At 54.6% G+C, this 82,349-nt stretch carries 70 protein-coding genes, 1 pseudogene, 1 riboswitch and 1 other annotated feature (1 of these 73 only partly in view); of the genes and pseudogenes, 41 read left to right on the top strand and 30 right to left on the bottom strand.

Annotated features, from left to right (window positions below; all coding sequences use genetic code 11):
* Nucleotides 1-180: 180 nt before the first annotated feature.
* Nucleotides 181-1,848 (bottom strand): energy-dependent translational throttle protein EttA, encoded by a 1,668-nt coding sequence (gene ettA / locus PUZ33_RS11400; RefSeq protein WP_013095500.1) that lies wholly within the window; start codon nt 1,846-1,848, stop codon nt 181-183.
* Between the two features lie 227 nt (nt 1,849-2,075).
* Between ettA and sltY the strand changes: the two genes are divergently transcribed.
* Both sltY and trpR read left to right on the top strand, forming a co-directional pair.
* A complete protein-coding gene (gene sltY, locus PUZ33_RS11395; RefSeq protein WP_013095501.1) occupies nt 2,076-4,013 on the top strand; it encodes a murein transglycosylase in 1,938 nt (645 codons plus the stop codon).
* Between the two features lie 55 nt (nt 4,014-4,068).
* Nucleotides 4,069-4,398: a trp operon repressor gene (gene trpR / locus PUZ33_RS11390; protein ID WP_013095502.1), complete on the top strand. Its 330-nt coding sequence runs from the start codon at nt 4,069-4,071 to the stop codon at nt 4,396-4,398.
* Between the two features lie 27 nt (nt 4,399-4,425).
* On the opposite strand, the gene yjjX is transcribed toward trpR, so the two are convergent.
* The gene (gene yjjX / locus PUZ33_RS11385) at nt 4,426-4,941 is read right to left on the bottom strand and encodes an inosine/xanthosine triphosphatase (RefSeq protein WP_058681554.1); all 516 of its coding nucleotides are present in this window, start codon (nt 4,939-4,941) and stop codon (nt 4,426-4,428) included.
* A gap of 49 nt (nt 4,942-4,990) precedes the next feature.
* Between yjjX and gpmB the strand changes: the two genes are divergently transcribed.
* Nucleotides 4,991-5,638: a 2,3-diphosphoglycerate-dependent phosphoglycerate mutase GpmB gene (gpmB, locus tag PUZ33_RS11380; protein WP_013095504.1), complete on the top strand. Its 648-nt coding sequence runs from the start codon at nt 4,991-4,993 to the stop codon at nt 5,636-5,638.
* On the opposite strand, the gene robA is transcribed toward gpmB, so the two are convergent.
* A complete protein-coding gene (gene robA / locus PUZ33_RS11375) occupies nt 5,635-6,504 on the bottom strand; it encodes an MDR efflux pump AcrAB transcriptional activator RobA (RefSeq protein WP_013095505.1) in 870 nt (289 codons plus the stop codon). The genes gpmB and robA overlap by 4 nt on opposite strands.
* A gap of 211 nt (nt 6,505-6,715) precedes the next feature.
* Between robA and creA the strand changes: the two genes are divergently transcribed.
* Complete coding sequence (gene creA / locus PUZ33_RS11370; RefSeq protein WP_023621220.1) at nt 6,716-7,189, top strand: protein CreA; 474 nt, start codon at nt 6,716-6,718, stop codon at nt 7,187-7,189.
* A 46-nt stretch (nt 7,190-7,235) separates the two neighbouring features.
* On the opposite strand, the gene arcA is transcribed toward creA, so the two are convergent.
* Nucleotides 7,236-7,952, bottom strand: coding sequence for a two-component system response regulator ArcA (gene arcA / locus PUZ33_RS11365; protein WP_003856501.1), 717 nt, complete (start codon nt 7,950-7,952; stop codon nt 7,236-7,238).
* Between the two features lie 95 nt (nt 7,953-8,047).
* Here arcA and yjjY point away from each other — a divergent pair, with 95 nt between their 5' ends.
* The 7 genes from yjjY to PUZ33_RS11330 all read left to right on the top strand — a co-directional run bounded on the left by yjjY (nt 8,048) and on the right by PUZ33_RS11330 (nt 14,854).
* A complete protein-coding gene (gene yjjY, locus PUZ33_RS11360; protein ID WP_001541509.1) occupies nt 8,048-8,188 on the top strand; it encodes a protein YjjY in 141 nt (46 codons plus the stop codon).
* A 399-nt stretch (nt 8,189-8,587) separates the two neighbouring features.
* The gene (locus PUZ33_RS11355; protein ID WP_058681512.1) at nt 8,588-9,274 is read left to right on the top strand and encodes a tRNA/rRNA methyltransferase; all 687 of its coding nucleotides are present in this window, start codon (nt 8,588-8,590) and stop codon (nt 9,272-9,274) included.
* A 211-nt stretch (nt 9,275-9,485) separates the two neighbouring features.
* Nucleotides 9,486-9,554, top strand: coding sequence for a thr operon leader peptide (gene thrL, locus PUZ33_RS11350; protein ID WP_015572623.1), 69 nt, complete (start codon nt 9,486-9,488; stop codon nt 9,552-9,554).
* Nucleotides 9,493-9,610 (top strand) — a sequence feature (Thr leader region). Its footprint overlaps the gene before it by 62 nt.
* Before the next feature lie 24 nt (nt 9,611-9,634).
* The gene (gene thrA, locus PUZ33_RS11345) at nt 9,635-12,097 is read left to right on the top strand and encodes a bifunctional aspartate kinase/homoserine dehydrogenase I (RefSeq protein WP_058681513.1); all 2,463 of its coding nucleotides are present in this window, start codon (nt 9,635-9,637) and stop codon (nt 12,095-12,097) included.
* Nucleotide 12,098: 1 nt separating this feature from the next.
* Nucleotides 12,099-13,028, top strand: coding sequence for a homoserine kinase (gene thrB, locus PUZ33_RS11340; RefSeq protein WP_013095510.1), 930 nt, complete (start codon nt 12,099-12,101; stop codon nt 13,026-13,028).
* 3 nt (nt 13,029-13,031) lie between these two features.
* The gene (thrC, locus tag PUZ33_RS11335) at nt 13,032-14,318 is read left to right on the top strand and encodes a threonine synthase (protein ID WP_013095511.1); all 1,287 of its coding nucleotides are present in this window, start codon (nt 13,032-13,034) and stop codon (nt 14,316-14,318) included.
* A 242-nt stretch (nt 14,319-14,560) separates the two neighbouring features.
* On the top strand, nt 14,561-14,854 hold the full coding sequence (locus PUZ33_RS11330) for a DUF2502 domain-containing protein (RefSeq protein ID WP_013095512.1): 294 nt from the start codon (nt 14,561-14,563) through the stop codon (nt 14,852-14,854).
* 32 nt (nt 14,855-14,886) lie between these two features.
* Here the strand turns inward: PUZ33_RS11330 and yaaA are convergent, their stop codons facing one another.
* Together yaaA and PUZ33_RS11320 are read right to left on the bottom strand one after the other, a co-directional pair.
* Nucleotides 14,887-15,660, bottom strand: coding sequence for a peroxide stress protein YaaA (gene yaaA, locus PUZ33_RS11325; RefSeq protein ID WP_013095513.1), 774 nt, complete (start codon nt 15,658-15,660; stop codon nt 14,887-14,889).
* A 66-nt stretch (nt 15,661-15,726) separates the two neighbouring features.
* Nucleotides 15,727-17,157, bottom strand: coding sequence for an alanine/glycine:cation symporter family protein (locus PUZ33_RS11320; RefSeq protein ID WP_029882677.1), 1,431 nt, complete (start codon nt 17,155-17,157; stop codon nt 15,727-15,729).
* Between the two features lie 262 nt (nt 17,158-17,419).
* Here PUZ33_RS11320 and tal point away from each other — a divergent pair, with 262 nt between their 5' ends.
* The 3 genes from tal to PUZ33_RS11305 all read left to right on the top strand — a co-directional run bounded on the left by tal (nt 17,420) and on the right by PUZ33_RS11305 (nt 20,516).
* A complete protein-coding gene (gene tal / locus PUZ33_RS11315) occupies nt 17,420-18,373 on the top strand; it encodes a transaldolase (RefSeq protein ID WP_013095515.1) in 954 nt (317 codons plus the stop codon).
* A 110-nt stretch (nt 18,374-18,483) separates the two neighbouring features.
* Nucleotides 18,484-19,071: a molybdopterin adenylyltransferase gene (mog, locus tag PUZ33_RS11310; RefSeq protein WP_013095516.1), complete on the top strand. Its 588-nt coding sequence runs from the start codon at nt 18,484-18,486 to the stop codon at nt 19,069-19,071.
* Nucleotides 19,072-19,193: 122 nt separating this feature from the next.
* A complete protein-coding gene (locus tag PUZ33_RS11305; protein ID WP_058681514.1) occupies nt 19,194-20,516 on the top strand; it encodes an MFS transporter in 1,323 nt (440 codons plus the stop codon).
* Here the strand turns inward: PUZ33_RS11305 and satP are convergent.
* Complete coding sequence (satP, locus tag PUZ33_RS11300) at nt 20,493-21,059, bottom strand: acetate uptake transporter (RefSeq protein ID WP_013095518.1); 567 nt, start codon at nt 21,057-21,059, stop codon at nt 20,493-20,495. The genes PUZ33_RS11305 and satP overlap by 24 nt on opposite strands.
* Before the next feature lie 296 nt (nt 21,060-21,355).
* Between satP and dnaK the strand changes: the two genes are divergently transcribed.
* The 4 genes from dnaK (at nt 21,356) to nhaR (ending at nt 26,807) form a co-directional block, all read left to right on the top strand.
* The gene (dnaK, locus tag PUZ33_RS11295) at nt 21,356-23,269 is read left to right on the top strand and encodes a molecular chaperone DnaK (RefSeq protein ID WP_013095521.1); all 1,914 of its coding nucleotides are present in this window, start codon (nt 21,356-21,358) and stop codon (nt 23,267-23,269) included.
* 87 nt (nt 23,270-23,356) lie between these two features.
* Nucleotides 23,357-24,502, top strand: a complete 1,146-nt coding sequence (dnaJ, locus tag PUZ33_RS11290; RefSeq protein ID WP_014830600.1) for a molecular chaperone DnaJ — start codon at nt 23,357-23,359, stop codon at nt 24,500-24,502.
* A 173-nt stretch (nt 24,503-24,675) separates the two neighbouring features.
* Entirely contained in the window at nt 24,676-25,851 is a 1,176-nt protein-coding gene (gene nhaA, locus PUZ33_RS11285) for a Na+/H+ antiporter NhaA (protein ID WP_038981162.1), read from the top strand.
* 56 nt (nt 25,852-25,907) lie between these two features.
* Entirely contained in the window at nt 25,908-26,807 is a 900-nt protein-coding gene (gene nhaR, locus PUZ33_RS11280) for a transcriptional activator NhaR (RefSeq protein WP_020688469.1), read from the top strand.
* Between the two features lie 57 nt (nt 26,808-26,864).
* On the opposite strand, the gene rpsT is transcribed toward nhaR, so the two are convergent.
* Nucleotides 26,865-27,128: a 30S ribosomal protein S20 gene (gene rpsT / locus PUZ33_RS11275; RefSeq protein WP_003856458.1), complete on the bottom strand. Its 264-nt coding sequence runs from the start codon at nt 27,126-27,128 to the stop codon at nt 26,865-26,867.
* A 101-nt stretch (nt 27,129-27,229) separates the two neighbouring features.
* Between rpsT and PUZ33_RS11270 the strand changes: the two are divergent.
* The 10 genes and pseudogenes from PUZ33_RS11270 (at nt 27,230) to PUZ33_RS11225 (ending at nt 39,509) form a co-directional block, all read left to right on the top strand.
* Nucleotides 27,230-27,448 (top strand): annotated as a pseudogene (locus PUZ33_RS11270) (DUF2575 domain-containing protein).
* A 7-nt stretch (nt 27,449-27,455) separates the two neighbouring features.
* Nucleotides 27,456-28,382, top strand: a complete 927-nt coding sequence (gene ribF, locus PUZ33_RS11265) for a bifunctional riboflavin kinase/FAD synthetase (protein WP_020688470.1) — start codon at nt 27,456-27,458, stop codon at nt 28,380-28,382.
* A gap of 45 nt (nt 28,383-28,427) precedes the next feature.
* Entirely contained in the window at nt 28,428-31,244 is a 2,817-nt protein-coding gene (gene ileS, locus PUZ33_RS11260; protein ID WP_029882680.1) for an isoleucine--tRNA ligase, read from the top strand.
* A complete protein-coding gene (lspA, locus tag PUZ33_RS11255; RefSeq protein ID WP_013095527.1) occupies nt 31,244-31,744 on the top strand; it encodes a signal peptidase II in 501 nt (166 codons plus the stop codon). The genes ileS and lspA overlap by 1 nt, the downstream gene beginning before the upstream one ends.
* Before the next feature lie 117 nt (nt 31,745-31,861).
* Nucleotides 31,862-32,311 carry an FKBP-type peptidyl-prolyl cis-trans isomerase gene (gene fkpB / locus PUZ33_RS11250; RefSeq protein WP_013095528.1) on the top strand — a complete coding sequence of 150 codons (450 nt, stop codon included), beginning with the start codon at nt 31,862-31,864 and terminating at the stop codon, nt 32,309-32,311.
* Nucleotide 32,312: 1 nt separating this feature from the next.
* Nucleotides 32,313-33,263 (top strand): 4-hydroxy-3-methylbut-2-enyl diphosphate reductase, encoded by a 951-nt coding sequence (gene ispH / locus PUZ33_RS11245; protein ID WP_013095529.1) that lies wholly within the window; start codon nt 32,313-32,315, stop codon nt 33,261-33,263.
* Nucleotides 33,264-33,468: 205 nt separating this feature from the next.
* Nucleotides 33,469-34,290, top strand: a complete 822-nt coding sequence (gene dapB, locus PUZ33_RS11240) for a 4-hydroxy-tetrahydrodipicolinate reductase (RefSeq protein WP_058681517.1) — start codon at nt 33,469-33,471, stop codon at nt 34,288-34,290.
* A 454-nt stretch (nt 34,291-34,744) separates the two neighbouring features.
* Nucleotides 34,745-35,893 carry a glutamine-hydrolyzing carbamoyl-phosphate synthase small subunit gene (carA, locus tag PUZ33_RS11235; protein WP_023620045.1) on the top strand — a complete coding sequence of 383 codons (1,149 nt, stop codon included), beginning with the start codon at nt 34,745-34,747 and terminating at the stop codon, nt 35,891-35,893.
* A gap of 18 nt (nt 35,894-35,911) precedes the next feature.
* Nucleotides 35,912-39,136 carry a carbamoyl-phosphate synthase large subunit gene (gene carB / locus PUZ33_RS11230; RefSeq protein ID WP_013095532.1) on the top strand — a complete coding sequence of 1,075 codons (3,225 nt, stop codon included), beginning with the start codon at nt 35,912-35,914 and terminating at the stop codon, nt 39,134-39,136.
* 139 nt (nt 39,137-39,275) lie between these two features.
* On the top strand, nt 39,276-39,509 hold the full coding sequence (locus PUZ33_RS11225; protein WP_013095533.1) for a YgdI/YgdR family lipoprotein: 234 nt from the start codon (nt 39,276-39,278) through the stop codon (nt 39,507-39,509).
* Nucleotides 39,510-39,556: 47 nt separating this feature from the next.
* Here PUZ33_RS11225 and PUZ33_RS11220 read toward each other — a convergent pair whose 3' ends face one another.
* Entirely contained in the window at nt 39,557-42,478 is a 2,922-nt protein-coding gene (locus tag PUZ33_RS11220) for an autotransporter family protein (RefSeq protein ID WP_173647448.1), read from the bottom strand.
* A gap of 368 nt (nt 42,479-42,846) precedes the next feature.
* Between PUZ33_RS11220 and kefF the strand changes: the two genes are divergently transcribed.
* From kefF to folA, 3 genes are all read left to right on the top strand, one after another.
* Nucleotides 42,847-43,377 carry a glutathione-regulated potassium-efflux system oxidoreductase KefF gene (gene kefF / locus PUZ33_RS11215; protein ID WP_023620041.1) on the top strand — a complete coding sequence of 177 codons (531 nt, stop codon included), beginning with the start codon at nt 42,847-42,849 and terminating at the stop codon, nt 43,375-43,377.
* Nucleotides 43,370-45,235 (top strand): glutathione-regulated potassium-efflux system protein KefC, encoded by a 1,866-nt coding sequence (gene kefC, locus PUZ33_RS11210; protein WP_058681519.1) that lies wholly within the window; start codon nt 43,370-43,372, stop codon nt 45,233-45,235. The genes kefF and kefC overlap by 8 nt, the downstream gene beginning before the upstream one ends.
* Nucleotides 45,236-45,349: 114 nt before the next feature.
* The gene (gene folA / locus PUZ33_RS11205; RefSeq protein WP_008502023.1) at nt 45,350-45,829 is read left to right on the top strand and encodes a type 3 dihydrofolate reductase; all 480 of its coding nucleotides are present in this window, start codon (nt 45,350-45,352) and stop codon (nt 45,827-45,829) included.
* A gap of 39 nt (nt 45,830-45,868) precedes the next feature.
* Here folA and apaH read toward each other — a convergent pair whose 3' ends face one another.
* The 6 genes from apaH to lptD are packed head-to-tail and all read right to left on the bottom strand — an operon-like array spanning nt 45,869 to nt 52,598.
* Nucleotides 45,869-46,717 (bottom strand): bis(5'-nucleosyl)-tetraphosphatase (symmetrical) ApaH, encoded by an 849-nt coding sequence (gene apaH / locus PUZ33_RS11200; RefSeq protein WP_252107622.1) that lies wholly within the window; start codon nt 46,715-46,717, stop codon nt 45,869-45,871.
* A 4-nt stretch (nt 46,718-46,721) separates the two neighbouring features.
* Entirely contained in the window at nt 46,722-47,099 is a 378-nt protein-coding gene (apaG, locus tag PUZ33_RS11195) for a Co2+/Mg2+ efflux protein ApaG (RefSeq protein ID WP_013095539.1), read from the bottom strand.
* Between the two features lie 3 nt (nt 47,100-47,102).
* Entirely contained in the window at nt 47,103-47,924 is an 822-nt protein-coding gene (gene rsmA / locus PUZ33_RS11190) for a 16S rRNA (adenine(1518)-N(6)/adenine(1519)-N(6))-dimethyltransferase RsmA (protein WP_013095540.1), read from the bottom strand.
* Nucleotides 47,921-48,907 carry a 4-hydroxythreonine-4-phosphate dehydrogenase PdxA gene (pdxA, locus tag PUZ33_RS11185; protein ID WP_020688478.1) on the bottom strand — a complete coding sequence of 329 codons (987 nt, stop codon included), beginning with the start codon at nt 48,905-48,907 and terminating at the stop codon, nt 47,921-47,923. The genes rsmA and pdxA overlap by 4 nt, the downstream gene beginning before the upstream one ends.
* A complete protein-coding gene (gene surA, locus PUZ33_RS11180; protein WP_058681520.1) occupies nt 48,907-50,193 on the bottom strand; it encodes a peptidylprolyl isomerase SurA in 1,287 nt (428 codons plus the stop codon). Before surA ends, pdxA begins: the two co-directional genes overlap by 1 nt.
* A gap of 53 nt (nt 50,194-50,246) precedes the next feature.
* On the bottom strand, nt 50,247-52,598 hold the full coding sequence (lptD, locus tag PUZ33_RS11175) for an LPS assembly protein LptD (protein ID WP_058681521.1): 2,352 nt from the start codon (nt 52,596-52,598) through the stop codon (nt 50,247-50,249).
* A 239-nt stretch (nt 52,599-52,837) separates the two neighbouring features.
* On the opposite strand from lptD, the gene djlA reads away from it, so the two are divergent.
* Nucleotides 52,838-53,656: a co-chaperone DjlA gene (gene djlA, locus PUZ33_RS11170; protein ID WP_013095544.1), complete on the top strand. Its 819-nt coding sequence runs from the start codon at nt 52,838-52,840 to the stop codon at nt 53,654-53,656.
* Nucleotides 53,657-53,686: 30 nt separating this feature from the next.
* Here djlA and rluA read toward each other — a convergent pair whose 3' ends face one another.
* The 6 genes from rluA to araB form a co-directional block, all read right to left on the bottom strand.
* Nucleotides 53,687-54,346 (bottom strand): bifunctional tRNA pseudouridine(32) synthase/23S rRNA pseudouridine(746) synthase RluA, encoded by a 660-nt coding sequence (gene rluA, locus PUZ33_RS11165; protein ID WP_058681522.1) that lies wholly within the window; start codon nt 54,344-54,346, stop codon nt 53,687-53,689.
* Nucleotides 54,347-54,358: 12 nt separating this feature from the next.
* Nucleotides 54,359-57,265: an RNA polymerase-associated protein RapA gene (rapA, locus tag PUZ33_RS11160; protein WP_045292756.1), complete on the bottom strand. Its 2,907-nt coding sequence runs from the start codon at nt 57,263-57,265 to the stop codon at nt 54,359-54,361.
* A 128-nt stretch (nt 57,266-57,393) separates the two neighbouring features.
* Nucleotides 57,394-59,751 carry a DNA polymerase II gene (polB, locus tag PUZ33_RS11155; RefSeq protein ID WP_058681523.1) on the bottom strand — a complete coding sequence of 786 codons (2,358 nt, stop codon included), beginning with the start codon at nt 59,749-59,751 and terminating at the stop codon, nt 57,394-57,396.
* A 74-nt stretch (nt 59,752-59,825) separates the two neighbouring features.
* A complete protein-coding gene (gene araD, locus PUZ33_RS11150) occupies nt 59,826-60,521 on the bottom strand; it encodes an L-ribulose-5-phosphate 4-epimerase (RefSeq protein ID WP_058681524.1) in 696 nt (231 codons plus the stop codon).
* Between the two features lie 86 nt (nt 60,522-60,607).
* The gene (araA, locus tag PUZ33_RS11145) at nt 60,608-62,110 is read right to left on the bottom strand and encodes an L-arabinose isomerase (protein WP_020688483.1); all 1,503 of its coding nucleotides are present in this window, start codon (nt 62,108-62,110) and stop codon (nt 60,608-60,610) included.
* 10 nt (nt 62,111-62,120) lie between these two features.
* A complete protein-coding gene (gene araB / locus PUZ33_RS11140) occupies nt 62,121-63,830 on the bottom strand; it encodes a ribulokinase (protein WP_062676638.1) in 1,710 nt (569 codons plus the stop codon).
* Between the two features lie 336 nt (nt 63,831-64,166).
* On the opposite strand from araB, the gene araC reads away from it, so the two are divergent.
* Nucleotides 64,167-65,012 (top strand): arabinose operon transcriptional regulator AraC, encoded by an 846-nt coding sequence (gene araC, locus PUZ33_RS11135; protein WP_013095551.1) that lies wholly within the window; start codon nt 64,167-64,169, stop codon nt 65,010-65,012.
* 128 nt (nt 65,013-65,140) lie between these two features.
* Entirely contained in the window at nt 65,141-65,908 is a 768-nt protein-coding gene (locus tag PUZ33_RS11130) for a DedA family protein (RefSeq protein ID WP_013095552.1), read from the top strand.
* On the opposite strand, the gene thiQ is transcribed toward PUZ33_RS11130, so the two are convergent.
* The 4 genes from thiQ to sgrR all read right to left on the bottom strand — a co-directional run bounded on the left by thiQ (nt 65,898) and on the right by sgrR (nt 70,976).
* Nucleotides 65,898-66,599 carry a thiamine ABC transporter ATP-binding protein ThiQ gene (thiQ, locus tag PUZ33_RS11125; protein ID WP_058681526.1) on the bottom strand — a complete coding sequence of 234 codons (702 nt, stop codon included), beginning with the start codon at nt 66,597-66,599 and terminating at the stop codon, nt 65,898-65,900. The two genes, PUZ33_RS11130 and thiQ, sit on opposite strands and share 11 nt — an antisense overlap.
* On the bottom strand, nt 66,583-68,193 hold the full coding sequence (gene thiP, locus PUZ33_RS11120; RefSeq protein WP_058681527.1) for a thiamine/thiamine pyrophosphate ABC transporter permease ThiP: 1,611 nt from the start codon (nt 68,191-68,193) through the stop codon (nt 66,583-66,585). The genes thiQ and thiP overlap by 17 nt, the downstream gene beginning before the upstream one ends.
* The gene (gene thiB, locus PUZ33_RS11115; protein ID WP_058681528.1) at nt 68,169-69,152 is read right to left on the bottom strand and encodes a thiamine ABC transporter substrate binding subunit; all 984 of its coding nucleotides are present in this window, start codon (nt 69,150-69,152) and stop codon (nt 68,169-68,171) included. Before thiB ends, thiP begins: the two co-directional genes overlap by 25 nt.
* 31 nt (nt 69,153-69,183) lie before the next feature.
* Nucleotides 69,184-69,284, bottom strand: a riboswitch (TPP riboswitch).
* A gap of 36 nt (nt 69,285-69,320) precedes the next feature.
* Nucleotides 69,321-70,976, bottom strand: coding sequence for an HTH-type transcriptional regulator SgrR (sgrR, locus tag PUZ33_RS11110; RefSeq protein WP_058681529.1), 1,656 nt, complete (start codon nt 70,974-70,976; stop codon nt 69,321-69,323).
* Between the two features lie 88 nt (nt 70,977-71,064).
* Between sgrR and sgrT the strand changes: the two genes are divergently transcribed.
* The 3 genes from sgrT (at nt 71,065) to PUZ33_RS11095 (ending at nt 72,886) form a co-directional block, all read left to right on the top strand.
* A complete protein-coding gene (sgrT, locus tag PUZ33_RS11105; RefSeq protein WP_013095557.1) occupies nt 71,065-71,217 on the top strand; it encodes a glucose uptake inhibitor SgrT in 153 nt (50 codons plus the stop codon).
* A 121-nt stretch (nt 71,218-71,338) separates the two neighbouring features.
* Nucleotides 71,339-72,517, top strand: coding sequence for a sugar efflux transporter (locus PUZ33_RS11100; protein ID WP_058681530.1), 1,179 nt, complete (start codon nt 71,339-71,341; stop codon nt 72,515-72,517).
* A 216-nt stretch (nt 72,518-72,733) separates the two neighbouring features.
* Nucleotides 72,734-72,886, top strand: coding sequence for a Hok/Gef family protein (locus PUZ33_RS11095; RefSeq protein ID WP_010427008.1), 153 nt, complete (start codon nt 72,734-72,736; stop codon nt 72,884-72,886).
* A gap of 91 nt (nt 72,887-72,977) precedes the next feature.
* Here the strand turns inward: PUZ33_RS11095 and leuD are convergent, their stop codons facing one another.
* The 5 genes from leuD to leuL all read right to left on the bottom strand — a co-directional run bounded on the left by leuD (nt 72,978) and on the right by leuL (nt 77,837).
* Complete coding sequence (gene leuD / locus PUZ33_RS11090) at nt 72,978-73,583, bottom strand: 3-isopropylmalate dehydratase small subunit (protein ID WP_013095559.1); 606 nt, start codon at nt 73,581-73,583, stop codon at nt 72,978-72,980.
* Between the two features lie 10 nt (nt 73,584-73,593).
* Entirely contained in the window at nt 73,594-74,994 is a 1,401-nt protein-coding gene (leuC, locus tag PUZ33_RS11085) for a 3-isopropylmalate dehydratase large subunit (RefSeq protein WP_013095560.1), read from the bottom strand.
* Nucleotides 74,995-74,996: 2 nt separating this feature from the next.
* Nucleotides 74,997-76,088 (bottom strand): 3-isopropylmalate dehydrogenase, encoded by a 1,092-nt coding sequence (gene leuB, locus PUZ33_RS11080; protein WP_252107624.1) that lies wholly within the window; start codon nt 76,086-76,088, stop codon nt 74,997-74,999.
* Nucleotides 76,088-77,659, bottom strand: coding sequence for a 2-isopropylmalate synthase (gene leuA, locus PUZ33_RS11075; RefSeq protein WP_038981198.1), 1,572 nt, complete (start codon nt 77,657-77,659; stop codon nt 76,088-76,090). The genes leuB and leuA overlap by 1 nt, the downstream gene beginning before the upstream one ends.
* Before the next feature lie 91 nt (nt 77,660-77,750).
* A complete protein-coding gene (gene leuL, locus PUZ33_RS25220; RefSeq protein WP_071830037.1) occupies nt 77,751-77,837 on the bottom strand; it encodes a leu operon leader peptide in 87 nt (28 codons plus the stop codon).
* Nucleotides 77,838-78,473: 636 nt separating this feature from the next.
* Between leuL and leuO the strand changes: the two genes are divergently transcribed.
* The 4 genes from leuO to cra all read left to right on the top strand — a co-directional run.
* Nucleotides 78,474-79,418, top strand: a complete 945-nt coding sequence (leuO, locus tag PUZ33_RS11070; RefSeq protein ID WP_058681532.1) for a transcriptional regulator LeuO — start codon at nt 78,474-78,476, stop codon at nt 79,416-79,418.
* 379 nt (nt 79,419-79,797) lie between these two features.
* Nucleotides 79,798-81,522, top strand: coding sequence for an acetolactate synthase 3 large subunit (gene ilvI / locus PUZ33_RS11065; protein WP_040022074.1), 1,725 nt, complete (start codon nt 79,798-79,800; stop codon nt 81,520-81,522).
* A 1-nt stretch (nt 81,523) separates the two neighbouring features.
* Complete coding sequence (ilvN, locus tag PUZ33_RS11060; protein WP_008501994.1) at nt 81,524-82,015, top strand: acetolactate synthase small subunit; 492 nt, start codon at nt 81,524-81,526, stop codon at nt 82,013-82,015.
* A gap of 179 nt (nt 82,016-82,194) precedes the next feature.
* A protein-coding gene (gene cra, locus PUZ33_RS11055) for a catabolite repressor/activator (RefSeq protein ID WP_013095565.1) crosses the window boundary here: on the top strand, nt 82,195-82,349 show its 5' end (the start). 850 nt of this gene lie beyond the right edge of the window; only the first 155 of its 1,005 coding nucleotides appear in the window; the start codon lies at nt 82,195-82,197; its stop codon lies beyond the right edge, outside the window.

Below are 82,349 nucleotides of genomic sequence, written 5' to 3'. Positions count from 1 at the left end.
AAAGACGCGGAGAAAAATTTCTGGCAGACTGTCTGTAAAGGCACGATGAGGTCTCTTCTGATTTGTTAGCGCAACCAGTAGATCACACTTCATCGTGCTTTTCATTTTTCTGGGGAACCCTCAGCCCACCGGGAGAGGGCACAAACATAAAAAACGGCAACCGAAGTTGCCGTTTTACTTTTATTTCGCAATACGCTTGTACTTAATACGCTTCGGCTCCAGCGCGTCTGCGCCCAGCGTGCGTTTCTTGTACTCTTCGTATTCGGTGAAGTTACCTTCGAAGAACTCAACTTTCCCTTCATCCTGGTAGTCCAGAATGTGGGTGGCGATACGGTCAAGGAACCAACGGTCGTGCGAGATAACCATGGCACAGCCCGGGAACTCCAGCAGGGCGTTTTCCAGCGCGCGCAGGGTTTCGATGTCGAGGTCGTTGGTTGGTTCATCGAGCAGCAGTACGTTACCGCCAACCTGCAGCAGCTTCGCCAGATGCAGACGACCACGCTCACCACCGGACAACTCGCCGACGCGTTTACCCTGATCGGTACCTTTGAAGTTAAAGCGGCCAACATAGGCGCGGCTCGGCATTTCGGTGTTACCGATACGCATGATATCCAGCCCGCCGGAGACTTCTTCCCACACGGTTTTGCTGTTATCCATTGCGTCACGGAACTGGTCAACGGACGCCAGTTTCACCGTTTCACCCAGGGTGATAGAACCGCTGTCTGGCTGCTCCTGACCGGACATCATACGGAACAGGGTGGATTTACCCGCGCCGTTCGGACCGATGATACCGACGATGGCACCCTTCGGTACGGAGAAGGAGAGATCGTCGATCAGCACGCGGTCACCGTAAGATTTACGCAGGTTGCTGACTTCGACCACTTTATCCCCCAGACGCGCGCCAGGTGGAATAAACAGTTCGTTGGTTTCGTTACGTTTCTGGTATTCGGTGTTGTTCAGCTCTTCAAAGCGTGCCAGACGGGCTTTGCCCTTAGACTGACGGCCCTTCGTGCCCTGACGTACCCATTCCAGCTCTTTCTCAATAGACTTACGGCGTGCTGCTTCAGCTGACGCTTCCTGCGCCAGACGCTGATCTTTCTGCTCCAGCCAGGAAGAGTAGTTGCCTTCCCATGGGATACCCTCGCCGCGGTCCAGCTCCAGGATCCAGCCCGCCACGTTGTCGAGGAAGTAACGGTCGTGGGTGATCGCCACCACGGTGCCTTCGAAGTCGTGCAGGAAGCGTTCCAGCCACGCCACGGATTCCGCATCCAGGTGGTTAGTGGGTTCGTCGAGCAGCAGCATGTCTGGTTTTTCCAGCAGCAGACGGCACAGCGCCACGCGGCGACGCTCACCACCGGAGAGGTTGGCGATTTTCGCATCCCAGTCCGGCAGACGCAGGGCGTCAGCGGCGCGCTCCAGCTGCACGTTCAGGTTGTGACCGTCGTGCGCCTGGATAATCTCTTCAAATTTGCCTTGCTGAGCGGCCAGTTTATCGAAGTCCGCATCTGGCTCGGCGTATTTGGCATACACTTCATCCAGACCTTTCAGCGCGTTAACCACTTCGGATACCGCTTCTTCAACCGATTCACGAACGGTGTGTTCAGGGTTCAGCTGAGGTTCCTGCGGCAGGTAGCCAATTTTGATGCCTGGCTGCGGACGGGCTTCACCTTCGATGTCTGTATCGATGCCGGCCATGATGCGCAGCAGGGTGGACTTACCGGCACCGTTGAGGCCCAGAACACCGATTTTTGCGCCCGGGAAGAAGCTCAGCGAGATATTTTTAAGAATATGACGTTTCGGCGGTACCACTTTGCCGACACGATGCATGGTATAAACGAATTGAGCCACGTTGGACTTCGCCTCTTTTATCGTGATGAAAAGGAATTTCAGCCTCGAAGTGTAGCCTTTTTCCCGCCCTAATCCCAGCCAGGAACGTCGGGAGTGTTAAAACGCGCAGGAAAGGTAAAAAAGTGTCCGTAACGTGGCGCGTTCCGGGATGCCTGGTTAGCATAAGTTAATTAGACTTTGACGTGGCAAGACGCTGCAATTGACGAAAAAACAATGAGGAAGAGCTTGTGGAAAAAGCCAAACGGGTGGTCTGGCGTCTGCTGGCGGCCAGCGTATGCGTAATGGCGGTAAGCCAGGCGGTGCATGCCGATTCACTGGATGAACAACGTAACCGCTACGCCCAGATTAAACAGGCGTGGGACAACAAACAGATGGATACTGTGCAGGCGTTGATGCCGACGCTGAAAGACTATCCTCTCTATCCCTATCTGGAGTATCGCCAGATTACTGACGATCTCATGAATCAACCCACGGTCACCGTGAATAACTTCATTCAGGCGAACCCGACCCTGCCGCCCGCCCGGAACCTGCAGTCTCGTTTTGTAAACGAGCTGGCGCGTCGTGAAGACTGGCGCGGACTGCTGGCGTTCAGCCCGGAAAAACCGAACACCACGGAAGCCCAGTGTAACTATTACTATGCAAAATGGGCCACCGGTCAGCAGGAGGAAGCCTGGGCCGGGGCAAAAGAGCTGTGGCTGACCGGGAAAAGCCAGCCGAACGCCTGTGATTCGCTCTTTGGTGCCTGGCGTGCTTCCGGTAAACAGGATCCGCTGGCTTACCTTGAACGTATCCGTCTGGCGATGAAAGCCGGAAACACGCGTCTGGTGATGGCTCTGGCGGGTCAAATGCCGTCGGATTACCAGACCATTTCCACGGCCGTGATGTCGCTGGCAAACGACCCCAACAGCGTTCTGACCTTTGCCCGCAGCACGGGAGCGACCGATTTTACCCGACAGATGGCGGCGGTGGCCTTTGCCAGCGTGGCGCGTGACGATGTCGAAAACGCGCGGCTGATGATCCCGCAGCTGGTGCAGGCACAGCAGCTCAATGAAGAGCAAACCCAGGAACTGCGCGACATCGTGGCGTGGAGACTGATGGGCTCGGACGTAACCGACGAACAGGCCCGCTGGCGGGATGATGCCATTATGCGCTCCAACTCCACGTCGCTGGTGGAACGTCGCGTGCGCATGGCGCTGGGGACGGGCGATCGTAAAGGCCTTAATACCTGGCTTGCGCGTCTGCCGATGGAAGCCAAAGAGAAAGACGAATGGCGCTACTGGCAGGCGGATCTGCTGATGGAGCGGGGACGCGATGACGAAGCCAAAGAGATCCTCCACGCGCTGATGCAGCAGCGAGGCTTCTACCCAATGGTGGCCGCGCAGCGTCTGGGTGAGGAGTACACCTTCCGCATTGATAAAGCGCCGGGTAACGCCAGCCCGGCGTTGACCCAGGGGCCGGAAATGGCGCGCGTGCGCGAGCTGATGTACTGGAATATGGACAACACCGCCCGTAGCGAGTGGGCGAATCTGGTCACCAGCCGCACTACGGATGAGAAAGCCCAGCTTGCCCGTTACGCCTTTGATAACCACTGGTGGGATCTGAGCGTTCAGGCGACGATCGCTGGCAAGCTGTGGGATCATCTCGAAGAACGTTTCCCGCTGGCCTACAAAGATCTGTTCGATCGCTACACCAGCGGTAAAGATATTCCGCAAAGCTACGCCATGGCGATTGCCCGTCAGGAGAGCGCCTGGAACCCGAAAGTCCGTTCCCCGGTAGGGGCCAGCGGCCTGATGCAGATTATGCCGGGCACGGCGACGCATACGGTGAAGATGTTTAATATCCCGGGATACAGCAGTCCATCACAGCTGCTGGATCCGGATACCAACATCAACATTGGTACCAGTTATCTGCAGTACGTCTATCAGCAGTTTGGTAACAACCGCATTTTCGCCTCTGCGGCGTATAACGCGGGCCCAGGGCGCGTGCGTACCTGGCTGGGTAACAGCGCCGGACGCATCGACGCCGTGGCGTTTGTCGAGAGTATTCCGTTCTCAGAAACGCGCGGCTACGTGAAGAACGTGCTGGCGTATGATGCCTATTACCGTTACTTCATGGGGCAAAAAGATACCCTGATGAGCGATGCGGAGTGGCAGAGACGTTACTGATTGGGATGGGTTGTGTTATGCTGTACTCGTTAATGAGTACAACAGGCGGCATAACATGACCCAGCATTCCCCGTATTCCTCGGCACTGGCCGAACAACGTCATCAGGAGTGGCTTCGTTTTGTGGAGTTGCTCCGCCAGTCTTACGACCAGGATCTGCATTTACCCCTGCTGCAACTGATGCTGACGCCGGACGAGCGTGAGGCGTTGGGCACGCGCGTGCGGATCATCGAAGAGTTACTGCGCGGTGAGATGAGCCAGCGTGAGCTCAAAAACGAACTGGGCGCGGGGATCGCGACGATCACCCGCGGTTCAAACAGCCTGAAGTCTGCGCCGGTTGAGCTGCGTCAGTGGCTGGAAGCGGTATTGCTGAAAAACGCCGGATGACGGCTGCGCCTTATCCGGCCTACACGTTCAACGATAAATGGCGTTATGGAACGGGCTTAACGCCAGGATCACTGCCTGATGGTAAACGCTTGAGCGCGTAAGCGCGCCAGCAGTAAAGACGCCAATCGCCCCTTCTTTACGGCCTATTTCATCAATGCCGGTGTATTGCGACATCACTGGCCCGAGCGCTTCGCCTGCGCACACTTTTTCCAGAATCATGTCCGGCAGCGGCAGGGTGGCCGAGCGTGCTTCACCGCGCTGTTCACGGCTTTCGATAACCACCCAGCTAAACGTCGCGCCTTCGTCAATTCCCGCTTCAATGGCGACCCAGAAGTCGGCATCGGGTGCGGCCGCTTTCGCATTTAACACGCGATTTCGTGCGCCAGCGCGCGTTTCTTCGCTGCCAAACGGCTGTTCAGGAACGCCACTCTCGACGCCGACGGCATCAATATGGCAGGATCCTTCGCCGAAAATCTCTTCAAATGCCCTTAGAATTGCCTGAATTTTGGCAGGATTGGTGGTAGCAGAGACAACATGGTGCATAATTAAGCTCGATTCAAAAAAACTCATCGCAGTATAACGGAAAAAAAGCATGTTACAGGTATACCTTGTTCGCCACGGTGAAACGCAGTGGAACGCCGAGCGACGTATTCAAGGCCAGTCCGACAGTCCTCTCACTGAAAAGGGTGTTCAGCAAGCGTGGCAGGTGGCAGAACGTGCCAGAACGCTGGGCATTACCCATGTCATCACCAGCGATTTAGGTCGCACGCAGCAGACGGCGCGCATAATTGCTGATGCCTGTGGTTGTGATGTGCTGCTTGAACCGCGCCTGCGCGAGCTGGATATGGGGGTGCTCGAAAAACGCCATATCGATACGCTGACGGAAACGGAAGAGGGCTGGCGCCGCACGCTGGTTAACGGTACCGAAGATGGCCGTATCCCTGAGGGCGAATCCATGCAGGAGCTGAGCGTGCGTATGCATGCTGCGCTGGCGGAATGCCTGAAGCTACCCGCCGGAAGCCGTCCACTGCTGGTGAGTCACGGGATTGCGCTGGGATGTCTGGTCAGCACCATTCTGGGGTTACCGGCCTATGCGGAGCGCCGTTTGCGCCTGCGCAACTGCTCTATTTCCCGTATTGATTATCAGGAAAGCGCGTGGCTGGCGTCGGGATGGGTCGTTGAGATGGCAGGGGACATTTCGCATCTTGATGCCCCTGCACTGGATGAACTGCAGCGCTAACGACGGATCGGGATTAAGAATTCCATCCGCAGATTAATGGGGCCTTCTTCCGGTTTCGCATCGCTTGCCGGGTAGTAGCGCTCAATATCCTGACCTTTACGGCGATTCAGGTTCAGCATAGGCATGCATGTTCCGTAAACGGTCAGGATGAATTCCTGTACGCCCGTTCCCAGCCCTTCGTAGGAGAACATCACGTACTCTCCGCCTTCCAGCACGACCGGTTTAGAGCCCTGAATATAGCCATTGGCCATTTCCGGCGTTAACGCGGTGGTGTAGAACACCTCCTGCTCGTCGTCTTTTTCCTGGCTTGGATGCGTTTCGTTGAGACCATACAGGATAGGCGGGATCGCCGGGGCATGGCTCAGGAAGTCGCGCCAGAACTGAACGCGCATTTGATGGCGGAACTCAGAAATCTGCTCCAGAGAACAGGTGTAGCTCTGTGTCGTACCGATCAAATGGGTTTCCGGCAGGGTAATGATTTCGTACTTCGGCATGGCGAACTCGCCCAGACGCAGCGGCGGGCGCATACCGTATGAGCTCCAGTCAGGTGAACGGCGATAGAGTGCTGGCGTCAACGAGAACTGTTTTTTAAAAGCTCGGGTGAATGTTTGTTGCGAGTCGAAACGATACTGCAGGGCAATATCAAGAATGGGCCGCGCGGTCAGGCGTAAGGCCACCGCAGATTTAGATAAACGACGTGCGCGAATATAGGCACCGATAGCATGACCGGTGACATCCTTGAACATCCTTTGCAGATGCCACTTGGAATAGCCTGCTTTAGCCGCCACATTATCCAGTGACAAAGGCTGGTCAAGATGACCTTCCAGCCAGGTTAGCAGGTCGCGAATAATTCCAGCCTGATCCATATACTATCCTCATCCTTAAAACAGCAGGTGCCTGATAACAGGTTAGCGGATAATAGCATTTTTTGATGTTTTAGCATTCAGTGTTTTTTTTGCTCATTAATGCTTTTTGTCCTGCGTTTTGGGTGAATATATTCTAATCCTGTGATCTTGCTACATTTTTGTCTAACGTGTTGAATAATCGCTCAACGTAATATTAAGAAATGGTAACAATATGAAATATAAGACATTGCTCTTAACAGCCTTCCTGCTGATAGCGGGCCGCGCGGCGCAGGCGGAACAGATTGGTTCTGTCGACACCGTGTTTAAAATGTTTGGGCCGGACCACAAAATTGTGGTGGAGGCGTTTGACGATCCGGATGTGAAAAACGTCACCTGCTACGTTAGCCGGGCAAAAACCGGGGGGATAAAAGGCGGTCTGGGGCTGGCCGAGGATACATCCGATGCGGCCATCTCCTGCCAGCAGGTCGGGCCGGTTGAACTGAGCGAGAAAATCAAAAACGGCAAAGCGCAGGGGGATGTGGTGTTCCAGAAACGGACGTCGCTGGTCTTCAAAAAGCTGCAGGTGGTGCGTTTTTACGATGCTAAACGTAACACCCTGGCCTACCTTGCTTACTCCGACAAAGTAGTGGAAGGCTCACCGAAAAACGCGATTAGCGCGGTGCCGATTATGCCATGGCGGGAATAAAAAAAACGGCGCGAAAGCGCCGTTTTTTATGGTGCTGACTGTGGGATCACTCCTGCAGGTCACCGCAGAAACGATAGCCTTCACCGTGGATCGTGGCGATGATTTCCGGCGTATCTGGCGTAGATTCGAAATGTTTACGAATACGACGGATGGTCACGTCTACAGTACGGTCGTGTGGCTTCAGCTCACGGCCGGTCATTTTCTTCAGCAGTTCTGCACGGGACTGAATTTTGCCCGGGTTTTCACAGAAGTGCAGCATCGCGCGGAATTCACTGCGCGGCAGTTTATACTGCTCACCGTTCGGGCTGATCAGTGAACGGCTATTGATATCGAGTTCCCAGCCGTTGAATTTGTAGCTGTCTACGCTACGACGCTCTTCGCTGACGGTGCCCAGGTTCATGGTGCGGGACAGCAGGTTGCGTGCACGAATGGTTAACTCGCGTGGGTTAAACGGTTTGGTGATGTAGTCATCCGCACCGATTTCCAGGCCAAGGATCTTATCAACTTCGTTATCACGGCCTGTCAGGAACATTAATGCGACGTTCGCCTGTTCACGCAGTTCGCGCGCCAGCAGAAGGCCGTTTTTACCTGGCAGATTGATATCCATAATGACCAGGTTGATATCATTTTCAGAAAGGATCTGATGCATCTCTGCGCCATCGGTCGCTTCAAAGACATCGTAGCCTTCTGCTTCGAAAATGCTCTTCAACGTGTTGCGTGTTACCAACTCGTCTTCAACGATAAGAATGTGCGGGGTCTGCATGTTTGCTACCTAAATTGCCAACTAAATCGAAACAGGAAGTACAAAAGTCCCTGACCTGCCTGATGCATGTCGCAAATTAACATGACCGGGCTAACGTGACTAAAGTACGTAATTGCGTTCTTGATGCACTTTCCATCAACGTCAACAACATCATTAGCTTGGTCGTGGGTACTTTCCCTTTGGACCCGACAGTGTCAAAAACGGCTGTCATCCTAACCATTTTAACAGCAACATAACAGGCTAAGTGACACCTGACACCCAATAAAACTACGCTTCGTTGACATATATCAAGTTCAATTGTAGCACGTTAACAGTTTGATGAAATCATCATAGCTAAATGCTAGCCTTTGTCACAATTTTTCAATAAACCAACTAGTTGCGGATCTTGATTGATAAACGTTACGAATCCAACTTAAATCGCGTATTCACCCTGTCATTATCATTATAAAACATAAGGATAATCAGGTTCTGTTAACATTCTAAATGATTGTTCAGCTACAAAATAGTTTAGCGCTTTTAATTTGTTATGAAACGCTATTTCGGTGATTTGTGTTGCAAAATTGTAAATTCGCGCCGCGTAATATGTTGACGCGCATCACATTAATCCCCGCTAACTGATTAAAAAGAGAGCATAAATGCATCTGTCGATTGTACTGGTCGCGCCAGCCAGAGCTGAAAATATAGGCGCTGCGGCGCGTGCCATGAAGACCATGGGGTTCACCGATTTGCGTATTGTGGACAGCGCTGCTCACCTGGAGCCCGCGGCGCGTTGGGTGGCGCACGGGTCGGGCGATATTCTTGATAATATAACCACTTACGACACGCTCGCCGACGCGCTGCACGATATTTCGTTTACCGTTGCGACCACGGCGCGCAGTCGGGCGAAGTTCCACTATTACGCCACGCCAGCGGAACTGGTACCGATGCTGAGCGAGAAAAGCCAGTGGCTGGAAAAAGCGGCGCTGGTGTTTGGGCGGGAAGATTCAGGATTAACAAACGAAGAACTGGCGCTCGCGGATGTGCTGACGGGGGCTCCAATGGTCGCGGATTACCCGTCCCTGAATTTAGGCCAGGCGGTGATGGTCTATTGTTATCAATTAGCGTCCTTAATACAAATTCCCCAACCGCCAGCGGTGGGTACCGACGAAAACCAACTGGCCGCGCTGCGTACGCGCGTTGACTACCTGCTGATGCAACTTGGCGTGGCGGATGACCAAAAAATGGCTGACTGGCTGCAGCAGCGTCTTGGGCGCCTGGAGCAGCGCGATACGGCAATGCTGCACCGTTTGCTGCACGATATCGAAAAAAAATTAGCCGAGTAAAATGCTGCCATAATTTTTTACTATGGCGTAAGCGTCTGACGTTAAGGGTTGCCTCTGGCGGAATCGGATGAAAATAAATCTGCACGCAGCGGGACGTAAGAATCCGCTGAATTGTGATCAAATTAAAAATTCATTGACTTAAGGTGCCCGATCCTTTAACCCTAAAAGAATACAGCACAGACAGATAATAATGACAGAGTACACAACATCCATGAAACGCATCAGCATCACCACCATTACCACAACCATCATCATTACCACAGGTAACGATGCGGGCTGACGCGTACAGGAAAAACAGAAAAAAGCCCGCACCTGAACAGTGCGGGCTTTTTTTTCGGCTAAAGGAAACGAGGTAGAACCATGCGTGTGTTGAAGTTCGGCGGTACATCAGTGGCAAATGCAGAACGCTTTCTGCGTGTTGCCGATATCCTGGAGAGCAACGCCAGGCAGGGACAGGTCGCGACCGTTCTCTCTGCGCCGGCAAAAATCACTAACCACCTGGTGGCGATGATTGAAAAGACCATTGGCGGTCAGGATGCACTTCCGAACATTAGCGATGCCGAGCGTATCTTCGCCGAGCTGCTTCAGGGGCTGGCGGAGGCACAGCCAGGTTTCCCGCTCGTACAGCTGAAAGTCTTCGTAGAACAAGAATTTGCCCAGATTAAACATGTGCTGCACGGTATCAGCCTGCTGGGTCAGTGCCCGGACAGCATCAACGCGGCGTTAATTTGCCGCGGTGAGAAACTCTCTATCGCCATCATGGCGGGCCTGCTGGAAGCGCGCGGGCATCACGTCACGGTGATTGATCCGGTTGAAAAACTGCTGGCGGTGGGCCACTACCTCGAATCCACCGTTGATATTGCTGAATCAACCCGCCGCATCGCTGCGAGCAAAATTCCTTCTGACCATATGATCCTGATGGCGGGCTTCACCGCCGGCAATGAAAAGGGTGAACTGGTGGTGCTGGGCCGTAACGGCTCTGATTACTCTGCTGCCGTGCTGGCCGCCTGTTTACGCGCGGACTGTTGCGAGATCTGGACTGACGTTGACGGCGTATACACCTGCGACCCGCGCCAGGTACCGGACGCCAGGCTGCTGAAGTCGATGTCTTACCAGGAGGCGATGGAGCTTTCCTACTTCGGCGCGAAAGTGCTTCACCCTCGTACCATCTCCCCCATTGCCCAGTTCCAGATCCCTTGCCTGATTAAAAATACCGGTAACCCGCAAGCGCCTGGCACGCTGATTGGCGCCAGCACAGACGAAGATGGCCTGCCGGTGAAAGGCATCTCCAACCTCAACAACATGGCAATGTTCAGCGTCTCCGGGCCTGGTATGAAAGGGATGGTTGGCATGGCGGCGCGCGTGTTTGCCGCAATGTCACGCAATGGGATCTCTGTGGTGCTGATCACCCAGTCCTCATCGGAATACAGCATCAGCTTCTGCGTGCCGCAGGGTGACTGTCTGCGCGCCCGTCGTGCGCTGGAAGAAGAGTTCTATCTGGAGCTGAAAGAAGAGCTGCTGGAGCCGTTATCCATTCAGGAACGTCTTGCGGTTATCTCCGTGGTTGGCGACGGTATGCGCACGCTGCGCGGTATCTCCGCCAAATTCTTTGCCGCGCTGGCGCGTGCCAATATTAATATCGTGGCGATTGCCCAGGGCTCATCCGAGCGTTCTATTTCGGTGGTGGTTGATAACGATGATGCGACTACCGGCGTACGCGTGGTTCATCAGATGCTGTTCAACACCGATCAGGTGATTGAGCTGTTCCTGATTGGCGTGGGCGGCGTTGGCGGTGCGCTGCTGGAGCAGGTGAAGCGTCAGCAGGAGTGGTTGAAGAAGAAGCATATCGATCTGCGCGTCTGCGGGATCGCCAACTCAAAAGCGCTGCTGACCAACGTTCACGGGCTGAACCTGGAAAACTGGCAGGCCGAGTTGAACGAGGCAAAAGAGCCGTTCAACCTGGGGCGTCTGATCCGTCTGGTGAAAGAGTATCACCTGCTGAACCCGGTGATTGTCGATTGTACGTCGAACCAGGCGGTTGCCGATCAGTACGCGGACTTCCTGCGCGAAGGCTTCCATGTGGTCACGCCGAACAAAAAGGCCAACACCTCGTCGATGGATTACTATCACCAGCTGCGTCTGGCGGCGAGCAAATCGCGTCGCAAGTTCCTGTACGACACCAATGTGGGGGCGGGCCTGCCGGTTATCGAAAACCTGCAGAACCTGCTGAACGCGGGCGACGAACTGCAACGTTTCTCCGGCATTCTCTCCGGTTCGCTGTCCTTTATTTTCGGTAAGCTGGATGAAGGGATGAGCCTCTCAGAAGCAACCCGCGCCGCGCGTGAACTGGGCTACACCGAGCCGGATCCGCGTGACGATCTCTCCGGTATGGACGTGGCGCGCAAACTGCTTATTCTGGCGCGCGAAACGGGCCGTGAGCTGGAGCTTTCCGATATCGTGATAGAACCCGTGCTGCCGGCTGAATTTGACAGCAGCGGTGACGTCATCGCCTTTATGGATAATTTACCGCAGTTGGATGACGTTTTTGCCGCACGCGTGGCGAAAGCCCGTGATGAAGGTAAGGTATTGCGCTATGTTGGCAACATTGAAGAAGATGGCGTGTGCCGGGTGAAGATTGCCGAAGTCGATGGCAACGATCCGTTGTACAAAGTCAAAAACGGCGAAAACGCCCTGGCGTTTTACAGCCACTATTATCAGCCATTGCCGCTGGTGCTTCGCGGCTATGGCGCAGGGAACGATGTTACGGCGGCGGGTGTGTTTGCCGATCTGCTGCGTACCCTGTCATGGAAGTTAGGAGTTTAACATGGTCAAAGTTTATGCCCCGGCTTCCAGCGCCAATATGAGCGTCGGGTTTGATGTGCTGGGTGCGGCGGTGACGCCGGTGGACGGTTCACTATTGGGCGATACGGTCACGGTGGAAGCGGCAGAAAGTTTCAGCCTGAATAACGTGGGACGTTTTGCCAGCAAGCTGCCGTCCGAACCGCGCGAGAATATTGTCTATCAGTGCTGGGAGCGCTTCTGTCAGGAGATCGGGAAAAACGTGCCGGTCGCCATGACGCTGGAAAAAAGTATGCCGATTGGCTCTGGCCTGGGGTCAAGTGCCTGCTCTGTTGTGGCCGCGCTGGTGGCGATGAATGAGCACTGCGGCAAACCCCTGAACAATAGCCGTCTGCTGGGGTTAATGGGTGAGCTGGAAGGCCGCATCTCTGGCAGTATCCACTACGATAACGTCGCGCCGTGTTTCCTCGGCGGTATGCAGTTGATGATCGAAGAAAATGGCATCATCAGCCAGCAAGTGCCAGGGTTTGATGAGTGGCTGTGGGTGCTGGCCTACCCGGGTATCAAAGTGTCTACCGCGGAAGCGCGGGCGATCCTGCCTGCGCAGTATCGTCGTCAGGACTGCATCGCCCACGGGCGTCACCTGGCAGGCTTTATTCACGCCTGTTATACCCGTCAGCCACAGCTGGCGGCGAAATTGATGAAAGATGTGATTGCCGAACCGTATCGTACGAAGTTGCTGCCTGGCTTTAATGAGGCGCGACAGGCATCGCTTGATATTGGCGCGCAGGCGTGCGGCATCTCCGGCTCCGGCCCGACGCTGTTCGCCCTGTGCGATAAGCCAGACACCGCGCAGCGCGTGGCGGACTGGCTCTCTAAACACTACCTGCAAAATCAGGAAGGCTTTGTTCATATTTGCCGTCTGGACACGGCTGGCGCACGAGTACTGGGATAACGAATGAAACTCTATAATCTGAAAGATCATAACGAGCAGGTCAGCTTCGCGCAGGCGGTGACTCAGGGACTGGGCAAAAATCAGGGGCTGTTCTTCCCTCACGATCTCCCTGAATTCCAGCTGACCGACATTGATGAGCTGCTGAAGCAGGACTTTGTCACGCGCAGCACAAAAATTTTGTCTGCGTTTATCGGCGACGAAATCCCGCAGGAGTTGCTGGAAGAACGCGTACGTGCGGCGTTCGCCTTCCCGGCACCGGTTCAGCAGGTTGAGCCGGATGTGGGCTGTCTGGAGCTGTTCCACGGCCCAACGCTGGCGTTTAAAGACTTCGGCGGCCGCTTTATGGCGCAGATGCTTACCCACATCAGCGGCGACAAGCCGGTCACCATTCTGACCGCTACCTCCGGGGATACCGGTGCCGCCGTGGCGCATGCTTTTTACGGTCTGAAGAACGTCCGCGTGGTGATCCTCTATCCGAAAGGCAAGATCAGCCCACTCCAGGAAAAACTGTTCTGCACCCTCGGCGGCAACATTGAAACCGTGGCGGTAGATGGCGACTTCGATGCCTGTCAGGCGCTGGTGAAACAGGCCTTCGATGATGAAGAGCTGAAAGCCGCGCTGGGGCTCAACTCTGCTAACTCCATTAACATCAGCCGCCTGCTGGCGCAGATTTGCTACTACTTTGAAGCGGTTGCCCAACTGCCGCAAGAGGCGCGTAATCAGCTGGTGGTTTCGGTACCGAGCGGAAACTTTGGCGACCTGACAGCGGGCCTGCTGGCGAAATCCCTCGGGCTGCCGGTGAAACGCTTTATTGCGGCGACTAACGCCAACGACACCGTGCCACGCTTCCTGAAAGATGGTAAATGGGCGCCGAACGCGACCCAGGCGACGCTCTCTAACGCGATGGACGTGTCACAGCCAAACAACTGGCCGCGCGTGGAAGAGCTGTTCCGCCGTAAAGTGTGGCGTCTGGGCGATCTGGGCTATGCGGCGGTCACCGATGAAACCACCAAAAGCACTATGCGTGAGCTGAAAGCGGTGGGGTATACCTCTGAACCGCATGCGGCGATTGCTTACCGTGCGCTGCGCGACCAGCTTAATCCTGGCGAGTATGGCCTGTTCCTGGGGACGGCGCATCCGGCAAAATTCAAAGAGAGCGTGGAAGAGATTCTGGGTGAAACGCTACCGCTGCCGAAAGAGCTGGCGGATCGCGCTGACCTGCCGCTGCTCTCTCATGAGCTGCCAGCGGATTTTGCCGCGCTGCGTAAGCTGATGATGACCCGAGCGTGATTTTTTGCCCGGTGGCGTTGCGCTTACCGGGCCTGCAACGATCTCAATCGTAGCCGGGTAAGCGAAGCGCCACCCGGCTTTTTTGTGAAGAAAATAAGGAGAAAAATAGCAGGGAAAAAGCAGAAATTCCCAATAAATGCGGTCACTTAGCGTTTAGGATTGCAGAGAATAACATCCCCGGTTCCCCTCACGTAATCTCCTTACATCGGCCCACGTTGGGTAAGAATCATAAGGAGTCACCGATGTCTAAACTGAAACCTGCGCTGATTGCGCTTTCACTGATGCTGGTCGCTCCCATGGCGGTACAGGCATCCGAAATCACCCTGGTTCCGGCGGTTAAACTGCAGATTGGCGATCGGGATAATAACGGCCATTACTGGGACGGCGGCCGCTGGCGCGACCATGACTGGTGGAAGGCGCATTATGAGTGGCGCGATAACCACTGGCGTCCACATGATGAGCATCGCGATCGTGACGATCGTCATGACCACCGCCACGACGATCACCGACCAGGCCCGGACTGGAAGCATCACTAATACAAACCCCGCCAGCAGGCGGGGTTGTTTTTTTACTGTTCGTGGCGCTTAAACACCAGTTCCCCTTTCCCTGACGCTTCCTCGTCAAAGAAATACCCCTCGCTGTTGAATCCGGTGAGCTGCTCTGGCTTCGTCAGGCGGTTTTGAATGATGTAGCGGCTCATCAGGCCACGCGCTTTTTTGGCATAAAAGCTGATGACCTTAAACTTGCCGTTTTTCTCATCAAGGAAGACCGGTTTAATAATTTCCGCATCGAGCTTTTTCGGCTTCACCGATTTGAAGTATTCATCGGAGGCGAGGTTAATCACCACGTTATCCCCCTGCGCGTGCAGGGCTGCGTTCAGCTTATCGGTGATAATGTCGCCCCAGAAATGGTACAGATCTTTGCCTTTGGCGTTTTCCAGGCGGATGCCCATCTCCAGACGATAGGGCTGCATCAGATCCAGCGGGCGCAGCACGCCGTACAGGCCTGAAAGCATACGCAGATGCTGCTGGGCAAAATCGAAATCGGCTTCGCTGAACTCTTCTGCCTGCAGGCCGGTATAGACATCGCCCTTGAAGGCCAGAAGCGCCTGGCGCGCATTCGCAGGAGTAAAGTCAGGATGCCACTCATGGAAGCGGGTCGCGTTGAGATCGGCGAGCTTATCACTGATGCTCATCAGCGAGGCGATTTGCGGCGCGGAGAGCTTACGCGCCTCGTGAATCAGCTGTTGCGAGTAGTCCAGCAGTTCAGGCTGGGTATAACGCTCGGTCGCGAGCGGGCTCTGGTAGTCGAGCGTTTTTGCAGGTGAAATCAGAATCAGCATATCCAGTCCTTGCAGGAAATTTAAGGCGACTTTAGCAAAAAATCGCCCTGAATTGATCGATAGCTGTTATTGCCGCGGCAAATCATCCCACGTGCCGGGCGCAATCTGCGATTTGATTTCGGGATAGCGCGAGGCGTCAAACACCGGCGGAACCCCCAGCTTGCGCTGGCGAAGGTAGTCCCGGGCGATGAGGGTAACCACGGGCGAGAGCAGCAAAATCGCCGTCAGGTTGGTGATCGCCATCAGCGCCATAATCACGTCCGCCAGTTGCCAGACCACCGGCATGCTAAGCAGAGAACCCACGATGACCATCAGCAACATGCCCAGGCGCAACAGGTTGAGCATGGGGCGAGAGTTGAGCTTCAGGAAAATGAGGTTGTTCTCGGCGTAAAGGTAATTGACGACCATTGAGCTGAAGGCGAACAACAGCAGAATGAGCGAAACAAATCCCGCTCCCCAGCCACCGGTAAGGTTCACCAGCGCCTGCTGAAGAAGCTGTATCCCGCCGGCTTCCGTTGAGTGAGAGATTGGGCCTGCCAGCAGCAAGATCATGGCGCTGGAGGAGCAGATAATAATCGTGTCCGTGAAGACGCCAATCATTTGCACAATGCCTTGCGCGGCCGGGTGAGGGGGCCAGGAAGCGGCCGCCGCCGCGGCATTGGGGGTAGACCCCATTCCGGCTTCGTTAGAGAACATACCGCGCTGAAAACCCGCCATCAGCGCCTGGCTAAAGGTATAGCCCAGCGCACCCGAAGCCGCTTCACGCCAGCCAAAGGCGCTGCTGAAAATGGTCGCAATCACATCCGGCACCTGGTCGATATGCAACGCAGCGACCAGCAGGCTGGCCGCAACCCAGAGCAAGGCCATAATGGGAACCAGCCACTGCATCAGGCGGGCTGTACCCTTAAGACCGGTAGAGATGGTCAGCAGTATGCAGAGGGCTAACCCCGCGCCGGTGAGCCATTCCGGACAGGCGAAGGCATAGCGCAGGGCATGGGCGACAGAATTTGCCTGGACGGTGTTGAAAATCAGGCCATAGGCGACGAGTAAGAAAAGTGAGAACAGCACGCCCATCCAGCGCATTCCTAAGCCGCGCGCCATGTACCAGGCAGGGCCACCGCGAAACTGGCCATGATGATCTTTTTCTTTATAGAGCTGGGCGAGAGAGCATTCGGCAAAGGACGTTGCCATGCCGATAATTGCCGTCACCCACATCCAGAAAACCGCCCCCGGCCCACCGGCGCTGATAGCCAGCGCGACCCCCGCCAGGTTACCGCTGCCAAGCCGTGCCGCAAGGCTGGTGCACAGCGCCTGGAACGAGGTTAATCCACCGGGTTGTGGCGTGACGCTGTTTTTCAGACTTCTGCCAAATTTGCGGATATAACGAAACTGGATAAAACCGCTGCGTAACGTAAACCATATACCTGCTGCCAGAAGCAGGTATATCATTATCGAACCCCAGAGCACTTCGTTAATAAAGAAAAAGAAATCAGGCATTAACGTCCCTCTTGTTGATGCCAGGGCAATTATGTAAGCGCTACCACATATTGAGCGTGCTGTTACTTAGCTGCCTGTTAATATTTCGAGTTTATCATACAATGGTGAAGCGCACTGTCTGCGGTTGCGCTACCCCTCCGTCGTGTTATCATCAGGGCAGACCGGTTACATCCCCCTAACAAGTAAACCTGTCATTTTTCCGCTGCAGACATGCTGTCGGTAGCGTGAATTATCCAGGGCACGTTAAAAGAGAAACACTATCATGACGGATAAATTGACCTCCCTTCGTCAGTTCACCACTGTCGTAGCTGACACCGGAGATATCGCGGCAATGAAGCTGTACCAGCCGCAGGATGCCACAACTAACCCTTCTCTGATCCTTAACGCCGCACAGATCCCTGAGTATCGCAAACTGATTGACGACGCTGTGACCTGGGCGAAAGCACAGAGCAACGACCGCGCGCAGCAGGTTGTGGATGCCACTGATAAACTGGCAGTGAACATCGGTCTGGAGATCCTTAAACTGGTTCCTGGCCGTATCTCTACCGAAGTGGATGCGCGTCTCTCCTACGACACCGAAGCGTCTATCGCGAAAGCCAAACGTCTGATCAAAATGTATAACGATGCGGGTATCAGCAACGACCGTATCCTGATCAAACTGGCTTCTACCTGGCAGGGTATTCGCGCGGCTGAACAGCTGGAAAAAGACGGTATCAACTGTAACCTGACGCTGCTGTTCTCCTTCGCGCAGGCGCGTGCATGTGCGGAAGCGGGCGTATACCTGATTTCTCCATTCGTGGGCCGTATTCTGGACTGGTACAAAGCCAATACCGACAAGAAAGAGTACGCTGCATCTGAAGATCCGGGCGTGATTTCCGTGACTGAAATCTACGAATACTACAAACAGCACGGCTATGAAACCGTTGTTATGGGCGCAAGCTTCCGTAACGTGGGTGAAATCATCGAGCTGGCTGGCTGTGACCGCCTGACCATCGCACCAGCGCTGCTGAAAGAGCTGGCTGAAAGCGAAGGTACCATCGAGCGTAAACTGTCTTACACCGGTGAAGTGAAAGCGCGTCCAGAGCGTATCACCGAATCCGAGTTCCTGTGGCAGCACAACCAGGATCCAATGGCGGTAGACAAACTGGCGGACGGTATCCGTAAGTTTGCTATCGACCAGGAAAAACTGGAAAAAATGATCGGCGATCTGCTGTAATCATTCTGCGTGACCGGGCTCCCGGTCACGCGACTTCTTTCGTACTCTGTCTGAAATTCCCCTCTGCGTGTATCATTCCCTTTAATCAGTACTTATTGAATGGAATGGATATGAATACCTTACGCATCGGCTTAGTGTCGATTTCTGACCGCGCCTCAAGCGGTGTCTATCAGGATAAAGGCATCCCTGCTCTTGAAGAGTGGTTGGGCAGCGCGCTGACCACCCCGTTTGAAATCCAGACCCGCCTGATCCCGGATGAACAGCCGATCATCGAGCAGACGTTGTGTGAGCTGGTGGATGAGATGAGCTGCCACCTGGTGCTGACGACCGGCGGAACCGGTCCTGCACGTCGTGATGTGACGCCAGATGCTACGCTTGCTATAGCTGACCGCGAAATGCCGGGCTTCGGTGAACAGATGCGCCAGATCAGCCTGCACTTTGTTCCAACAGCGATCCTCTCCCGTCAGGTGGGGGTGATTCGCAAGCAGGCGCTAATCCTGAATCTGCCAGGGCAACCTAAGTCGATTAAAGAGACGCTCGAAGGGCTAAAAGCGGATGATGGCAGCGTGATCGTCCACGGGATCTTTGCAAGTGTACCGTATTGTATACAGCTACTGGACGGGCCGTATGTCGAAACCGATGACAAAGTAGTAGCAGCATTTCGTCCTAAAAGCGCACGCCGCGAAACAATCTCCTGAAAATAATCATTATGTGACATTAGCTGAAGCTGCTGTGGTGTGCTAAAAGTTTTACGGTATAGTAATTTTTTCTTTACGATGGCTGTAATAATAATTCCACAACACACGCTAAATGGTTCGCTATGTCACATAACACCCGACCTCTGAATCGACAGGACTACAAAACTCTTACGCTCGCGGCCCTGGGCGGCGCGCTGGAGTTTTACGATTTCATCATCTTTGTTTTCTTTGCCGCCGTGGTGGGGGAGTTGTTCTTCCCGGCGGATATCCCGGAATGGCTGCGTCAGGTGCAAACCTTCGGTATTTTTGCTGCCGGGTATCTGGCGCGTCCTCTTGGTGGGATTGTGATGGCGCACTTTGGCGATCTTGTCGGGCGCAAAAAGATGTTTACCCTCAGTATCCTGCTGATGGCCGTGCCGACGTTGGCCATTGGTCTGCTGCCAACCTACGCCTCGATGGGCATTCTCGCCCCGTTATTGTTGCTGCTGATGCGTATTCTTCAGGGGGCGGCCATCGGTGGTGAAGTGCCGGGGGCGTGGGTGTTTGTCGCGGAGCATGTTCCGGCGCGCCGCATTGGTATCGCCTGCGGAACCTTAACCGCGGGGCTAACGGTGGGGATTTTGCTCGGTTCCGTGGTCGCGACAATTGTGAATACCAGCATGACGCAACAGGCCGTACACGACTGGGGCTGGCGTCTGCCGTTCCTGCTGGGCGGGGCGTTTGGCCTGGTGGCGATGTACCTGCGCCGTTGGCTCCAGGAGACACCGATTTTCCTCGAAATGCAGCAGCGCAAAGCGCTGGCACAAGAGTTGCCCGTTAAAGCCGTCGTGGTGCGTCATAAAAAAGCGGTGGTGCTGTCAATGCTGCTTACCTGGTTGCTCTCGGCAGGCATTGTGGTGGTGATTTTGATGTCGCCGGTCTGGCTGCAAAAGCAGTACGGCTTTGCCCCGGCGGTGACCTTACAGGCGAACAGTATCGCCACGGTTATGCTCTGCTTCGGCTGCCTGGCCGCCGGGCTGGCTGCAGATCGGTTCGGCGCCAGCGTAACCTTTATCGTTGGCAGCCTGTTACTGGCGGGCTCAAGCTGGGCGTTTTACCATCTGGCCGGGAGTCATCCTGAACAGCTGTTCCTTTTATACGGCGTGGTAGGGCTGTGCGTTGGCGTGGTGGGGGCGGTGCCTTATGTGATGGTTCGGGCCTTCCCGCCAGAAGTCCGCTTCACCGGGATCTCATTCTCATACAATGTTTCATATGCCATCTTCGGTGGACTGACGCCGATTGCGGTTACGGTATTGATGGGCGTGTCACCGCTGGCACCTGCCTGGTATGTGCTGGCGTTGTCGTTGATGGGGCTGGTGTTGGGGATTTGGCTTCGCCAGAAGGGAGAATGTCGTGCCCGCGAGGCGGACACGACAGAGGGATCAGTGTTTTTCACCAATCGGTAAAATGGTGCGGTCAAACTGCTCGTTCAGCACTTCACCCATTGCCAGGTAGATAGCGCTTGCGCCGCAAACCAGACCAATCCAGCCTGCAACGTGAACGATGCCTTCGTTGTCCACCAGATGACCAATCGCCAGCAGGGCGAACAGCACGGTCAGGCTCAGGAAGACAAACTGCAGTGCGCGGTTACCCTTGAGGGTGCCGAAGAACATGAACAGGGTGAAGACACCCCACAGGCCCAGGTAAACGCCCAGGAAATGGGCGTTTGCCGCCTCTGCCAGGCCCATTTTAGGCATAAGCAGAATGGCGACCAGGGTCAGCCAGAAGGAACCGTAAGAGGTAAAGGCGGTTAAGCCGAAGGTATTGCCTTTCTTATATTCCAGCAGGCCCGCGAAGATTTGCGCGATACCGCCGTAAAAAATGCCCATCGCCAGGATAATGCCGTCCATCGGGAACATCCCGATGTTGTGCAGGTTCAGCAGAATGGTGGTCATGCCAAAACCCATCAGGCCCAGCGGAGCCGGATTAGCCAACTTAGTGTTGCCCATAAGTCCTCAAAAAAATCATCATTAATATGGTGAAATGGTTAAACCCGCGACAGTACTCCCTGAAGGGGCGCGGCATCATAATGGGCGCAAACGATGCCGTCTATGATCTCGTCAGGGTGAAATTAAAATTTTTTTATCCTTCCCCCCTTGATGGATGACGTTGCGACCCCATCTTGTAAGCAACCGCAGTGTGTGGACCTGAAAAAAATCAAATCTGGGCAGTTGAAAAAGCACGTTCTGCCCTTATTACAGGTACACAACCACATGTTGACTGAATTTTTAGTGGAGACGTTTAGATGGGTAAAATTATTGGTATCGACCTGGGTACTACCAACTCTTGTGTAGCGATTATGGATGGCACTACTGCACGTGTGCTGGAGAACGCCGAGGGCGATCGCACCACGCCTTCTATCATTGCCTATACCCAGGATGGTGAAACTCTGGTTGGTCAGCCGGCTAAACGTCAGGCAGTGACGAACCCGCAAAACACCCTGTTTGCGATTAAACGCCTGATTGGCCGCCGCTTCCAGGACGAAGAAGTTCAGCGTGACGTTTCTATCATGCCTTACAAAATCATCGCAGCAGATAACGGCGATGCATGGCTTGATGTGAAAGGCACCAAAACAGCACCACCTCAGATCTCTGCTGAAGTGCTGAAAAAAATGAAGAAAACCGCAGAAGATTACCTGGGTGAGCCGGTAACTGAAGCAGTTATCACCGTTCCTGCGTACTTCAACGATGCTCAGCGTCAGGCAACCAAAGATGCTGGCCGTATCGCAGGTCTGGAAGTAAAACGTATCATCAACGAACCAACCGCTGCTGCTCTGGCTTACGGTCTGGATAAAGAAGTTGGCAACCGTACTATCGCGGTTTACGACCTGGGTGGTGGTACCTTCGATATCTCTATTATCGAAATCGACGAAGTAGACGGCGAAAAAACCTTCGAAGTTCTGGCAACCAACGGTGATACGCACCTGGGTGGTGAAGACTTCGATACTCGTCTGATCAACTATCTCGTTGACGAATTTAAGAAAGATCAGGGCATTGACCTGCGTAACGACCCGCTGGCTATGCAGCGCCTGAAAGAAGCCGCTGAGAAAGCGAAGATCGAACTCTCTTCCGCTCAGCAGACCGACGTGAACCTGCCGTACATTACTGCAGACGCGACCGGTCCTAAGCACATGAACATCAAAGTGACCCGTGCGAAACTGGAAAGCCTGGTAGAAGATCTGGTGAACCGTTCTATCGAGCCACTGAAAGTTGCACTGCAGGATGCTGGCCTGTCCGTGTCTGATATCAACGACGTTATCCTCGTTGGTGGCCAGACCCGTATGCCGATGGTTCAGAAGAAAGTGGCTGAATTCTTTGGTAAAGAACCACGTAAAGACGTTAACCCGGATGAAGCAGTGGCAATTGGTGCTGCGGTTCAGGGCGGCGTTCTGACCGGTGATGTTAAAGACGTTCTGCTGCTGGACGTTACCCCACTGTCTCTGGGTATCGAGACCATGGGTGGCGTAATGACGGCGCTGATCAGCAAAAACACCACCATCCCAACCAAGCACAGCCAGGTGTTCTCTACCGCTGAAGATAACCAGTCTGCGGTAACCATCCATGTGCTGCAGGGTGAGCGTAAGCGTGCGTCTGATAACAAATCTCTGGGTCAGTTCAACCTGGATGGTATTAACCCGGCACCACGCGGCATGCCGCAGATCGAAGTGACCTTCGATATCGATGCTGACGGTATTCTGCACGTTTCCGCGAAAGACAAAAACAGCGGTAAAGAGCAGAAGATCACCATTAAGGCCTCTTCCGGTCTGAACGAGGAAGAGATCCAGAAAATGGTTCGTGAAGCGGAAGCCAACGCGGAATCTGACCGTAAGTTCGAAGAACTGGTTCAGACCCGTAACCAGGGTGACCATCTGCTGCACAGCACTCGTAAGCAGGTTGAAGAAGCAGGCGATAAACTGCCAGCGGAAGACAAAACTGCTATCGAAGCTGCACTGAGCGCGCTGGAAACGTCTCTGAAAGGCGAAGACAAAGCGGATATCGAAGCGAAGATGCAGGAGCTGGCACAGGCTTCTCAGAAGCTGATGGAAATCGCTCAGCAGCAGCATGCCCAGCAGCAGGCAGGCGCTGACGCTTCAGCGAACAACGCGAAAGACGACGACGTTGTCGACGCTGAGTTCGAAGAAGTTAAAGACAAAAAATAATCGCCCTGATGCAGGGTAATTAATCGGCACGGGCGTAGGAGAACTCTCCACGCCCGTGCTCGCATGTTAAGGGGCTTAAAAAAACCAATGGCAAAGCAAGACTATTACGAGATTTTAGGCGTTCCGAAAACTGCGGAAGAGCGTGAAATCAAAAAGGCGTATAAGCGCCTGGCCATGAAATTCCACCCGGATCGCAACCAGGGTGACAAAGAGGCTGAAGCTAAATTTAAAGAGATCAAAGAAGCCTACGAAGTCCTGACCGATGCACAAAAACGTGCGGCCTATGACCAGTACGGTCACGCAGCCTTTGAACAGGGCGGCATGGGTGGCGGTGGATTCGGTGGCGGCGGCTTTGGCGGTGGCGCTGATTTCAGCGATATCTTTGGCGATGTTTTCGGCGATATCTTCGGTGGTGGCCGCGGTCGTCAACGCGCAGCGCGTGGTGCGGATCTGCGCTACAACATGGAGCTGACGCTGGAAGAGGCCGTTCGCGGTGTCACCAAAGAGATCCGTATCCCGACGCTGGAAGAGTGTGACGTTTGCCATGGCAGCGGTGCGAAAGCGGGTACGCAGCCACAAACCTGTCCAACCTGTCACGGTTCCGGTCAGGTGCAGATGCGTCAGGGCTTCTTCGCCGTCCAGCAGGCGTGTCCGCACTGTCATGGTCGTGGGACGCTGATTAAAGATCCATGCACCAAATGCCACGGCCACGGTCGCGTTGAGAAAACCAAAACCCTGTCCGTTAAAATCCCGGCTGGCGTAGATACGGGCGACCGCATCCGTCTGGCAGGTGAAGGCGAAGCAGGTGAGCACGGCGCACCAGCAGGCGATCTGTACGTTCAGGTGCAGGTGAAACAGCACGCTATCTTTGAGCGTGAAGGCAACAACCTCTACTGTGAAGTCCCGATCAACTTTGCTATGGCAGCGCTCGGTGGCGAAATTGAAGTGCCTACACTGGATGGGCGCGTGAACCTGAAAATCCCAGGCGAAACGCAGACCGGTAAGCTGTTCCGCATGCGCGGTAAAGGCGTGAAATCCGTTCGCGGTGGTGCGCAGGGCGACCTGCTGTGCCGCGTGGTGGTTGAAACCCCGGTTGGCCTGAACGACAAGCAGAAACAGCTGTTAAAAGAGCTGCAGGAAAGCTTTGGCGGCCCGACGGGTGAGAAAAACAGCCCACGCTCCAAAAGCTTCTTCGATGGCGTCAAAAAATTCTTCGATGATTTGACCCGCTAAATCGTTAGCTGGTAACTATCCTTTAAAAACCCGGAAGCGATTCCGGGTTTTTTATTTCTTGTTCGAAAGCTCGGTTAAACTGAGTATATATTCAATATTAATCTGTTTTTACCGATTTGTTTGCGCTGATATTATGATTTTATCGAGGTATTGTTGTAAAAGAGAGAATTAACGTGAAATTACTACACCGTTTCTTTAGCAGTGAAGCATCCGGCGGCGTGATCCTGATTATTGCTGCTGCGGCCGCGATGCTGCTCGCCAACATGGGCATGACGCGCGATCTCTATCACGCATTTCTGGAAACGCCCGTCGAGCTTAAGGTCGGCGCGCTGGAAATCAACAAGAACATGCTGCTGTGGATCAACGATGCGCTGATGGCGGTGTTCTTCCTGCTGGTGGGGCTTGAGGTGAAACGTGAGCTGGTGATGGGCTCGTTAGCCAGTCGCCAGCGCGCAGCGTTTCCGGTGATCGCCGCCATTGGCGGGATGGTCGTTCCGGCGCTGCTCTTCCTCGCGTTTGCCTGGCAGGATCCTGTCGCGCGTGACGGGTGGGCGATCCCGGCGGCAACGGATATCGCGTTTGCGCTTGGCGTTTTAGCGTTGCTCGGGAGCCGGGTTCCGGTTGCACTGAAAATCTTCCTGATGGCGCTGGCGATCATTGATGACCTGGGGGCTATCGTCATTATCGCGCTGTTCTACACCAGCGATCTGTCGATTCTATCGCTGAGCGTGGCAGCAGGGGCGATTGCAGTCCTGGCGCTGTTGAACATTTTCAATGTCCGTCGCATTGGAATTTACATCCTTGTGGGGATGGTGTTGTGGACGGCGGTGCTGAAATCGGGTGTCCATGCCACGCTGGCCGGGGTGATCGTCGGCTTCTTTGTGCCGCTTAAGCCGCAGGAGGGTAAATCACCGGCCAAACAACTGGAGCATGTGCTGCACCCGTGGGTCGCCTTTATGATCCTGCCGCTGTTTGCGTTTGCCAACGCGGGTGTTTCCCTGGGAGGGGTTACGCTGGAGGGGCTCACTTCCGTGCTGCCGCTGGGTATTATTGCCGGGCTGTTTATTGGTAAACCGCTGGGGATCAGCCTGTTCTGCTGGCTGGCGCTGAAGTTTAAGCTGGCATCGTTGCCGAACGGCACAACATTTGGTCAGATTATGGCGGTCGGCGTGCTGTGCGGTATCGGATTTACCATGTCGATCTTTATCTCGACGCTGGCGTTTGGTGCAAACGCGCCTGAGCTGATTATCTGGGCAAAACTCGCCATTCTTATCGGTTCATTACTGGCCGCAGTTATTGGTTATACCTTATTGAAGGTGAAGTTGTCCGGGCAGGCCGTCCAGGCATAACGGAAAACCGGGAGGAGGTCATTCTTCTCCCGATACACTCAGGGAGAGAAGACGCGATGTCTCATTTGAATTACAACCATCTTTATTACTTCTGGCATGTTTACAAACAAGGCTCGGTGGTAGGGGCGGCAGAAGCTCTTTTTCTGACGCCACAAACTATCACCGGGCAAATCAAAGCGCTGGAAGAACGCCTGCAAGGCAAGCTGTTCAAGCGTAAAGGACGTGGGATAGAGCCAAGCGAGTTGGGTGAACTGGTTTTTCGCTATGCGGACAAGATGTTTACCCTGAGCCAGGAGATGCTGGATATCGTCAACTACCGCAAAGAGTCCAATTTGCTGTTTGACGTGGGCGTGGCGGATGCCCTCTCGAAACGGCTGGTGAGCGGCGTGCTGGATGCAGCGGTGGTTGAAGACGAACAGATCCATTTGCGCTGTTTTGAATCCACACACGAAATGCTGCTGGAGCAGTTGAGCCAGCATAAGCTGGATATGATTATCTCGGATTGCCCCATCGACTCCACGCAGCAGGAGGGGCTGTTCTCGGTCAAGATTGGTGAATGCGGGGTAAGCTTCTGGTGCATTAACCCGCCTCCGGAAAAACCGTTCCCTGCCTGTCTGGAAGAACGCCGCTTGCTGGTGCCGGGAAGGCGCTCCATGCTGGGGCGTAAGCTGCAGAACTGGTTTAACTCTCAGGGGCTGAACGTGGAGATCCTGGGTGAGTTCGATGATGCAGCACTGATGAAAGCGTTTGGTGAGGCGCACAACGCAATCTTTGTTGCGCCGACGCTGTACATGCACGATCTCTATTCAGATAACAAGATTACCGAGATTGGCAGAGTCGATAACGTCATGGAGGAGTACCACGCTATCTTCGCCGAAAGGATGATTCAACACCCGGCGGTGCAGCGTATCTGTAACCGCGACTACTCGGCGCTGTTTACCCCGCCAGCAAACTGAAGGTATAAAAAAACCCGCGTTAAGCGGGTTCTTTAAACAAGCAACAACAAGCGGCGATTAAGCCAGTTTGTTGATCTGCGCGGTCAGGTTTGCTTTATGACGCGCTGCTTTGTTTTTGTGGATCAGACCTTTAGCAGCCTGACGATCCACGATTGGTTGCATTTCGTTAAATGCGTTCTGCGCTGCAGCTTTGTCGCCAGCTTCGATTGCTGCGTATACTTTCTTGATGAAAGTACGCATCATAGAGCGACGGCTTGCGTTGTGCTTACGAGCCTTTTCAGACTGAACGGCACGTTTCTTAGCTGATTTGATATTAGCCAAGTCCAACTCCCAAATATGATCTATGTGGACAATTCAAAGGCCGAGGAATATGCCCTCTTTGCCTTCTTTTGTCAATGGATTTGTGCAAATAAGCGCCGTTAATTAGCGACGCTACGTTACGTAGTGATGGCGCAGGATTCTACCAGCTTGTCTTTCGTGAATACAGCTTTTCGGCATAAAAATCGCAGTTCCGGGACAGATTTTTTTGCTGTGAAAGGTCAGCATGATGAAATCATTACGGCTTTCTGTTTTGTGCAGACAATCGTCGGTTAACCTTAATCGCTGTACAAGGTATACTTTGGCGATTTTCACTGTTTTGAGCCAGACATGAAGCTGATACGCGGCATACATAATCTCAGCAAAGCCCCCCACGGGTGCGTGCTGACCATTGGTAATTTCGACGGCGTGCATCGTGGGCATCAGGCGCTGTTGCAGGGATTGCGTAAAGAAGGGGAGGCGCGTGGCCTTCCCGTGGTAGTGATGATTTTCGAGCCGCAGCCGCTGGAACTGTTCGCGGGCGATAAATCGCCTGCCCGACTTACTCGCCTGCGCGAGAAGTTGCGCTATCTGGCACAGTCCGGTGTGGACTACGTATTGTGTGTCCGTTTTGATCGTCGTTTTGCCGCGCTGACAGCACAAAATTTCGTCAGCGACCTGTTGGTCAAGCGCCTTGGCGTGCAGTTTCTCGCCGTGGGTGATGATTTCCGCTTTGGCGCTGGTCGTCAGGGCGATTTCTTGCTATTACAGAAGGCTGGCCTGGAATATGGTTTTGACGTCACCAGCGCGATGACCTTTTGCGAAGGTGGCGTGCGCGTCAGCAGTACGGCGGTTCGTCAGGCGCTGGCGAATGATGAACTGGAGACCGCAGAGAATTTGCTGGGGCATCCGTTTACCATTTCTGGTCGTGTGGTTCATGGCGATGCGCTGGGCCGTACGATAGGTTTCCCGACGGCGAATATACCGCTGCGTCGTCAGGTCTCCCCGGTTAAAGGGGTATATGCGGTGGAAGTGGCTGGACTGGGCGAGAAACCTTTTTACGGTGTCGCCAATATTGGCACACGTCCTACGGTCGCCGGTGTGCGGCAGCAGCTGGAAGTGCATCTGCTGGACGTTGTAATGGACCTCTACGGTCGCCATATAGATGTCATACTGCGTAAAAAAATACGCAATGAGCAGCGATTTGCCTCGCTGGATGAACTAAAAGCGCAAATCGCGCGAGATGAATTAACGGCCCGCGAGTTTTTTGGGCTTTGAACCCGGCTTAAATGCCTACGTGATAAATACGGAACCGAGAATCTGATGAGTGACTATAAATCAACCCTGAATTTGCCGGAAACAGGGTTCCCGATGCGCGGCGATCTCGCCAAGCGCGAACCGGGAATGCTGGCGCGTTGGACCGATGATGACCTGTACGGCATCATTCGTGCAGCCAAGAAAGGCAAAAAAACCTTCATTCTGCATGATGGCCCTCCATATGCGAATGGCAGCATTCATATTGGTCACTCTGTAAACAAGATTCTGAAAGACATTATCGTGAAGTCCAAAGGACTCGCGGGATATGACTCGCCTTACGTTCCGGGTTGGGACTGCCACGGTCTGCCGATTGAACTGAAAGTTGAGCAGGAATTTGGTAAGCCGGGTGAGAAATTCACCGCGGCGGAATTCCGTGCGAAATGCCGTGAATACGCGGCCACTCAGGTTGACGGCCAGCGTGCAGACTTTATTCGTCTGGGCGTGCTGGGCGACTGGTCGCATCCGTACCTGACCATGGACTTCAAAACCGAAGCCAACATCATCCGTGCGCTGGGTAAAATCATCGGCAATGGCCACCTGCACAAAGGCGCGAAGCCGGTGCACTGGTGCGTGGACTGCCGTTCTGCGCTGGCAGAAGCAGAAGTTGAGTATTACGACAAAACCTCGCCTTCAATCGACGTGGCCTTCGAAGCGGTCGATCAGGATGCGATCAAAGGTAAATTCGGCCTGCCGGGCGTAAGCGGCCCGATCTCGCTGGTTATCTGGACCACCACCCCATGGACGCTGCCTGCTAACCGTGCGATCTCCCTCTCCGGTGAGTTCGAATATGCACTGGTTCAGATTGACGGTCAGGCGCTGATCCTGGCGAAAGATCTGGTGGAAAGCGTGCTGAAACGCGCGAACATCACCGACTACACCGTGCTGGGCACCGTGAAGGGCGATGCGCTGGAGCTGATGCGCTTCAAACACCCGTTCCTGGACTTCGACGTTCCGGCAATCTTGGGCGACCACGTGACGCTGGAAGCCGGTACGGGTGCAGTACATACCGCCGGTGGTCACGGTCCTGACGACTACAACATCAGCCTGAAATATGGTCTGGAAATCGCGAACCCGGTTGGTCCGGACGGATCATACCTGCCTGGTACGTATCCATCGCTGGACGGTATCAACGTCTTCAAAGCGAACGACATCATTGTGGAGATGCTGCGTGAGCGCGGCGCGCTGTTGCACGTTGAGAAAATGCAGCACAGCTACCCGTGCTGCTGGCGTCACAAGACGCCGATCATCTTCCGTGCGACCCCACAGTGGTTCGTCAGCATGGATCAGAAAGGTCTGCGCGAGCAGTCTCTGAAAGAGATCAAAGGCGTGCAGTGGATCCCGGACTGGGGCCAGGCGCGTATTGAATCCATGGTGGCTAACCGTCCTGACTGGTGTATCTCCCGTCAGCGCACCTGGGGCGTGCCGATGTCGCTGTTCGTGCATAAAGAGACGCACGAACTGCACCCGAACACGCTGGAACTGATGGAAGAAGTGGCGAAGCGTGTTGAAGTTGATGGCATTCAGGCGTGGTGGGATCTCGATGCCCGCGATATCCTGGGCGCAGACGCGGACAACTACGAGAAAGTGCCAGATACCCTGGACGTGTGGTTCGACTCCGGGTCTACGCACGCCTCCGTGGTTGACGTGCGCCCTGAGTTTGCCGGTCACGCGGCTGATATGTATCTGGAAGGTTCTGACCAACACCGTGGCTGGTTCATGTCATCCCTGATGATCTCCACCGCCATGAAAGGTAAAGCACCTTACCGTCAGGTACTGACCCACGGTTTCACCGTCGATGGTCAGGGCCGTAAGATGTCCAAATCTATCGGTAATACCGTTTCTCCGCAGGACGTGATGAACAAACTGGGCGCAGACATTCTGCGTCTGTGGGTGGCATCTACCGACTATACCGGCGAAATGGCGGTATCAGATGAGATCCTGAAACGTGCTGCCGACAGCTATCGTCGTATCCGTAACACCGCGCGCTTCCTGCTGGCGAACCTGAATGGTTTCGATCCGGCAAAAGACATGGTGAAACCGGAAGAGATGGTGGTGCTGGATCGCTGGGCGGTAGGCTGTGCGAAAGCGGCGCAGGAAGATATCGTTAAGGCATATGAGTCTTACGATTTCCATGAAGTGGTGCAGCGCCTGATGCGCTTCTGCTCCATCGAAATGGGCTCGTTCTACCTCGACATCATCAAAGACCGCCAGTACACCGCGAAAGCGGACAGCGTGGCGCGTCGTAGCTGCCAGACTGCGCTGTATCACATCGCAGAAGCACTGGTGCGCTGGATGGCGCCAATTATGTCCTTCACCGCGGATGAAATCTGGGGCTACCTGCCAGGTGAGCGTGAGAAGTATGTCTTCACAGGCGAGTGGTACGAAGGTCTGTTCGATCTCTCCAGTACCGAAGCGATGAACGACGCCTTCTGGGACGAGCTGCTGAAAGTGCGTGGCGAAGTGAACAAGGTCATCGAACAGGCGCGTGCAGACAAGAAAGTCGGTGGTTCTCTGGAAGCGGCAGTGACCCTGTACGCAGAACCTGAGCTGGCGGCCAAACTGACGGCGCTGGGCGATGAATTACGATTTGTCCTGTTGACCTCCGGTGCGAAAGTTGCGGATTATGCCGACGCTTCTGCTGACGCTCAGCAGAGCGAACTGCTTAAAGGGCTAAAAGTCGCACTGAGCAAAGCCGAAGGTGAGAAGTGCCCGCGCTGCTGGCACTACACCACCGATGTCGGCCAGGTGGCGGAACACGCAGACATCTGCGGACGCTGTGTAAGCAACGTCGCCGGTGACGGCGAAAAACGTAAGTTTGCCTGATGAGTAAAACTCTCTGTTCAACAGGACTGCGCTGGCTGTGGCTGGTTGTGGTGGTGCTGATTATTGATCTGGGCAGCAAGTTCCTGATCCTCCAGAACTTTGCTCTGGGGGATACGGTTCCGCTGTTCCCGTCGCTTAACCTGCACTATGCGCGTAACTACGGTGCGGCGTTTAGCTTCCTTGCTGACAGCGGTGGCTGGCAGCGCTGGTTCTTTGCGGGTATTGCTATCGGTATCTGTGTGGTGCTGGCGGTGCTGATGTACCGTTCGAAAGCGACACAAAAGCTGAACAACATCGCCTATGCGCTGATCATTGGCGGCGCGTTAGGTAACCTGTTCGATCGCCTGTGGCATGGCTTTGTGGTCGATATGATCGACTTCTACGTCGGCGACTGGCACTTTGCGACCTTTAACCTCGCCGATAGCGCAATTTGTATCGGTGCGGCGTTAATCGTGCTGGAAGGTTTCTTGCCGAAACCCGCCGCGAAAGAGCAGGCTTAATTGTAAATGCCGGGTGGCGCTGCGCTTACCCGGCCTACAGAATTTGTGGCCTCCCGTAGGCCCGGTAAGCGCAGCGCCACCGGGCAACAGGTGACCCAAAACAAGCGAGCAATTTGCATGTCTAAATCCGTACAAAGCAATAGCGCGGTTCTCGTTCACTTCACGCTGAAACTGGATGACGGCTCAACGGCCGAATCCACCCGCAATAACGGCAAACCAGCCCTGTTTCGTCTTGGCGATACGTCGTTATCTGAAGGTCTGGAGCAGCAGCTTCTGGGTCTGAAAGAGGGGGAGAAGAAGGCGTTTTCGCTGGAGCCGGATGCGGCGTTTGGCGTGCCAAGCCCGGATCTTATCCAGTACTTCTCTCGTCGTGAATTTATGGATGCGGGCGAACCGGAAATCGGGGCGATTATGCTCTTTACCGCTATGGATGGCAGCGAAATGCCTGGCGTGATCCGCGAAATCAACGGCGACTCCATCACCGTAGATTTCAACCATCCGCTTGCCGGGCGCACCGTCCATTTTGATATTGAAGTGCTGGAGATCGATCCGGTACTGGAGGCCTGAAATGCAGATCCTGTTGGCTAACCCGCGCGGCTTCTGCGCCGGTGTAGACCGCGCTATCAGCATTGTTGAAAACGCGCTGGAGATTTACGGCGCGCCGATTTACGTGCGTCACGAAGTTGTACATAACCGTTACGTGGTCGACAGCCTGCGTGAACGCGGTGCAATCTTCATTGAGCAGATCAGCGAAGTGCCGGACGGCGCGATCCTGATTTTCTCCGCACACGGTGTCTCCCAGGCGGTACGTAACGAAGCGAAAAGCCGTGATTTGACGGTGTTCGACGCCACCTGTCCGTTGGTAACCAAAGTGCATATGGAAGTGGCGCGCGCCAGCCGTCGCGGTGAAGAGTCGATCCTGATTGGTCATGCGGGTCATCCGGAAGTCGAAGGCACTATGGGCCAGTACAGCAACCCGGAAGGGGGGATGTATCTGGTGGAGTCGCCGGAAGATGTTCTGACGCTGAACGTGAAAAACGAAGCCCGTCTGTCGTTCATGACGCAGACCACGCTTTCAGTTGATGATACGTCGGATGTGATTGACGCATTGCGCCAGCGTTTCCCGAAAATCGTCGGGCCGCGTAAAGATGATATCTGCTACGCAACCACTAACCGCCAGGAAGCGGTGCGTGCGCTGGCTGAACAGGCGGACGTGGTGCTGGTGGTCGGCTCGAAAAACTCCTCTAACTCCAACCGTCTGGCCGAACTGGCGCAGCGCATGGGCAAGGCGGCGTTTCTGATTGACGACGCGACGGACATTCAGGAAGCGTGGGTGAAAAACGCGGCCTGTGTCGGTGTCACCGCAGGGGCTTCCGCGCCGGATATCCTGGTGCAGAACGTGATCACCCGTCTGCAGGAGCTGGGTGGTGGTGAAGCCGTTCCGCTGGAAGGCCGCGAAGAAAACATCGTCTTCGAAGTTCCGAAAGAGCTGCGTATTGATGCACGCGAAGTGGAATAATCCTTCTTCTGAGGAAAGGCCAGCACCTCCTGTGCTGGCCTTTTTTTTATCTGCTACTTTATCGTGACGACAAAATCATGTCTTTTACTGATATTTGAGTCCGTTTCACGTTAAATTCTAATTATCGGTGTTTTCAGTTGGCAGGCCTGACAAAGGCTGGTTAATCTGAAAACGGTTTACATCATTTTAACGTAAGAGAATAACTATGCATGATGCACAGATCCGTGTCGCTATTGCGGGCGCGGGTGGACGTATGGGTCGCCAGCTCATTCAGGCGGCACTTCAGATGGATGGCGTAGCGCTGGGCGCAGCACTGGAACGTGAAGGTTCATCGCTTCTTGGGGCCGATGCCGGTGAACTGGCAGGCGCGGGCAAGACGGGCGTTACCGTTCAAAGCAGCCTTGATGCGGTGAAAGATGATTTTGATGTGTTTATCGATTTCACCCGGCCAGAAGGCACACTGACCCATCTGGCATTTTGCCGTCAGCACGGCAAAGGCATGGTGATTGGCACCACCGGGTTTGATGAAGCCGGTAAACAAGCCATTCAGGATGCGTCACATGAGATTGCTATTGTCTTCGCTGCTAACTTTAGCGTGGGCGTCAACGTTATGCTTAAGCTGCTGGAGAAGGCCGCAAAAGTGATGGGCGATTATACCGACATTGAGATTGTCGAAGCTCACCACCGTTACAAAGTCGATGCTCCCTCCGGCACGGCGCTGGCAATGGGCGAAGCGATTGCGCATGCACTGGATAAAGATTTAAAAGACTGCGCGGTATATACCCGCGAAGGCCATATGGGCGAACGCGTCCCGGGAACGATTGGTTTCGCAACCGTGCGTGCGGGTGACATCGTCGGGGAACATACTGCGATGTTCGCCGATATTGGAGAACGTGTAGAGATCACGCATAAAGCATCCAGCCGTATGACATTTGCCAATGGTGCCGTTCGCTCCGCTTTGTGGCTGAAAGGCAAAGAAAATGGTCTTTTTGATATGCGTGATGTGCTAGATCTCAACAATTTGTAAGAGATATTACCCATCGTGATGTGGTTATTGCAGTCGTAACTTTTTGATTGCATAGGGCAATAATTTATTGCCCTTTTATTTTGTCCATTCCATGTTTATTTTTGTCTTTTTTGACTAAAATTAGATATTATCCCGCCATTTTGTGTTGCTGGTATGTAAATTTTGACCGTTTGGTCCACTTTTTATTATCTGCGTACCAGAAATTCCAATAAACTTGCCACGCAAGCGTTTTCTGTCGTGATTTACCTGATCTTTTTGCCGCTTAACATCTTTTCAGGCCGCCAGGCTTGCAAAAGGATAATTAAAATATCCGTTTTGAGTTGACTTTTACCTGGCAAATCTCCAGAATGCCGCCGTTTGCCAAAAATCCGCTGGCAACACATTTGCATTGATTTATGACATGGTTGTGAATTAATATGCAAATAAAGTGAGTGAATATTCTCTGGAGGGTGTTTTGATTAAGTCAGCGCTATTGGTTCTGGAAGACGGAACCCAGTTTATCGGTCGGGCCATAGGGGCAACGGGTTCGGCGGTTGGGGAAGTCGTTTTCAATACTTCAATGACCGGTTATCAAGAAATCCTCACTGATCCTTCCTATTCTCGCCAAATCGTTACTCTTACTTATCCTCATATCGGCAATGTCGGCACCAATGCTGCTGACGAAGAATCTTCTCAGGTACATGCGCAAGGCCTGGTCATTCGCGACCTGCCGCTGATTGCCAGCAACTTCCGCAATACCGAAGACCTCTCTTCCTACCTGAAGCGCCATAACATTGTGGCGATTGCCGATATCGATACCCGTAAATTAACGCGTCTGCTGCGCGAGAAGGGTGCACAGAACGGCTGCATCATCGCAGGGGACAACCTCGATGCGGCGCTGGCGCTGGAAAAAGCGAAAGCTTTCCCGGGCCTGAATGGCATGGACCTGGCGAAAGAAGTGACGACCACTGAAGCATACAGCTGGACGCAAGGTAGCTGGACGCTTTCAGATGACCTGCCGGAAGCGAAAAAAGAGAGCGAGCTGCCGTTCCACGTGGTCGCCTACGATTTCGGCGCCAAGCGCAATATCCTGCGCATGCTGGTTGATCGCGGCTGCCGTCTGACGGTGGTGCCGGCGAAAACCTCTGCCGAAGACGTACTGAAGATGAACCCGGATGGCATCTTCCTCTCTAACGGTCCTGGCGACCCGGCACCGTGCGATTACGCTATCGATGCCATCAAGTCCTTCCTCGAAACCGATATTCCGGTATTCGGCATCTGCCTCGGCCATCAGCTGCTGGCGCTGGCGAGCGGGGCGAACACCATTAAGATGAAGTTCGGTCACCACGGTGGTAACCACCCGGTGAAAGACATCGACAACAACACGGTGATGATTACGGCACAGAACCACGGCTTCGCAGTAGACGAAGCGTCAATGCCGGCTAATCTGCGCGTGACGCACAAATCCCTGTTCGATGGCACCCTGCAGGGTATCCATCGTACCGATAAGCCAGCGTTCAGCTTCCAGGGACACCCGGAAGCCAGCCCGGGGCCGCACGATGCCGCACCGCTGTTCGATCACTTCATCGAACTTATCGAGCAATACCGTAAGACCGCTAAATAATCAGGAGCCGAGAAGACCATGCCAAAACGTACAGACATAAAAAGCATCCTGATCCTTGGCGCTGGCCCGATTGTTATCGGTCAGGCCTGTGAATTTGACTACTCCGGTGCACAGGCGTGTAAGGCCCTGCGCGAAGAGGGTTACCGCGTTATCCTGGTGAACTCTAACCCGGCGACCATCATGACCGACCCGGAAATGGCGGATGCAACCTACATCGAGCCGATTCACTGGGAAGTGGTACGTAAAATCATCGAGAAAGAGCGTCCGGATGCGGTTCTGCCGACCATGGGTGGCCAGACTGCGCTGAACTGCGCACTGGAGCTGGAGCGTCAGGGCGTGCTGGAAGAGTTTGGCGTGACCATGATTGGTGCGACCGCCGACGCGATTGATAAAGCAGAAGACCGTCGTCGCTTCGACGTGGCGATGAAAAAAATCGGCCTCGACACCGCACGTTCCGGTATCGCTCACAACATGGAAGAGGCACTGGCCGTAGCGGCTGAAGTGGGTTATCCGTGCATCATCCGTCCTTCCTTCACCATGGGCGGCACCGGCGGCGGTATCGCCTACAACCGCGAAGAGTTTGAAGAGATTTGCGAGCGCGGCCTGGATCTCTCCCCAACCAAAGAGCTGCTGATTGATGAATCGCTGATTGGCTGGAAAGAGTACGAGATGGAAGTGGTGCGTGATAAAAACGACAACTGCATCATCGTCTGCTCCATCGAAAACTTCGATGCGATGGGTATCCACACCGGCGACTCCATTACCGTTGCGCCAGCGCAAACGCTGACCGACAAAGAGTACCAAATCATGCGTAACGCCTCGATGGCGGTACTGCGTGAAATCGGCGTCGAAACCGGTGGTTCTAACGTGCAGTTCTCGGTGAACCCGAAAACCGGCCGTCTGATTGTTATCGAAATGAACCCGCGCGTGTCCCGCTCCTCCGCGCTGGCCTCTAAAGCGACCGGCTTCCCGATTGCGAAGGTGGCGGCGAAACTGGCGGTCGGTTACACCCTTGACGAGCTGATGAACGACATCACCGGGGGCCGCACGCCTGCGTCCTTCGAACCGTCTATCGACTACGTTGTGACCAAAATTCCACGCTTCAACTTCGAGAAATTCGCTGGCGCGAACGACCGTCTGACCACCCAGATGAAATCTGTGGGTGAAGTGATGGCGATTGGCCGCACGCAGCAGGAATCCCTGCAGAAAGCGCTGCGCGGCCTCGAAGTGGGCGCGACCGGCTTCGATCCGAAAGTGAGCCTGGACGACCCGGAAGCACTGACCAAAATCCGCCGCGAGCTGAAAGACGCGGGCGCAGAGCGTATCTGGTATATCGCCGACGCCTTCCGCGCAGGCTTGTCCGTGGACGGCGTGTTCAACCTGACCAACATCGACCGCTGGTTCCTGGTACAGATTGAAGAGCTGGTGCGTCTGGAAGAGAAAGTGGCGGAGCTGGGCATCAATGGCCTGGACGCTGACTTCCTGCGCATGTTGAAACGCAAAGGCTTTGCCGACGCGCGTCTGGCAAAACTGGCCGGCGTGCGTGAAGCAGAAATCCGCAAGCTGCGCGACCAGTATGACCTGCACCCGGTCTACAAGCGTGTTGATACCTGTGCGGCAGAGTTTGCGACCGATACGGCTTACATGTACTCCACCTATGAAGACGAGTGTGAAGCGAATCCGTCCGTTGACCGCGACAAAATCATGGTACTGGGCGGTGGCCCAAACCGTATCGGCCAGGGCATCGAGTTTGACTACTGCTGCGTACACGCCTCTCTGGCGCTGCGCGAAGACGGTTACGAGACCATCATGGTCAACTGTAACCCGGAAACGGTCTCTACCGACTATGACACCTCTGACCGTCTCTACTTCGAACCGGTAACACTGGAAGACGTGCTGGAAATCGTGCGCATCGAGAAGCCAAAAGGCGTGATCGTGCAGTACGGCGGCCAGACGCCGCTGAAACTGGCGCGCGCGCTGGAAGCCGCAGGTGTGCCGGTTATCGGTACCAGCCCGGATGCCATTGACCGTGCAGAAGACCGCGAGCGTTTCCAGCAGGCGGTTGACCGTCTGAAGCTGAAACAGCCGGCAAACGCCACCGTGACTGCGATTGAACAAGCGGTTGAGAAGGCGAAAGAGATTGGCTACCCGCTGGTGGTGCGTCCTTCTTACGTGCTGGGCGGCCGCGCGATGGAAATCGTCTACGATGAAGCTGACCTGCGTCGTTACTTCCAGACGGCAGTCAGCGTGTCCAACGATGCGCCGGTGCTGCTGGATCGCTTCCTCGACGATGCGGTTGAAGTGGATGTGGATGCTATCTGTGACGGCGAAATGGTGTTGATTGGTGGCATCATGGAGCACATCGAGCAGGCGGGCGTGCACTCAGGCGACTCCGCCTGTTCTCTGCCAGCGTACACCCTGAGCCAGGAAATTCAGGACGTGATGCGTCAGCAGGTGCAGAAACTGGCCTTCGAACTGCAGGTTCGCGGTCTGATGAACGTCCAGTTCGCCGTGAAAGACAACGAAGTCTACCTGATTGAAGTGAACCCGCGTGCGGCACGTACCGTACCGTTCGTCTCTAAAGCGACCGGTATTCCGCTGGCAAAAGTGGCGGCGCGCGTGATGGCTGGCCAGACGCTGGCACAGCAGGGCGTCACAAAAGAGATTATCCCGCCGTACTACTCGGTGAAAGAGGTGGTGCTGCCGTTCAACAAATTCCCGGGCGTTGACCCGCTGTTAGGGCCAGAGATGCGCTCTACCGGGGAAGTGATGGGCGTGGGCCGCACCTTTGCAGAAGCGTTTGCTAAAGCGCAACTGGGTAGCAATTCCACCATGAAGAAATCTGGCCGTGCGCTGCTCTCTGTTCGCGAAGGTGATAAAGAGCGCGTGGTTGACCTGGCGGCCAAGCTACTGAAACAGGGCTTCGAGCTGGATGCAACCCACGGTACGGCGATTGTGCTGGGTGAAGCGGGAATCAACCCGCGTCTGGTGAACAAAGTGCATGAAGGTCGTCCGCACATTCAGGATCGCATTAAGAATGGCGAATACACCTATATCATCAACACCACTGCGGGCCGCCAGGCGATTGAAGACTCCAAGCTGATTCGCCGCAGCGCGCTGCAGTACAAAGTGCATTACGACACCACCCTGAACGGCGGTTTCGCAACAGCCATGGCGCTGAACGCGGATGCCACCGAGAAGGTGATTTCGGTCCAGGAAATGCACGCCCAGATTAACAAGTAAGACAAATCGCCCGGTACCGTTCGGTTACCGGGCATTCTTCCCCTCTTCAGAACCTTCTGGTTTTCCATCCGCATTCAGTCAGTTAGCCTAAAATGGTTAGGTCGATAATGAAATTCAACTGAGAGCAGGGGAAAACACCATGCAAAATAAACTACTGATCGCTTCCGTTCTGGCTGCCACTGCAATGTTCACCGTAGCGGGGTGTTCATCTAATCAGGCGGTAAAAACCACCGATGGCCGCACCATCATTACGGACGGCAAACCGCAGGTGGATGACGATACCGGTCTGGTGTCGTATAAAAACGCGGAAACGGGTCAAACCGAGCAGATTAACCGTGACCAGGTTAAATCCATGGGTGAACTGGATAATTAAAAAAAGCAGTGGCATCTGCCACTGCTTTTTTGCTTGATGCGGATGGGTTACCAGCGGTGGTTTAACAAAATATGACCGCCGTAAGCGGCATAGTTGTTTTCACCCCATTCGCCGCTGGCGCGAAGTGAAATTGTCGTGGTCTCGTTAAGATTGCCGGTAATACCCAGCTCTACCTGACCACGATCCTCCGGCGTATCATTACTTACGGTTTCGTCGTTGAAGGCCAGATCGTTTTGACCTGCACCCTTCAGCCAGTTCACCGCAACGTATGGCTGCCAGGCCGTGACGTCCTTTTGCTGGAAATAGCTGGATTTCACACCCAGACGACCGAAGACGCTGTCGTTATCCAGAGTCGTCACCCGGACGCCATCGCGGTCCGTATGATTTTCCTGATCAAGATAGCTGTAGATCACCTGCGCCTGAGGCTCGATCTTCCAGGTACGCTCGTTTTCAGATGGGATAACCCACGCATGGCCGACTTCAACAGACGCGGCAAAACCTTCGCTGTTGTAATCTTCATCGTTGCGGTTGCTGGTCACTTTGTTGTTGTACCAGCTGTAGGCGGCCCAGGTATCAATGTAGCTGCCCAGGCGTAATTTCTGATCTTCCTGCCAGGTGGCGTAGAGCCCAACGTTGAAGCCATCGACTTTACCCTGTGCGTCACGCACGTTGTGTTTCGCATCTGAGTGGGTCTTCGCCTGGCCTGCACCAAACATGCCACCGGCACGCAGGATACCGCTGTCCATTGGCTTGCTGAGGAAATCGCTGCCGACTTGCAGAACGGTGGTCGTGGTGTCGTAGCTGACTTTATCGCCGCCTGCATCATTTTCATGGTAACGACCTTTTACATACATCCAGGTATTCAGATCGTCTTCGTTACGGAAAGTGAGCTGATCGCGATCGTCACGTTTGTGCAGGAACATACTCTGAGCAGCCAGATAGTTGCCTAAATACGCGCCCACTTCAGGTGCCATCACTTCTGGTGCTGGGGTATTGCCGCCGCCGTTATCGGTATTATCACCACCGTCGCCGTTATCAGTGCCGCCGCTGTTGCCGCCATCGTCGGTATTGCTGCCATTGTCACTGTTACCGCCATTATCAGTGTTACCGCCATCGTCGGTATTGCCACCGTTGTCGGTATTATCACCGTCATCGGTATCATCTGTTGGATCGACAGGTGGCGTGGCCTTCGATTCCAGGTACCAGTTCCCGTCACTATGCTGGTAAAGAGAGTATTCGTATGCGCCTGCCACAACCGGTTTGGCCAGCGTCAGCTGTGCTTCAGAGCTGCCGGCGACGCTGACAATCTCCATGCCGTTCACGGTCTGTGCGCCAAGTCCACCCATGTTGCTGACGGTCACGCCGGACTGGCCAAAACTGCTGCCGGTTATTGTGAGATGATCGGTAGGTGCCGTGTCAGTACCCAGCTCGCTGTTTAACACAATCTGGCTACCTTCTGCGCCGGTATAGTCGCCATTGATGGTAAAGTCATTACCCACGCTGTGGTCGGCTGCACTGAGCAAAAGCGTGCCGCTGTTGGTCACGTTGCCGTTAATGGTATCAATGCCGGCGTCTCTGAGGGTTGCATTACCCTCAATTGCATTCCACGCTGCCAGCGTACCGCCGCTGAGAATAGTGATGTTGTTGTAGACGGTTCCTGCGGTGGCAAACTTTGCCCCGTTCTGCACGGTGAGAGTGGCATTGCTGTTTTCAACACCTAACGTTGCGCCTGCCGCTACCAGCGTTGTGCCGTTTCGCAGGGTCGTATCGCCGGTATAGCTGTTGTTGCCGGTCAGCGTCAGCGTATTCGCATCAACTTTCTCTACGTTTCCGCTGCCGGTCATGTCGGTAGAAAACGTGAAATTGTCTCCCTGGTTAAAGATAACCGTACCATTGTTGGTTAGGCCGCCGCTGAGGCTTGCCATACCTTCGCCATTGCCCAGCTGGAGCGTGGCTTCATTCGCCACCAGCGTATTGCCAGCATTGGAAACGGTACCCGCCAGGGTCAGGTTGCCGCTATTCACCTGCAGTGAATCACCGGCGCCAATGATGTCGACGTTACCCGTCAGCGTCCAGTCTTCACCGTTCATTTTGACAGAGGCGAAGCCATCGCCTTCGTTCAGTCCGATAAAATTGCTGTCTTCTGTACCGGTGCCTACCAGGGTTAGGGTGTTACCTTTCGAGACTGTCGAAATAACGTCACCTGATAATGATGAGCCAGTATTAAGCACCAGGGTGTTATTTTTATCGCTGGCAAAAAATACTGCCGCATTTCCACCCCCGAGCGAACCGCTATTCGTAATATCAACTTTAGCGTTACCTGAGACATAAATACCGTTCTGCGTGCCTTCAATAACACCACTATTTAAGACTTTTGTATTGCCACTACTTAAAGCAATACCATCACCGTCAATACCCGTGATTTTGCCATCATTGTTGATGCCTAACCCTGTCTCAGCGCTCAAACCCGTTTTGCCTTTAATCAATCCTGATTCGGTATTAGTGATATTGATAGCAGACGATGACTCACTAATGAAAATACCTTTTTCAGCACCCGTTATATTTCCACTATTATTGAAGTCACCCAGTAAAGATTCCACATTTACTGCGTTTGCGCTGGTAGAAGAAATTGTTGCACCGGCTTCATTTTCAACAACAACACGTTGAGCGCCGGTGTTAATATCAAGACCGTTGGCCGCTCCAGATATATTACCTTTATTTGTTACTGATGTGACATCAATACCTGATACGGATACGGCTGCTTTATTGCTTGAGGAAGAAATCGTTACATCTTTATTGATAACATATTCGGTATCAGCGGAAAAATCTTGTGGGACGGAAGTAGACTGTTCAATAATTCCTGCTGAGGTTATTGCTGGTGTGAATGCCAATATGGCGGGGAACAGTCTTCCGAGCATTCTGGTTGTTCTGTTAAGTTCAATGCGTATATTACTCATGCACACATCCATTTGAATGAAAAGTTCGTGAAATGTTCAGGTTAATAATTGCGTATACATTTCTGAAGAGCGGTTATCGCAAAACCATCTAAAATTATTATTTTTTCAATAGGTTATGTATACTTTGTTTTATTAAAAAGTCGTTTTAAGAATGCTTAATATTTCAGTGTGGTAAATGTAAAATTGGTTAGATATTTCTGGTGACTATGGATTCCTGTTTGTTCAAAGACGCACATATATGAACAACATTGATGGTTAAAGAAGCAGTTACGCTACTTGCGATTTGCCGACACCAGGCAATGGGAGACTTTCAGTGAGCGAGTTAAATGTCTACACTCACTGCTACCAGAGAGAACGGAACCGTAAAGACAGGCTAACTGATGATTCTGATAATTTATGCGCATCCCTATCCGCATCACTCCCATGCGAATAAGCGCATGCTTGAACAGGTAAGGACACTCGACAACGTAGAGATACGTTCCCTCTATCAACTTTATCCTGATTTTAACATCGACATCGCCGCAGAACAGGAGGCGCTCACTCGCGCCGATCTGATCATCTGGCAACACCCGATGCAGTGGTACAGCACACCTCCGCTCCTCAAATTGTGGATCGACAAAGTCTTTTCCCACGGCTGGGCGTATGGTCACAACGGGCATGCGCTGAAGGGAAAAAGCCTGATGTGGGCTGTGACCACCGGTGGAGGAGAAAGCCACTTCGATATTGGTTCTTTCCCGGGTTTTGAGGTGCTGGCACAACCGCTTCAGGCGACAGCACTCTACTGTGGCCTTACCTGGCTTCCTCCTTTTGCTATGCACTGCACATTTGTTTGTGACGATGAGACGTTGCAGGCGCAGGCTCGTCATTATAAACAACGCTTACTTGAGTGGCAGGAGACGCATAATGGATAGCCATACGCTGATACAGGCGCTGATTTACCTTGGCGCGGCGGCGCTGATTGTGCCCGTGGCGGTTCGCCTGGGGCTGGGCTCCGTGCTGGGCTACCTGATCGCCGGGTGTGTTATCGGACCCTGGGGATTCCGCCTGGTCACCGACGCGGAGGCGATCCTGCATTTCGCCGAAATTGGTGTCGTGCTGATGCTGTTTGTCATTGGTCTGGAACTTGACCCGCAGCGTTTGTGGAAGCTGCGCGCCTCAGTGTTTGGCGGCGGGGCGCTACAAATGGCGGCCTGTGGTCTGCTGTTGGGCGGCTTCTGTATTCTGCTGGGAATGGACTGGAAAGTGGCAGAGCTTATTGGCATGACGCTGGCACTCTCTTCGACGGCGATTGCCATGCAGGCAATGAACGAGCGAAACCTGACTGTTTCACAGATGGGACGCAGTGCGTTTTCAGTGCTGCTGTTTCAGGATATCGCGGCCATTCCGCTGGTGGCGATGATCCCGCTGCTGGCCGCAAGTGGGGCCTCCACCACGCTCGGCGCTTTTGCCCTCTCTGCATTAAAGGTGGTCGGTGCGCTGGCACTGGTTGTCCTGCTTGGCCGGTATGTAACACGTCCGCTGCTTCGATTCGTCGCCCGCTCGGGGCTACGGGAAGTGTTCAGTGCCGTGGCGCTGTTCCTGGTGTTTGGTTTTGGTCTGCTGCTGGAGGAAGCCGGGCTGTCGATGGCGATGGGAGCCTTCCTCGCGGGCGTTCTGCTCGCCAGCTCAGAGTACCGACACGCGCTTGAAAGTGATATCGAGCCATTTAAAGGACTGCTACTGGGGCTGTTTTTCATCGGGGTCGGGATGTCTATCGACTTTGGCACGCTGGTCACGCATCCACTGCGGATCCTCATCCTGCTGGTCGGTTTCCTGGTCATCAAAATGGTGATGCTGTGGCTGATCGCCCGTCCGCTGAACGTGCCTGGCAGACAGCGTCTTTGGTTCGCCGTGCTACTCGGACAGGGAAGCGAATTCGCGTTTGTGGTCTTCGGCGCGGCGCAAATGGCCAATGTGCTCGATCCCGAGTGGGCGAAAGCGCTGACGCTGGCGGTCGCGCTGTCGATGGCGGCGACGCCGATCCTGCTGGTGCTGCTGACGCGTCTGGAAAAAACCGGCAGCGAACAGGAACGCGAAGCCGATGAGATCGATGAGGAACAGCCGCGGGTCATCATCGCCGGATTCGGTCGCTTTGGGCAGATCACCGGTCGTTTACTGCTCTCAAGCGGGGTAAAAATGGTTATCCTCGATCACGATCCGGACCATGTGGATACCCTGCGTAAGTTCGATATGAAAGTCTTCTACGGCGATGCAACACGTGTCGATCTGCTGGAATCAGCCGGGGCAGCGAAAGCGGAAGTCCTCATCAACGCGATTGACGATCCCCAGACCAGTATGCAGCTGGTTGAGCTGGTGAAGGAGCATTTCCCGAACCTGACCATTATCTCCCGTGCGCGCGATGTGGATCACTATATCCAGCTGCGACAGGCAGGGGTGGTCGCACCCGAGCGTGAAACCTTCGAAGGGGCGCTTAAGTCTGGCCGCATGGCGCTGGAAAGTCTGGGCCTGGGCGCGTATGAAGCGCGCGAGCGTGCGGACTTGTTCCGTCGCTTCAATACCGATATGGTGGAAGAGATGGTGGCGATGGCGGGCAGTACGGCCACAGAGCGTGCGGCGGTGTTTAAACGCACCAGTGCGATGCTGACAGAGATCATTAATGAGGATCGTAATCATCTGTCGCTGGTGCAGCGTCATGGCTGGCAGGGAACGGAGGAGGGCAAGCATACCGGCGATCCGGCGGACGAACCGGAGAGTAAACCTTCCGCGTGAAGTGGAGTTGCCAGCAATATTAAAAAATTTCTCTCTCTTTACCATGCCGCCAGTCGACGAAAGATTAAGCTTTCCGTATAGTGGCGGCAATTTTTTGCATCCGGGAAATTTTCAATGATCAGTCTGATTGCAGCGCTGGCGGTGGACCGTGTTATCGGTATGGAAAATGCCATGCCGTGGAACCTGCCTGCCGATCTCGCATGGTTTAAACGTACGACGTTAAACAAGCCGGTAGTGATGGGCCGCCTGACCTGGGAGTCGATTGGTCGCCCATTGCCGGGCCGTAAGAATATCGTGATCAGTAGCCAGCCAGGCACTGACGATCGCGTCGAATGGGTGAAATCCGTGGACGAGGCGATTGCCGCGTGCGGTAACGCCGAAGAGATCATGGTGATTGGTGGTGGGCGTGTATATGAGCAGTTCCTGCCAAAAGCGCAAAAGCTCTATCTGACGCATATTGATGCGGAAGTGGAAGGCGATACCCATTTCCCGGACTACGATCCGGACGAGTGGGAATCGGTATTCAGCGAATTTCACGACGCGGATGCGCAGAACTCACACAGCTACTGCTTCGAGATTCTGGAACGCCGCTAGTTGATAGACCCTCTCCCGGCCGGGAGAGGGAATTCACTCTCAGGAGGCGACCGCCTCGCCTTCCCCCAGGTCCAGCTGTCGGTTGGACGGCTGCACGAAGTACGTTTTATCTTCCCAGCGTAAGCAGGTTAAATCCCCGCCCCAGCAACAACCGGTATCAAGACCGTAGATCCCTTCCGGCGTGCCTTTCCCTTCTAGCGCGGCCCAGTGGCCAAACACCACGCTGTACTCACTGGTGACCGGTCCGGGAATCGCAAACCACGGTTTAAGCGGTGCAGGTGCGCTTTCCGGCGTCTCTTTTGAGTACATATCCAGTTGCCCGTTCGGGAAGCAGAAACGCATGCGTGTGAACGCGTTCGTGATAAAACGCAGACGCGCCAGACCGCTCAGATCTTCACTCCAGTGATTTGGCATGTCGCCGTACATGGCATCAAGGAAGAAGGGATAGGAATCGCTCGCCAGCACGGCTTCTACGTCACGCGCGCAGGTTTTGGCCGTCTCAAGATCCCACTGTGGGGTGATCCCGGCGTGTGCCATGACCAGTTTTTTCTCTTCATCGATCTGCAACAGGGGCTGACGACGCAGCCAGTTGATCAGTTCGTCGGCGTCTGGCGCCTCCAGCAGCGGGGTGAGGCGATCTTTCGGCTTATTGCGGCTGATGCCGGCAAAGACGGCGAGCAGATGCAAATCATGGTTGCCCAGCACCATGCGAATGCTGTCGCCCAGCGATTTTACGAAGCGTAAAACCTCCAGGGAGCCTGGCCCACGCGCCACTAAATCGCCCGTCAGCCAGAGAATATCCCGTCCTGGCGTAAAGTCGACCTGTTTTAATAATGCGATCAGTTCATCGTAGCAACCGTGAACGTCGCCAATCAGATATGTAGACATTAGATTAATGAATGAGTGTTGTAACGGCGAGACGGAACACAGGAATAGCAACGCGGAACACATTGCCATCGACGTCGACCATTTCATAATGGCCTTGCATGGTACCCAGCGGTGTTTCAATTACTGCACCGCTGGTGTACTGATACTCTTCGCCAGGGGCGATGTGGGGCTGTTCACCAACCACACCTTCACCCTGAACTTCGATTTCACGGCCATTGCCGTTAGTGATAAGCCAGTAACGCCCGAGCAGTTGCACAGGCATCCGCCCCAGGTTGCGAATGGTCACGGTGTAGGCGAAAACAAAACGTTCTTCATCGGGTGAGGACTGCGACTCAACGTAAACGCTTTGTACCTGGACACAGACGCGGGGCGAATCAATCATGGCTTAACTCTCCTTCGGCGGCGCATTTTCGCTAATGTAATTAGCCAGTTTACAGTACTGCTCAACAGAGATGTTTTCTGCTCGCATTGCCGGGTCAATGCCCAGCTCGGCCAGCACGTCAACGGTGAACAGATTGCCGAGGCTATTACGGATCGTTTTACGGCGCTGGTTAAAGGCTTCTGTGGTGATGCGGCTCAGTACACGCAGGTCTTTGACCGGGTATGGCATCGTTTTATGCGGCACAAGGCGCACAACCGCAGAGTCGACTTTTGGCGGCGGCGTGAAGGCAGACGGCGGCACTTCGAGTACCGGGATCACATTGCAGAAATATTGTGCCATCACGCTTAAACGACCATACGCTTTACTGTTCGGCCCTGCAACCAGACGGTTTACCACCTCTTTTTGCAACATGAAGTGCATGTCGGCAATGGCATCAGTATAGCTAAAGAGATGGAACATCAGCGGCGTGGAGATGTTATAGGGCAGGTTACCGAATACGCGCAGCGGCTGACCCATTTTTTCCGACAGCTCGCCAAAATTCATGGTCATGGCATCTTGCTGATAAATCGTCAGCTTCGGCCCAAGGAACGGGTGCGTTTGCAGACGAGCAGCGAGATCGCGGTCGAGTTCGATAACGGTCAGTTCGTCCAGACGTTCGCCGACGGGTTCAGTCAGTGCTGCCAGACCGGGGCCGATTTCAACCATCGCCTGGCCTTTTTGCGGATTAATGGCCGAGACAATACTGTCGATCACGAACTGATCGTTGAGGAAGTTTTGCCCGAAGCGTTTACGGGCTAAGTGGCCCTGATGGACTCGATTAGTCATTGAGTATTAACAATCATTTTGATGGCGAGATTAAGCGCCGTAATAAAACTGCCGACATCCGCTTTTCCCTGGCCTGCCAGATCCAGCGCAGTACCGTGGTCAACGGACGTTCGAATAAAAGGTAAACCGAGGGTGATATTCACACCGCGGCCAAAGCCCTGGTATTTTAGCACGGGCAGGCCCTGATCGTGGTACATCGCGAGCACGGCATCGGCATTATCCAGGTATTTGGGCTGGAAAAGGGTATCGGCAGGCAATGGCCCGCTCAGGTTCATCCCTTTCGCCCGCATTTCATTCAGCACCGGAATGATGGTGTCGATCTCTTCAGTCCCCATATGCCCGCCTTCCCCGGCGTGTGGGTTCAGGCCACAGACCAGAACGTGCGGCTGTTTAATGCCGAATTTGGTCTGCAGATCGTGATGCAGTATCCCGATGATCTCCCGCAGCAGTTCAGGGGTGATGGCGTCAGGAATGGCCTTAATCGGCAGATGGGTTGTTACCAGAGCCACCCGCATCGCTTCAGTCGCCAGCATCATCACCACTTTCGGGGTGTGCGATCGCTCTTCAAAAAACTCGGTATGTCCGGTGAACGGAATACCGGCTTCGTTAATCACCCCTTTATGCACGGGGCCCGTAATCAGGGCAGCAAATTCCCCTTTTATGCAACCATCGCAGGCGCGCGCCAGGGTTTCGACAACATAGTGGCCGTTTTCAGTGCTGAGCTGACCCGGAATAACAGGAGTACGAAGAGGGACGGGAAGAAGCGTGAGCGTTCCGGCTTGCTGCGGTGCAGGCTGCTGGCCTTCAACGTAGGGGATAAGCGTTAAAGGCAGACCGAGCAGTGAAGCCCGGTCTTGTAACAGTGTTGCATCAGCACAGACGACCAGTTCCACCGGCCAGCTACGTTGGGCAAGCTGGACCACGAGGTCAGGCCCAATCCCGGCGGGTTCGCCGGGGGTGATCACAACACGATGCTGTTTCATTAGTTGCTCAGAACTTTCACGTAAGCGCTGGCGCGTTGTTCCTGCATCCAGGTTGCCGCTTCTTCAGAGAACTTACGGTTGAACAGCATACGATAGGCTCTGTCTTTCTGCGCTGCGTCGGTTTTATCAACGTTGCGGGTATCCAGCAGTTCGATCAGATGCCAGCCAAAGGAGGAGTGTACCGGCGCACTCATCTGGCCCTTGTTCAGCTTCATCAGCGCATCGCGGAATGCCGGATCGTAGATATCCGCCGCCGCCCAGCCCAGGTCGCCGCCCTGGTTAGCAGAGCCAGGATCCTGAGAGAACTCTTTTGCGGCATTCGCAAACGACGTTTTTCCGCTCTTAATGTCCGCAGCAATCTGTTGCAGCTTCGCACGCGCCTGATCGTCCGTCATGATCGGTGACGGTTTCAGCAGAATGTGGCGAGCATGAACTTCAGTGACGGAGATGTTCTGGCTCTGACCACGCAGATCGTTGACTTTCAGGATGTGGAAGCCAACACCTGAACGGATTGGACCCACGATGTCGCCTTTCTTCGCCGTGCTCAGCGCCTGGGCAAAGATGGATGGCAGTTCCTGAATACGTCCCCAGCCCATCTGGCCGCCTTTCAGCGCCTGTTGGTCTGCAGAGTAGGTAATGGCCAGCTTGCCAAAGTCACTGCCGTTACGTGCCTGCTCAACGATATCGCGCGCCTGGCTTTCCGCTTCTGCGGCCTGGTCAGACGTTGGGTTCTCAGGCAGCGGGATCAGAATATGGCTCAGGTTCAGCTCGGTGCTGGCATCGTTCTGGTTGCCCACCTGTTTTGCCAGCGCGTCGACTTCCTGCGGCAGGATGGTGACGCGGCGACGAACTTCATTATTACGCACTTCTGAGATCAGCATCTCTTTACGGATCTGATTACGGTAGGTTGAATAGCTGATGCCATCATAGGCCAGACGACTACGCATCTGATCCAGGGTCATATTGTTCTGCTTAGCGATGTTAGCGATCGCCTGATCGAGCTGCTCGTCAGTGATCTTCACGCCCATTTTCTGCCCCATTTGCAGGACAATCTGATCCATGATCAGACGTTCCAGGATCTGATGGCGCAGCGTTGCGTCATCCGGAAGTTGCTGACCCGCCTGGCCCGAATTGAGCTTCACAGATTTCATCAAACCGTCAACGTCACTTTCGAGCACGACACCGTTGTTAACCACAGCGGCGACCTTATCAACAACCTGGGGGGCCGCGAAGCTGGTATTCGCAACCATAGCGACACCGAGCAGCAGCGTTTTCCAGTTCTTCATACTTTTTCCATTTCAATTAACCGCAAAGCGGATTACGTTGCAAAACAAGCACATTACAAGGAACTGCGGTACGGCAGAATGTTCGAGCGCAGCATCTGCTGCGTGCCCAGGCCGTAGTTGGAGCTCAGGCCGCGCAATTCGACATTAAAGCCAATCACGTTATCGTATTTGCTCTGATTGTTTTGAGTATCCCAGCCGTTAAGCTTGCGTTCGTAGCCGACACGCAGCGCGTAACAGCAGGAGTTATATTGCAGACCAACCATCTGGTCAGCAGGCTTGTTGGCGTTAGTGTCAAAGTAGTAAGCGCCAACAATTGACCAGCGGTCAGCGATTGGCCAACTGGCTGCACCACCTACCTGCGAAATCCCGTCTTTGTACTGTTCTCGGGTGGCATAGTTCGGCAGAGTTACCTGAATATATTCCGGGCTGGCGTAACGATAGGTCAACTGCACCATACGATCTTCATCGCGACGGTACTCGACGGCTGCACTGCTGGTCGCAATATTGTCGAGACGCGTGTCGTACTGCAGACCCCCGCGTAAGCCCCAGCGATCGGTCATGCGCCAGTAGGTATCGCCCGCCCACACCAGCGAACCTGTTTTGTTGTCTTTCTCCCAGTTGATATTGTCATCACCGGTACGAGACTCGGTGAAATAGTAGATTTGACCAACAGAAACGTTAAAACGTTCAACGGCAGATTCATCATAAACGCGCGTTGTGACGCCGGTCGTTAACTGGTTTGCGGAAGCAATACGGTCGAGACCGCCGTAGGTACGGTCACGGAACAGGCCGCTGTAGTCAGACTGCAGGAAAGAGGAGTCATAGTTCTGGATTTTGCTCTGATCGCGATAAGGCACGTACAAATATTGCATACGTGGCTCAAGCGTCTGCGTATACCCATCCGCCAGCAGACCCATATCGCGCTCGAAGATCAACTTACCGTCCATTTTGAATTGCGGAAGAACGCGGTTCACGGATTCGTCAAGGTCGGTGCCATAACGGTTGTTATACCAGTCCACATTTTTCTGCTGGTAATGGGTCGCCATCAGCTTGGCTTCGGTATTCAGACTTGACCAGTTGTTCGACAGCGGTAAATTGATCGTCGGTTCTAAATGTACACGCGTGGCTTCCGGCATGTCCGAGTTGGTATTGACGAAATGCACTGCCTGCGCGTAGACGCGGGTATCGAATGGACCAACATCGTTCTGATACCAGTTCACATCCAGCTGCGGTTCTGCACCGTATGTGCTGGTATTCTGACTGCTAAAGACCTGGAACTGCTTCGTCGACACCGTGGCGTTGAAGTTCTCGATGGCATAGCCAACGCTAAATTTCTGCGTGGCGTAGCCATCGGTACTGGAACCGTACTTGGAATCGAAGTCGTTGAAATAGTAAGGATCGCTGACTTTGGTGTAGTCGACGTTAAAACGCCAGACCTGATCCATGACACCAGCGTGGCGCCAGTAGTACATCCAACGGTGTTTATCACCTTCTGTTGGGTGCTCATCCTGGAAGACCTTATCTGATGGCAGATAATCCAGTTCCATCAAACCGGTACCCGCCTGGGTCAGATAGCGGAACTCGTTTTCCCACATGACGTTGCCGCGCTTATGGATATAGTGCGGCGTGATCGTGGCGTCCATGTTGGGCGCGATGTTCCAGTAATACGGCAGATAGAACTCAAAATAGTTCGAGGTGCTGTATTTGGCATTTGGGATCAGGAAACCTGAACGACGTTTGTCGCCCACGGGAAGTTGCAGGTACGGGCTATAGAAAACCGGCACCGGGCCGAGTTTAAACCGGGCGTTCCAGATTTCTGCGACCTGTTCTTCACGGTCGTGAATTACCTCACTTCCGACCACGCTCCAGGTATTCGAACCCGGCAGACAGGAGGTGAAGGAACCGTTTTCCAGAATCGTATAGCGGTTTTCACCGCGCTGTTTCATCAGATCTGCTTTACCACGCCCCTGACGACCTACCATCTGGTAATCACCTTCCCAGACGTTCGTATCTTTGGTGTTCAGGTTTGACCATGCTTTCGGACCTTTCAGGATGACCTGATTGTCGTCATAGTGCACATTACCCAGCGCATCCACCGTTCGTACCGGTTCGGCCGCACCTTCCGGCTGCTTCTGGTGCAACTGCACTTCATCTGCCTGCAGGCGGCTATTGCCCTGATTAATATCCACACTGCCCGTAAACGTGGCATTGTCAGGATAAGTTCCTTTTGAACTGTCGGCAGTAATGGTTACCGGCAAGCTATTTGTATCGCCACTCACCAGTGGGCGATTATAACTTGGGACGCCAAGCATACACTGCGAGGCAAGATCGGCCGCCAGCCCCTGTTGACTGTACAGGGCGGTGCCAATCATTGTGGCCAGGAGGGTGGGGATACGTTTTTTCATACGTTATATTTTAGTGTTCCGTCATCAGTGGCTACGGCTTACAAACGCTCAGAGACTATCTTACTCATCAGCGCAGTACCAGCGTTAATCCTGCCCGTTTGCGTGCCAGAGTGTTAGGCTCGCTATCGAATGACGAGTATGATAATGCAAATTATAGGCGATGTCCCTCAATTGACCGTGGCTCGACCACTGTAATGATGGCGTTGCGTCGACAAGGGACATGACTATCCGGGGAGTATATGCAGTATTGGGGTAAAATCATCGGCGTTGCGTTCGCCATCATCATGGGTGCCGGGTTTTGGGGCATCGTACTTGGCCTGATTATTGGCCATATGTTCGATAAGGCACGCAGCCGCAAAATGGCGTGGTTCGCCAACCAGCGCGAGCGTCAGTCCCTCTTTTTCTCCACCACCTTTGAGGTGATGGGGCACTTAACCAAATCAAAAGGGCGGGTGACGGAAGCCGATATTCAGATTGCCAGCGTATTTATGGACCGCATGAATCTGCACGGGGAATCTCGTGTGGCGGCGCAAAATGCGTTTCGCATCGGTAAATCGGATAACTATCCGCTGCGCGAAAAAATGCGTCAGTTCCGCAGTATCTGTTTCGGCCGTTTTGATTTAATTCGGATGTTTCTGGAGATCCAGATTCAGGCGGCGTTTGCCGACGGGTCTCTTCATCCGAATGAACGCGATGTGTTATACGTGATTGCCGAAGAGCTGGGGATCTCCCGCATGCAGTTCGACCAGTTCCTGCGCATGATGCAGGGCGGCGCACACTTTGGCGGTGGCTATCAACAGCATCAATCCTCTGGCGGCGGCTGGCAGCAGGCGCAGCGTGGCCCGACGCTGGAAGATGCCTGTAACGTGCTTGGCGTGAAACCTTCTGATGATGCGACAACCATCAAGCGCGCCTATCGTAAGCTGATGAGTGAACATCACCCGGATAAACTGGTCGCGAAGGGCTTACCACCAGAGATGATGGAGATGGCGAAGCAAAAAGCGCAGGAAATCCAGAAAGCGTACGAGCTGATAAAAGAGCAGAAAAATTTCAAATAAAAAATGGCCCGACACAGTCGGGCCATTTTTTTAGAAGTCCACCGCGGCTTTAAACGTCATTGCGTTGCCAAACGCCGGGTGGGTGATGGTGAGCGTCTGGGCATGAAGCTGCAAACGAGGCGCTGAAGCCAGCGCCTCCGGGGGGGCGTAAAAACGGTCTCCCAGAATCGGGTGCCCCAGCGCGAGCATATGCACACGCAGCTGATGTGAACGCCCGGTAATGGGCTTTAGCAGCACGCGCGCGGTGTTATCCGGCGCGTACTCCAGCACTTCATACTCGGTTTGCGCGGCCTTGCCCGTCTCATAGCATACCTTCTGCTTTGGTCGATTTGGCCAGTCGCAAATCAGCGGCAGATCCACCAGCCCTTCCGCCTGCGCGGGATGGCCCCAGACGCGTGCGACATATTGCTTTTTCGGCTCACGCTCGCGGAACTGGCGTTTGAGTTCACGTTCAGCCGCTTTGTTCATCGCCACCACAATCACACCGCTGGTTGCCATGTCCAGGCGATGAACGGACTCCGCCTGGGGATAATCACGCTGAATACGTGTCATCACGCTGTCTTTGTGCTCATCCAGACGCCCCGGCACGGACAACAGGCCGCTAGGCTTGTTGACCACCATAATGTGCTCATCCTGATAAAGGATAACCAGCCACGGGTCTTGCGGCGGATTGTAAGGCTCCATCACCATCTTGTGCTCCGGTTACTGATGCGTCACAACGATAAGACGCAGGGCATCCAGACGCCAGCTTGCCTGATTCAGGCTTTCCAGCACCTGCTGACGGTTGCTCTCAATCGCGGTCAGTTCGTCATCACGGATGTTTGGGTTCACCGCTTTTAACGCTTCCAGACGAGACAGCTCTGCAGACAGTTTCTCATCGGCTTCCTCGCGAGCGGCATCAATCAGCGTCCTGGCCGCTTTTTCGATCTGCGTTTCACCCAACTGCAGAATGGCGTGCACGTCCTGTTGTACGGCGTTGACCAGTTTGCTGCCCGTGTGGCGGTTTACTGCGCTCAGCTGGCGGTTGAAACTCTCGAATTCAACCTGTGCAGCCAGGTTGGTGCCGTTTTTATCCAGCAGCAGACGCACTGGCGTTGGCGGCAGGAAGCGGGTGAGCTGCAGCTGTTTCGGCGCTTGCGCTTCCACAACATAGATCAGCTCAACCAGCAGCGTACCAACGGGTAATGCTTTGTTTTTCAACAAGGAAATCGTGCTGCTACCCGTGTCGCCGGAAAGGATCAGGTCGAGGCCGTTGCGGATCAACGGGTGTTCCCAGGTGATGAACTGCGCGTCTTCGCGAGACAGCGCCACGTCACGCTCAAAGGTGATGGTGCAACCATCCTCCGGCAGGCCCGGGAAATCCGGAACCAGCATATGATCGGATGGGGTCAGCACGATCATGTTCTCGCCGCGATCGTCCTGGTTAATCCCGACGATGTCGAACAGGTTCATGGCGAAGCTGATCAGGCTGGTGTCGTCATCCTGCTCTTCAATGCTTTCGGCAAGCGCCTGCGCTTTTTCGCCACCGTTGGAGTGGATTTCCAGCAGGCGGTCACGTCCCTGCTCCAGCTGCGCTTTCAGAGCCTCATGCTTTTCGCGACAGGATTTGATCAGCTCATCAAAACCGTCCGTATTTTCCGGCGCTGCCAGGTAACCGATCAGATCCGTATGCACCTGATCGTAAATGGTGCGTCCCGTCGGACAGGTATGTTCGAACGCGTCCAGACCTTCGTGGAACCAGCGTACCAGCACCGACTGAGCGGTTTTTTCCAGGTAAGGGACGTGGATCTGAATATCATGCGCCTGACCGATACGGTCCAGACGGCCGATACGCTGTTCCAGCAGGTCGGGGTTGAACGGCAGATCGAACATCACCAGGTTGCTGGCGAACTGGAAGTTACGCCCTTCAGAACCGATTTCAGAGCACAACAGAACCTGTGCGCCGCTGTCTTCTTCACTGAACCAGGCCGCGGCGCGGTCACGCTCGACAATCGACATCCCCTCGTGGAACACGGCGGCTCGAATACCTTCGCGCTCGCGCAGAACCTGCTCCAGCTGCAGCGCGGTGGCCGCCTTGGCGCAGATCACCAGCACTTTCTGTGAACGATGAGCCGTTAAGTAACCCATCAGCCATTCAACACGCGGGTCGAAGTTCCACCAGGTTCCGGTATCGCCTTCAAATTCCTGATAAATTTGCTCCGGGTAGAGCATGTCGCGCGCACGTTCTTCCTGGCTTTTGCGCGCCCCCATAATGCCGGAGACTTTTATCGCCGTCTGATACTGCGTCGGCAGCGGCAGCTTGATGGTATGCAGTTCGCGTTTCGGGAAGCCCTTCACGCCGTTACGGGTGTTACGGAACAGCACGCGGCTGGTGCCGTGGCGGTCCATCAGCATATCGATCAGCTCTTTACGCGCGGAACCCGCGTTGTCGCTGTCACTGTTGGCTGCCTGCAGCAGCGGCTCAATATCCTGTTCGCCAATCAGATCGCTCAGGGTGTTGAGTTCGTCATTCGAGAGGCGTTTGCCCGCCAGCAGCATGGCGACAGCATCGGCAACCGGGCGGTAATTATTCTGTTCTTCGACAAACTGCTCAAAGTCATGGAAGCGGTTTGGATCGAGCAGGCGCAGACGGGCGAAGTGGCTCTCCAGCCCCAGCTGCTCCGGCGTAGCGGTCAGCAACAGGACGCCCGGCACGCGCTCGGCAAGCTGTTCAATCGCCATGTATTCACGGCTCGGTGCCTCTTCGCTCCAGACCAGGTGGTGCGCTTCGTCGACCACCAGCAGATCCCACTCTGCGTCGCACAGATGCTCAAGACGCTGCTTGCTGCGGCGCACGAAGTCCAGGGAGCAGATGACCAGCTGTTCGGTTTCAAATGGGTTGTCCGCGTCATGCTGGGCTTCGGCGTAGCGCTCGTCGTCAAACAGCGAGAAACGAAGGTTAAAGCGGCGCAGCATCTCAACCAGCCACTGATGTTGCAGCGTTTCCGGTACCACGATCAGCACGCGCTCAGCGGCGCCAGAAAGCAGCTGTTGATGCAGGATCATACCGGCTTCAATGGTTTTACCGAGGCCCACTTCGTCTGCCAGTAGTACGCGAGGCGCATGACGACGGCCAACGTCATGGGCGATATTCAACTGATGAGGGATCAGGCTGGTGCGTTGACCACGCAGGCCGCTCCACGGCATGCGGTACTGTTCACTCTGGAATTTACGTGCGCGATAGCGCAGGGAGAAACGATCCATACGGTCGATTTGCCCGGCAAACAGGCGATCCTGCGGCTTGCTGAAAACCAGTTTGCTGTCGAGCAGCACTTCACGCAGGATGACATTGCTCTCGTCAGTGTCGAGGCGAGTCCCAATGTAGGCGAGCAGACCATTCTCTTCTTTTACGTCTTCAACCTTTAGCTGCCAGCCGTCGTGGCTGGTCACGGTGTCACCTGGATTGAACATCACGCGGGTAACAGGGGAGTCATTGCGAGCGTACAGGCGGTTTTCACCGGTAGCAGGGAAAAGGAGGGTGACCATGCGTGCATCGACTGCAACCACGGTTCCCAATCCAAGTTCGCTTTCTGTATCGCTGATCCAGCGTTGACCAAGTGTAAAAGGCATATGTGTTCGGCTCTAATCTTTAATTGCAGGCAATAGTTCAACCACCGTCAAAAAAGACGGTCATCGAAAAATGGGTCCGGGAGTGGAAAGGGCGCTATGGTACTGGATGGCAGCGATTTCGTCACGTGTCAAAATAGGCCAAGCTGCCCTGTCACTAGTGTAGCAAAATCGTCGTCAATGAACGGCAAAATTCCATCCGCGACGGGCTGAAGCTGGCGCGTCAGGTAGTGGTCGTAGTCCAGCGCAGAGTGTTGATAATCCACGGACTCTGGCCCGTTTGTCGTCCAGACATACTTGATGGTGCCCCGGTTCTGATACTGCGGGGTGCGCCCCCGACGGACATTCTCTTCATCCGCCAGACGCGCGGCGCGGACGTGCGGCGGAACGTTACGCTGATACTCGGCCAGCGGGCGGCGCAGGCGTTTGCGATACACCAGCTGGTTGTCGAGCTCGCCAGCCATCAGGCTGGCTATCGTCTCGCGGACGTAGTCCTGATAAGGCTCATTACGAAAGATCCGCAAATAGAGCGTTTGCTGGAACTGCTGAGCCAGCGGAGTCCAGTCTGTGCGTACCGTCTCCAGCCCTTTAAACACCATGCGTTGCTTTTCACCTTCCTGAATCAGTCCGGCATAGCGTTTCTTGCTGCCCTGATCGGTTCCACGGATAGTGGGCATTAAAAAGCGGCTGAAATGGGTTTCATACTCCAGCTCTAACGCACTGGTTAACCGCTCTTTTTGCAAATGCGCTTGCCACCAGTCGTTCACGAAGGCGACCAGTTGTTTGCCAATTCGCGCGGCTTCCTCTTCGGCGTGTGCGCCCTTCAACCAGACGAAGGTGGAGTCGGTATCGCCATAGATCACTTCATAGCCCTGGGATTCGATCAGCGCCTTTGTCTGGCGCATGATCTCATGCCCGCGCATGGTGATAGACGAGGCGAGACGCGGGTCGAAGAAGCGACAGGCGCTGGTGCCCAGCACACCGTAAAAGGCATTCATGATAATTTTCAGCGCCTGAGAAAGCGGCTTGTTGCCGTGGCGCTTGGCCTCATCGCGCCCGTGCCAGATCTGTCCCACGATCTCCGGCAGGCAGTGTTTCTCCCGTGAGAAACGCGCCCCCAGAAACCCGTCGGTGCTGTGCATATCGTCCGGCTGCGCCATCCCCTCTACCAGCCCCACCGGATCAATCAAAAAGGTGCGGATAATCGAGGGGTAGAGGCTTTTGTAGTCCAGTACCAGCACGGAGTCATACAGTCCCGGCCGGGAATCCATCACGTAGCCGCCTGGGCTTGCCTGCGGCGGCACGTCCCCCAGGTTCGGTGCGACGTAGCCTGCCCGGTGCATGCGGGGAAAGTACAGATGGCTGAATGCCGCCACGGAACCGCCGTGCCGATCAGCGGCAAGACCGTTCACTGTGGCGCGTTCCAGCAGAAAAGGCATGATCTCGGTTTTGTGGAAAATCTGCGTAACCAGCTCACAATCTTTCAGGTTATAGGTGGCAAGTGCCGGTTTGTCTTCGTTGAAGCGGCGGTCGATCTCATCCATTCGGTCCCACGGGTTATCGATGGATTTCCCTTCCCCCAGCAGCTCCTGCGCCACTGCCTCCAGCGAGAAGGAAGAGAAATTCCAGAATGCGGATTTCAGCGCCTCGATGCCGTCGATAATCAGGCGACCGTTGGCCTGTGCGAAGAAGACGCCGTTTTTGAAACCGTGCTCGCGCCATTCCAGTTCGCTATGACCTCGCCCAAGCATGAGCGGGATACGGTACCGCTCGGCGTGTTTTTGCAGTACCCGCAGGTCGAACTGCACCACGTTCCAGCCGATCAGGACATCGGGATCGCGATCGGCAAACCACTGGTTCAGTTTTTCCAGCAGCTGTGGCCGGCTGTTGACGTACTCCAGCCGGAAGTCCAGCGCGGAGGCATCACCATTCGGTGGCCCGAGCATATAGACAACCCGGTCGCCGCAGCCTTCAAGACCAATACAGTACAGTTCACCGTGACGGGTGGTTTCGATGTCCAGTGAGACCCATTTCAACGGCGGACGGTAGTGCGGGTTGGGTTTCAGACGGGCGTTAATCAGCCCGCCGTTGTGCGCCGAGCCATCAACCCAGACAGGGGCGGTAATAAACCGCTCCATCAGAAAACGTTCCGGGGGACGAATATCGGCTTCGTACAGGGTGACGCCCGCCTCGCGCAGCAGTTTTTCATAGCGCATCAGTTGGCGATGGGCGCGACAATAGAGACCGTAAACCGGCTGGCGATGGAAATCTTTCAGCTCAAGTGGCGTGATGCGCCAGTTGTTTTCACCGCGCAGTAGCTGCTTTGCTTTGTCGACGTGGGCTTCAGGAATAAATGCCACGGACTCCTGTGGCGGCAGGGTAACGCGCAGCGGGCCGTTGTCCGTCGCCAGCCAGAACTCCACCTCTGTTCCCTGAGGCGTATCCCGCCAGTGTCGGGTCAGTAAAAAACCTTCTTGCGCCTGCGTCACGCCGTTATCCCATAAAACAAAACCAGGCCTGATTATAGCCTGGTTAGCGGTTTTATGCTGGGTTTATATACAGTTTATTGCCCGTAATAAGCTTTTGCACCGTGCTTGCGCAGGTAGTGTTTGTCCAGCAGCGTCTGTTGCATATTCGGCAACTGTGGTGCCAGTTGACGACAGAAGATGCCCATATAGGCCACCTCTTCCAGCACAATCGCGTTATGCACTGCATCCTCCGCATTTTTGCCCCACGCAAACGGGCCGTGAGAATGCACCAGCACCCCGGGCATCTGTGCTGCGTCGATTCCCTGTTTTTCAAAGGTTTCGACAATCACATTGCCGGTTTCCCACTCGTACTCGCCGTTGATTTCCGCATCGGTCATCAGGCGGGTGCACGGGATGGTGCCGTAAAAGTAGTCTGCGTGCGTGGTACCGGTAGCCGGAATGGACTGGCCTGCCTGCGCCCAGATAGTCGCATGACGCGAGTGGGTATGCACAATGCCGCCGATGGTCGGAAATGCCTGATACAGCAGGCGATGGGTGGGGGTATCGGAGGAGGGTTTTTTCTTCCCTTCCACCACTTCACCGGTTGCAATGCTGACCACAACCATATCGTCAGCGGTCATCACCGTATAATCCACGCCGGAAGGCTTGATGACGAACACCCCTTTTTCGCGGTCAACGGCGCTGACGTTGCCCCAGGTCAGGGTCACCAGATTATGTTTAGGCAGCGCCAGGTTGGCTTCGAGTACCTGGCGTTTGAGATCTTCTAGCATTGTTGTCTCCCGCCGGATGGCGCTTCGCTTATCCGGCCTACACAATCGTAGGCCCGGTAAACGCAGTGCCACCGGGCACGTCGTACTTAACGTTTCGAACCGTAATAGACTTCATTCCAGCGCAGCGCGTCTTTAAACGCGGGCAGGCGGGTATCGTTATCGATCACGGTCAGTTCGATGTCGTGCAGTTCAGCGAACTGACGCATATCGTTGAGATCCAGCGCGTGACTGAAGACGGTATGGTGCGCGCCACCGGCGACGATCCAGGCTTCGGAGGCGGTTGGCAGATCGGGCTGCGCTTTCCACAGGGCGTTGGCGACCGGCAGTTTTGGCAGCGCGTGTGGCGTTTCAACCGCATCCACACAGTTCACCAGCAGGCGGAAACGATCGCCCAGGTCGATCAGGCTGGCGTTGATGGCCGGGCCGGTACGGGTGTTGAAGATCAAACGTGCCGGATCCGCTTTGCCGCCAATGCCGAGATGCTGCACGTCGAGGATCGGTTTCTCTTCGACGGCAATGGATGGGCACACTTCCAGCATGTGTGAACCGAGTACCAGGTCGTTGCCATTTTCGAAGTGGTAGGTGTAGTCCTCCATAAAGGAGGTGCCGCCCTGCAGACCGGTTGACATCACTTTCATGATGCGAAGCAGAGCGGCAGTTTTCCAGTCGCCTTCGCCCGCGAAGCCGTAGCCCTGCTGCATCAGACGTTGTACTGCCAGACCCGGCAGTTGTTTCAGACCATGGAGATCTTCAAATGTCGTGGTAAAGGCGTGGAAGCCACCCTGTTCCAGGAAGCGTTTCATCCCCAGTTCAATGCGCGCCGCGTCCAGCACGTTCTGGCGTTTGTCACCCTTCACCTGCGCCGCTGCGGTGAGGCGGTAGCTGCTTTCGTATTCGTCAACCAGCGCGCTCACGTCGCCATCGCCGATCTCATTGACGACCTGCACCAGGTCACCCACGGCCCAGGTGTTCACGGAAAAACCAAACTTGATCTGCGCGGCAACTTTATCACCGTCGGTGACTGCCACTTCACGCATGTTGTCGCCAAATCGCACCACTTTCAGATGGCGGGTATCCTGTTTGGAAACGGCCTGACGCATCCAGGAGCCGATGCGTTTCTGCGCATGTTGATCCTGCCAGTGTCCGGTCACTACGGCGTGCTGCTGACGCATACGGGCGCCGATGAAGCCGAACTCACGGCCGCCGTGCGCGGTCTGGTTCAGGTTCATAAAGTCCATATCAATGCTGTCCCATGGCAGGGAGGCGTTGAACTGGGTATGGAATTGCAGCAGCGGTTTGTTGAGGATTGACAGACCGTTGATCCACATTTTGGCGGGTGAGAAGGTGTGCAGCCACACCACCAGACCCGCGCATTTATCGTCGTAGTTCGCGTCACGGCAGATATGGGTGATCTCATCCGGTGTCGTGCCCAGCGGCTTCAGCACCAGTTTGCATGGCAGTTTGGCCTCAGCATTCAGCGCGTTCACGACGTGTTCCGCATGTTTCGTCACCTGTTGCAACGCTTGCGGTCCGTACAAATGCTGGCTGCCAATCACAAACCACACTTCATAATTATCAAAAATGGTCATCGTCGTGTCCTTAATGGGTCAGGGTTGCCGTCGTGTCCGCGGTGTGTTTTGACGGGGCGGCGACAGGGAGATAGTGAAGTTCGGCGCTTTTTGCCCATTGCTGGTAGCGCTGATAAAGCTGTTCAAAGCGTTGCGCCTGTTGAGCACGCGGCTGAAGGGTGTTTTCGACCGCGCTTGCCATATGCTGCTGTGCAGTCGGGATATCGGCGTGAACGCCCGCGGCAACGGCGGCGAAAATAGCTGCACCCAGCGCGCAGCATTGATCGGACGCGACAATCTGCAGCGGACGGTTCAGCACGTCGCAGCAGGCCTGCATGATCACCGGGTTTTTACGGGCGATACCGCCCAGCGCCATGACGTTTTTGACGTCGATGCCCTGTTCGGTGAAGCACTCCATAATCGCGCGGGCACCAAAGGCGGTGGCTGCAATCAGGCCGCCAAACAGGGCCGGGGCATCGGTCGCCAGATTGAGATCGGTGATAACACCTTTAAGACGCTGGTTGGCAAATGGCGTACGGCGGCCGTTGAACCAGTCGAGCACCACCGGCAGGTGTTCAAGAGACGGATTCTTCGCCCACGCGGCGGTGAGCTGGGGCAGCAGCTGTTTCTTACTCTCGGCAATCTGGGTTTTCAGTTCCGGGTGCGCGGTCGCCAGCTGGTCCAGCGGCCAGCCCAGTACCCGACCAAACCAGGCGTAAATATCGCCAAACGCAGACTGCCCGGCTTCCAGACCGATAAAGTCCGGCACCACGCTGCCGTCGACCTGTCCGCAGATACCTTTCACTGCGCGGTCACCGACGCTGGCCTTATCCGCCGTCAGGATGTCGCAGGTGGAGGTGCCGATCACTTTCACCAGCGTATTGGGTTGGGCGCCAGCGCCCACCGCGCCCATATGGCAGTCAAACGCACCGCCGGAGATTGCCACGTTTTGCGGCAGGCCCAGGCGTGTTGCCCACTCTTCACAGAGCGTGCCCACCGGAATATCGGCGGTAAAGGTGTCGGTAAAGAGCGGGTACTTCAGGCTCTTGTTGATAATCGGATCGAGTTCATCAAAGAAGGCTGCCGGTGGCAGACCGCCCCAGCTTTCATGCCATAGGGATTTATGCCCGGCGCTGCAGCGGCCGCGGCGAATATCCTGCGGGCGGGTGGTACCTGAGAGCAGGGCAGGAACCCAGTCACACAGTTCAATCCACGATGCGGCTGCCTGTGCAACCGCTGCGTCAGCGCGGGTGACATGCAGGATCTTGGCCCAGAACCATTCACTGGAATAAATTCCGCCGATGTAGCGCGAATAGTCGGTTTTGCCCGGCTGGTGGCACAACCGGGTGATGGCTTCGGCCTCTTCGACGGCGGTATGGTCTTTCCACAGCACAAACATGGCGTTCGGGTTGTCGGCGAATTCAGGACGCAGCGCCAGCACCCGGCCTTCCGCATCCACTGGTGCGGGGGTAGAACCGGTGCTGTCTACGCCAATCCCAACCACCTCTGCACGCTGGGCGTCAGTCAGTTCTGCCAGCACGGTTTTGATTGCCGCTTCCATCGACTCGATGTAGTCGCGTGGATGGTGACGGAACTGGTTGTTTGGCGCATCGCAGTAGCGCCCCTCTTGCCAGCGTGGGTACCACTCAACGCTGGTTGCTATCTCCTGGCCGGACGTACAGTCCACTGCCAGGGCGCGAACCGAGTCGCTGCCAAAATCGAGGCCAATCGCAATTGCCATGGTGTTGCTCCATCAGAAAACAGGTATGAGAGAACATTAGAGACTGGGGGCGAAAATCGTCAGGCAGGATCCGCTAATCTTATGGACTAAATTGCTGTTGAGATGGAAAGTGTGACGCCGTGCAAATATTCAATGTGGACATTTCTGCCGCACTTATAGACACTTTTGTTACTGCTTATCTGCCCACTCTGGCGGAGAAATCAGGGGGAAAGGCTGAAACATGGCGGACGTAAAAGAGACGTGATGCTTTTTGGATCTCGTCGCAGGCCATTTTTATACGGCTTTTAACGATATGGACAATTGGTTTCCTTCAGTACCGTTGGGAGAACTGAATCTATGGCCGAAACGCAAAACGATCCCTTACTGCCGGGTTATTCGTTTAACGCCCACCTGGTGGCGGGGCTGACCCCTATCGAGGCTGAGGGATATCTCGATTTTTACGTTGACCGTCCGCTTGGGATGAAAGGGTACATTCTGAACCTGACCGTGCGTGGGGAAGGGATAATCAAAAACAACGATCAGCAGTTCGTCTGTCGTCCCGGCGATATGCTGCTGTTTCCGCCTGGCGAGATCCACCATTACGGGCGTCATCCGGATGCCAAAGAGTGGTATCACCAGTGGGTCTACTTCCGCCCCCGCGCCTACTGGCAGGAGTGGCTTTCGTGGCCAGCCATATTTGCACACACCGGTTTTTACCGCCCGGACGATGCTCATCTTGCCCAGTTCCGCGAGCTGTTTGCCCAGATCATAGAGGCAGGGCAGGCGGGTGGGCGCTACGCTGAACTGCTGGCGATTAATTTGCTTGAACAGGTGTTACTGCGCCGGATGGAGGCGATTAACGCGTCGCTTAATCCGCCGCTGGATAATCGTGTGCGCGATGCCTGCCAGTACATCAGCGACCACCTGGCCGACAGCCAGTTTGATATCGCCAGCGTGGCCCAGCATGTCTGTTTGTCGCCGTCGCGGCTGTCGCATCTGTTCCGGCAGCAGTTGGGTGTCAGCGTGCTGAGCTGGCGCGAAGATCAGCGCATCAGCCAGGCGAAACTGCTGCTCAGCACCACCCGGATGCCCATTGCCACCGTAGGGCGCAATGTGGGCTTTGAAGATCAGCTCTATTTTTCCCGCGTATTTAAAAAATGCACTGGCGCCAGCCCCAGTGAATTCCGGGCGGGATGTGAATAAACGGTAAAAAAAGATAAACAAGCAGGTGAACAACGGAAGCAACCTGTAAACTATTCAGACAATTGTTGTCTTGACGCGATGCAGGGCGCTAAGCAGAATCCCTGATTCGTTTTCTGACCGGAATAGTTATGCAGGCATTGCTGGAACATTTTATTACCCAGTCCGTTATGTATTCGCTTATCGCCGTTGCGCTGGTGGCGTTTCTGGAATCGCTGGCGCTGGTTGGACTGATCCTGCCTGGTACGGTGATGATGGCGGCGTTGGGCGCGTTGATTGGCAGCGGTGAGGTCAATTTCTGGCAGGCATGGCTGGCCGGTATGATCGGCTGCTTGCTGGGCGACTGGATCTCCTTCTGGCTGGGCTGGCGTTTCAAGAAGCCGCTGCACCGCTGGTCTTTCATGAAGAAGAACAAAGCGTTGCTGGATAAAACCGAGCATGCGCTGCATCAGCACAGCATGTTTACGATCCTCGTCGGACGCTTTGTCGGGCCAACGCGTCCGCTGGTGCCGATGGTCGCCGGGATGCTGGATCTGCCCGTCGCAAAATTCGTTTTGCCGAACATTATCGGCTGCGTCTTCTGGCCGCCGTTCTACTTCCTGCCGGGGATCCTGGCGGGGGCGGCAATTGATATTCCTGACGATGTGCAGAGCGGTGGCTTTAAATGGTTATTGCTGGCAACAGCGCTGCTGTTATGGCTCGCTGCATGGTTGTGCTGGCGGCTATGGCGCAGCGCGAAAGCGAATGTCGATCGTCTGACGCGCTATCTGCCTCGTTCGCGCTTGCTGTGGCTGGCGCCGCTGACGCTGGGCGTTGCCGTCGTGGCGCTGATCGCGCTGATTCGCCACCCGCTGATGCCGGTGTACGGTGAGATCCTGTTGAAGGTGGTCAGCCGTTAAGGATCCCCAGCAGGTGCGACGCGCTTGCTTTGCCACTCATCAACTCTTCGGTTTCACCCTCCCACACGATACGACCCTCCGCGATCACCACCGATCGCGGGGCGATGCGTGCGGCATCTTCAATACTGTGTGACACCATCAGCATCGTCAGTTGCTGACGCTGGCAGACCTCCTGTACCAGGGCGAGCATTTCCTGACGCAGCGCGGGATCGAGTGCAGAGAAGGGCTCATCCAGCAGCAGTATCGGCTGCTCGCGAACCAGACAGCGGGCCAGCGCCACGCGCTGACGTTGTCCGCCAGAGAGCTCTCCGGGGAGTCGGTCAATAAACGTGGTGATGCCCATCTGCCCGGCAATCTTTTCCAGCTTCTGGCGCTGTGAGTCGTTCAGTTTCAGCCCCGGATCCATACCCAGCGCGATGTTTTGCCGCACCGTCAGATGGGTGAACAGATTATTTTCCTGGAACAGCATCGAGACCGGACGCCTGGCGGGCGGGGTGTAGGTATGGTCGTTGTTTTCAATGATTATCGACCCGCTTGCCGGTTGCAGAAAACCGGCAATCAGATTGAGTAAGGTACTTTTCCCTGCCCCGCTTGGGCCAAGCACGGCAATCATCTCACCCGGGCGTACCGACAGGCTGAACCGCATAGGCAGGTGTTGGTAGAGCCAGGTGACATCAGTCAGTTTTAACATTGCGCCCCGGAAGTTTTTCGATAACGGTAAATAAGGCAAAGCACAGCAACAGCAGCAACAGCGCCGTGACGGCCCCCTCCTGGCTGCGATAGGAGCCGATCTGCTGATACAACCAGTATGGCAGCGTGCGGAAATCTTCATTGCCGAAGAGCGCCACCACACCAAAATCTCCAATGGAGAGCACACAAGCGAAGGCCAGCGCCTGAGCAAGCGGGCGTTTCAGCGCTCGCAGTTCAACCACCTTTAACCGGCGCCAGCCCTGTATACCAAGCGACTGACACAGCAAAGCGTAACGGCTGTTGACGTCGCGCATGGGGTTTTCCAGCACCTTCAGCGCATAGGGAATGGTCATCAGGGCGTTGGTAAAAATCACGATTCCGTCGGCGCTTTCCGGCAGACCAACCGTACTGTTGAACAATAAAAAGAAGCCGGTTGCCAGGACGATGCCCGGCATTGCGAGGATTAACATCCCCGTCAGCTCCAGCGCTTGTCCGGCTTTGCGCGCCTGGCGCGCATAAAGTTCGCGACTGCTCCACAGCAGCATCATGGTCAGCACGATACACAATAGCCCGGCAGCCAGTGCGATGCGCAAGGATGTCCAGGTCGCCTGCCAGAGGACGGGCTGTTGCAACACGGAGACGAGGTTAAGGTTAACGCCATCGACGATGACGGCCATCAGCGGTGGCAGAAGCAACAGCAGGGCCAGTACGATCAACATCACATCCGCGATTCGGCTGTGCAGGCTGTCCTGTGGATCGCGCCAGCCTGTAATCTGATGACTGCCCGGTGGAATGGCTTTGCTCAGACGCTGACTCAGTAGGACCAGCACAAGACAGCACAGCATCTGTACCAGAGCCAGAAGCGCAGCGCGGCCGGGGTCGTAGTCGTAACTCAGCGCCTGGTAAATCGCCAGTTCGATGGTGGTCGCCTGTGGTCCACCACCAAGAGAAAGCACGGTGGCGAAACTGGCAAAACAGAGCATGAAGATCAGCGCCGCAACCGGAGGGATTTGACGGCGCAGCCATGGCCATTCGACAAAGCGGAAGAATGGCCAGCCGCGCATACCCAGCTGTGCCGCAAGCTGACGCTGCTCGCCGGGGATAGCCTCCAGCGCCTGTAAAAAAAGCCGGGTCGCCATGGGCATGTTGAAAAAGATGTGCGCCAGCAGAATACCTTTGAGTCCGTAAGGGGAGAAGGTCCACTCCAGACCAAGCTGGTTAAAGAGGGCGGCCAGCCAGCCCTGACGACCATATACGCTCAGGATCCCAAACACTGCCACCAGGACGGGCAGGATCAGCGTCATGGTGCACAGTCTCAACAGCGCCTCCCTGCCGGGGAAACGTCTGCGGTAGAGCGCCCGCGCGAGAAAAATGGCCGGGATCACCGACAGCAGGGCAGAGAGAAACGCCTGCCAGAAAGAGAACCGGATGACGTGCCAGAGATAGCTGTCGTGCCAGAGAGAGAGCAGATCACTCTCCGGCGCGTTAAACCACAATGCCAGAAAAGCACCCAGACTGACCGCCACCATCACTACAGCGGCGAGCAGTCCGGGAAATAACCAGCCGGGAATTAGCGGCTGACGGCGCGTTGCCATTCACTTACCCATGCTGCTCGCTGCGCGGCGACCTGCTGCGGCGTAAACTCCAGCGAGGTTTGCGGTTTGGTCAGTTGCTCAAAGCCCGCAGGCAGCGTCACGTTGGTCACCGGATACATCCAGTTACCCGTTGGGATCGCATTCTGGAACGCCGGGGAGACCATGAATTTCAGGAACTTCTCGGCCATTTCCGGCTGCTTGCTGGTGGCAGTGCGGGCAGCCACTTCCACCTGCAGGTAATGACCTTCAGCGAAATCAGCGGCGGCGTAGTTGTCTTTCTTCTCGGCGATAATGTGATAAGCCGGGGAGGTGGTATAGCTCAGCACCAGGTCGCTCTCCCCTTTCAGGAACAGGCCATAGGCTTCGCTCCAGCCTTTGGTGACGGTCACGGTTTTGGCGGCCAGCTTCTGCCACGCCTCCGGCGTTTTATCACCGTATACCTTCTGCATCCACAGCAGCAGGCCCAGACCCGGCGTGCTGGTGCGCGGATCTTCATAAATCACGCGCCATTTCTGGTCGCTTTCCACCAGCTCCTTCAGGCTTTTCGGCGGGTTCTTCAGCTTGTTTTTGTCGTAAACAAACGCAAAATAACCGTAATCGAACGGCACAAAGGTGTCGTTTTTCCAGCCGCCCGGCACGTTAACCGCATCTGCCGCTACGCCGCTTTTGGCGAACAGTTTCGTTTGCGAGGCCGCATCCAGCAGGTTGTTATCCAGGCCGAGTACCACGTCGGCCTTGCTGTTTTTACCTTCCATACGCAGACGGTTAAGCAGCGAGACGCCATCTTCCAGCGCCACGAATTTCAGTTCGCAGTTGCAGTCGGCTTCAAAGGCTTTTTTGACGACCGGGCCTGGGCCCCAGTCGGCTGAAAAGGAGTCGTAGGTGTAGACCGTCAGGACGGGTTTTGCGAAAGCAGGCAGCGCAAACAGCGCCAGCAGGGGAAGCACTTTTTTTAACACTTTGCACCTCAAGGTTGAGTGGCAAAGGATTTTGAGCGACAGCCTCAAATCCCTTCGCCGGCGTTATCCGGATCAGGTTCGACGGGTATTATCTCAGCGCACATCAGTGATGCAGCACCCCGTTGAGAACGGCGGTATTGTAATGATTTGGCGAATATTACGAAAGTGTTATGGCTCCGGTGGCGCAAACCAGGCGGATTTAAAATCAAACCAGCCCAGCGTATTCATCCGTAACCCCCGCATACTGCGCTGGCCCTGGATCATCAGCCAGTGGTGGATCAGCGGTACGATCGCCTGTTCGGCCAGCAGCGCCTGACACCAGGTGGCCAGGTTCATCTCACCCGCGCGCCACTGCGCCGCATCCTGCTGCCAGTCCCGATCGATACAGTGCTGGATCAGCGGGACTTCATACAGGTGTGAGAAGAGCGAGAAATCGAGCGGCAGGGTGAAGTTGGCGCTGTTCAGCCAGATATCGCTGGTCAGTTCCCCCTGGTGCCATTCGTCATAGTCCACTTCCCTGATGTCCAGCCGGACGCCTTCTGCAGCCAGCAGTCTGGTCATGATCCTGGCGATAAAACGGTGTTCCACGTGCTCGCGGTAGTAGGTCAGGGTGACAGACTCCAGCCCTGCCGGTTTGTCACAGTGGGCAGGCCGGGCATGATGCCAGCGAGGAAGCAACCCGTACGCCGGGAACCAGTACGTCTGATACTGTTCTTCCGCATGGTAAATCAGATTGGAAGGAGATAAGACGTGGCTGATCCATTTGCGTACCGCCTGATTGGCCCCGCGGTGGGTGCGGCTGTCAAACAGCAGGTAGTAGCAGCCCTCCTCAAGGCGGCTTTCCACCGCCTTTTCGCCCGTTGTGGGGCCTTCAAGCGTCAGCCCGGCGCTGAGCTCTTCATTGAGATCCGGTAATACCCAGACGTTCACTTCGTCGATCAGCGCCCGGTAGCCAAAATAGTCATCAAACGCGCGAATTTTCAGCTGGTTATTGGTGTTACGCGACACGGCATAGGGCCCGGTGCCAATGGGCTGGCTGGCAAAATTGTGCAGCGATTCCCACTCTCCTGGCAAAATCATTGATGGGACATACCCCAGCAGCCAGGGGAGCCATTCATCCGGCTGAGACAGTTCAATATCCAGCGTCCAGGCGGTGGGGGAGTGAACGCGCGAGATATGCGAATAAAGCGGAAGCTTGCGGGCACGTTCCAGTGAGGCGATGACATCGCGCATTTCCAGCTCGCGGCCGTGGTGAAAGTGGATGCCGGGACGTAAGAAAAAGCGCCAGTGACGTGGGGAGAGTTGCTGCCAGTGGTGCGCAATATCAGCTTCCAGTTCCCCGTTTTCCTCATTTATTCGCGTCAGGCCGCTGAATATTTGTCGCGCCATATGGGTTTCTGAGCGGCGTAAGGCCGTGCCGGGGAGCAGATTCTTCATCGGGCGATAGTAGAGCACCCGCAGAATGTGGCGGCCCTGACGAAAACTCCGCCCAAGATGGGAGACCAGCATCTGACGCACTGCGGCTTTATCGCCTACCAGTTGCACCAGTTGATCGATTCTGTCCTGTTCCAGCAGATCTTCCGCTCGCTGTTGCTGCAAGGCCAGCCCGGTATAGAGAAAGGTCAGACGTGAGCGTTTGCCGCGTCCCGCTTCGGCTTCCCAGTTTAACCAGCCCTGTTGCTGCATGGTGTTAAGCAGCGTGCGCATATGACGTCGGGAGCAGTTAAGGAGTTCAGCCAGTTCGTTAAGCGTGGTCTCCTGCGATTGCCCTTCGCAGCACTGCCAGAGGCGGATGAATTGTTGTTGCAGACGACCAGAAGGCATAAAAGGGGAACTCCTGACAAAAAATCAGCAATTTATTAATCCCTATATTAAGCCAATAATGATTCCCGATGAAGTGAGGAGGTACATTATGAAGAGGTCTACCGCACGTCAGTTTTATCAGCAGTACTTTTCAGCGACAAAAGGAACGTCCTGGCTGGCCCGTCAGTGTGCTGAGCAACGGCTGAAAATGTTAGAAGAACTGATGCAGTGGGACGTTACGAAACCGACCTCTTCTCGCTAACTCGCCTCGATCATGTGTGACTGAGTATTGGTGCTTATCACCCGCCAGCAAAATGTTTTTTGCTGGCTTTTTTCGTTTATTCTTTCACCCAATTTCGATTCGCTTTCACAAGGACTTGCAGATGCTCTGGTTAATGACGATGGGGCGACGCCTGAACGGCGTGTATGCCGCTTTTATGCTGGTGGCCTTTATGATGGGCGTGGCGGGGGCGCTGCAGGCACCGACGCTGAGTCTTTTTCTCAGCCGGGAGGTGGGGGCGCAGCCGTTTTGGGTCGGCCTGTTTTATACCGTGAACGCCATCGCCGGGATCCTGGTAAGCCTGGGGCTGGCGAAACGATCCGACAGCCAGGGCGATCGCCGCAAGTTGATCCTCTTTTGTTGCGCCATGGCTGTGGGTAACGCGCTGCTGTTTGCCTTTAATCGTCACTACCTGACGCTGATCACCTGCGGCGTGCTGCTGGCTTCACTGGCGAATACCGCCATGCCGCAGCTGTTCGCGCTGGCCCGGGAATATGCCGACAATTCGGCGCGGGAAGTAGTGATGTTTAGCTCGGTGATGCGTGCGCAGCTCTCTCTTGCATGGGTTATTGGTCCGCCGCTGGCCTTTATGCTGGCGTTGAATTACGGTTTTACCGCCATGTTTTCCATCGCTGCGGGGATTTTTGCCATTAGCCTGGCACTGATTGCCTTCGTGCTGCCGTCAGTGGCGCGTGTCGAACAGACAGCGGATAAACCCATTACTCAGGTGAGCGGCTGGCAGGATAAAAACGTCCGTATGCTGTTTATCGCCTCCACGCTGATGTGGACCTGCAACACCATGTATATCATTGATATGCCGCTATGGATCAGCAGCGATCTGGGTCTGCCGGATAAGCTTGCGGGGATCTTAATGGGGACGGCCGCCGGGCTGGAAATTCCGGCGATGATTCTGGCGGGATACTACGTCAAACATTTCGGGAAACGCCGGATGATGCTGATAGCCGTAGCGGCCGGGGTGCTTTTCTACCTGGGGCTGATTTTCTTCCATACACGAGAGGCGTTGCTGGCCCTGCAGCTGTTTAATGCTGTGTTTATTGGGATCGTGGCCGGGATAGGGATGCTCTGGTTCCAGGATTTAATGCCCGGGCGGGCGGGGTCGGCGACCACACTCTTTACCAACAGTATCTCCACGGGGGTAATTCTGGCGGGGGTGATTCAGGGGGCGTTGTCGCAAAGCTATGGACATGGGTCGGTCTACTGGATGATTGCACTAACGTCGATTGTCACGCTGATGCTGACCTGGCGCGTAAAAGACGTCTGATTCTGGAAGGCGCCTTCACGAAATGAAACGATTTTCTGACAGAGTTTAAGAAGACACATAGAGTGCGTGGCGGGTGCTTGAGGCTGTTTGCCTCAGGCTTTCGCAAGAGGCAAACAGTGGAGAGTCCCACATCAAAAAACTGATGGGGAGACCAACTTCACAACCAACATTGCGAGGTTAGTCTCTTCATTGCCGAAAAGCAATAAGGAGGCTGGAATGCCAAAACGTACTCTGCTGTTAGGTTTGTTTCTGATCTGTACAACGCTGTTGATCTTCACCTGGATGGTGCGTGATTCACTGTGTGAATTGCATTTCAGACAGGAGAAAACAGAGCTGGCAGCAGTGTTGGCTTACGAAGCAAAACGTTAGCGGTATGGGCGGGGAAAGTTCCCCGCCCCTCCAGAGTGGTTGAGCCTCAACGCACCCTTATCAATGGCCCGCATCGTGCGGGCCATTGCTTTTAACCCATAAACGCAGGCTGTTTTTTCTCGTATGCGGAGATGGCGTCTTCATGCTGAAGCGTCAGGCCAATGCTGTCCAGACCGTTCAGCATGCAGTGGCGACGAAAGGCATCGATGCTGAAGCTGTAGGTCTTATCTCCGGCTTTCACCACTTCCGCTTCCAGATCCACTTCAAACGACATGCCCGGATTTGCCTTAACCAGCGCGAACAATTCATCCACTTGCTCGTCACTCAGCGTCACTGGCAGCAGCTGGTTGTTGAAGCTGTTGCCGTAGAAGATATCCGCAAAGCTCGGGGCGATCACCACTTTAAAACCGTAATCGGTCAGCGCCCATGGTGCGTGCTCACGTGAGGAGCCGCAGCCAAAGTTTTCCCGTGCCAGCAGAATGGAGGCGCCTTTATATTCCGGGAAATTCAGCACAAATTCCGGGTCAGGTACCTGACCTTTATCATCCAGAAAACGCCAGTCGTTAAACAGATGAGCACCAAATCCGGTGCGGGTGACCTTCTGCAAAAATTGCTTCGGGATGATCGCATCAGTATCGACGTTAGCGGCGTCCAGAGGGACAACCCGGCCTGTATGTTGGGTAAATTTCTCTGCCATGATTGTCTCCTTATTTCAGGCTGCGAATATCGGCGAAATGGCCGGTAACTGCCGCAGCGGCGGCCATCGCCGGGCTGACCAGGTGGGTGCGTCCACCGCGGCCCTGACGTCCTTCAAAGTTACGGTTACTGGTGGAGGCACAACGTTCGCCCGGATTCAGGCGGTCATTGTTCATGGCCAGACACATGGAGCAGCCAGGCAAGCGCCACTCGAAGCCCGCTTCGATAAAGATCTTATCCAGGCCTTCGGCTTCCGCCTGCGCTTTTACCGGGCCAGAGCCTGGCACAACCAGCGCCTGCACGCCGGGTGCCACTTTACGGCCTTTGGCGATCTCCGCCGCAGCGCGTAAATCTTCGATACGCGAGTTGGTGCAGGAGCCAATAAAGACTTTGTCGATGGTCACATCGGTCAACGGCACACCGGGTTTGAGACCCATATACGCCAGCGCTTTTTCGGCACTGGCGCGTTCGACCGGATCGGTAAATGAGGCCGGATCGGGAATGGTGTCATTCACGGAAATGACCTGACCCGGGTTGGTTCCCCAGGTCACCTGCGGGGCAATCTCCTCTGCCTGCAGGGTAACAACGGTATCAAAAACCGCGTCATCATCGGTTTTCAGGGTTTTCCAGTACGCGACGGCGTCAGCGTAATCCTGACCTTTTGGTGCGTGCAGACGCCCTTTTACATAGTTGAAGGTGGTTTCATCCGGTGCCACCAGACCTGCTTTGGCCCCCATCTCGATGGCCATATTGCACAGAGTCATACGACCTTCCATGCTCAGCGCCTGAATAGCGTCACCGCAGAACTCAACAACGTGCCCGGTGCCGCCGGCACTGCCCGTTTTACCGATGATGGCCAGCACGATGTCTTTCGCGGTGATCCCCGGCGCGGCTTTGCCTTTCACTTCAATCTTCATGGTTTTGGCTCGGCCCTGTTTAAGGGTCTGCGTAGCCAGAACATGCTCAACTTCAGAGGTGCCAATACCGAAGGCCAGTGCACCAAACGCGCCGTGCGTTGCGGTATGGGAGTCGCCGCAGACGATGGTCATGCCGGGCAGGGTGATCCCCTGCTCAGGCCCCATCACGTGAACGATACCCTGATACGGATGGTTCAGATCGTAGAGCTCGACGCCAAACTCGTTACAGTTCTTGATCAACTCCTGCATCTGGATACGCGCCATTTCGCCCGACGCATTGATATCTTTGGTCTGGGTGGAAACGTTGTGATCCATTGTCGCGAAGGTTTTACCCGGCTGACGTACCGGGCGTTTGTGCGCACGCAGCCCATCAAATGCCTGTGGGGAGGTCACTTCGTGTACCAGATGCCTGTCGATATAGAGCAGCGGGGTTTCGTTTGGTGCCTCGTAGACAACATGTGCATCAAACAATTTTTCATATAACGTCTTCGCCATGATTACACCCCTTCAGCGACATAGCAGGCAATGATGTCGCCCATTTCATCGGTACTGACTGCCGCCGTGCCGCGTGCTAAATCACCGGTACGGACGCCTTCTTCTAACGCGCGATTAATGGCGTTTTCAATTGCGGTTGCCGCATCGCCTGCATCCAGGCTGTAGCGCAGCAGCAGAGCCAGGGAGAGGATCTGCGCAATCGGGTTAGCAATGTTTTTACCTGCGATATCCGGCGCGGAGCCGCCAGCAGGCTCGTACAGGCCAAAGCCTTCTTCGTTCAGGCTCGCTGATGGCAGCATGCCCATGGAGCCGGTGATCATCGCGCACTCATCCGAGAGGATATCGCCGAACAGGTTGGAGCACAGCAGCACGTCAAACTGGGACGGATCTTTAATCAGCTGCATTGTCGCGTTGTCGATGTACATATGCGACAGCTCAACGTCAGGATAATGCTTAGCAACTTCGCTGACGATCTCACGCCATAAGATGGATGACTGCAGCACATTCGCTTTATCGATAGAGGTCACTTTATGGCGGCGTTTGCGTGCAGACTCAAAAGCGATATGGGCGATACGTTCAATTTCGAAACGGTGATAGACCTCGGTGTCGAACGCTTTTTCATGCCGGCCGCTGCCTTCACGGCCTTTTGGCTGACCGAAATAGATCCCGCCGGTCAGCTCACGCACGCACAGAATGTCGAAGCCGTTAGCGGCGATATCCGCGCGCAGCGGGCAGAACTCTTCCAGACCCTGATACAGCTTTGCCGGACGCAGGTTACTGAACAGCTTGAAATGTTTACGCAGCGGCAGCAACGCGCCGCGCTCTGGCTGCTCTGCGGGTGGCAGGTGTTCCCATTTCGGGCCACCCACGGAGCCAAACAGGACGGCATCGGCGTTCTCGCAGCCCTCTACCGTTGCTTTTGGCAGCGGCGTACCGTGATTATCGATAGCAATACCGCCCACGTCGTAGTGGCTGGTGGTAATTTTCATCGCAAAACGCGAGCGAACGGCTTCCAGTACTTTCAGCGCCTGTGCCATCACTTCCGGGCCAATACCGTCACCCGGCAACACAGCAATATGGTAATTCTTCGACATTACACGGTTTCCTTGTTGTTCTCTTTATTCTGAGCTTTGCGTTGCAACTCTTTTTCGACTTCAGCGGCGCGCCAGATATTGTTCAGGACATGCACCATCGCTTTCGCAGAGGATTCGACGATATCGGTCGCCAGACCCACGCCGTGGAAGCGACGGCCGTTATAATTGACCACGATATCCACCTGACCGAGCGCATCTTTGCCATGGCCTTTGGCCGTCAGGTCATATTTGACCAGCTCCACGTCGTATTCGGTGACGCGGTTAATTGCCTGGTAGATAGCATCGACAGGACCATTGCCGTTTGCCGCTTCCGCTTTTATCTCATCCCCGCAGGCCAGCTTGATGGATGCCGTGGCGATATCGCTGGAGCCGGACTGCACGCTGAAGTAATCCAGACGGAAATGCTCTGGCTCTTCCTGCTGCTTATTAATGAAGGCCAGTGCTTCCAGGTCATAGTCGAATACCTGACCTTTTTTGTCAGCCAGCTTCAGGAACGCGTCGTACAGCTGATCCATGTTGTAATCGCTGTCCTTGTAACCCATCTCTTCCATACGATGTTTCACTGCCGCACGGCCGGAGCGGGAGGTCAGATTCAACTGAACCTGGTTCAGACCGATCGATTCCGGGGTCATGATTTCGTAGTTTTCGCGGTTTTTCAGTACGCCATCCTGGTGGATACCGGAAGAGTGCGCGAATGCGCCGGTACCGACAATCGCCTTGTTGGCGGGGATCGGCATGTTGCAAATCTGGCTGACGGTCTGGCTGGTACGCCAGATTTCATTGTGATTGATGCGGGTATTCACGTTCATGATGTCTTTGCGCACTTTGATCGCCATGATCACTTCTTCCAGGGAACAGTTGCCTGCGCGTTCCCCGATACCGTTCATCGCACCTTCTACCTGACGGGCACCGGCGTGAACAGCGGCGATGGCGTTGCCGACGGCCAGGCCTAAATCGTCGTGGGTATGAACAGAGATAATTGCCTTATCAATGTTTGGCACACGATCATACAAGCCAGTAATGATGTTGGAGAACTCAAACGGCATGGTGTAGCCGACGGTGTCCGGGATGTTGATGGTTTTGGCCCCGGCATTAATGGCGGCTTCCACCACGCGTGCTAGATCCTCAATTGGCGTGCGGCCTGCGTCTTCACATGAGAATTCAACATCATCCGTGTAGTTGCGCGCGCGTTTGACCATGTAGACCGCGCGCTCAATCACCTCGTCGAGGGTGCTGCGCAACTTGGTGGCAATATGCATGGGAGAGGTGGCAATAAAAGTATGAATACGGAATGCTTCAGCCACTTTCAGTGACTCGGCGGCAACGTCGATGTCTTTCTCAACGCAACGTGCCAGACCACAGACGCGGCTGTTTTTGATGGTACGGGCGATGGTCTGTACCGATTCGAAATCACCCGGAGAAGAGACCGGGAAACCCACCTCCATCACGTCGACACCCATACGTTCGAGAGCCAGCGCAATCTGCAGCTTCTCTTTCACACTCAGGCTCGCCTGTAATGCCTGTTCACCGTCACGTAAAGTGGTATCAAAAATAATGACTTGCTGGCTCATGGGTTAGGTCCTTGTCAGTCTTAGGGCGCCTTGCTACGAGCATAAAAAAACCCGCGCAGTGGCGCGGGTTTTTAGTCTTACTGGTGACGATTCAACGCTGAATTTCGCCCGCCAGTCTACCGCGCACAGAGGATGCGTTTAGTAGTAGTAGACCGGTGAAACGAATGGTGCGAATCATGAATCGTGCTCCGTTAAATTCAATATGCTTTTAGTGGTACTGGATATGGGGGTTGATGTCAACCCCTGACAACAAAAACGACCCCGATCGCACGATGTTCCAGAGAATTTTATTTAGCTAATTGTGCTGGTTTTTATCTTTCATGCCTTTTGAAAAGTCTATTTTTGGACTGGAGATTCATCTCCGGAACGATTTAAATATAATTAGTATCAATTCAACATACGTCTGCAATGGATGAGCCCTGAGAAGAATTGTTTTTAATTTCATTGATTTATTAGTGCTGCAAATAAAAATGCAGTAAATAAAGCGTGAGCAATGATGCGAGTTTGTTAATTGTTTGGCATGGCTCACGTGAATAGTTTAATAATTCTTAAGTTATCATTAACTGAAGGGCGATTGTGTATTTGTCTTGATTATGGTTTCATGCAAACCATAATGTCATTGATATCATTTATGCGGAATTTCATCTCACCATCAATGACCTGGGCGAAGTCACCCTTTTGATGATGCGCTCTTTATATTTTCCGAATTTTAAACAATTCTCTTTCGCTGGTTGTATCTGCATGGTAAATCATATTTTTCGAAATTATTACTGTAATTTGGCAAAGGGAGTTTAGCGTGACAGTGGAGCCAGGAGTGCCAGAAAATAATATTAATCAACCTCAGGGTTATAATGGGGTTAAACCTCAGTTACGCACCGTGGATCTCAATCTGTTGACCGTGTTTGACGCGGTGATGCAGGAACAGAATATCACGCGGGCAGCGCAGTCTCTGGGGATGTCGCAGCCTGCCGTCAGCAATGCGGTATCCCGGCTTAAAGTGATGTTTAATGACGAATTGTTTGTTCGTTATGGCAGAGGGATTCAACCCACGGCGCGTGCATTTCAGCTGTTTGGCTCTATCCGCCAGGCGTTACAGTTGGTGCAAAATGAACTGCCGGGATCGGGTTTTGAGCCCTTAAGCAGTGAGCGTGTTTTCCATCTTTGCGTATGTAGCCCGTTAGATAATTATTTGACGTCCGTGATCTACAATAAAGTGGAAGAAATTGCGCCCAATATTCAGCTGGTATTTAAATCTTCTCTTAATCAGAACACAGAACATCAGCTTCGATATCAGGAAACAGAATTCGTTCTGGGATACGAAGAGTTCCGTCGTCCGGAATTTTCCTGTGTGCCTCTGTTTAAAGATGAAATGGTACTGGTCGCCAGCAAAAAACATCCACGAATGAATATGCCGCTGCGCGAAAGTGATGTTTATAACGAGCAGCATGCTGTTGTTGCCCTCGACCGATACGCCTCATTTAGTCTGCCGTGGTATGACACTGCGGATAAACAGGCGAGCGTGGCTTATCAGGGAATGGCCATGGTCAGCGTCTTAAATGTGGTTTCCCAGACCCATCTGGTCGCTATTGCCCCGCGTTGGCTGGCAGAGGAGTTTTCGGAACCCTTAAATCTGCAAATTCTGCCGTTGCCGCTCAAGCTCAATAGTCGTACCTGTTATCTTTCCTGGCATGAAGCCGCATGCCGGGATAAAGGCCATCAGTGGATGGAAGAATTGCTTATTAGCATTTGCCGCCGATAAGCGCGTCAGGATAAATCACATCGGCGCGTGTGGTTTATCCTGCGTATTTTTTCATTTTCGGTATTTTGTGCTGTTGTTATTTTTTCTGGCTGCTGCCAGCCTCGCAAAAATAGATGATTTTCTGAAAGGTTGCGCTTTTCAGCGATGATTTATCATCTCACGAACGAATCACAGTGGAATTAACCATATCCTCCCTTTAACGCTGCTTTTTGTGCTTCTGACCCCGTTTGCCGCGTCCTGTTTGCTAATTGCCTGCCTCAAAACGAGCGGTTAAGGTAACGATCACTCTGCAATATATAAGATTGGTTCATCACGATCGTAAGACGGTGTGGAAATGAATTCTGCAGTCCGTCTATAACAAAATGCCTGGAGGCAAAGCATGGAGATGTTGTCTGGCGCGGAAATGGTCGTCCGATCGTTAATCGATCAGGGCGTTAAGCAGGTGTTCGGCTACCCTGGAGGCGCAGTTCTGGATATTTATGATGCGCTTCATACGGTAGGCGGCATTGACCATGTTTTGGTGCGCCACGAGCAGGCGGCGGTGCACATGGCTGACGGGCTGGCGCGTGCGACGGGTGAAGTGGGCGTGGTATTGGTCACCTCCGGCCCCGGCGCGACGAATGCCATTACCGGCATTGCGACAGCCTATATGGACTCCATCCCGCTGGTCATTCTATCCGGGCAGGTCGCAACGTCACTGATTGGCTACGATGCATTTCAGGAGTGCGACATGGTGGGGATTTCACGCCCCGTTGTGAAGCACAGTTTCCTGGTGAAGCAAACCGAAGACATTCCCGGCGTACTGAAAAAAGCCTTCTGGCTGGCAGCCAGTGGGCGTCCTGGTCCTGTGGTGGTCGATCTGCCAAAAGATATTCTTAACCCGGCAAACAAGCTGCCGTATGTCTGGCCGGAAACGGTAAGCATGCGCTCCTACAACCCAACGACACAGGGCCACAAAGGCCAGATCAAACGTGCGTTACACACGCTTCTGGCTGCGAAAAAACCGGTGGTCTATGTCGGCGGCGGCGCGGTTAACTCAGCCTGTGAAGCGCAACTGCGTGAGCTGATCGAAAAATTGAATCTTCCTGTCGCCTCGTCACTGATGGGACTGGGCGCCTTCCCGGCAACGCACCGCCAGGCTCTGGGTATGTTGGGCATGCACGGTACCTATGAAGCCAACATGACGATGCATCATTCGGATGTGATCTTTGCCGTTGGCGTGCGCTTTGACGATCGCACGACCAACAATCTGGCGAAGTACTGCCCGAACGCCACCGTGCTGCATATTGATATCGATCCTACGTCTATTTCGAAAACGGTACCGGCGGATGTGCCGATCGTTGGGGATGCGCGACAGGTTCTGGAGCAAATGCTGGATCTGCTATCGCAGGAAACCCCTTCACAACCGTTGGACGAGATCCGCGACTGGTGGCAACAGATCGAGTTGTGGCGAGCACGTCAGTGTCTGAAATACGATACCCAAAGCGAAAACATTAAGCCGCAGGCGGTGATCGAAACCCTCTGGCGTCTGACGAAAGGTGAAGCCTATGTCACCTCTGATGTAGGTCAGCATCAGATGTTTGCCGCGCTTTATTATCCGTTTGATAAACCACGTCACTGGATCAACTCTGGTGGTCTGGGGACAATGGGCTTTGGGTTACCTGCCGCACTGGGGGTGAAGCTTGCGCTGCCGAATGAAACCGTCGTTTGCGTGACGGGAGACGGCAGCATTCAGATGAATATCCAGGAACTCTCCACCGCGTTGCAATATGAACTGCCGGTTCTGGTTCTGAACCTGAATAACGGTTATCTCGGTATGGTGAAGCAGTGGCAGGATATGATCTACTCTGGCCGCCATTCTCACTCCTACATGAAATCGCTGCCGGATTTTGTTCGTCTGGCCGAAGCCTATGGTCATGTCGGGATGCGGGTGACCGAGCCGGCAGAGCTGGAAGCGAAACTTGCTGAAGCGCTTGAACACGTCAAAAATAACCGCCTTGTTTTCATGGATGTCATTGTTGATGGCACAGAGCACGTTTATCCGATGCATATTCGCGGTGGTGGTATGGACGAAATGTGGTTAAGTAAAACGGAGAGAACCTGATATGCGCCGGATATTATCTGTATTACTGGAAAACGAGTCTGGCGCACTGTCACGCGTTATTGGACTCTTTGCACAACGCGGCTACAACATTGAGAGCCTGACCGTTGCCCCTACCGAGGATCCTACGCTGTCGCGCATGACGATTCAGACCGTCGGCGACGCCAAGGTGCTTGAGCAGATCGAGAAACAGTTACACAAACTTGTCGATGTTCTGCGCGTGAGCGAACTGGGGCAGGGGGCCTATGTAGAACGTGAGGTCATGCTGGTGAAAATTCAGGCCAGCGGTTACGGCCGTGAAGAGGTTAAACGCAACGCGGATATCTTCCGTGGGCAGATTATCGACGTTACCCCTTCTTTATATACGGTTCAGCTGGTGGGAACGAGTGACAAGCTGGACGCATTCCTGGCGTCCGTAAGGGATGTGGCAAAAATTGTTGAAGTTGCGCGGTCGGGCGTTGTCGGTCTTTCGCGCGGCGAGAAAATCATGCGTTAGCAGGCAATAAGGTTCGCCTCTTTCAGCCCGGTCACCAAAGCCGGGCTTTTTTTTGCGTAATACGCCGATAACACAGATAAAAGCGGTTGCCGCGAAAGCTATTCTGCGTTTAGATGTTAAAAGATTTAACCATAACCTTGACAGGGCCATGGACTCTTTTCTTTTTTTAAGGGGCAATTGTGAAACTGGATGAAATCGCCCGGCTAGCCGGCGTGTCACGAACTACGGCCAGCTATGTGATTAACGGTAAAGCAAAGCAGTACCGTGTCAGCGACAAAACCGTTGAGAAAGTCATGGCGGTGGTTCGTGAGCACAACTACCACCCGAATGCTGT

Origin of the sequence: Enterobacter cloacae complex sp. 2022EL-00981 (genome assembly GCF_028737495.1) — a bacterium.
GTDB classification, from domain to species: Bacteria; Pseudomonadota; Gammaproteobacteria; order Enterobacterales; family Enterobacteriaceae; genus Enterobacter; species Enterobacter cloacae.
This window is presented reverse-complemented; position numbering and strand designations above follow the sequence as displayed.

Bases quoted from the DNA above. Each gene is read 5' to 3' on its own strand.
- PUZ33_RS11100 (WP_058681530.1), top strand. From the start codon at position 71,339: ATGCTCTGGTTAATGACGATGGGGCGACGCCTGAACGGCGTGTATGCC.
- rsmA (WP_013095540.1), bottom strand. From the start codon at position 47,924: ATGACTAATCGAGTCCATCAGGGCCACTTAGCCCGTAAACGCTTCGGG.
- PUZ33_RS11330 (WP_013095512.1), top strand. From the start codon at position 14,561: ATGTCTAAACTGAAACCTGCGCTGATTGCGCTTTCACTGATGCTGGTC.
- gpmB (WP_013095504.1), top strand. From the start codon at position 4,991: ATGTTACAGGTATACCTTGTTCGCCACGGTGAAACGCAGTGGAACGCC.
- apaG (WP_013095539.1), bottom strand. From the start codon at position 47,099: ATGATTGATTCGCCCCGCGTCTGTGTCCAGGTACAAAGCGTTTACGTT.
- arcA (WP_003856501.1), bottom strand. From the start codon at position 7,952: ATGCAGACCCCGCACATTCTTATCGTTGAAGACGAGTTGGTAACACGC.
- fkpB (WP_013095528.1), top strand. From the start codon at position 31,862: ATGTCTAAATCCGTACAAAGCAATAGCGCGGTTCTCGTTCACTTCACG.
- folA (WP_008502023.1), top strand. From the start codon at position 45,350: ATGATCAGTCTGATTGCAGCGCTGGCGGTGGACCGTGTTATCGGTATG.
- tal (WP_013095515.1), top strand. From the start codon at position 17,420: ATGACGGATAAATTGACCTCCCTTCGTCAGTTCACCACTGTCGTAGCT.
- carB (WP_013095532.1), top strand. From the start codon at position 35,912: ATGCCAAAACGTACAGACATAAAAAGCATCCTGATCCTTGGCGCTGGC.
- lptD (WP_058681521.1), bottom strand. From the start codon at position 52,598: ATGAAAAAACGTATCCCCACCCTCCTGGCCACAATGATTGGCACCGCC.
- kefC (WP_058681519.1), top strand. From the start codon at position 43,370: ATGGATAGCCATACGCTGATACAGGCGCTGATTTACCTTGGCGCGGCG.
- araD (WP_058681524.1), bottom strand. From the start codon at position 60,521: ATGCTAGAAGATCTCAAACGCCAGGTACTCGAAGCCAACCTGGCGCTG.
- thrC (WP_013095511.1), top strand. From the start codon at position 13,032: ATGAAACTCTATAATCTGAAAGATCATAACGAGCAGGTCAGCTTCGCG.
- pdxA (WP_020688478.1), bottom strand. From the start codon at position 48,907: ATGAAACAGCATCGTGTTGTGATCACCCCCGGCGAACCCGCCGGGATT.
- PUZ33_RS11320 (WP_029882677.1), bottom strand. From the start codon at position 17,157: ATGCCTGATTTCTTTTTCTTTATTAACGAAGTGCTCTGGGGTTCGATA.
- dnaK (WP_013095521.1), top strand. From the start codon at position 21,356: ATGGGTAAAATTATTGGTATCGACCTGGGTACTACCAACTCTTGTGTA.
- mog (WP_013095516.1), top strand. From the start codon at position 18,484: ATGAATACCTTACGCATCGGCTTAGTGTCGATTTCTGACCGCGCCTCA.
- thrB (WP_013095510.1), top strand. From the start codon at position 12,099: ATGGTCAAAGTTTATGCCCCGGCTTCCAGCGCCAATATGAGCGTCGGG.
- leuL (WP_071830037.1), bottom strand. From the start codon at position 77,837: ATGATTCGCACCATTCGTTTCACCGGTCTACTACTACTAAACGCATCC.
- creA (WP_023621220.1), top strand. From the start codon at position 6,716: ATGAAATATAAGACATTGCTCTTAACAGCCTTCCTGCTGATAGCGGGC.
- surA (WP_058681520.1), bottom strand. From the start codon at position 50,193: ATGAAGAACTGGAAAACGCTGCTGCTCGGTGTCGCTATGGTTGCGAAT.
- ilvN (WP_008501994.1), top strand. From the start codon at position 81,524: ATGCGCCGGATATTATCTGTATTACTGGAAAACGAGTCTGGCGCACTG.
- rluA (WP_058681522.1), bottom strand. From the start codon at position 54,346: ATGGTGATGGAGCCTTACAATCCGCCGCAAGACCCGTGGCTGGTTATC.
- dapB (WP_058681517.1), top strand. From the start codon at position 33,469: ATGCATGATGCACAGATCCGTGTCGCTATTGCGGGCGCGGGTGGACGT.
- ribF (WP_020688470.1), top strand. From the start codon at position 27,456: ATGAAGCTGATACGCGGCATACATAATCTCAGCAAAGCCCCCCACGGG.
- yaaA (WP_013095513.1), bottom strand. From the start codon at position 15,660: ATGCTGATTCTGATTTCACCTGCAAAAACGCTCGACTACCAGAGCCCG.
- PUZ33_RS11355 (WP_058681512.1), top strand. From the start codon at position 8,588: ATGCATCTGTCGATTGTACTGGTCGCGCCAGCCAGAGCTGAAAATATA.
- dnaJ (WP_014830600.1), top strand. From the start codon at position 23,357: ATGGCAAAGCAAGACTATTACGAGATTTTAGGCGTTCCGAAAACTGCG.
- lspA (WP_013095527.1), top strand. From the start codon at position 31,244: ATGAGTAAAACTCTCTGTTCAACAGGACTGCGCTGGCTGTGGCTGGTT.
- PUZ33_RS11130 (WP_013095552.1), top strand. From the start codon at position 65,141: ATGCAGGCATTGCTGGAACATTTTATTACCCAGTCCGTTATGTATTCG.
- ilvI (WP_040022074.1), top strand. From the start codon at position 79,798: ATGGAGATGTTGTCTGGCGCGGAAATGGTCGTCCGATCGTTAATCGAT.
- thiP (WP_058681527.1), bottom strand. From the start codon at position 68,193: ATGGCAACGCGCCGTCAGCCGCTAATTCCCGGCTGGTTATTTCCCGGA.
- satP (WP_013095518.1), bottom strand. From the start codon at position 21,059: ATGGGCAACACTAAGTTGGCTAATCCGGCTCCGCTGGGCCTGATGGGT.
- robA (WP_013095505.1), bottom strand. From the start codon at position 6,504: ATGGATCAGGCTGGAATTATTCGCGACCTGCTAACCTGGCTGGAAGGT.
- PUZ33_RS11220 (WP_173647448.1), bottom strand. From the start codon at position 42,478: ATGGATGTGTGCATGAGTAATATACGCATTGAACTTAACAGAACAACC.
- nhaR (WP_020688469.1), top strand. From the start codon at position 25,908: ATGTCTCATTTGAATTACAACCATCTTTATTACTTCTGGCATGTTTAC.
- ileS (WP_029882680.1), top strand. From the start codon at position 28,428: ATGAGTGACTATAAATCAACCCTGAATTTGCCGGAAACAGGGTTCCCG.
- apaH (WP_252107622.1), bottom strand. From the start codon at position 46,717: ATGTCTACATATCTGATTGGCGACGTTCACGGTTGCTACGATGAACTG.
- PUZ33_RS11305 (WP_058681514.1), top strand. From the start codon at position 19,194: ATGTCACATAACACCCGACCTCTGAATCGACAGGACTACAAAACTCTT.
- djlA (WP_013095544.1), top strand. From the start codon at position 52,838: ATGCAGTATTGGGGTAAAATCATCGGCGTTGCGTTCGCCATCATCATG.
- PUZ33_RS11225 (WP_013095533.1), top strand. From the start codon at position 39,276: ATGCAAAATAAACTACTGATCGCTTCCGTTCTGGCTGCCACTGCAATG.
- yjjX (WP_058681554.1), bottom strand. From the start codon at position 4,941: ATGCACCATGTTGTCTCTGCTACCACCAATCCTGCCAAAATTCAGGCA.
- leuB (WP_252107624.1), bottom strand. From the start codon at position 76,088: ATGTCGAAGAATTACCATATTGCTGTGTTGCCGGGTGACGGTATTGGC.
- PUZ33_RS11095 (WP_010427008.1), top strand. From the start codon at position 72,734: ATGCCAAAACGTACTCTGCTGTTAGGTTTGTTTCTGATCTGTACAACG.
- sgrT (WP_013095557.1), top strand. From the start codon at position 71,065: ATGAAGAGGTCTACCGCACGTCAGTTTTATCAGCAGTACTTTTCAGCG.
- sgrR (WP_058681529.1), bottom strand. From the start codon at position 70,976: ATGCCTTCTGGTCGTCTGCAACAACAATTCATCCGCCTCTGGCAGTGC.
- thrA (WP_058681513.1), top strand. From the start codon at position 9,635: ATGCGTGTGTTGAAGTTCGGCGGTACATCAGTGGCAAATGCAGAACGC.
- trpR (WP_013095502.1), top strand. From the start codon at position 4,069: ATGACCCAGCATTCCCCGTATTCCTCGGCACTGGCCGAACAACGTCAT.
- rapA (WP_045292756.1), bottom strand. From the start codon at position 57,265: ATGCCTTTTACACTTGGTCAACGCTGGATCAGCGATACAGAAAGCGAA.
- leuD (WP_013095559.1), bottom strand. From the start codon at position 73,583: ATGGCAGAGAAATTTACCCAACATACAGGCCGGGTTGTCCCTCTGGAC.
- araB (WP_062676638.1), bottom strand. From the start codon at position 63,830: ATGGCAATTGCGATTGGCCTCGATTTTGGCAGCGACTCGGTTCGCGCC.
- kefF (WP_023620041.1), top strand. From the start codon at position 42,847: ATGATTCTGATAATTTATGCGCATCCCTATCCGCATCACTCCCATGCG.
- araC (WP_013095551.1), top strand. From the start codon at position 64,167: ATGGCCGAAACGCAAAACGATCCCTTACTGCCGGGTTATTCGTTTAAC.
- leuA (WP_038981198.1), bottom strand. From the start codon at position 77,659: ATGAGCCAGCAAGTCATTATTTTTGATACCACTTTACGTGACGGTGAA.
- leuC (WP_013095560.1), bottom strand. From the start codon at position 74,994: ATGGCGAAGACGTTATATGAAAAATTGTTTGATGCACATGTTGTCTAC.
- thiQ (WP_058681526.1), bottom strand. From the start codon at position 66,599: ATGTTAAAACTGACTGATGTCACCTGGCTCTACCAACACCTGCCTATG.
- ispH (WP_013095529.1), top strand. From the start codon at position 32,313: ATGCAGATCCTGTTGGCTAACCCGCGCGGCTTCTGCGCCGGTGTAGAC.
- araA (WP_020688483.1), bottom strand. From the start codon at position 62,110: ATGACCATTTTTGATAATTATGAAGTGTGGTTTGTGATTGGCAGCCAG.